Genomic DNA, 115,343 nt, shown 5'->3' on the forward strand with positions numbered 1-115,343 from the left:
TCAAGTCGATGATTTAAAATACCTCTTGGAAACGGATGAAATTAGTCATTAAATTTTTTGAATCGTAAGATAATCCAAGTAATGAAGGCCAATAGACCACTAACGGCAACCATGGACCAAAAGCCAACGCTCGTGTGTCGACCGGGCAAGCCGCCGGTGTTCATGCCCCAGAGGCCCGCGATAAGGGAAGGTACGGAAATAATAAGCGCTGCTGAATCAAGATATTTCATTAAATGATTCAAATGGTTACTCATAATATCGGAAAAAAGACCGCTGATTGCGTCAATCAAATCACGATAAACTTCAACTAGTTTAGTGATCTGACGTTCGGCGGTTTTTATATTATAAATCACCGTTTCATCTTGGAGGTTATTGGAAAATTCATCCAGTTTGAAAAGGTGTTCTAAAGCCTGATGTTGCGTCTCTAAGGTATGTTCCAAAAGAACGGTATCCTTCTTAACATTTTTAAGCTGAATTAATTCTTGATTCTGGGTAGTTTGGGTTGATTGCTGTTCGAGATACTCTAGTTGAAGCTTGATATGAGACAATTTAGTTCGATAGTTATCATAAATATGCAATAGAAAATGGGCAATAATTGCTTCAGTCGAACTAGGTTGGATAGCCTGCGTTAGACGATGGAGCTCAGCTTCCGTATTAGAGTTTTCCCGAACAAAAAAATTCAGTTGATTAGGACTCGAAACAATAATTAAAGGGTCTAGGACAATTTCGTAGTCAGATTTTTGATTGGTCATCACTAAATTACAGAGACCTACAAAGTAGGTGATTTTACCGCTGTCATCCTTAATCGTGGAAGTATGTGGGAAAACCTCCGGAGTCTTGATCCCAGCTGCAATGTTGGACGGAAATCGATTCTTTTCAATTAGATTTTGAAGATCATTAAAGTCTTTGAATTTGGTAATTTCGAATTGATTCGAATTGGTTGACATATAGAGCTAATCCTCCTTTCGTAAAACGGTTACATCGTTGAAGCATATTACTTTATAAAGCAATTCTATTCGATTAGAATTTGAATTACAAAAGAAAGGGAGTGAATTAATGAGTAAACCAGATTTAAAGGATCCACGAAAGTTGTATCATACAGAAGAATTTCCAAAACAACAACAGGATACACCAGCACTACAGAGTGAGATGCGACCTAAACCAGACTGTGGTGAAGAAACTTACGAAGGTCACGGACTATTGCTAGATCGTAAAGCGTTAGTAACCGGTGGTGATTCAGGAATCGGTCGAGCGACTGCAATTGCCTTCGCTCGCGAAGGAGCAGACGTTGCCATCCAGTATTTCCCTGGAGAAGATTCAGATGCGAAGGAAGTCGCGGAATACATCGAAAAAGCGGGCCGGAAGGCAGTTTTATTGCCATACGATTTCCGAGACGAAAAGGCCCCTCAAGAAGTGGTTGATCGCGTGGTTGAAGAGTTGGGCGGTTTAGACACGATGGTGTTGAATGCCGGCCAACAAATTGCCCATAAAAAGATTGATGACCTCCCCGTGCAACAAATTAGAGACAGTTTCGAAGTGAACGTGGTGGCAATGTTGGCCCTAGTGAAGGCGGCTAAACCACACATTCCAGCGGGAGGCGCCATCGTTACTACGACTTCGGTCCAAGCCTTTAATCCAAGTAGCCAATTGTTGGACTATGCGGCAACGAAGGCAGCAATCGCTAATTTTACCATCAACTTAGCTCAGCAGTTAATCGAAGACGGAATTCGGGTAAATGGTGTCGCACCAGGCCCAATTTGGACACCAATTCAGTTAGATCACGGACAGCCGGAGGAAGCTATCCCAGAATTTGGACAAAAATCATTAATGGGTCGGGCAGGTCAACCGGCTGAACTAGCTCCAACGTATGTCTTATTGGCTTCTAACTTAGCAAGTTATACTACTGCCCAAATATATGGTGTTACTGGTGGAGAACACATCAACTTATAAGGGGAAAGTCATATGCCATGGACGAAAAAAGATTATCCAGAGTCGATGAAAAACTTGTCAGAAACCGTGCGGAATAAAGCGATTGAAATTGCTAACGCACTTTTAGATGAAGGCTATGATGAAGATCGGGCGATTCCAATTGGAATCAGTCAGGCCGAAAAATGGGCTGAAAATCACGATAAATAGCAAATAAAAAAGAGCTGTAATCAAGCGGACGTGGGAGTCGATAATTCGACGAGCGACCTTTGGTTATAGCTCTTTTAAATTAGTAACTGGTATTTGAAGTGTTAGTTTGAGAATCGGTGCCACTGATACTAAAGTTGTAATATGCCTGAGTATTATTAGTGGTACCTGCATCGTTAGTGCTGTCAGATGCATCGGTACTTGTCTGGGCGTTAGCATTAGCTTGGGCTTCAGCGGCAGCTTCGGCTTCTGACTCGGATTTAGCTTCGGCTTCAGAAGATGCTTTAGCTGCACTAGAAGATTCAGATTCAGCCTTGGAAGCGGCCTTCGAAGCTGATTCAGATTCAGCCCGGGAAGATTCAGCGGCCGCTCTTTCGGCAGCTGCAATAGCTTCTGCCCGTGCAGCGGCTTCCGCAGCCGCTTTGGCGGCCTTAGCAGCTTGTTTATCTTCCTTATTAATGACCGTCTTCAAACTAATTAACTTAGTTTGTTGATCAACTGTTTTCTGTGATTTTTGGTTTTTACTCATGTCCTTAATCAATTTTTCTACTGTAGTCACGTCAACGGAAAGATTGTTTTTACGAGCTTTCATAATAACTTTATAACGTTTGCTAAGTTTATCCGCCATAACGACAATCTTGCGGACGTCTTTTAACTGTTTAGTATAGTTAGTTCTAAATTGAGCGGGTACCTTTTTTTGCTTTAAGTTTTTCAACTGATGGTCAACCTTTTTAGTTGTCACGTTTAAAGCAACGCGAGTTTGTTTATTGAAAAGATGACTGTAATCAGCGCGAACATCATAAGCATTTTGTGCAGCTACTTGTTTGGCACGCAAGGAATCGATGTTCTTATAATGTTTTAAACTGTCAACATCAGACTTGAGCTTATCTAGCTTAGTTTGGGTTACCGAATCTTTTAGATCAGCGTGACGATTATCAGTATATAACTGACCAATTTCTTCATTTAAACGGGCTGCTCGGTGGGATGAACTAAAATGTGAAATCCCTCGATAAATGCCAAAGATTAATAAGAAAGCGACAATTAAACCAGCGACCCAGGTGCTTAAACGTTTAATACTTCTTCTGCGAGCACGACGTTTGCGACTTCGACTTCCCAAATAGAGCTCGTCATCGACAAAAGGCTGATGGTCCTCTTGTTGCGGATGGAATCGCTCCTTAAGTTGTTCGATCCATTTTAGTACTGTATTCTTCATAAACAAAAATCCCCCAGAGACTAGTTACTTAATAACTCATAATATATGTATAATTATAGTTTATTATACTGGTTTTGGGTTAGATTTGGATGAAATTTATTCTATAAACGCCATAAATCGTACGCAGGGTCCATTAATAGTTTTTTAGCAGCTTTAGTAGAAATAACTGGGCCATCTAATAGAATCTCGCTGGCGATGGTAAATAGGTGAGCAGCTAGGTCAATCAGGGTTTCATCAATTGGTAATAGTTCGGGATGTTCCTTAGTTTGAATTCGGCGATCAATCTGGCAAGACACCTCATTTTTAGGTTTAAGAACGGTCATACCGAAGATATCAGCAAATCCCTGCATTAGATCATAAGTTAATTCTGAAATATGTTGTGCTTTAGTTAATTTACTGCAAATCATAGATTCAGTGAATGGAACGTGAACCTGAAGGCTTTTCTTACCGTCATCAAAATTAAGAAAGGAAAAGCGACTATCTTCGGGATCTGCATAGAGATCTCTTAGTCGATGTGCAAACACCCAATCGGCAGAACCACGGGTTGTTCCGTTCAAAGGGACCACACGAAAAGTGCCAAAAACAATGGGGCGTGCTTGCGTGATATTGAGATGATCGGTCATCATGCGAATAAAAATATCCCGACAAGGTTGGGAGCGTAAAAAATATCGGATTAATTTTCTAGTAGACTGATCTGTAGTATGGGGCGGGCGTTCTGTATCAATAATGAGCGTCTCTCCAGGAATGTTCCACGCGCTAATACCATGAAGATATACCGTTGTATCACCACAAATCTTAGCGTTTTTAATCAGTGGTAAGTTCCAATTTTGAGGGTTACGATCAGTAAAAATTTGCTTTGAGCTGAGCTGCTGGAATTCATCGTAGTAGTTCAGTTTTAGTTCCATCCGAATATAATGTCCTTCTGAGAATGATTATTTGTAAAAAAATTAATACGTAAAATAGTACCAGAGAGAAGTATCGTTAACAAGTATGATTTTGCAGGTGACATTTAATAAAAGCGTCTTCTTTGTCGACTCTATAACGTTTGTTTTAAATAAAAAATATTTTTTAGACCGATTGAAAATGATATGGATTTATTATCTAAAAATCACTACTAAGATAGCAAAAATGAAATCTATACCACTTTACACGCACGGTATCGATAGTGCTGACTATAAGAATAGTTGAAGTGGGTGACAGGCTAAAAGTTCATTTGGCTTGGAAAGCGGTGTTAGAATGGGCGTGAGACGATATAGAAAAGTGAATGAAGGTGTTGTAAATGGATATGAATGACCTAGAAGGACTCGGTCGGCTAGTAATCGCAGCAATTTGCGGGGCGTTTATCGGTTATGAACGTTCGGCCAGATTAAAAAACGCCGGGATTCGAACGCATATTATCGTGGCGCTGGGAGCGGCGTTAACCATGCTAATTTCAAAATATGGGTTTTATGATTTGTTGCAAAGTCGCGGCATCGGACTGGATCCCTCACGAATTGCGGCGCAAATTATTAGTGGAATTAGTTTCATTGGCGCTGGAACAATCTTGGTGCGTGGTGAAGGAGTGAACGGATTGACCACTGCTGCGGGAGTCTGGGCGACGGCGGCGGTAGGAATGGCGATTGGTTCAGGTTTGTATTTTATCGGTTTCACGGCTGCCGTTTTGATTGTGGCTTCACAGTATCTCTTTCGCGATAACATCATGTTGAAATACTTGCTGAAGCGCAAGCATTTTCATTGCCAAATCATCATGAAAAATGACTCGACTTCACTGAAGACCATTCAAAAAATGTTCAATGAGGGGGGTTTTAGAAAAAATACTTTTTCGATTAGTAATATCAATGACAATCGGATTACAGTCGAGTTGGAAGGGGTCTTATCAGCTGAAAATAATATTGACTCAGTATTAATGCGGATAGCTGAAAATGCGGCGGTGGTTGAGGTCCGGCGAGAAGATTAAAAATAAATATAAATGAAAAGATTTCAGCGAAGGTGAGTTATTTACCCTGCTGAAATCTTTTTTAATTTATTTCATTTTCCGATTTAAAATCGCCGCAACAGTTTGTTGATAGCGAGCTTTATAAGTTTCATTTTGCAATAGCATGGTTGAAAGGATATCGATGATATAAACCACACCCAGTTGGGAGTTGATAAATTGAGTATTATCGACAAATTCGCTGTATTGAACGGACAATTGGTAATCACTCATTTCGGCTAAGGGACTATCATCAAAAGCAGTGATGGAGACGACCTTTAGCTGGTGTTGTTTAGCAACAGCAACGGCTTCATTGACTTCGTTCGATTTGCCAGAAACAGATAGAACGATTAGGAGGTCATCTTTTTGCATAATACTACTACTGATATACATGGTGTGACTATCAGAAGGAGCGAAAGCATTAATCCCCATCCGCATTAGCCGTTGAGATAATTCTTGCGCATTGTAACCCGAGCTACCTAAACCAAAAATAAAGACGCGGGGAGCATTTTTAATAAGCATCGCCACTTGATTTAAAGTTTTTTGATTGATACGTTTCCAAGTTCCAGTAATCATTTGATTGTAAAAATCTGTGACCTGATCTGGAAGAGGTGCATTATCAACATTTTCGGTAATATTTGAAGTTGCTTCAGCCAAACCTAACTTAAATTGACTGAAGTCGGGATATCCCATCTTTTTAACAAAGCGCGTTACGGTGGCGGTACTAACTTCGGCCTTTTTCGATAAAGTATTGATATTCATCTTTTTGACATCGGCGGGATGCTGGACGACTTTTAGAGCGATTTTGCGTTCTTGACGCGATAAAGATGGGTATTTTTGCTCCACAACGTCAATGATGTTCATAAAAAATCCTCCTAGATTAGGTTTGATTAGTATTAATTATACGCTGAAAATAAAAAAGACTGGAACTTTTTTCAAGTATTCCAGTCTTTAATACAGGGGTCCTATTTAATGGCCTCAATAAAACGAGTGGCAATTTCCAAGGGACGAGTAATCGCGCCACCAACAACGACCGCGTGGCAGCCTAATTCTAAACAGCATTTTAGTTTTTCGGGAGTATCAATTTTTCCTTCAGCGATAATTGGTCGCGTAACTTGGGAACGCAATTCCTTCAAATATTCAAAATCATGATCAGCAATATTCATACCTTGGGTGGCCGGCGTGTAACCACGCATCGTGGTCCCAATCATATCAAATCCCAAGCGGTCTGCCTCAAGTGCATTTTCAATGGTATCAGTGTCAGCCATCAATAATGTATTAGGAAATTCTGTCCGGAATTGTTGAACGATTTCCGCAAGTTTTTCATCATGGGGTCGGCGTTGACCAGTTACTTGGCAAGCGACAACTTCGACACCAGTAGCTGCCACAGCCCGCATTTCCTTTAAAGTGGGGGTAATAAAAACATCGGAATCAGGATAATCTGTTTTTGCGATTCCGATCATCGGTAATCCAGCTTCATCTTGAATTGCTTGAATATCCACAACAGAGTTCGCGCGAATACCAGCCGCCCCGGCCATTTTAGCTGCCCTTGCCATACGAGCCATAATAAAAGAACTATGCAATGGCTCATTAGGCAAAGCCTGACATGAAATAATTAACTTACCTTTAACCGCCTCAAAAAAATTATTTTTCATAATACTGACACTTCTCTTTTATCAAATTTAGGTGAAATATAGCAATATTAAATATGTGATTTGAAATAGTGATTTAATCAAAGTTAGTTTTGTAATAGTTAACGTTTAATTCAATCATCGCAGTAAATATACAACGAGTTAAAAAATATTGCAATGATATAAAATGATAATAATTTTCATTTGGTGGGTTAATCATCTTCGGCAGTAGACGTAAAAATATTTTTCACTTTTTTTAATTGTAGAAAATAAAAACACTGAACCTCTTTCAGAAAGGCTCAGCGTTTTTTTTAAATCTGTGACCAGACGTCCGCTCCCAAAGTAGGGAAGAGGGGTACGATGCGTCCTAGTTGTTCAGCTGTATATTGGAACTCAATTGCTGGTAATAAAACGTTAATTGCATCGGCAGCATGTTCACTAACTTCAGCTGCTCCTACAAGATGATGGTCTTGATCGTAAATCAAGGTGTTATTACCAATTGTTTCCTTATCAACTTGGCGGAACCATCCGTCAGGAAGATGATTAGTTTTAATGGTGTAATCAGGATTTTGCTGAGCTTCTTCGACGCTCATACCAACCTGTGCGATTTGTGGCGAGGTAAAGACAATGGTTGGGATGGCCGGATAATTGATTGCGTCAGTAGTCTTTCCTGTGAAAAGTTGGGTTAAATAACTAGATTCAAAGATCGCAGTCGGGGTGAGCTTAGGCTGTTCTTTATCAAGCACATCACCAGAAGCATAGATGTTATCAATGTTAGTTTGGAGATGATCGTTAACTTCGATCCCGTTAGCATTGTAACTAACGCCTACTTCGTCTAATCCGATGTTTTCGATATTAGGAATTCGTCCGGTAGCATCCAAAATCCAGTCGGTGGTGAGGGTTTCGTGATCGTTATAAGACACGGTAAAATGAGAACCGTCTTCCTCAAAACGATCCACCTGAGCGTTGTAAATGAACTTCACCCCTCGTTTTTCGAGGTCGGCAATGACTTGTTTTACGTAATCTTGATTAAACTTGCGCAACGCCCGATTATGGCGTAAAAGTACAGTGACGTTCGCGCCGGCAGCATTGGCAATCGTGGCAAATTCCATGCCAATATAGCCCGCGCCAATAATTACGATATTTTCAGGAAGATGCTTGAGGTTCATAAAATCAGTACTGTCATGCGTAAGTTCTGATCCCATAACATCTAGATGGTGGGGACGTAGCCCCGTTGCAATCACGATTTTGTCAGCGGTGTAGCGCTGTTGATCCACTTCGATGGTGTGAGCATCAACAAATTTTCCACGACCGTGAATAATTTCGATGTCAACAGAGTCGAGTAGACCAGTAATCATGTCCGGCAAGCCGTCGATGACTTCGTGTTCATGTTCTACATTGGCAGTCCAATCCAGTTTTAAGTCACCATTTACAATGCCATCAAGGCGTTCTTGGTGGCGTAAAAGTTGAACCGGGTTGTCCAGCGTAATTTTCGCGTTGCATCCACGGTTTGGACAAGTTCCCCCGATTTTGTCCGCTTCGACGATGGCGACTTTTTTACCACTATTAGCTAGTGGAACCGCCCCGTCGAAGGCACCATGCCCCGCGCCTAAGTACAAAACATCAAATTGATAACTTTCAGTCATTTAATTACCTCCATCCTAAATTTAGGTGAATAAACAATTACCATTGTTGGCACGAGCATAGCAGAGGATAGGGGCGAGTTGCAAGCGATTGCAACTGGGAAAGTAAGATAATTAAATGATTAACAAAAAAATGGGTTAATGGAGTAAATACTAATTCTTTTATAGATTACTCTTTATTGAAATGACGTTGGCTATACAATTTTCGATATTCTGATGGTGTACTATTAGTATTTTTTCTGAAAAGTCTCATAAAATATTTTTCATCATTAAATCCAATTTGACTACTTATTTCTTGAACGGTCAGACTAGTATTACTGAGTAGGTATTCTGCACGTGATATACGAAATTTATTAATTTGTTGTTTAATGCCAATGCCCATAACTTTTTTGTATTTTCTAGATAAGTAACTTTTATTGTAGTTAAAGTGTGTAGCTATGCTACCTAAATCTATATCTTCAAAGCAGTTAATTCTTATAAACTCTCTAACTGGCTGCAAGTATAGATTAGATAATTGTCTTTCCTTGAGAATTTTCTGTGTTTGGTAATTTATCTCATGGAGAGTGCTATTTAAAAATAAATTTAAATAGATAGAATTTACGTTTTCTTGTGTAATATCTAATAAGTGATTTGACATTAATATAATTCTTTGGACATCTAACTTGTTTGAATAGTTAGGTAAAATTATAGAACTGTTCTCTATATTTGAAAGGAATAATGATTTTTCATCGTTAATTTTAAATTTTGAGCAATTAAAGTGTATCCAAATGAACTTAATATCGCTGGTTGTAAATTCAAAGCCAAAATGTTCTGCACTCGGTGGGATTATTAACAGTTTATTAGGTTTAACTCGATATTGAGTGTTACTAACTTGAATAGGGAGGACACCCTCAATCATAACGATTATTTCGAAACTACTTAAAATTCTATGACTGTGTTTCCATTTTTTATTATTGACGAAAATTCCAGCTGATTCAAAGTTGGCAAGATCATCAAATTGAATAGTATAAAAATCCATATTACTAATACACCTTTCAAGTAAAAATAGTCCACTTTTTGTTTTTATTAACTACCGACATTTCTATTGTAACATTCTATTATAATCTATAAGAAAGCGCTTTTACTAGTAAATATGGTTTTTTGTATTTATATATTTGGAGGAAATTAATTATGGCCAATGGACAAAATTTACTTTGTGAGAAAGTAAAAATTACATCAAATTTTTGGAACAGATATCGAAAATTAGTTGCTAAAACTGTTATTCCATATCAATACAATACCTTGAACGACAATATAGACGTTAAATTAAACAAAGATGCATTTGCGGATATGAGATTCTATGATGGCAAGATTAAAAGTCATGCTATTGAAAATTTGAAAATTGCTGCAGGAATTACACAAGGAAAACACAGTGGGATGAACTTTCAAGATACGGATGTTTATAAGTGGCTTGAAGCGGCTGCGTATACTTTGAAATATTATCCGAATCAAGATTTACAGAAAAAAACAGATGACATTGTTGAATTAATTGGGCAAGCTCAAGAAGAAGATGGTTATTTATCTACTATTTTCCAGATTAATATGCCAAAACGAAAATTTAAGCGACTACAACAATCGCATGAACTTTATTCTATGGGACACTACATTGAGGCTGGTGTTGCATATTATGAAGCTACTAACAATGGAAAAGCCTTAGAAATCGCAAAAAAAATGGCTGATTGTTTAGATGAAAACTTTGGCCCAGAATCTGGGAAAATCCATGGTGCGGGTGGACATCCTGAAATTGAATTAGCATTAATGCGTCTTTATGAAACAACAAATGAAAAGAAGTATTTAGAGTTAACTAAGTACTTTGTTTGCGAAAGAGGAAAAGATCCTGAATTCTATGATAAGCAAAACATTGAGGATGGGATTGATAATGACTTTTGGCCAGAATTAAAAGAATATGGTGAAGGTTATTATTTTGCGGATAAACCAGTTACAGAACAAGATACTGCGCACGGTCATGCAGTAAGATGTGTATATTTCTGTGTAGGATTAGCACATCTTGCCAGAGTAACTAGAGACAAAGAATTATTAGATGCCTCTAAGAGATTGTGGAAAGATATTGTAAAAAAACAAATGTACATTACAGGAAATGTGGGACAAACACAACGTGGCGAAGCTTTTACAACAGATTACGACCTTCCAAACGATACAGTATATGGAGAAACCTGTGCTAGTGTAGCAATGACTTTCTTTGCAAAGCAAATGATTGCAGATAACTTTAATAGCGAATATGCCGATGTAATTGAAAAAGAAATTTTTAACGGTGCTTTAAGTGGAATGTCGATTGACGGTACTAATTATTTTTATGTTAATCCTCTTTTTATGAACCCAATTGAAAGTAAAGATGGGCATGATAAAAAACATATTCTAACTCGCCGTCAACCATGGTTTGGTACAGCATGTTGTCCAGCAAATATTACACGTTTAATTGCTTCACTTGATCAATATTTATATGAGATCAAAGGAGATACAATCTTAGCCCATCAATACATTGCTAATATAGCTAAATTTAGTGATGACATCATAATTGAACAGGAAAGTAATTTGCCTTGGGAAGGTGAAGTTGTTTTTAATATTGAAAACCCTAATAAAAAAGATTTTAAATTTGCATTGAGAATTCCTAATTGGAGTAAAAACAATTTCAAAATTTATGTTGATAATAAAGCGATCAAGCCCAATGTTACTGAGGGTGTATGTTATTTAGACATTAAGGATAGTAGCGTGAAGGTTACCCTAGTGTTAGACATGGATACTCACATAATCAGGGCTAATGAAAAAGTTAGACAGGATATTGACCAAGTAGCAGTACAACGGGGACCAATCGTGTATTGTGCAGAAAGTGCTGATAATAAGGATGATCTTTGGGATTACAAATTGGAAGAAGAACCACAATTTTCTTTTAGATACGAAAAAGATTTATTAGGCGGAGTAGGTAAGCTCATTACTAATGATGTAAAAGTGTTAAAGAAAGAAGAATTCGATGATGGTGAATTGTACTCATTTGATAAGAAGAATAAATATCATAGTAGTCAATTAACATTAATTCCTTATTATGCATGGGCGAACCGAGAAGAAGGACAAATGTCTGTTTGGTTGCATGAATAGGAGGACACAAAAATGAAAAATAAAAGTGATAAATTACCATTTTTGGAAAAGGTCAGCTATTCATTTACGGATATGGCAGGAAATTTATTGTACGTAACGATTTCCAGCTATATACTTTACTTTTATACGGACGTTTTCAAAATATCAGTAGCTGGTGCGGGTTTAATTTTACTGATTGCTAGAGTTGTAGATGCAATTAGTGCTCCCGTATGGGGCTCTATAGTAGATCATACGCACACACGGTGGGGACAGAGTAGACCATATTTTCTTTGGTTGGCAATACCATTTGCAATTGCCACATTTTTAGCTTTTACGGCACCTAACCTTTCGGGAGATGCAAAATTATGGTATGCAGGTATTACTTATATTTTGGCTGCTGGTGTTATCTATACAGGAATTCAAACACCAATTACATCTATTTTACCTAGTTTGACTGCGGATACCGATGAACGAATAAGTGCTAATACTTTTCGAATGGCAGGAGGAAATATTGGAGCATTTATCACCTCAACATTTTGCTTACCACTAGTTGCTTTTTTAGGGCAAGGAAATGACAAACATGGTTTCATGTTGACACTTGGCATTTTTGGTACGTTAGCGGTAATATTGTTATTTTTAGCATTTAGAAATTTGAGAGAAAGAAAAGATGTCGAAGTAAAATCAATTCCATTTAAAGATAGTTTGAAAGCTACCGTTGGTAATAAACCTTGGTTTATTTTGGTTATTTCTTTTGTTATCTATTGGATAGCTCAAGCTGATCGTAATGGTATTTCAGTTTATTACGCTAAATACAATCTTGGAAATGAGCAGTTAACATCAGTTTTTAACGGGTTACAAGTATTGGGAATAATAGCAACCATTTCAATTCCATTCGTTGTAAAAGTAACAAACAAAACAATGACGATGTTAATTGGATTAGCAATTGGAGCCTTTGGACAAGCTATGATGGCTTTTGCTGGTAGTAATTTTGCTTTAGTAATTGTGGCTTGGGTAATAGGAATTTTTGGGGCAGCGCTTGCATGTGCAATGCCGTTTGCAATGCTAGCAGATACGGTGGATTTTGGAGAATGGAAAACAGGCATAAGAGCATCTGGATTTTTGACCGCTGTTGGTAGTGCTTTTTGTATTCAACTAGGTTCTGGATTTGGAAGTTTTATTCCTTCTAAAATCATGGCCGCTGCAGGTTTTGTAGCAAACCAAAAACAAACTGCTGAATCATTGGCTTCTATAAAATTCTGTTTTATTTGGTTACCCATTATCGTTTATATAATTTCTGGGATCATTATGCTGTTCTATTTTAAATATGAAAAAATGGAACCACAGATAAAAAAAGAACTACAAAACCGTCATATTTCATAAAATAATACTCTAACAAATAGCAACACACTTAAAAGGTTTAGTTTCAGAAATCAATGAAACTAAACTTTTTTATATAATTAAATTATTTTTTATAAGTAAAGACGTTATCAGCATTCAAAATGTATATACGTCTAGTAATGGAGGGTGTTATAGAAAGTTTGCTTTTACGGATTTTTTAATCATTGTACTAAAAGCTAACTTAATCTGCGATAAAGCAATTATGAAATGTTACTATTTATATATGAAAAGTATTTTAACAGAGTAGGTATAGATATGGAAAATAAATACGACGTTGTAAAACGAGATATTAAAGAAAAAATATTATCTGGACATTATTCTATTAATGATAGGTTGCCAACCGAAGCCAGCTTAATGGAACAGTATGGCGTTAGCAGATATACAATCAGACGAGCGATTGGTGATCTTGAAACGGATCATTACGTTTACCGTATTCAAGGCGGTGGAATGTTTGTAGATGATTGGCAAAAATATATAAATAAACCCATCGAAGGAAAAATGATTGGGGTAATTTCAACGCATATAGCGGATTATATTTTTCCAAACATTATTACCGGGATTGACCGCTACGTTTCTGCTGAAGGCTATTCGATTTTGATTAGTAACACCCAGAACGATCCGCAGAAAGAACGTAAAGGAATTAAAAAAATGATGGAAATTGGCTTATCAGGCTTGATTATTGAACCGACACAAAGTGCTCTTGGAAATCCTAATCGAGACTTATACGATAAACTTAAAGAGACGGGATTACCCACGGTATTCATTAATGCACACTACCCTGAGTTAGATTTCCCGTACTTGGAAGTTAACGATTATGAGGCGGAACGCCAAGTCACCAACAAGTTAATTGGGATGGGTCACGAAAAGATACTGGGAATTTTTAAAATTGATGATACACAGGGTGTCCATCGAATGAAGGGTTACATTAGTGCATACCAGGAACATCGAGATTTAGTGATGTTAAGTGAAATGGTGATGTACCAATCATCTGATAACATGCACAATGTGTTTACTCGAATCGAAAGCATTTTAGCACGTCCAGATCGGCCAACAGCAATTATCTGCTATCATGATCAAATTGCTATTCGAGTGATAGATTTAGTCCGCTCGATGGGATTAAAGATTCCAGAAGATATTTCAATTTTTGGATTTGATAATTATAAGTTGGCTAAATATATTTCTCCCAAACTAAGTACAGTTGAACATCCGAAGGAAACAATGGGTAGAGACGCTGCCAAGACGATTTTTGATATCATCGAAGGTCGCCCCTATGAAAAGAATAAAGTTTATGATCCAGAATTAATCATTAGGGAATCAATTAAAAAGATATAATTTGTTGAAAAATAAAATGGAATGGCAGACTAAATTCACTGGTGTTGTATTAGTTTGGTAAATAAAGTTTTTAGAACTCATCATTCATATATCGGATAAGCCGTTTTTATGAATTAGTCCTATTCTTGTTTTCTTGAACTATTTGGATACTATGATAATGAGGGATGAAAAGAAGAGGCATAACTTGTCTAAAAACACCAAACGACCTAAACTCATGGTGATTAAAAAAGAGCGGAAATTCTAATAATTAAATTTACATCATTTTAAAACTAATATATAAGACTTAATTTGTGACCCCTTATTAATAGCGATTAAACTATCCATTTTTAATGGATTAATACGTTTAACATGGTTTTATAGGTCAGTTATAATCCTAGTACGAAAAAAATCCCAATACTTAAATGTTTTTTTCATCAGTTAACTAGTATTGGGAGTATTTTTTAAGCGTTTTTAGTGATTTATGAGAGAGTATTTGGGTGACGCACCATTTCTGTGCGAAATAAAGTACTTGGTATGTAATACTTGTTTTGAATTAATCGATCACCGTGTATATCGAATATGTCTTCTGTAATTAACATAAGGGGAGAGTCATTAATAAAATTACGGCGAAACGTAGAAGGATGTCTTTCTGAGACGGATAATGTCAAAGTGGAACTAGAAGCCACCTTGTAAACATTATTTTCTAGAAACTGCACAATACTTTTGGGATTATTAAGGTTAACAGAAAATTTATCTATAGTTTCTGGCATTACGATTGCTAAGTTATTAGCAATGTTATTTATGCCATTTTTGTACCAAACATTAAGAGTAAGATAAGGGCGATTTTGTACACCAAATAATTGATCAGTAAAAGCACTAGAAGTATTTTTATGATAGTATGTCTCACGGCTTTCTATAGGAACTGTTAAGGTAGTTAAAATAGGCGAAATAAAATTTTCTAGGTGTTGATTACTATAAGAATTATTTTTACTAATATAATGGCCTTTTCCGTGAATACTAGTGATAAAACCATCTTCTTTTAACAGAGACAAAGCTGTTCTAAGGGTAACACGGCTAACATCAAATTCTTTAGTAAGAATCTCTTCAGATGGAATTTTTTCACCGGAAATTAATTGGCCTTGCTCAATCATTTTTAGTATTTTGTTGTATACTTTAACGTATTTTGCTGGTTGATGCATTTTACGGTTAACTCTCCCTATCTTTTAGATTTAAATGTGAATTAAAAATTAATCCGAATACCAATTATCATCAAATGACTGGTATCCGGATTAATTAGCTGTTTAATCCAACTATAATCTTAACATTTTCTGTGTAAGATTATAGTTGTAAATAATGAAATCTCCATACTCTTCTCTTCCATGAATTTTAATTTTATGAGAAAAAGAAAATCCCAAACTAGTTAGAATATGGATCATCGGTAAATTACTATGATTAGTTGTTATCCAAATATTGTCTACGTTGTTAGAATAGCCATTTTGAATGATATTTGAGAGTATTTTTTTTTGCTATTCCTTGCCCCTTTACTGAGGAATGGACCATTAATCGATGTAAGTACCAATCCTTACCTCTTCGATCGATGCTAATCGCTGCAATATTCCTTGCTCCGGTTGAATAAAGAGAATGGTCTTCAATATCTTTGATTAATACTCCAATATTGGGGTAATAGCTATTCCATTGAGTAATATGGCTTGAAGCCATTTGTTCTTTTGCATCTTGTAAAAGATTGAGTAATAGAGGTAAGTCCTCTTTATAAGCTGGTTGAAGTTCAATAGATTTAAGCATGGATGTACTCCTAAAAGATTAGTAGGGACATAACAAGCATCATGATTACTCCAAAAACCATTGGAACGGAAGTGCGTTTAACAATTTTTACTGGAGATAACTTTGTGGTTCCAGCAACTATTAAAATAACTGCCGCTACAGGAGAGATTGCTCGCAATAAGTTCCCTGCTAATTGCATAGGTACTGATAGGGCGATAGGGGAAATACCTGCAGCTTTAGATAATGGTAATAACAGAGGAATCATTGCATAAAGTAACGCAGTTCCACTTCCACTTAATAAGACAATAATTGCCGTGAATACAACCATAACTACTGGTAAAACAATACCTGAGCTATTCATAGTTTGCATAGTTTTTTGAATTAAATCAATTATCCCTATCGAAGTTAGTCCTTGTACGAATACTTGGGCGGAAACTAGTAATGCTACGATACTCATTACGCTACCCATACCTTCAAAAAAATTACTAGTTTCTTTTAAAACAATTTGGGGATGCTTTTTATTAAAAATTTCTACAAGTACAGCAATAACAAAACTAAGTAAGCTAACTAATTGAACACTAATATTCAGCTTAGTGTGAAGAAATATATTGGTGAAAAAGATGATTAGTAATATTACAATAGGTAAGAGCGGTAGTAATCCATAAATAAAAGCTTTGAATCCTTTATAACTTACCTTAGGTGACGCTGTTGAATCCTGTTCTTTATTTTGAGAAAGCTCTGAAGAATATGACAACTCTTCAGGATGCTTTTTGTCTTGATATTTTTGCCATAAATAATGAACTATAGTAATAGCTAGCAAGGTTGGAATAGAAATTAAAGCGTGTTTTTGAAAAACATAATCTGTTACAGACATGTGAAATTGGGATGCAATAGCTACGTTATCTGCACCTAAGGGAGTTGGAACTATTGTAGCTGAAGTTCCGATGATAGCTGCTGATGTTAGTCGCGACATGCCTGCAGAACGCAATACGGGATATAGAGTTGCAAGGAGAATAATTGCTAGATTTGAAGCACTTGGAATTACAAGTGATAATAGGTTTCCAATAAGAAAAACAATGGGAGCTAGTAAATAAATAGATTTAATTTTAGTGATCGGTTTGGTAAGTGCATGTACGGTAACTTGATTAGCACCTATGTGGTTCATATAAGCGCTATAACCACCTAAAATTAAAATAACAAATCCTGGTCCTACTAAAGTTGATGAAAATTGATCAACAATTGCCTGAAATGGATTTAATAAATTTGTACCAGTAGGTTGCGTTACCTTTAGCTCATTACCCAACAATATAGCGATGTACATCAAAATTAAACCTAGTGATAAAAGTATCATTTTAATATCATTTTTCTTTAATAACATATAAATCAAGATGCTTATAGCTATAATACCAATGATAGAGATTAATACTGCGTGCATGAGATCGCCTCCTATATTGTTTTTGATATCATTTTAGTGAACCAGTCTTCAAATTGTTTAGTATCAACGTTAATTGCCACCTCTGCATTGGAATTTTCCCCAAGGTATCCCTTAAGATCAATTAATGAAGCACCTGCTGTAAATGCTCCTTGGGTTTCTATAGCAACATAGGTTGATTTCATCTCAAATATTTCTGGTTTTAAAATCAACCCTAAAGCGAGGACGTCATACATATTTAATCCCTTATCAAAACTACCTCCACGATAATGAGAAAAAAGTGAATAAAACATTTTACCGGTTTTTCCAAGATTTTTTATTTTTTCTGAAGTGGCGGGCATTATTTTAGCTTGTCTCCCTATTTCCATGGGTACAATACGTATTGAAATATTACTGTTAAATACTATTTTTGCTGCTTCAGGGTCAACTCCAAAGTTAAACTCAGATAAGACTCCCAAGTTACCTCTACCTAAAGCTCCTCCCATTAATACAATTTCGTGGATATTCTTACTATCCTGTGGATAGAGATGAAGATAAAGTGCAATATCAGTTAAAGGTCCAAGTCCCATTAAAGTTACAGGAACAGTACTGTTTGATACAGTTTCATGCATTGCTTGTACCGCGGTCCTTGATACATCAGGTGTGATTTTAGGGATAGGAAAATCAAAGCCATCCATGCCAGATTCACCATGAACGTTACTAGCATTTTGTTTTTGTCGAAGGAGAGGTGACGGGCTTCCTGGAACAATAGGTATTTCTTTGTTAAAAAAAGTTAGAAGCTTTTGTGTATTATGAGTTGTTTTTTCTAAACTTACATTACCCGCAATAGGACATATAAGTTTGACATCTATATCGTTACTAAAAAGTGCCAAAGATATTGCAACTGCATCATCGATACCAGGATCAGTACTGATAATAACAGGTTGTGCTTTTAAATTATTCATCAACATAGGTTTAATAACTCCTTAGTTATATTTTTGAAAACGTTTTCTGAAATTATTATACAACGTTGTATTATAAAATACAACGTTGTATTTAATTTTGAGGGTTAAAGTAATGTATACAAAAAATATTTGATTGACGAATCTAGTGCACCTTAAATAATCGAAGATTTAGCTAAGAATTTGTATCAGGTTAATTAATGGTGAATTATATTCAGTTTCGAATTATTAAAAAATATTAGAGAGATTTTCTTTTGATATCATCGAAGGTCGCCCCTATGAAAAGAACAAAGTTTATGATCCAGAATTAATCATTAGGGAATCAATTAAAAAGATATAAGGGTTTAAGTTTTTAAAACTTAAACTCTTATTTTTTTATTCTAAAAATTCATCCTAACAAATTTTAAAAAATACATTGACTTGTCCGTATAAATATTCTATGATTAATATCGAACTTATGAATACGCTTTCAAAATATGAATGTGTGATTTCAAGGAGGAAAACAATGAGTAAGGAAAAGAAGATTCCAAGTGGATTTATTTATTTCTTTGGTTCATTTGGTGGAATTTTATTTGGTTATGATATTGGTGTAATGACAGGAGCACTTCCCTTCTTACAAACTGATTGGAACTTGCAAAATAATGCGGGGGTAATTGGTTGGATTACATCTGCCGTAATGTTTGGGGCCATTTTTGGTGGCGCTTTAGCCGGAAATTTGTCTGACAAACTTGGTCGTCGGAAGATGATTTTGATTTCATCGTTAGTTTTTGCGATCGGCTCACTTTTGTCAGCGCTTTCTCCACACGATGGACAAATTTATTTAATCGCTGTACGTATTTTCTTAGGACTTGCAGTAGGTGCTGCATCGGCCCTTGTACCGGCTTATATGTCAGAAATGGCTCCAGCTCGTTTAAGAGGTCGTCTATCAGGTATTAACCAAACCATGATTGTTTCAGGAATGTTGCTATCATATATTGTTGACTTTTTACTTAAAGATTTACCAGAACAAATGGCTTGGCGTTTAATGCTTGGTTTAGCCGCTGTACCAGCAGTTATCCTTTATTTCGGAGTTTTGAAATTACCAGAATCACCACGTTTCCTAGTTAAAAGTAATGATATTGACGGAGCAAGAAGAACGTTATCTTACATCCGTCCTGAAAATGAAGTTGATGCAGAATTAAAAACAATCAGAGAAACAGCAGCTGAAGAAGAATCAGCTAATACTAGCTCAACATTCTTAGATTTATTAAGCGGTAAATACCGTTACTTAGTAATCGCTGGTGTTGGGGTAGCCGCTTTCCAACAATTCCAAGGTGCAAATGCCATCTTCTATTACATTCCATTAATTGTTGAAAAAGCAACCGGAAATGCTGCAAGTTCAGCATTGATGTGGCCTATTATCCAAGGTGTCATTTTGGTTCTTGGTTCACTAGTATTCCTATGGATTGCTGATAAATTTAAACGTCGGACATTGTTAACCATGGGTGGAACGGTTATGGGACTTTCATTTATCCTTCCCGCTGTTCTTAACATGTTCATCAAAGATATGAACCCAATGATGATCGTTGTATTCCTATGTATCTACGTAGCCTTCTATTCATTTACTTGGGCGCCATTAACATGGGTGATCGTCGGAGAAATCTTCCCACTAGCAATTCGTGGTAAAGCTTCCGGAGTTGCATCATCATTCAACTGGATTGGTTCATTCTTAGTTGGTCTTTTATTCCCAATCATGACAGCTAACATGCCTCAAGAAGCCGTGTTCGCAATCTTTGGAATTATTTGTTTGTTAGGTGTTCTATTTATCAGAACACGTGTACCTGAAACAAAGGGTCACACACTAGAAGAAATTGAAGAACAAGGACTTGGAAAATAAATTAGTTTGGAGATTTTAAAATGAATTTAGTTGAAATATCAAAAGAAATTGAAAATGGCAATGTATCACTTGGTATTGAACTTGGTTCAACCCGAATCAAGGCCGTTTTAATCACCAGTGACTACAAGACAATTGCTTCAGGAAGTTTTGTCTGGGAAAACCAGTTTAAGGATCAAATCTGGACGTATTCATTGGATACAGTTTGGCAAGGAATTCAAGCTAGTTATTCGCAGATGGCTGCTGAAGTGCACAGTAAATATCATCAATCATTAACTTCCATTAAATCAATCGGAATTAGTGCAATGATGCATGGTTATCTAGCATTTTCGAAAAATAATGATTTGTTAGTGCCATTCCGCACTTGGCGGAACAACATCACGGAAGAATCTGCTGCAAAATTGACAGAAGCATTTAGTTTCAATATTCCACAACGCTGGACGATTGCACATCTCTACCAAGCAATTCTAAATGGCGAAGAACATGTTAAGGATATTGATTTCGTAACGACCCTTGCTGGTTATGTGCACTGGAAATTATCTGGTGAAAAAGTATTGGGTGTGGGTGATGCCTCGGGAGTCTTCCCTATCGATGAAAAGACAGGTTATTATTCAAAATCAATGCTGAAAACGTTTGCTGAACTAGAAAATGTTAAGCAGTTTGATTGGGATATCAACCAAGTCCTCCCAGATGTGAAGAGCGCTGGTGAAAAAGCCGGTGAATTAACTGCCGAGGGTGCTAATTTACTTGATGTAACTGGTAAGCTTCAAGCGGGTAGTGTAATGGCTCCCCCAGAAGGTGACGCAGGAACCGGAATGGTGGGTACTAATAGTGTTCGCAAACGAACTGGTAACATCTCGGTCGGGACATCAGCCTTTTCAATGGTGGTTCTAGAAAAGCCTTTGAAATCCGTTCATCGTGATATCGACGTTGTAATGACTCCCGATGGAGCCCCAGTTGCTATGGTTCATGTTAATAACTGTTCATCAGATATCAATGCTTGGGCCCAAATCTTTAGTGATTTTGCAGCAAGATTAGGAATTAACCTAGCACCAGATAAGCTCTATGAAGCACTCTTCTTAGAAGCAACTAAAGCTGATCGTGATTTGGGACATTTGATTAATTATAGTTATCAATCTGGTGAAAATATTACAAATATCAAAGCAGGACGACCATTATTTGTTCGTAAGTCGGATAGTAATTTCAACCTACCAAACTTTATGCAAACTCAACTTTATTCTGCGTTTGCACCACTAAAAATTGGTATGGATATCCTTAGCAATGAAGAAGATATCAAGACGGATGTCATGATTGCTCAAGGTGGATTATTCCGTACTCCAGTAGTTGCTCAACAAGTTTTATCGGATGCGCTTAATATTCCGATTACTGTAATGGCTAACGCTGGCGAAGGTGGACCATGGGGAATGGCAGTCCTAGCAATGTTTGCTAGCGACAGTAATGGCCAAAGCTTAAGTGATTATCTAGACACCAACGTCTTTAGTAATCCTGAAAGTATGACCTTGAGCCCCGAACCAGAGGGCGTTGAAGCATATGACGAATTCACTAAGGAATATGTAGCAGGCTTACCAGTTGAAGCTCAAGCTGGAGAAGTAATTTAGGAGGGATAAGGTTAATGTTAGAGAAGTTAAAACAGGAAGTTTACGAAGCAAACATGCAACTTCCTAAATTAGATTTAGTTACCTTTACTTGGGGTAACGTTTCAGGAATTGACCGCGAAAAAGGTCTATTCGTTATCAAACCATCTGGAGTCGACTATGACAAGTTGAAACCAGAAGATATGGTAGTAGTAAATTTGAAGGGTGAAGTTGTGGAAGGTGAAATGAATCCTTCTAGTGACACACCAACGCATACGGTTTTGTATAACGAATTCCCAGAAATCGGTGGGATTGTACATACCCATTCTCCATGGGCTGTTTCCTTTGCCGCTGCAGAAATTGATGTACCAGCTTTAAGTACAACCCATGCTGATACATTCTACGGCGACGTGCCGGTAACTCCGGCACTCACTAAAGAAGAGATTGAAGGCGGTTATGAAGAAAATACTGGTAAGGTAATTGTTAAGACATTCAAGGAACGTAAGATTGATCCAGAAGCAGTTCCAGCTGTTTTGGTTAGCCAACATGGACCATTTGCTTGGGGTAAGACGCCTGACAAAGCGGTTTACAATGCAAAGGTTTTGGAAGTTGCTTCAGAAATTGATTACCACGCTCTTCAAATGACTAGAAGAAATATTGAAGTTCCTCAATATTTGTTAGATAAACATTATTACCGTAAGCATGGTAAGAATGCCTACTACGGTCAAGAAAATGCTAAGTCTAAAGAACATGCAGCAAGAAAATAAAAAAACTAAAAAATAAGGAGATTTTTATCATGAAAAAAGTACAAGATTATGAATTTTGGTTTGTTACAGGTAGTCAATTCCTATATGGTGAAGAAACACTACGCTCTGTAGAAAAAGATGCAAAAGAAATCGTTGATAAGTTAAACGAATCAAAGAAATTGCCTTACCCAGTTAAATTCAAGCTAGTTGCCACAACAGCTGAAAACATTACAGAGGTAATGAAAGAAGTTAACTACAATGATAAAGTTGCAGGTGTGATTACATGGATGCACACTTTCTCGCCAGCTAAAAACTGGATTCGTGGTACAGAATTACTCCAAAAACCATTGCTACACTTAGCAACTCAATTCTTGAACCACATTCCATATGACACAATTGACTTTGATTACATGAACTTGAACCAATCAGCTCATGGTGACCGTGAATATGCATTCATCAACGCTCGTCTACGTAAGAACAACAAGATTATCTCAGGTTACTGGGGTGATGAAGGCATTCAAAAACAAATTGCTAAGTGGATGGATGTTGCTGTTGCATACAACGAATCATACGGTATCAAGGTCGTAACTTTCGCCGACAAGATGCGTAACGTTGCTGTTACAGACGGTGACAAGATCGAAGCTCAAATCAAGTTTGGCTGGACAGTTGATTACTGGGGTGTTGCAGACCTAGTTGAAGAAGTTAATGCCGTTTCTGACGAAGACATTGACAAGAAGTACGAAGAAATGAAGAATGACTACAACTTTGTAGAAGGTCAAAACTCTTCCGAAAAATTCGAACACAATACTAAGTATCAAATTCGTGAATATTTCGGTTTGAAGAAGTTCATGGATGACCGTGGATATACAGCATTCACAACTAACTTTGAAGACTTAGCTGGTTTGGAACAATTACCAGGTTTAGCAGCACAAATGTTGATGGCTGAAGGTTATGGATTTGCTGGCGAAGGTGACTGGAAGACAGCTGCTTTGGACCGCTTATTGAAGATTATGGCTCACAACAAGCAAACTGTATTTATGGAAGATTACACACTTGATCTTCGTGAAGGTCATGAAGCAATCCTTGGATCACATATGCTTGAAGTTGACCCATCAATCGCCAGTGACACACCACGTGTTGAAGTACACCCATTGGACATTGGCGGTAAAGAAGACCCTGCTCGTTTTGTATTTACAGGTATGGAAGGTGACGCTGTTGACGTTACAATGGCTGACTATGGCGACGAATTCAAACTTATGTCATATGATGTTACTGGTAACAAGACTGAAAAAGAAACACCATATCTACCAGTCGCAAAACAACTTTGGACTCCAAAACAAGGTTGGAAGCAAGGTGCTGAAGGCTGGCTAACACTTGGTGGTGGACACCATACAGTTCTTTCATTTGCAATTGATGCTGAACAATTACAAGACCTTAGCAACATGTTTGGTTTGACATACGTTAACATCAAATAATGCTTTACAGTAAGATTTAAATCTTAAAAATAATTTATTCAATGCCACGAAAGAGAAATCTTTCGTGGCATTTTTGGTGGTTAAAAAATTTTTTGAGTATACATAATTAAAGAAACAAATGTTTTTTTAAGGGAGATACCTTTTATTTTGGTTAACTTTGTGCAATACTACACATGTAAATAATTAAATTCTAAGGAAGTGTCTTTATGAAAATTGCTGTAATTAAGGAGCAAAAAGAAGGCGAAGGACGGGTAGCAGCCACACCTGAAAATGTGCAAAAGATGGTAGAAGCTGGAAATGAAGTTCTTGTGGAGCGCGATGCAGGAATTGGTGCCGGATTTTCCAATGAAGAATTTGAAAATGCAGGAGGAAAAATTGTTTCTCATGCGGAAGCTTGGAAGGCTAAGTTGTGTATTAAAGTTAAGGAGCCTGACGAAGAAGAATATCAATATTTTGAAAAGGGTAAGATTGTTTGGGGCTTCCAGCATTTAGCCTCTGCAAAAGCTACCGTGGAAGCTATGATGCAAGCAGGAGTAACGGCAATTGGTGGTGAAACGATTGTCAAAGATGGAAAACTAGAACTGTTAGCACCAATGAGCCAAATTGCAGGGCGCCGCTCAGTAATCATGGGAGCATATTATTTAGAAGCGCAACATCAAGGCGCTGGTATTTTATTGTCAGGAATTCCAGGCATGATTTCAGCGGGTAATGTTGTAATTTTTGGTGGCGGTAACGCTGCTACCGGTGCAGCAGATACAGCACTGGGATTAGGTTGCTCAGTGGTAATTATTGAATTGAACGACCAGAGAATTCAACAGCTCCAAAAATTATATAAAGGTAAAAAAGTTCGAGTCGTTAAGTCAAATGAAGCAAATTTAGCCCAAGAAATCAAAGATGCTGATTTATTTATATCGACCATTTTAATTCCAGGTTCTCGGCCACCCAAGTTGGTTAAAGAATCGATGGTCAAAAAGATGAAGAAGGGCTCAGTCATCGTTGATATTGCAATTGATCAAGGCGGAACGGTAGAAACCATTGACCATCCAACGACGATTGACGATCCAATTTTTATTAAAGATGGTGTAATTCACTATGCTGTACCTAATCAACCAGGAGCAGTTCCACGGACATCCACGATGGCTTTGGCTGCCGGTAATTTAGATTATCTATTGGAAATAGCCGATCAGGGGATTGAAGCTGCTGGTAAAAATGATCCAGCATTAGCATCTGGGATTAACCTGTATGAAGGAAAAATTACTAATCAAGGTTTGGCAGACTCCTTGAATCTTCCATATACTGAACTGAAACTATAAAAAGGGGGTGGCGTTGATGTTAGTAGAGAAAGAACCCAGAAACCAAGTTGTAGCAGCAACCGATAATTTATTAAATCTAAACCAGATTGAAGAAGCCCGCGAGGTTATTAAAAAATATGCGCGTCGGACACCATTAGTTAAGTCCATGTTTTTGAGCAACAACGTTGTCCATGGGGATGTCTATTTAAAATTAGAGAATATGCAATTAACCGGTTCTTTTAAATTTAGAGGGGCGAATAACAAAATTAACCACTTGAATGAAGAAGAAAAACAACGAGGCGTAATTACAGCTTCAGCTGGAAATCATGCACAAGGAGTAGCTTTGACCGGTAAGTTGCTGGGAATTAAAACTACGGTAGTGATGCCGGATGAGGCGCCCCAAATGAAGCGCGATGCAACCCGAGGATATGGAGCGGAAGTAGATATTCATGGCGCAACTTTTGATGACGCTCACGAATGGATGCGAGAAAGAGCTGAAAAAGAAGGAAAAACCATTGTAGATCCGTTTAATGATGCTTTAATTTGTGCTGGACAAGGAACTATCGGTTTGGAAATTCTAGAAGATTTAGTGGATGTAGAAACCGTTGTAGTTCCAGTCGGGGGCGGTGGTCTAATTTCAGGAATCGCCACGGCTTTAAAATCAATCAATCCTTCAATTCATATCGTCGGAGTTCAATCGGAAAATGTGCATGGCATGAAGGCGTCTGTTGATGCAGGCAAAATTGTTAAACATCACCAAGATTTTACGCTAGCAGACGGAACTGATGTAGCAACCCCAGGTAATATTACATTTGGGATTGTTTCCAAACTAGTGGATGAGATTGTCTTGGTTAGTGAAGAAGAAATTTCAAAAGCGATGAAAGATTTAATGCAGAGAACCAAGGTGGTTGCTGAAGGAGCAGGAGCATTGCCAACGGCCGCTTTAGAAGCAGGTAAGATTGATCCAAAATGGACTAAAGATAAGAAGGTTGTAGCTTTAGTTTCCGGTGGAAATGTGGATCTACAGCGAGTTTCACAGATTATTGATCACTTCTTTACTCCTGTTGATACGCATAAAGGTGCCATTGGGTAATTAATATTTTGTGAGTGAAAGAGGGAATCAAATTGGCAAAAAATAAGGAGCAAAAAAGCGGTAAACATGTACCGTATGTCACTAAAAAGCAACGAGGTGGTAGTCCAGCCATCTTAATCATGGGGATTATTTTAGCTATTATTTTTGGTGCATCAACGGCTTATTCAGGGATGAAAGCTGGATTAACGGTCGCCGCAGGAATTCCAGGTTCAATTATTGGATCAGGATTGGTTAGTATTTTTGCCAGAAAAAAAGGAATTTTAGGCAAAAATATACTGCAAGGCATGTCGAGCGGTGGTGAAGCCATTGCCAGTGGAATGATTTACGTTTTACCAGCCATTATTTTAATTGGCGGGCACGTTAATTTTTGGACCGGAATGATGGTGGGAATTTTAGCCGTGTTATTTGCCATTGGGAGTGCTTCGTTAGTACAAAATTATCTGATTGTAGAAGAACATGGACGTCTAGCTTATCCCGAATCAATGGCAATTACGGAAGCGTTAGTGGCCTCAGAAAGTGGTGGCGATTCACTTAAATTCTTAGGAATTGGTTTCGGAATTGGTGGTTTGATTACCATGGTTACGACCCAAGTTTTCGGGTGGCTAAACAATATGATTACTTACACCGGAAATTCATTTTATCGTTGGAAAATGTCTACTGAAGTCAATCCGATGTTAGCAGGAATCGGTTTTGTAGTTGGAATTGATGTAGCTTTAACGATGTTTGCGGGATCGATTCTTTCAAACTTTGCGGTAGTTCCGTTGGTAAGCTACTTTACCCAAATGGCTGGCGGAAGTGCTCACGTTTGGAATAATGCAGCTTTGCATATTTCACAAATGGGTGTGGATGATGTCGCTGGATCGTACGTCAAGTATATTGGGGCTGGAATGATGCTTTGCGGAGGAATCATTGGAGCAATCAAGTTGATTCCCGTAATCTGGACTTCAATTAAAAAAGTAATCAACGCTCGCAATAGCGCTACGGAAGAAAAGAATGCCCTAGGTGTGATTGCATTGATGTTGTCGGTAATTTTAATTTTTGTCGCTGGTTTTATTATTTCAGGTTCATTTTTAGTTGCTCTTATTGGTGGAATTCTTTCACTATTATTAGCTTTATTATTTGTAATTGTTTCGGCCCGTTTAGCAGGAACCATCGGGTGCTCGAACGCGCCGGTGTCAGGGATGACTATTGCTTCATTGGTAATTATGACTTTGGCCTTTGTATCAATGGGATGGACAAATCAGAACTACAGTGAAATCTTATTGCTATTTGGGGTTTTCATTGTTACCGCAATCTCGGTTGGTGGGGGTTATATGCAGACCCAAAAAGTTAACTATATGATTGGTGGTTCCAATCGTGAGATGATGAAATACTACATGATTGCCGGAATTGTGGGGGTATTTACGGTCGTAGGAACAACCGTGATCCTAGCTCCACAATTACAGGTGACCGGTTCTAACCCACCATTTGGATTACCCCAAGCCAATTTGATTGCAACGCTAACAACGGGAATTATGTCGGGAAATTTACCATGGATTATGGTCATTGTCGGAATAGTAATGGCGATTGTTTTATGGATGCTAGATTTACCAATTATGACGGTGGCTTTAGGTTTCTACTTACCAATTTCGACTACTTCGATCATTTTAGTGGGAGCGTTGCTTAAATTGATTGTAGATAAGACAACTAAGGGAGAAGCATTAAAAGCTAAAAGAATCCAAAGTGGTGTCAGTCTTTCTTCAGGTTTAATCGCTGGGGGCTCAATCATTGGTTTGATTGGTATTATTCTACACGTGACTGGTTTGCTTAAAGATGTATCACCTAAAGGTTTTGCCGCCGGAAATGCGATGGGAATCATAATCTTAATTGTATTAGCGGTTGCCATTGTTGTACCACTTTACATGATTAAAAAGGTAGAAGATCGGAAACCAAGTGATGAAAACGAGGGATGAGTATCAGTTAACAGATGATGAATTACGGGAGATTGTATTTGAAAAGAATCCACGAGTGGACTACGAACTAAAACAAGGAATTATTACAATTATTAAGCCACAAGATCATTGGATTCAAAGATTTTTCCGCAAGCTTAATTTTAAAATTCCCGAAAATACTTATTTAGATTTGGACGAATATGGGAGCTTCGTATTTCAACAAGTAAATGGTAAGCGGAGTGTCTATGAGATTGGGCAAAATTTAGGTCATAAATTTACCGAAGCTAACGAGTATTTATACAGTCGTTTGTGGTTATATTTAAATCATCTGGAAGAAAACGAACAAATTATTAAACGGATTTCTTAAATTTACGAAGGAGAATATTATGGAAGATCGAATCGAATTGTCAGCATGTACCTCAATCATGGTAGGAAAAGCAGCTTCCCTAGATGGAGCGACGTATATTTCTAGAAATGAAGACCGCCTAATTGCTATTCATCCAAAGCGTTTTTTGGTACAACCAGCAGTTAGCGGGCGTAAAGAAACTTATACATCGCCCTACAATGGGTTGACGGTGCCTTTACCAGCAAGCGGTTATCGTTATACTTCTACGCCGAATGGGGATGAAAGTGATGGTCCTAATGAAGAGGACGGCTTTAACGAAAAGAACGTTGGTGAAAGTGCCACAGAAAGTGTTTATGCAAACGAACGGGTACTGGCTTATGATCCATTTGTTAAAAATGGATTGGCAGAAGATTCAATGACTACTTTGGTATTGCCTTTTATTAATTCGGCGCGCGATGGCGTACGCTATTTGGGTGAACTGGTTAAAAAGTATGGTTCTGCTGAAGGAAATGGTGTCCAATTTAATGATGCGGATGAAGTTTGGTATATGGAAATTGTGACCGGTCATCAATGGGTCGCTGTACGAATTCCAGACGATTGCTATGCCGTGGCAGCTAACCAAATTGCTATTGAGGATATTGATTTTAACGATCCCGATAACTACATGTGGTCAGAAAATATTCAAACATTTGTGGAAGAACATCATTTGAATCCTGACCGAGATCGGTGGAACTTCCGTCACATTTTTGGAACGGATACTGAAAAAGATCATCATTACAATACTCCACGGGTTTGGTTTGCCCAAAGGTACTTGAATCCAGAAATTGACCAGGACCCTGAATCTCCAGAACTACCATTTATTCGGAAGGCTAGCCGGAAAATTGCAGTTGAGGATATTCAATATATTTTGAAATCCCACTATAACGAAACTAAATACGATCCTCTCGGAAGCGGAAGTGAGCACGATCGCAAGACTTATCGGGCCATTTCGCTATCGAGAACTGCTAATTCACACATTCTCCAAATGCGCGATAGTCGTAAAAATGGTGCTGCCGGAGTGCAATGGATTGGATTTGGCGTGCCCAGTTTCTGTCCACACGTTCCGTTCTTCACGAATGCAAATGATACAGACGTTTCATATCGAGAATTACCTGAACAAATGTCGTTAGACAGCGCCTACTGGTTATATGAAACATTAGCAATGGTCGTTGAATCGCATTATGCGGAATTTATCCAAGCGGACCTAGATTATCAAAAGGAATTATCACAGTGGGCAAGAACGAAGATTAGTGAGGTTGACCAGCAAGCTGAAAGACTTGAGGGAACCCAGCTTACGGACTATTTAACTGAACAAAATCATTTAATCGCCCAGCATTATAATGATGAAACTAAAAAACTTCTAGCAGAACTAACGAAACAGGGAGCGGAATTGTCGAAGTTGACGTTTAAGATGGATCCTGATTTGTAGTAAAAAATCTAAAATATTTTCACAGTACAAAAACATATTATCAACGCTTTTAAACGATTGGTGTTAGAGCAATTGTAGAAGCAATGACAATGTGTTTTTTATGTTACATTAATAGCATATTAGAAATTAAATTATATGAAAGCGCTTGCTTATTTTTTATAATGGCCTTATACTATGTTTGTGGTTGTTATATCAATATAACAAGTTGGTGATAAGGGATGAAAAGACAGCCGCTCTGGCAATATAAACAAATAAGTGCGGAATTAATTAGAAAAATAGAAAGTGGTGAATTAGTAGTTAATTCCAAACTTCCGTCAGAAAAACTACTATGCGAACAATATGACGTCAGTAGAATTACCGTTCGTAAAGCGTTAGCAGAATTAGAAGAGAAACACTACATAACAAGACGCCAAGGCCAAGGTAGTTTTGTTAAAGCACATTTTGAAGATGCAGGTATTAGTTACATTGATAACAATAGCGAAGATCTGCGTCGATTAGGACACTCAGTTTATATCGAATTACATGAATTTTCGATCTTAGCCGATGGTGAAGAGACGAAGGTGAGAAGAATCATGCAAATGAATAATAGTGAGTATCTATATCGGGTGAATCAAGTCTACATATCAGACCGTAGACCTATTATTCAACGTGAGACGTTTATGTCCTTTGCTGATTTTCCGTTATTAACTTCTGCAGAGTTACAAAATACGGAATTAATGCCATTACTTGCCAGAAAATTTGATTTAAATTTAAAGCGTTTACATCATGAGATAAGCACTGAAGTGGAAGATATACCTTCTAGATTGTATGGAATACCAAATACTTCACCAAGAGAATCTTATATCAAAGCAAAAACTACGTATACTAATGAAGAAAATCGTACTGTTTACTTAAGTAATGCTACAACAGCAGCATCTTCTAAAGTATTCTTTGTACGGCATAAGGAGGAAAATGTTATGTCAGAACCACATATTTTACTTACACGAGTTGATAACCGTTTAGTCCATGGTCAGGTCGGAGTAACTTGGACTAAAACTTTAGGAGCAAATTTAATTTTAGTAGCAAATGATCAAGCGGCTCAAGATATTTTGCAACAAAAACTAATGAAAAGTACAGCAGAATCTTCAGGAGCACAGATTAGATTTTTCACCTTACAAAAGACAATTGATGTTATTCAAAAAGCTGCGGATCGTCAAAAAATTTTTATCGTGGTAAAAACGCCTGAAGATGCCCTAACCTTAATTAAGGGGAATGTGCCCATTAAAGAATTGAATGTTGGAAATATGCATTTTGCACCTGGAAAAGAAGAGATTACTAAAAAGGTATATGTTGATCAAAGTGATAAAGACGCCTTAATGGGTGCTGTAAACATGGGAGTTAATGTTTATATACAGGATGTTCCAGATGATCATAAAACCGAAGTTAACTTTTAATATTTAGTTTATAAAAATACTAAGGGGGATTTGACATGTCGATAACTTTAATACAAGGGCTAATGTTATCAATATTTGCTGTGATAGCAGGTCTTGATTCATGGCTAGAAGTTTTATACATATTTAGACCTATCATAAGTTGTACTGTAGCAGGTTTTATCTTGGGCGATCCTACATTGGGTATCATGGCTGGTGGACTTACTGAACTAACTTTTGCGGGATTGACTCCAGCTGGTGGGACACAACCACCTAACCCAGCAGTGTGCGGGATAATGACTGTAGTTATTGCGCATACTGCAAGTGTAGGACCATCTACGGCTATTGGTTTATCATTACCATTCGCAATGTTAATGCAATATATTTTATTGATGTGCTATTCATTATTTTCAGTATTCATGCCAGTTATGGATAAAGCAGCAGCCGAAGGAAATACCAAGAAATTTGCTTCTGTACCATATTTAATTATGGCAATTGTAGGAGTTTTATTCTTTGTAGTAATTTTCTTATCAGCCTATGCTGCTCAAGGACCTATGCAAGCTCTAGTTAAAGCAATGCCTGTTTGGTTAATACATGGTTTTGAACTAGCAGGAAGTGCATTACCTGCGGTTGGTTTTGCAATGTTACTAAAAGTTCTTTTACGGGTCGAATATGTACCGTATTTATTACTTGGGTTTGTGGTAGCAAGTTTCATTAACTTCTCAAACGTATTGCCAGCAGCTGTAATTGGTATTGTATTTGCTATTATTGAGTTCTTTAGAGATAAAAAGAATAAACAATTACAAGAACAAATTGAAGCTCTTAAGGAAGCTGGTATAAATGGAGGCGAAGAAGATGGCATCTAACGTAGAAAATACTAAGAAAACAAGCAAGTTAAGCAAAAAAGATATTACTATGCTAGGAATTCGCTCTTCATTATTACAATCTGCTTTTTCTTATGAACGAATGCAAGCTGGAGGATGGGCTTTTGCCCAAGTTCCTATTTGGAAAAAAATTTTTGGTAATGATAAAAAGGCATTGTCTGAAGCCATGTCTGATAATATGGAATTCATCAATACTGCTCCTCCATTAGTATCGATTTTAATGGGACTTTTGACTAGTTTAGAAGAAAAAAGAGTTGATCGTCAAACTATCCGAGGATTGAAAAATGGATTGTTTGGTCCAATGGCTGGTATTGGAGATGCTATTTATTGGTTTACTTTGATGCCGATTGTTGGTGGAATTGCTGCCTCCTTTGCTTCAAAAGGTAACATTCTAGGACCAATTATCTTTTTCTTAGTCTATCTTGCAATCTTCTTGTGTCGAATCCCATTTGCACATCTAGGATATAACTTAGGTGTTAAAGCAATTGATGTAATTCAAGATAATTCGAAAATTATAGCTCGTGTAGCTACAATTATGGGACTAACTGTTATCGGAGCTTTAATTAGCCAATATGTGGCATTATCACTTAGTGTAAAAATAGGCTCTGTATCACTTCAAAAGGATTTCTTGGATAAGATTTTTCCTAATATTTTACCTCTAGGATTTACTTTCTTCTTATACTATTTGTTGAAGAAAAAAGTATCGCCAATTGTTTTAATTGTAATAGTTTTTGTACTTTGTATTATATGTTCATACTTTAAGATTATGTAGAGGTATTAAAAATGACAAAAATAAATACAATTATTACGGGACATGGTAATTTCGCTTCTGGAATTGGGAGTTCACTTAAATTACTATCTGGAGAACATGACGAAATTACATTAGTTGATTTCACTGAATCGATGAGTGAATTAGATTTGGGGGAGAAACTTGCTGACAGCTTACAGCAAGATATACCAACGCTCTATTTTACTGATTTAGCCGGCGGAACACCTTTTAAAGAAGCTATAAAAATATCTATTGATAAACCAGATGTTGAAGTTGTTTCAGGATGTAATTTGGCCGCATTGTTAGAGACTATGTTCAATGATTATGATAATGTACAAGCTTATGCTAAAGATTTAGTTGAAATAACTAAAAAAACAGCGGATTTAGCAGATTTTAGTACAAATATTGAAGAAGAAAATATTGAAGATGGAATTTGATAATTAAGTTTAACCTTAAAATAAAAAGCTCTTAAGTGATGTGAAATCCCCATAATTATTAGATATTGTACTAATAATTATGGGGATTTTTTATGTAAGAATTTAAGGCTGTTTTAGTTTGTGAATATCAGTTAGAAATAATGAAAAACCTAGCAGAATTTATTTTGCTAGGTTTTTTTAAAAAAACCATTGACTATTTTTTTGAATCCGCTTACACTTGTTGTGGGCTCAAATAAATAATATATATATCTTTTCTAAAAATGTTTTGTTGTTTTTTAGGGGTTGATAATAATATAAAGTATATGATTATAAAAAAAAGGACCGAGGGGCGGTAATATGAAATTTAAGGAGCTTTCACCATCTACTTATGCAGAGGAATTTATTCGTTCAAAAATTTTGGTAGAAGAGGATGGGACAGCAATTAAATCTCAAAGAGAATTATCTGCTGATTTAGGGGTTAGTAGAAATGCAATTAAGTATGCATTGAAAAGACTTCAGTATGATGGGGATATACGTATAAAAGAACGACAAGGTATAGAGATTAATAAGAAACGGGATATTAATCTTCTAAGTATGGAACCAATGAGTAAGGAATTAAAACAAGCAGAAATGCATATTAAGCATATTTCTAGTGAAATAATCAAAACTCCAGATTCATTAGTTGATTTTTTTGGGAATGCAACCGAGTTAGCGGAAATAAAGAGAATTAGACTTGATGATAAAGATGTTGTATCTTTTGAAATTTCTTATCTAGATAATCGAAAATTTGAAGATATAGCTAGCGTCAATTTTAATGAATGCTCATTATATCAAATTTTGGAAAATAGATATGGAAAGCTACCAATATATGGGTATGAAAATATAACATGTGTCTTGGCGAATGAGAGCTTAGCAACTAAGTTAAATGTGAAAATAAATACGCCATTATATCAAGTAGATAGTTATAACTATTCTGATGATGATAAAGCAGTAGAACATACAGCTCAATTTTTACCAGCTAATAAAATTAAATATCATTTTAAAGCAAAAAATATTTTTGATTATCAAGAGGATGATGACGATGACATTATTTAAAGATATATACAAAGATCTTGATAACAAAATAAAAATGGGACTCTATAAGAAGGGCAGCGCATTACCAAATGAAGGAGAACTTCAACTGATTTATGGAGTAAGTAGGACAACTATCAGGAACGCCGTCGATCAGCTAGTTTTAGAAGGTAAAGTAATACGAAAAAGAGGGATAGGATTATTTGTATCTCCAAAGGTGACTAAGCAAAACATTTTAAATATGACGGGAATAATTAAACCAACGTATTTAAAATCAGAAGAAAAGATAAAAATTAAAGATGCCTATTTACGTAAAGCTGGAGCCTATTATGCACAGATTTTTAATATTAGCCCTGACGTACTTGTGTACTATATCACTTTATTAGCTTTTTCAGATGAAGAAAAAACATATGAAAAAATAATTATGCCGTTAGACTTATTTCCTGCATTTGATCCTGAAATCTTGAAAGTAACTTCAATTATTGAAGCGATTAATACAGGGACATCGGATGTTCAGGATGTTTATCAAGACTTTCAATTAGTTGAAGTGAATGAAGAAGATAGTAAATATTTAAGTATAGAATCTGGAAGCCCAGTATTTAAAATCACCAACACATTTAGCGATAACGAAGAAAAAAATATCGCAGTGGAATATAAATTGCAAAATGCGCTAACTACTAAATATAAAATTGATTTCGATTAAATTGGAGGATATAGAAATGATAAAACTTCTTAGAGTAGATCATCGATTATTACATGGACAGGTGGCAGTTTCTTGGTTTAATGGTTTAGACGCCAACACGATTTTAGTTGCCAATGATTCTGTTGCCAATGATGATTTTCGAAAATCAGCAATTCGATTAGCTAAACCTGAAAATGCAAAATTAGTAATGAAGTCAATTGATGATAGTGTACAAGCAATTAACTCAGGGGTGACTGATAAATATAAAATGCTAGTGGTTGTTGAGTCAGTTGCAGATGCAAAAAAACTAATTGAGGGTACTGGAGGAAAGATTGAAGCTTTGAATTTAGGCGGAACAAAGGCTCGTGAAGGTACTACTAATTATTCCAAAACTATTAATTTAACTGTTGAAGAAGCAGAACAAATAGCAGAATTGCAACAGCAAAATGTTGATGTATATATACAACAGGTACCGAATGAAGACAAACAAGAATTTCATAAAAAATAAATAAGGAGGTTGTATTATGAATCAATATGTTACTGCCATATTATTAGCTTTAATAGCAATGTTAGGTAACGGGGAGTATTTTTTAGGATCGTCTATGCTTTCTAGACCATTGGTAATGTGTACATTAGCTGGATTGATTACAGGAAATATTCATGAAGGAATTATAATGGGGGCAACTTTAGAGTTGGCTTTCGTGGGATCTTTTTCGATCGGAGCTTCGATACCACCAGAGATTATTTCAGGAAGTGTCCTAGGGACGGCGTTTGCAATTGCAGCAGGTAAGAGTACAGCGGTTGCTTTAACACTAGGTATTCCAATTGCTTCACTAGTATTAGTTATTAAGAACCTTTGTTTTATTTTTATCCTACCTTATTTTGTACATAAAGCAGATGCGTATGCTGCCGAAGGTGATGGACGAGGTTTGAGTAGAATGAATGTTTTAGGTGGCTTTTTTTCAGTGAACTTACCAATCGGTTTGGTGGTAGGAATTTCATATCTTTTAGGAAGCCCAGTAATTAAATCTTTCCTTGCAATTATACCTAAATTTATTATTAATGGTCTTGGAATTGCTACGGGACTATTGCCAGCTTATGGTTTTGCTCTTTTATTGAAGATGATGATCAATAAAAACAATGTGACATTCTTTATTTTAGGTTTTGCCTTGGCGGTTTATGCAAATATTCCAGTAACAGGGGTGGCTATTTTTGGAGCTTGTTTAGCGTTAGTATTAACAGGTTATTCATCATACAAAGATAAATTTAGTACAAAGACAACACAAGTTGCTGCAGATGGAGGATCTTTGCCAGACGGTACAGGGAATAACGGAGGTATAAATTATGAAGATGAAGAGTTCTAAATTACTTACTAGAAAAGATTTAATGTCAACATTTTGGCGTTCATTTACTATGGAGTGGGCATGGAACTATGAAAGACAATCAAATTTAGGGTATAGCTATTCAATGATTCCAACTCTACAAAAAATATATAAAGGAAACGATGAAAAGCTAAAATCAGCATTCAAACGACATTTAGAATTTTTCAATATTACGCCTTGGTTAAGTACGTTCCCTTTGGGGATTTCGATCGCAATGGAAGAACAAAATGCATTAACGCAGGATTTTGATGAAGATTCCATTAATAATATCAAAATTGCATTAATGGGACCTTTAAGTGGTATTGGAGATTCATTTTTTTGGGGAACGTTGCGAGTTATTGCTACGGGAATTGGAACATCTTTAGCATTTCAGGGTAATATACTTGGCCCTTTGCTATTCTTACTGATATTTAATGTTCCGGCAGTGATTGCTCGATATTATGGTTTGTTTATTGGATACAATATTGGAGCTTCATTTATTGATAAGGTTCAAAAAACTGGATTGATGGATAAGTTAACTTACGGTGCTTCTGTGTTAGGCTTAGGGGTTGTCGGTGCTATGGTCGCAACAATGGTAACAATTAAAATGCCAATGAAAATTGGATCTGGGGCAGATGCACAAACTATTCAAAAGATTTTTGATGGAATTGTTCCGGGAATATTGCCCTTACTATTCACACTATTTATTTTCTTACTAGATAAAAAGGGTTGGAAAGCCCAATATATTTTATTATTAATTGCAGCATTAGGAATTTTTGGAGCATGGTCTGGACTATTAGGCTAGATAGAAAGAGAGGAAATTTTTATGAAAAGCATTGAAGATTATGTACATTTAGAATCTAAATTTTATCAAAAAGTGATGGATCAGCGGAAAGAGTTGTTTGAAAATAAATTTACCGATATAGACGTTTCGAGCATTGATAACGTTGTAATTTATGCAACTGGTTCGAGTTCAAATGCGGCATTTGGAGCATTACCATTTGTAAGCAAAATATTGGGGTTGCCAGTACGAATTGAAGAACCATCAATTTCTGAAAATTATTTAATGAATGTTAGCGAAAATACATTGTGTATTGCAATTTCACAAGGAGGACATAGTTATTCAGTTGTGGAACTAGTCGAGAGACTTCAAAAAGCTGGACATACTGTATTTGCTTTAACTAGTGAAGATAATAGCCCCTTGGCAAAAAAAAGTGATAATTTATTGATGATGGGGATGCCAATCGAAGAGATGCCCTATGTTAGCGCTGGATATAGTGTGGCAATCTTAGATTTGATTTTGATAGCGCTTACTGTGTCGCGCATGAATAATGGTATTTCTGAAACAACAGAAGAGAATTATTATTCATTAATTAATAAGATTATAAGCAAAGTACCTAAAGTTGTTGAGCAATCAACTTGTTGGGTAGAAGAAAAAATTGATCAATTTTCAAAAGCGGAACGAATAATTTTTATTGGATATGGAGCTACATACGGTGTGGCTCGCGAGGGAGAAACTAAAATTACTGAAGCCGTGAGAGTTAGTGCTTGGGGTAAGGAACTTGAAGAATACATGCACGGCCCTTATTTAGGATTACACAAAAAGGATTTTATCGTATTCATTGAACCTGATGGTAAGCTACAAGGACGTGCAAATTTACTAAAGAAATTCTTGAATCAACATGTAGATAATATATTTACGATATATGCAAATGATAGAACAACTGATGACAAAGATCTTCATTTATCTCTAGAAACAGACGAGCTATTGGCTGCGTTATTTATGACGATACCGATTCATTTATTAGCATATCGGCTATCTAAAATAAAAAAAATAGATTTAGAAGCATCGGCGTATCCAGATTTCGATAAAATTACCGCATCTAAAATTTAAAAAAAGAAGGGCAAAATAATGAAAAAAGTTAACAAAGAAGAATTAATCAAAAAGATGAATGGAGCTTTAAAATTACGTGAAGAAATCAATAAATTTGTGGATGATTTTTATGAACGTGGATTTACTAATATTTGTTGGTTGGGAATTGGCGGGACATATGCATCTTCTATGCAAGCCGTAGTGCATATGAAAGAAAAAACAGCGTTGGAAACTTTTTACCAAAATGCTGCTGAATATTTAACTACTGGGAACAAGCGAATTACTGATAAAACCTTAGTAGTGACGTCATCGGTTACTGGGAATACAAAAGAAGTTGTTGAAGCGGTAAGTAAAATGAGAGATACAGGTATTACAGTTTTAGGATTTATTGATAATAGTGATGCTGATCTGGCTTCAATGGTATCCTACTGTATTTCATACCCAGAGAACGAACAATTAAAGTTCTTCATGGTGGCAGATCGACTTATGTATTTGGAGGGTGAATTCCCAGATTATGAAGAATTTTATCAAGAAATGAATGAACATTTTGCAGAAGATATTGCAAATATTGAAGCAAATGCAGATACTTTTGCTATGAAATTTGCAGAAGAACATCATGATGATAAAATACATTATTTTGTAGGAGCCGGAAATCAATGGGGGGCAACGTACTCGTATGCTATGTGCTATTGGGAAGAACAACATTGGATTCGTACAAGAGCTGTTGAAGCGGCGGAATTTTTCCATGGAATGTTCGAAGTGATCGATCGTGACACTCCAGTTACTGTATATGTTGGTGAAGATAGTCAGAGAAAATTAAGTGAAAGAGTCGCTAACTTTTTACCACAAATTTGTGGTAAATATACAATTATTGATACTAAAGACTATGATCTCCCAGGTATTTCAGAAAAATTCCGTGGAACATTATCGCCATTCGTTTTTCACGCTATTAATAATAGAATTGATGTAAATATTGAACATATTAATCGACATCCTATGGATATTCGTCGATATTATCGTGCGCTAGACTATTAAAAAGGGAAAGATGACAAAATGGTACCAGTAATTGTATGTACACATGGGAATTCGGCACTAGAATTGGTCGAATCAGCAGAAATGATTTGCGGAAAGCAAGATAATTGTAAGACTGTTCAATTCTCAATGGGGGAAAACCTAGAAGATCTAAAAAGTGAATTATCTGAAAAAATAAAATTTTTTGATGGCAAAGTAATTTGTATGACGGATTTAGTTGGTGGAACACCATTTAACACGTTAGTCATGTTAAAAAAGAAATATCCAAATTTAGATATTGTGTCTGGGGTTAATATACCAATGCTATTGCAACTGTTTGTTTATCGTTCGCAATTGGAAAAAGAAGAGCTTGTTAAAACGGTTATTACAGCAGGTAAAAAAAGTATTGAAAAGTACGAATTTAAAAGTGTTATAGAAGATGATTTTTAAACATTTTTAGGAAATTAAAATAAATCCATTCAGTGAGGATCCTCACTGAATGGATTTTTTGTATCTTCACTTTTGGTGATTAGTTAAAATTCTTTTATTTACCAGGCACATAATCAGGATCAATAATTAAAACCGGTTTAATAACTTCACCTGAACGAGAAGCAGCATTTGCTTCATTAATTTCGTCAAAATTAAAGAATTTTTCAGTCTTATCAAAATCAAACATGCCAGCTTTGTAGAATTCGATTAAACGAGGGATGTCAATTTGTGGAATCGAATCGCCCATGTTGACACCGACAATCTTCTTGTCATCTACACAAAGATCATTCCAAGTATCAAGGTCAATGTGATTTGGTGTTACAGCGATAGTTGCAGTGGTACCACCTTGGGTTAGAACTTTGATGGAATCTTCCATGACTTTAGTGATACCAGTTGTGTCAACAGCCCAATTAACTCCGAGGCCGCCAGTTAATTTTTTCACTTCTTCGACTACATCAACATTTTTACTGTTGATAATGTCAGTAGCACCTAATTCTTTGGCTAAGGCTAAACGAGAATCAACAATATCAATTCCAATCACTTTTGTACAACCAGAAATCTTACCAGCCATCATAGCTGCTAAACCAACGGCTCCTGTACCAAATACGGCGATGGTGTCACCGGGACGTGGTTGAAGAGTGTTGAGAACGGTACCTGAACCAGTTACATAGCCACATCCAAGTGGTCCAACTTTACGAAGATCGATATCGTCATCAATTTTAACGGCATTTCGTTCACGAACAACGGTCGTAGAAGTGAATGAACTTTGGTCAAACATATCTGCAACGTGCTTGCCATTTTCAGTGAAGTGGCTTGAGCCATCTGGACGTACACCAGAAAGGTTGTTAGCGGCGTAGTTACGGCATTGAGTTGGGATTCCACGTAGACAATTATCGCAATTTCCACAAGCATAGAAACTTAGAATGACATGGTCGCCAGGTTTAAATTGTGTAACTTCTGGTCCAACTTTTTCAACGATTCCGGAACCTTCATGGCCAAGAACAATCGGATAATCAATAATAGCATCGCCCACCCGTAGAGCTTCGTCAGAATGACAAATTCCACTGGCAACCATATGAACTTGAATATCGTCTGGCCCCATTTCAGCTAATTCAATATCATCTTTAATCTTAAAATCACTATTTTGTTGATCGACAACTGCTGCTTTAATTTTCATGAACTAAGATCTCCTTTGTGGATTGGTATGTATGATTCATAAACTAATTATTTCACAAAAAGAAAGCGTTTGCAAAACTAACTTTGTATAAATAACTTATTTTTAATTTACGCTTGAAAGAGTGCTAATATGTGGTTATATTGGTGTTAATTAGCAGAGAAGAATAATTTGGAGGACAAATCATGCAGAAATTAGTATCAATCGATGTAGGTGGAACATCAATAAAATATGGCCTGTGGGATGAAAATACCAAGCAATTAAGTGACAAAGGAAGTATTGCAACACCTGATAATATTGAAGATTTTTATCAAGTTCTTCAACAAATTAAAGATAGCTTTAAAGATGTCGATGGAATTGGAATGAGTATCCCAGGTGCAGTAGACCAGCGCACGGGGGTGATTGGTGGCATTAGCGCCATTCCATATATTCATAACTTTCCAATCCAAAAAGAACTAGAGGCACGATTAGAAACTAAAATAACAATGGAAAATGATGCTAACTGTGCGGCTTTAGCTGAAGTATCAATTGGTACAGCTAAAGACATGAATAACGTACTATTTGTAGTTATTGGTACTGGCGTAGGTGGTGCGGTTGTAATAAATCGTCAAATCGTTCACGGAAGCCATCTTTACGGTGGTGAATTTGGTATGATGTTAGCGTTAGAAAATCAACAGCTTAGTAAAGTTGGAACGGCTGTGCATCTCGGTCAAAATTATAATGACAAATATGATAATAATTTATCCGGGCGAGAAGTTTTAGAACTTGCTTATAAGGGTGACAAAAATGCCATGAAAGAGGTACAAAAGATGTACGATAATCTTGCGCATGTCATTTATAATATTCAGTTCGGAATAGATCCAGAGGCAATCATTATTGGTGGTGGAGTTTCTGCTAATACTAATTTTATTAAAGGATTGAATCAAACTCTTCAAAACCTTATGATAAATCTTCGCGATATTCCAATTACTCCTCAAGTAAAGGCTGCAGAGTTACATAATGATGCTAATTTAGTTGGTGCGGCATATAATTTTTATAATTGATAATATTGGCCTTATTACCTAAGCTACTATAGCGAAATCTAATTACAAAAAACGTCCTTGATGTAGAGAAATACATCAAGGACGTTTTTTGTTTTTAAATATTATAAGCTAACAGTTTCTTTACTGTCTTTCAAATCGAATTCTTTAACTTCTGTTCCTACATGAACAAAAAGTTTTGGTTGAGCTGAAAGAACTGTAGTATCAACGGTTAAATTACCTCCGTTAACATCAACGGTAATTTCTCCAAGTACATTTCCCTTATTATCAACAACACGTTGTGAATGAGTTCCTTCGGTCATTTGATATAAGTGAAGTTCAGGAGCAGCTGCATAATCGTAATCAGCGTGTTCAGCATCAGGGTTAGTTAGTAAGATACTATTTTCACGAGCTAACAATGGTAGGTTCAAATAGTCGTATTTTTCAGTAATCCATTCACCATTATTATTAATATCGTACACTTTATTAGTTAAGATGTTAGTCCATTTACCACCTGAAATATAGTACTTAATAGTACCTTCTTCGTTGAAAATAGGAGCAACTAACAAGTTAGAGCCGAGCATGTATTGAGTATCCAAATGATAACTGTTTTGATCTTCGCCAAATTCAAGGAACATTGGACGCATCAATGGCACACCAGTTTCATGAGTACGGACAGCTTCATCATAGAGATATGGCATTAGAGTTAACTTGTTTTTAACAAATTTACGTGTTACGTCAACAGCTTCTTCATCGTAGTTCCACGGAACACGATATTCGATATTACCGTGGTAACGACTGTGAGAAGAAAGAAGACCAAATTGAGTCCAGCGCTTGTAAATATCAGCTGAAGCGTTATCTTCAAAACCACCAATATCGTGACTCCAGAAACCAAATCCTGAAAGGAGGAATGATAATCCACCGCGAAGTGAATCAGCCATTGAAGTATAACGTGATAAGTTATCGCCACCCCAGTGAACAGGGAATTTTTGTGAACCTACTGTAGCTGAACGAGCAAATACAGCAGCTTCGCCTTCGCCTTTCTTTTCCAACAATACATCGAAGACCGCTTTGTTGTATAGGTAAGTGTAGTAGTTGTGCATGCGTTTTGGATCGGAGCCATCAAAGTAAACAGCATCTTCAACTGGAATTCGTTCACCAAAGTCAGTCTTGAATGCATCCACACCCATATCCATCAATTCGCGGAGGTAATCTTTATACCACTCAGTCGCTTCTGGGTTAGTAAAATCAACGATGCCTTGACCAGCTTGCCATAAATCCCATTGCCAAACGTTACCATCGCTATGTTTGATGAAGTAACCTTTTTCTTTACCAATTTTGAATAAACGCGATTTTTGACTGATGTATGAGTTTAACCAAACACAAACTTTGAGACCTTTATCGTGAATTCTTGAAATTAGACCCTTTGGATCTGGGAAAGAATCTTTGTCCCATTCAAAACTTGTCCATTCAAAGCCCTTCATCCAGAAACAGTCAAAGTGGAATACATCAAGTGGAATGTTACGTTCTTTCATTCCATCAATAAATTTCATAACAGTTTCTTCACTGTAATCAGTAGTGAAGGAAGTTGAAAGCCATAAACCAAATGACCATGCTGGTGGAAGAGCTGGTTTACCAGTTAATGATGTGTAGTTTTCAAGAATTTTCTTTGGAGTAGGGCCGTAAATCACAAAGTATTCAAGTGATTCACCTTCGATACTAAATTGAACGCGTGAAGTATTTTCTGAAGCTACTTCAAATGAAACAGTTTCAGGTTGGTTAACAAATACACCGTAGCCTTTGTTAGTGATGTAGAATGGAATATTCTTGTAAGCTTGTTCGCTACCAGTTCCACCATCTTTTTGAGTAATATCAACGCTTTGACCATTCTTTACGAATGAAGTGAAACGTTCACCAAGTCCATAAACTAATTCGTCAATACCGATTGATAGTTGTTCACGCATGTAATGTTTCTTAGTAGCAGTTTCGGTGATTTCACCTTCAGCATTGGGTTCAGATTTAGTGATAACTTTACCATTAGCTTTAAATTCGATTTTAAAATCACTACCATCTACAGGAAATACAGCAGATAAGTCACCAGATTGGATCTTAAGTTTGTTGTCTTCTGTAGATGTTTCTAAACTAACGTGTTGATCGTTTAGACCAAAACTAGGTCCTTTTTGAAGTTGATCAAAGTGAGTTAATTTAACACCGATTACATTTTTAATAGGTGATGTAACGTCAATAGTAGTCATACCAAGATTTAAAGTATCACCACGTTCGTTAATCTTCTTATAAGGAGCAAATACTTGTACATTATCGTCATGAATATCGTAACTATATACTTGTTTCGGATTATTTACTTCGAAACCTTCTTTATCTAACCAATAACCATTTGTAAATTTCATATTACTAATGAGCCTCCTTGAATTAATAGATAAATCAATTAATAAGCAAAACTAACAAACCTTTTCAAAAACAAATTGTAAGCGAATACACTTTCAATGTCAACGCTTTTATTATTTTTTGAAAACGCTTTACAAAAATATCTAAGTATGTATAATGTTGTTTGTAAATAGAACTAACAAACCTTTTGTATCATAATAAAAAATTAGGAAAAGGGTGCTAATATTATGGAAATACCACAAAAAGAACCAGTACATACACATAATTTAGTTTCATGGAAAGAACGCATTAGTTATGCTGTGAGTGATTTTGCATGTAACTTGTCATTCCAAATGATTGGAACATACTTAATGTTCTTCTATACAGATGTTTTCGGGATTACAGCAGCTGCAGTAGGAACGTTATTCTTGGTGGCTCGTATTGTGGATGCTATTGATGGTCCAGTTTGGGGATTATTAATTGATCATACCCATACAAGATGGGGTAAGAGTCGTCCATTCTTCCTATGGTTTGCTATCCCATTCGCAATTTTCTGTGTATTGTGTTTCACAACACCTAATCTAAGCATGGGTGGAAAGGTTGTTTGGGCATACATCACATATATTGGAGTAGATGTTTTGTATTCAGCTGTAAATATTCCAATTACTTCAATTTTGCCTAGTTTAACAAATGATACTGATGAACGTGTAACTCTAAGTACAATTCGTCAATTCTTTGGTACAGCAGGCGCAACCATTGTTACAGTTGCAGCATTACCAATGGTTAACTTTTTTGGTGGTGGCAATCAACAAAAAGGTTTCTTTATTAGTGTATTAATTTTGGCTATTATCTCTGCAATTTTATTGTTAATAACTTTTGCTAATACAAGAGAACGTATTCAAACTAAGAGTTCAAGAAAATCCATTCCAGTTAAACAATCTTTGAAAGCGCTTAAGAAAAATTGGCCTTGGGCAATTATCATTTTTATCAATTTCATTTACTGGCTTGGAATGCAAACCAAGAGTCAAGTTACTGTTTATTTCTTCAAATACAACATGCATAACGCCGGATTAGCTTCATTGGTATTAGGTTTACAAATTGTGGCATTGTTGGCAGTTGTTATTACACCAGCGGTAGCTAAAAAAATTGGTAAGAGAAATACCATGTTAATGGGAATGTTCTTAGCAATTGTTGGTCAATTAATTTTGAGTATAGGTGCAAGTCAATTAAATGTAGCAATCATTATTGTTGCAACCTTGGTTGGATATCTAGGAACAGGTTTTGTTTCAGGATTAATCGCTGTTATGTTAGCTGATTCAGTGGATTATGGTGAATGGAAGAATGGGGTTCGTGCTGAAGGTATCGTTACTTCATTCTCTAGCTTCTCTGCTAAACTTGGAATGGGTATTGGTGGTGCAGTAACTGGTATGATTTTGAGTGCAGGTGGTTATGTAGCTAATGCTACACAAACAGCAACAGCCTTAAGAGCTATTGAACAAAATTACATTTGGGTTCCAATTATTGGTTTTGGACTATCAGCAATTGCTTTGTTATTCTACAAGGTAGATGGTGTTGAAGACAAGATGCAAGCAGATCTTGCAGCAAAACATCAAAAAGAAAATGAAGAAGAATAATATAAGTAATTAGGGAGAGCAACATGGTAATTCATAAAGAAACGATGCGATCAGCAAACGAAAAATCAGTTTTACAGAGAATTTTTACCGAAGGTCCGATTTCAAAAAGCCAGGTAGCTAGGGATGTTAGCCTAAACAAAGTGACTGTGTCACAAATAATCAATAAATTTATTTCAAGTAGATTGGTTGTTGAAGCGGGATCTGGAGATAGCACACAGCAAGGCGGTAGAAAACCTGAGCTGGTACAGATTAATTCGAAATATGGATATGTGGTTTGCATCGATCTTGGATATCAAGAATTATCAGTACTTTCTATGTCAATTAATGGTCAAAAATTAGATAGTAGACATACAATTTTTGGAAATGACGATATAAATATAGCTATTGAAAAAATATATGAAATATTGGTCGAATTTCAGGAAATGCATAAAGAACGATTGCTAGGACTTTTAGTATCGATCCATGGAATCGTTCATAAAAATCAAGTTATTTATTCTCCTTTTTGGAATATGAAACAAATTGATTTGGCTGATACGTTGTCAAAAAAATTTGATATACCAGTAATTTTAGAAAATGAGGCTAATTTGACAGCCACTTTTGAGCGCGATTATAGCGTAAATGAAATTCAGAATGCAGTCAGCATTAGTATGCATAAAGGTATTGGTGCAGGAATAATTATTGATGGCGAATTGTATCGAGGACGAAAAGGTGAAGCAGGCGAGATTGGTCAAACGGTTGCTTTTGAAAGTGAAAATCAGTCACTTGAGAAAAGCAACAAAATTGAAGACGTTTGTTCTCCCCAAGTAATTTTAGCGCGGATTAAAAATGCTAAAAAATTGGAATATATAAATTGGCAACTAGTTCGACAAATGTTTGATGATAAAGATCAAGAAACGTTAGAAATTTTAAAAGAGTTTGAGAATAATGTTGCAAAGATAATTAATAACGTAATTGTGTCATTTGATCCGGACGTGTTAGTTGTTAATGCATACATTTTCAAAGAATTTCCAGAAATTTTAGAACGAATAAGTAATGGTTTTGCACATGTTTCGGTTAGAAATACACCGATTGTTTTAAGTGAGAACGTTAAAAATGCAAGTCTTTATGGCGGCTGTGCCCAAATGATTCGAACTATTTTAGGTGTTTCGAAACTTAAATTACAATACAAAAAATAGAAGAGGTTTTTATAATGAGTGAATATTACGATTTTAACAAGATGGAATATATTGGTAACCAAAAAGGTCTAAAGGCTGGAGATGGTTTTCACTACTACAACCCAGACGAACTTATCCAAGGCAAGAAGATGAGCGAATGGTTGAAATTCTCCGTTGCTTACTGGCACACCATGGATCAACGCTTGGTTGACCCATTCGGAGATGGTACAGCTCAACGTCCATGGGACAAATTCGAAGATCCGATGGAACAAGCTTTAGCTAAAGTAGATTACATGTTCGAATTTTTGGACAAAATGAACGTTGAATATTTCGCATTCCATGATCGTGATTTAGCTCCAGAAGGCAATACTTTACGTGAAACTAATGCTAATTTAGACAAAGTAGTCGACAAAATTGTTGAAAAGATGCAAGAAACTGGTAAGAAAGTGCTTTGGAACACATCAAGCCTCTTTACTAACCCTCGTTTCGTTGCGGGTGGTGCTACAGCACCTTTTGCTGATATCGTTGCTTACTCAGCTGCTCAAATCAAACATTCTTTGGAAATTGCTAAACGGGTAAATTCCATGAACTATGTTTTCTGGGGTGGTCGTGAAGGTTACGAATCATTACTCAATACTGATATGAAACTTGAACAAGAACACATTGCTAAATTTTTCCACATGGCTAAGGATTATGCTAACGAAATTGGTTACACAGGACAATTCTTGCTTGAACCAAAACCAAAGGAACCAACATCACATCAGTATGATACTGATGCGGCAACAACAATTGCCTTCCTTAAGACCTACGGTCTAGAAAAAGACTTTAAGTTAAATCTTGAAGGTAACCATGCTTATCTTGCAGGCCACACTTACGAACATGAAGTTCGCGTCGCTCGTGACGCTGGCTTACTTGGTTCACTTGATGCCAACATGGGTGACAAGTTGATTGGTTGGGATATTGATGAATTCCCTAATGATATTTATGAAGCAACCCTTGTTATGTATGAGATGCTTAAGAATGGTGGCCTAGCTACAGGTGGTTTAAACTTTGATGCTAAACCAAGACGTCAATCATTCACTATGGAAGACCTCTTCTTAGCTCATACTGCAGGTATGGACACTTATGCTGCTGGATTGAGAGTAGCTGCTAAATTACTTGAAGATCGTGTATTTGATTCAGTAATTGAAGATCGCTACAGCTCATTCAAATCTGGTATCGGTGCTGACTTTGAAAATGATAAGGTAACCTTCAAAGAACTTGAAGATTATGTGATCGATAAGCCTCAATCAGAATTGATTGCCGCAACAAAATCTGGTCACTTAGAACAATTGAAATCAACATTAAATAATTATATTTTTACCGTATTAGGCAAATAAGCGAAAAGGTGGCGAATTGCCACCTTTTTATTTTGAAGAGGTGAATGACATGGAAGTTGTATTAGGAGTGGATTTGGGAACAAGTGCGGTTAAGGTATCGGCTGTCGATCGTGAAGGGAAAATTGTTGCCCAACAAAGTGAAGCTTACAGTTTGAATCAGCCCGAACCAGGTTATAGTGAACAAAATCCGGAGGATTGGGTAACCGGAACAACTGCGGCTATCGACCGGTTGATTAAAGTGGATGGTATCAAACCGGATGAAATTACTGGGATTAGCTATTCTGGACAAATGCATGGACTGGTTCTATTAGATGATCATAATCAAGTTTTACGCCCAGCTATTTTGTGGAATGATACCCGAACAACGGAACAATGCAAAGAAATTCTAGATACAATGGGACAAGATTTTATTGATATCACTCGTAATGTTCCACTAGAAGGATTTACTTTGCCTAAACTTTTATGGGTAAAAGAAAATGAACCAGAACTCTTTAATAATGTATCAGTATTCTTATTGCCCAAGGATTATCTAAGATATCGGATGACCGGGAAAATCGCGATGGAATATTCGGACGCGGCAGGAACCGTAATGTTAGATGAAGAAAACAAAACTTGGAGTACGAAGATTGCGGACGCCTTCGACTTGTCTCAAACAATCTTCCCGCCATTAATTGAATCCATTGGATTCGCTGGTACGATTGGAGATACGTATGCGAAGTTCTCCGGATTGAAGACGACGACTAAGATCTACGGCGGAGCCGCTGATAATGCGGCAGGAGCGATTGGAGCCGGAATCTTAAGTTCTAATCAAGTCCTATCTTCAATTGGAACTTCCGGAGTAGTATTGAAGTATGAAGATAATGCCGATGTCGATTATAAGGGAGCATTACATTTCTTTAACCACGCTATTCCAAATAAATTTTATACGATGGGAGTGACCTTAGCGGCGGGCTACAGTTTGAGTTGGTTTAAGAAGACTTTTAGTGCCGATCAAGATTTCACAGAATTTGTAAACGCCGCAGGCGATTCCACCGTTGGTGCTAATGGTTTGTTATTTACGCCATATATTGTTGGCGAACGGACTCCATACCCTGATGGTGACGCGCGCGGTAGTTTCATTGGAATTGATGGAACCCATAATAAGGCAGACTTTACTCGGGCTGTATTAGAGGGAATTGTCTTCTCGTTCAAAGATATTATGCGAATCTTTGCCGAAAAAGGTAGTAATTTTGATACGGTAGTATCAATCGGAGGAGGCGCTAAGAGTCCACTATGGCTCCAAATTCAAGCCGATGTTTTCAATAAGAAAGTAGTTACGTTGAAAAACGAACAAGGCCCCGGCTTGGGAGCGGCAATGATTGCCGCTGTAGGAGTCGGTTGGTTCGATTCATTGAGCGATTGTGCCCAAAAGTTTGTGTCATATGATCAAGAATATGTGCCTGGTAGTGGTAATGTCGAAAAGTATGAAAAGATGTATCAATTGTATAAACAAGTGTATGGACAAACCGCAGAAATCAGTCATAAATTAATGGAATATAGACGAAATAATCTCTAGAGATTATTTATAGAGGCTTTCTCCAAATTAGTGGAGAAGGCTTTTTTATGTGAAATGAAACATGTTTCATGAAATGACACGTGTTACATAGGTTAGAACCCCGTTGCAAGGCCTTTGGAAACGCTTTATTTATATTTGCAATCAATTTATGATAAGCATGTAAACAAAATAAAGCAAAACGAAAGGGAGTACCAGTTATGAATACAAAAAGAGATTTTATTGACACTAATACATATACACAAGAGGAAATCACATACATGATTAATCTTGGTCTTAAGATAAAAGAATCAATTAAGAATGGTTACTATCCACCACTTCTAAAAAATAAGACACTTGGCATGATTTTTGAACAAAGCTCAACTAGAACTAGAACTTCTGCTGAAGCTGCAATGACAGAATTAGGTGGACATGCCCAATACTTAGCACCAGGACAAATTCAATTAGGTGGGCATGAAACAATTGAAGATACGTCACAAGTTCTCGGACGGATTTTAGATATCATCGGAGCACGTGTTGATCGTCATAAGACAGTAGCTGAAGTTGGTAAATATGCTAAGGTTCCGGTAGTTAACTTTATGAGTGATTATAATCATCCAACTCAAGAATTAGGTGATATTACAACAATGGTTGAACATTTACCAGCAGGTAAAAAACTAAGCGATTGTAAAATTGTTTTTGTCGGTGATGCAACCCAAGTGTGTGTTTCAACGATGTTTATGACAACTAAAATGGGAATGGACTTTGTTCAATTCGGACCAAAAGGGTTCCAAATGAAAGATGATGTAGTTGAAATTGGGAAAGAAAATGCGAAGAAATATGGTGGTAGCGTAACAATTACTGAAGATGCTGATGAAGCAATGAAAGATGCTGATTTTGTCTATACAGATGTATGGTATGGTCTCTACGATGACGAAATGCCAAAAGAAGAACGCATGAACATTTTCTATCCTAAATATCAAGTTAATGCTGAATTAATGGCTAAAGCTTCAGATCATGTTAAATTTATGCACTGTCTTCCAGCTACACGTGGCGAAGAAGTAACGGATGAAGTACTAGACTCAGATTACTCGATTGTTTGGGATGAAGCAGAAAATAGAAAGACTGCAATGCGGGCAATCTTCGTATATTTACTTAACCCATCACTAAATTATGCTTCAAAAGCGGTCGCAGAAAAATATGATGCAGAATTTGAATTGATGTTAAAAAATGCAGTAGATTCACGTAATAACTAGACCCGTTACATCGTTTTAAACGATGCAGATTGGAGATAAAGATTATGGAAAACGGGAAAAAGAAGTTTAGATTATTTGATGCAGTTTTAATGTCTGTAGTTGTTATTTTAGTCGTTGAGTCAGCAGCTCCGGCCGCAGCGATTGGAACTTCGCAATTCTTTTGGTGGATCTTCCTACTTGTCATGTTTTTCCTACCATATGGATTAATTTCCTCAGAGCTAGGAACAACATATGCTGGAGACGGTGGCTTGTATGATTGGGTAAAAAAAGCTTTTGGTCCTAGATGGGGTGGAAGACTAGCTTGGTTATATTGGATTAATTATCCAATTTGGATGGCAAGCTTAGCGGTGTTATTTGCTCAAGTAGCTGGTACAATTTTAAAATTAAAATTTAATACATTAACATCAATCATTATCCAATTAGTATTTGTTTGGTTTGTAGTGATTGTTGGAAATAAGCCTGCTTCTGAAAGTAAATGGATTATGAATCTGGCAGCATTCGCTAAAATTTTTACAATTTTATCTTTAGCCATTTTGGGTATCTATGTAGCAATGACTAGAGGTGTTGCTAATGATCTTTCACCACACAACTTTTTACCACAAATGAATATTAGTAGCTTAAGTAATTTGTCGATTATTATTTTTAACTTCTTAGGATTTGAAGTGGTTGCGACGATGGCTGATGATATGGATGACCCTAAAAAGCAAATACCAAAGGCCATTATTTACGGCGGCATTTTAATTGCATTCTTCTACCTGCTTTCTGCATTTGGTATGAGTGCTGCAGTGCCAACTGATAAGCTTTCAGCTTCAAGTGGGTTGTTAGATAGTTTCATATTAATGATTGGTAATATGAATTGGTTTGTAGTGATTATCGGAATTTTATTCTTGTACATCTTGGTTTCAGAAATGGTTTCTTGGGCGTTAGGAGTTAATTATGTAGCAGACTACGCTGCTAAAGACCATGTTTTACCAAATATCTTTGGAAAAGAAGATAAAAATAACATGCCGATTGGTACAGGATATATAAATGGTATTGTTGCTACTATTTTAGTAGTATCTGCTCCATTTATTCCTAATCAAGATATTTTCTGGGCATTTTTCTCTTTGAACGTAGTTGCTCTATTATTGTCATATACAATGATGTTCCCAGCTTTTCTTAAATTAAGAAAAACTGACCCTAATCAAGAACGACCTTTTAAAGTGCCTGGTGGAAAAGTAATGATACAGTTAATGACGTGGGTTCCAGAGATATTGCTATTTATTACAATAATTTTTACAATTGTTCCACTTAATACAGGTAAATCAGAAATGGGAACTAAAATACCAATTCTGATTGGTGTAGTTATTACATTAGCAGTTGGCGAAATTTTTGTACGAGTTGCTGAACATCGTGAGAAGAGTTTAAAACAAAAGGAGAATATAAAATGAAAACATTAGACAGTACCCCTAAAAAAGATGGATATAGGATGCCGGGTGAATTTGAAGAACATTCAGGAGCGTATATGCTTTGGCCACAGAGACCAGATAACTGGCGTAATGGTGGTAAGCCTGCACAACAAACGTTTGCTAAAGTTGCTGAAGCAATTTCAAAATTTGAACATGTTACGGTTGGAGTCAATGATGATCAATATGCTAATGCGCGAAACATGTTATCTGATGATGTAGAAGTTATTGAAATTTCTAATGATGATTCATGGATTCGAGACTGTGGAGCTACCTTTGTCAAAAATGACCAAGGAGATCTTAGAGCAGTCGATTGGACATTTAATGCATGGGGTGGATTAGTCGATGGACTATATTTCCCTTGGGACAAGGATGATCGTGTAGCACAAAAAATGGCTGAATTAGAAGGGACAGATCGTTATCGTCTAGATGATTTTGTGCTCGAAGGAGGCTCGATTCATGTTGATGGCGAAGGTACATTGATTACTACGGAAGAATGCTTATTATCAGAAGGACGTAATCCTCAATTATCTAGAGAACAAATAGAGGAAGTTTTAAAAGAACACCTAAACCTCGAAAAGATTATCTGGCTTAAGAAAGGAATTTACTTAGATGAAACTAATGGACATGTAGATAATATTGCTAACTTTGTAAAACCGGGCGTTGTAGCATTAGCTTGGACAGACGATGAAAATGATCCTCAATATAAAATTTCAAAAGAAAATCTGGAAATTTTAGAGAATGCAACAGATGCAAAAGGCCGTAAATTAAAAGTCGTTAAAATGTACGTGCCTAAACCAGTACTGATTACTAAGGCAGAAAGTGAAGGTGTGGACGCAGTAGATGGTACCTTGCCACGAACTGAAGGTGAGAGACTAGCAGCTAGTTATATTAATTACTACACTGCTAATGGCGGAATTGTATTTCCACTATTCAACGATCCAATGGATGAAAAAGCGAAAGCAACACTTAAAGAGCTCTATCCAGATCGTGAAGTTATTGGAGTCCCAGCTCGTGAAATTTTATTAGGTGGAGGAAATATTCACTGCATTACGCAACAAGTTCCAAAGAAATAACTAACAATACAATAATAAAGGCTGGAAGCAGACCTTCCAGTTTTTTTGTTCTCAAAAATTGAACTGGAGGTATAGATTATGGATAAAAAAAGAGTGGTTGTAGCTTTAGGTGGTAATGCTATCTTATCAAAAGACGCTTCTGCTGAAGCTCAACAGGCAGCTTTACGTGATACATCAAAATATTTGGTTGAATTTGTAAAAAAAGGTAATGAATTAATTATTTCGCACGGAAATGGTCCTCAAGTAGGGAATTTACTTTTACAACAAACAGCAGGAAGTACTAAAGACAATCCTGCAATGCCGTTAGATACAGATGTTTCTATGACTCAAGGTAGTATAGGATATTGGTTACAAAATGCGATGGGAACAGAATTAAAAAAAGCTGGAATCGATAAGCCTGTTGCAACTGTCGTTACTCAGGTAGTGGTTGATGAAGCAGATGAAGCTTTTAAAAATCCTACTAAACCAATTGGACCGTTTTATGATGAAAAAGGTATGCAACAGCAAAAATTAGAGCATCCTGAATATGAGTTTGTAGAGGATGCTGGAAGAGGCTTTAGAAGAGTAGTGCCCTCTCCGAAACCAATTGATGTGGTAGAATCAGATGTTGTAGAAATCATGGTTAAAAATAAAATAATTCCAATATCAGTTGGTGGTGGCGGCGTTCCTGTTATAAAAACAACTAATAGTTTAGTGGGAAAAGAAGCGGTTATTGATAAAGATTTTGCGTCAGAAAAATTAGCTGAAAAGGTTAATGCAGATATGTTGGTTATTTTAACTGCTGTTGATAACGTGTATATAAACTTTAATAAACCCAATCAAAAGAAGTTAGAGAAAATTAATATCGCAGAATTGAAAACATACATTAAAGTTGGACAATTTGCCAAAGGAAGTATGTTACCAAAAGTTGAAGCAGCAATTGACTTTGTCCAGAACACTAAAAATGGGAGCGCTATAATTACCTCGTTACAGAATGTTGGTAAATTTTTAGAGGATGGATCAGGTACAATTATTGTAAAATAATTATCCAAAATTAAGGGGGATTTAGGAGAATGAAACTAATGTCAACTCCTAGAAAAGATGGTTTTCGATTACCCGCAGAATTTGAATTCCAGAACGAGGGGTTCATGATATGGCCACAAAGACCGGATAATTGGCGTAATGGTGGGAAAACTGTACAAAAGGAATTTGTTAAATTAATAACCCTCTTAGCTAAATACCAACCGATGACCATGTTAGTCAATGAGAGTCAGTATAAGAACGCCAGGGCTAGTTTACCAAGCAACATTCGTGTCCTTGAAATGAGTTCAAATGATGCATTTATTAGAGATACGGGTCCGCTGTACTTAAAAAATAAGCAGGGTGAAATTAGATGTATGAAGTTTAATTTTAATGCTTGGGGTGGTCTATTAGATGGGTTGTATTTCCCTTGGGATAAAGATAATGAAGTTGCCTCTAAACTTGCTGATTTGTATCACCAAGATTTTTACCAAGATGATTTTACCTTGGAAGGATGCTCTATTTTAACAGACGGAGAGGGTACACTGATTACTACTGAAGAGGTAGTACTTTCGGAGGGAAGAAATAAAGGAATTAACAAGCAAATTGCAGAAGAAAAATTCAAAGAGTTTTTAGGGATTGAAAAGGTGATTTGGCTACCCGAAGGATTTTTTATGGATGAAGCAGGAGGGGATATTGACAATATTTTAAATTTTGTCAAACCGGGTGAAATAGTTTTATCTTGGACAGAAGATCAGTCAGATCCGCAATATCAAATTAGTAAGAATGCTTTAGAAATTTTATCAAGTGTAACTGATGCTAAGGGTAGAAAGTTAATTATCCATAAGTTAGATTTACCTCAAAATAAAGTTGAACTTTCTAAGGATCAAGCATATGGTGTTGATCCAATAAACGGAATGTTACCTCGAGTTGAAGGACAACGCTTGACGGCAACTTATGTTAATTACATTACTTTAAATAAAGTAATTATTGTTCCGGAATTCGGAGATTTCAACGACAAGATTGCTCAAAAACAGTTGGCAAGCTATTATCCAGACCGCAAAGTAATTGGTTTTGCAGCCAATGAAATTTTAACTGGTGGCGGGGGATTGCATACGATTGTACTTACTATGCCAGGACGTTGATGGAGGTAGTTTATGAATTTCTTCGATATTGTAGAGCCCCATCTTAAAATGTTAACTAAAAATGAACAGGTTTTATTTGATTATGTTGTATCAAATATGAATAAAATTAAAAATCAAAGTATCCGTGAAGTGGCAGGAGAAACGTATGTATCGACAGCGACCTTTCTAAGATTCGTGAAGAAGATAGGTTTTGCCGGATTCAGTGAATTTACAACGGTTATTAAATATACAGTATTAAATGAGAATACTAAAAAGACCGAACCCACACCTTTTGAAGTTTCACAAACTGATTATCGTGAAGAGTATTTAAAAAATATTATAGAGTCTGTGCGGGTTATCCCAATAAAGAAACTACATGAAATAACTAAAAAGCTTTCAGATCATCCTACGATTTATTTATTTTCAAAGGGAGTTAGTAAGTATGCTGCGGAGTATGTCTACTATATTTATACGATGGCTGGATTCAATGTTAAGTACCCAAGAGATTATGATTTTAGACAGATTGCTAGTAAACAGGTTAAACCGAATGATTTGGTTTTTATTCTAACGTATAATGGGAAAAATTTAGAATTTGTTGAAATGATTAAGAACTAGGGGAACCTTGAAGAAAAACCGTTTCTAATTTCAATAACCGAACCTGATAATAATACTATTCAAAATTTAAGTGACATTAATTTATACATTTTCTCAGATAGTATTAAGGTTAATAATACAGAAATAAGTTCACGGGTCTCTACAATTTCTCTGATGGAATTGGTATTGTATCAGTATATTGAAGATTACGGTGGTAGAGATTTTAATTTTATAAAAAGATAGAACTAGAGTTTATTTTTAATATCGTATTTTGTTACCAGAAGTTTTTTACTTAACTTCTGGTTTTTATTTTAATCATTTAAAATAATTCAAGCATTGCTCCGACACAAAAACTATATTAAACTGACAGTGTTTATGTTAGCGTTTTCAAAAGCGATGAAGGAGTTAGTGTCGATGATTAAAGAACGTGTTATGGAGTTACTGCAAGATGAAACGGCCAATAAAGATTGGCAAAATAATGGAGTATCTGCAGAAAGTTTATGTCAACATTTTAGTGTGCGCCGAAATACGATTAGTGCTTATTTAAATGAGCTTTGCAAAGAGGGACAAGCAATTAAAATTAATTCACGTCCAGTTTTATTCTGGGATAGAAAACAACTAGAAGAACGCTATGAAATAAAATTAACCGACCATGAGTATGCAAGTTTAAAAGACCTAACTGCACAATTAGAAAATCCTAAAAAGATAAGTCCTTTTGACGTAGTTATCGGCTCTCAAGGGTCACTTTATACGCCAATCGAAAGGTTAAAGGCAGCGGCAGGTTATCCTGGAACTGGATTGCCAGTATTAATTACGGGTTCTACTGGTACTGGTAAATCTTTTTTAGCTAAAGTTTTTTATCAATATTGTGTTGATAAAGGCTTTCTCGCAGAAGGTTCTAATTTCGTTCACCTGAATTGTGCTGAGTATGCCGATAATCCGGAACTACTTGCCAGCAATTTATTTGGCTATCGTAAGGGAGCATTTACTGGAGCTAGTGAAGATAGTAAAGGATTATTTGATGAGGCAGATGGTGGGATGCTGTTTTTGGATGAAATCCATCGCTTAGATGCTAAGGGACAAGAAAAATTATTTAATTATCTGGATAATGGAAAGATTACACCTTTAGGAGAGACAAAGAAGGCCCATTCTGTAAAAGTACGCTTAGTTTTTGCAACAACTGAAGATGTCCAAAGTCACTTCTTAGATACTTTTATTCGTCGAATACCGATTCAAGTTGAAATTCCTGAATTGAACGATCGTCCGCGACAGGAACGTGAAAATTTGGTAAAGTCCTTTTATTTAACCCAAGCACAAAGAATAGAGAGAAATATTCAGGTTAATACCTCTGTTTTAAATATATTAAGCTCAGGAAGTTATTTAGGAAATGTTGGACAACTTAAAAATACGGTTTTAATTTCAGTTGCTAACAGTTTACAAAGATCTGAAAAAGAAAACGTAATTGATATCTTGCTTTCTGACGTTCCTAAGACAGTAATTGATCAAAATATTAAAAATTCAAAATTGCTTTCTTTCAGTGACCAATTTGTAAGTGTACTACCTCAAATGGCGATTGATGATTTAATTTCGCAGTCACAAGCATATACGGATGAGATCAAGAGAGCAATTTTAAAAATTATTAAGCAGTATGGTCAAAAACATAATCGTATGACGTTTGTTAATAATGCAATTGATGAGATTAATCAATTATGTGACTACTTAATTTTTAAAAAAGATTCTGATGGAAATGATGTATCGATTGAATTTTTAAAAAAGATTTTTTCAGATCGTATTGTCAATATTGAAAGCAATCAGGATATTAAATTTATGGGAAATGCGGCGCTAGTTTTGTCATATTATTTTTATAATCGTGAACGTTCTAATTGGCATCTTAAAAATTCCGAAGAACAAATACTTGTTCAAATTATAGACTCATTTCGAAAAGAGGATTTAGAATTAGAAAATATTATTAACGATATGAAATTAATTACAAATAAAGCAATGAATTTTTATATGGATACTGTAGATGAATTGTTCGTACATTTGTACCTTCGTAGTGTAAGGAAAGCAGTCAATGCTCAAAATATTAGATGTATTATTCTGTCACATGGATATTCGACAGCTAGTAGTATTGCCAGCGTGATTAATAATATGCTAGGTGAGCATGTGTTAGATGCAATTGATATGCCGTTAGATATTGATGTTCAAGAAATAGGCAATAAGATAAATAGCTACATAAAGAATCGGTCGATTAATAATGGTTTAATTTTAATGGTAGATATGGGGTCACTTGAGGGGATTCAAGAGTTTATTAATAATGAAGTTGATTTTCCAATAGGGATTGTGAATAATGTTTCGACACAATCTGCATTGTTGGTAGCTGATGATATTCGGCAATGCAAAGATATCAATAAAATTATGGACGATATTCGAAGTAAAATTATTCCAAGTACCCAAGTGATTTATCCTAAAGAAATAAAAAAGAATTTAATTATAACTTGTTGTTTTACGGGGATTGGAACAGCTAATAATGTGAAAAATCTTTTATTAGATAGTATGCCGGAGGAAGTAGATTGTGATATTCAAGCTTTTGAAATAGAACGTTTGAAAGACGAAGAGCAGATTGCTATTTTTAACAAGTTATACAATATTTTAGCTGTAGTGGGAACAATTGATCCAGGGTTACCTAAAGCTCCATATATTTCTTTAGAAAGTGTTATTTCTGGAAATGAAATAGATAAATTTAATGATGCATTACAAGCATGTATGACAGATGAACAAATACTAAGTTTTAATGACCAATTAATTCATAATTTTTCATTAGAGAGGGTAATTAATTCGATAACTATTTTGGATGCTCATTTGGTGATGGATAATATTGATCGAGCCATCAAATCATATAGTGATTTAAGTGAGCAAATAATTGGAAATGTAACAAGAATGTCGTTATACGTGCACATTAGTTGTTTGATTGAAAGATTGATTAGAAATGAACCAATTACAACTTATGATTTATCTGTGATTGGCGACACTAATGCAAAACAAACTTTTAAATGGATAAAAGAAGCTTTTAGTGTGATTGAAAAGATTTATAGTGTCGAAATACCAGAGTCTGAGTATGGATATATTTTTGATATTATCCGTGCTAATGCTTGATAGTACACAGTTTTAATAGTTTTAAAGAAGCGTGCCTGTTTTTTTGGCACGCTTTTTGCTTTATATAGGTGTAAGGAAAAGTAAGGGAGTGAACGACATTGAAAATAATTTTGGCAAGTCATGGAGAATTGGCCAAAGGTATGAAAAATACATTAAATATGATTGTAGGTGATCAAGCAAACATTAAAGCTTATTCTGCGTATGATGAGGAAAATATTGATTTTGTTTCAGATATAAATAAAGAAATTCAAAATAGAAATGATGAGGAATTGATAATTGTAACTGATGTGATGGGTGGATCAGTTAATAATGCAATGACTGAATTGGTACTTAAAAATCCAGATGTATTTCTTGTTACAGGTATGAATTTACCGTTTGTTTTATCTTTAGCAACTTATTGTGGTCGCGTTGATTTTGAAGCTATTAATAATTTGGTTATAGAGGGAAGAAAGGGTTTGATTAATGTCAACGAGGTAATTCAGACAATTAAGGAGGAATAAAAATGATTAAAGTAGTTCGAATTGATCACCGCTTATTACATGGACAAGTAATATTCGCTTGGACAAAATCGCAAGGGATTGAACGTATCATTGTGATTGATAATGACGCTGCAGGAGATGACTTTAAAAAAATGTCTCTTAAATTATCTAAACCGGCAGATATTAAATTAAGCGTCTTTAGCGTAACTCAAGCAAAAGAGAGAATGGAAAAAATTAATAAACTAAAAAGCAATACTATGGTAATTTTCGGTGACGTTTTACAAGCTGGTGAAATTATTCCTGATTTAAATGGAATAACGGAAGTCAATTATGGAGGAGTAAAAAACCGTCCAGATACTAAAAGATACAGTAATGCGGTGTTTCTGAATGATGAAGAAGTAAGAAGTAGTCAAAGATTAAAAGAACAAGGCATTACATTATTTATGCAACAAGTTCCTACCTCTAAAAGAGAAAGTCTAGACGCATTGATTTAGTTTTAATAAGGAGGTTAGATGAATGCTAACAAAAGCGATATTACTAGGGATAATAAGTGTTTTTGGTGTTATGGATTCTCGAATGTTAGGTCGTACAAATTTTGAGCAGCCATTAGTAATGGGAGCACTTGTAGGAATAGCCCTAGGAGACTTAACTAAAGGATTAATTGTTGGAGCATCTTTAGAATTAATATTTATGGGTATCGTAAATATTGGCGCAGCCGCACCACCAGATTTGGTTTTAGGATCAGTTATGGCCACTGCTTTTGCAATTTTATCACATACAAATGCACAAACAGCTTTAACAATTGCTCTACCAGTTGCTATTTTAGGACAAATGGTGGGAATTCTTTTAAGGATGTTTATGTCGACATTTGTTCATAGAGCTGAGAGTGATATTGAAAATGGTAATTTTGCTAAAGCGAGAAGATTTCATATTTTATGGGGACCAATTTTATATTCATTAATGTACTTTGTTCCAGTATTTATAGCAATTTATTTTGGTGCAGATGTTGTAAAAGATATTGTTCAGTCTATTCCCTCATGGCTTACTGATGGACTAAACCTAGCAAGTAAGATTCTTCCTGCATATGGATTTGCATTGTTAATGCAAACGATGGTTTCTAAGAAAACTGTGGTTTATCTACTGATTGGATTCTTTATCACAGCTTATGGAGGATTATCAGTTACAGGTGTGGCAATTTTTGCAGGGCTGTTAGTACTCGTATTGAATGAAATTTTACCCAAAAATAATGTAGTAGAAGCATCAAGTGATGATGAGTTGGATGATGATTTAGAAGAACTTTAGGAGGTGAGTTGATAATGGCTGAAAATTTAGAATTAACAAAGCAAGAACAGCGAAAAAAATATTGGTCATTTTTCTGGAGATCGTATGCAATTCAAGCATCGTGGAACTACGAAGGACAAATGAATCTAGGATTTTTGTATGGAATAGCCCCGACTCTTGATCGTTTGTACGATGTAAATAATGAAGAAGAGTTACGAAAGAAAAAAGAGGCGTATAAACGTCATCTGGCATTTTACAATTGTACTCCTCAGACTAGTGCATTTGTGTTGGGATTAAGCTCTTCAATGGAAGAAGAATATGCAAAGAACCCAACGACGTTTAATCCAGATTCTATTAATGCTGTTAAAGCATCTCTGATGGGTCCATTGTCTGGAGTTGGAGATTCATTTTTTCAAGGAACAATAAAGGTACTTGCTTTTGGATTAGGAGTCAATTTTGCTCGACAAGGTAGTATTCTAGGACCATTATTAGCAATTTTAATTTCATTTATTCCAGCGGCTTTAGTCACATATTACGGTGGAAAATTAGGATATACGACCGGAAATAGCTTCTTAAAGAAACTGACAAGTCAAGGAATTATGGATCGGGCAATGTATTTAGTAACAATTGTAGGGTTAATGGTAATTGGTTCAATGATAGCTAGCATGATTGGTATTACTACACCTATCCATATGGGAAAAACTTTCAATTTACAAAAAACATTGGATACTATTTTCCCTCAAATGATACCACTTCTTGTGACTTTCTTTATGTATTACCTTCTTCATAGAAAAGTGAAGACTGGTTGGATTTTAACAATTTGTATATTGAGCGGATTGTTATTTAGTGTGCTAGGTATTTTTGCTTAAAATATTGGTATTAAAAATTAAAAAAATATTTATCTGGAGGAATTTTATTATGAACATTACACCAAAGTCAATTATTGGAGATATTAAGAAAAAGAACGGCAATATCAATCGAGTGATTTTTACAGGATGTGGTGCATCGATGGCTGACTTATACCCTGGTTATTATTTTATTTCACATGAAAGTAAGCATCTTTTATCATCAATTATGCAAGCTAACGAATTTAACTACGACACTCCTAAAGATGTAAATGAAAATACAATTGTTATTACAGCTTCACTAGGTGGAAGTACACCTGAATCAGTTGAAGCGACAAAACATGCTCGTGAACTAGGTGCTCATGTTGTAACATTATCCCATGTACCCAATTCAGCCATTATTAATGAGGCGGAATATAGCTTAGTTCATGGTTTTGAAGAAGATTACGCACATAAAACCGAAAAAATGACACTTGCACTACAACTAGCAATCGAAATTGTAAATCAATTTGAAGGATATGATTACTATGCAGATGCGCAAAAAGCATTTGAGGGATTATTTAATTTAATTAATCAAGAAGCTAATATGGTAGCTCCAGCCGCAGAAGAATTTGTTACTAAGTACAAAGATGAAAATACGATTTATGTTCTAGGTAGTGGTGCAAGTGCTGATGTTGCATATTCAACAGCGTCCTTCTTGTTCATGGAAATGCAATGGATTAGTTCACCAACTATTCATTCAGGTGAGTTCTTCCATGGCCCATTTGAATTAGCACTCAAAGACACGCCATATCTTTTGTTCATGAGCGATGGTAATACACGTCATTTAGATGCACGTGCAATGGCATTCTTACAACGTTTTGATACTAAGCTAACGGTTATTGATGCTAAAGATCATGGACTTGCATCAATTGCTTCTAGCAATGTTATTGACTACTTCAATCCTATGTTAATTACAGGTGTAATGCGGGTATACGCTGAAAAACTGGCTGAAGCTCGTCAGCATCCACTAACACAGCGTCGTTACATGTGGAAACTAGAAAACTACTAAAAAGTAAAATTTTGATGATAGAGCATTGTGCTCTATCTTTTTTATTAGGAGGCAGATATTTTATGTATAAAGCGGTAATATTTGATATGGATGGTGTATTGATTAAATCCGAAGAATTTTATTTTGAACGTAGAATGGAATTTTTTAAAAAAATAGGAGTAAAGCCTGACTCTACTGATAAGATTACATAGGTGCATCGAATAAAGAAGTTTGGCAACACTTGGTAGCAGATGAAAAAAAACGCACGAACATTAAAAAACATATTTAAAATACCAAAAAGTCACGTGATTGATTATTTAGACTATGTGGATAAGGATGTATATAAGGTGATTTCTTTTTTACAAAGTAATAAAATCAAAATGATTTTGGCATCGGCTGGAGAAAGAATCGAAATTGAACGAATGCTGATTGAATGTCATTTGAAAAAATATTTTGACATAGTTCTTAGTGGAGAAGAGGTTGCCAATAATAAACCAGCTCCAGATATTTATTTAAAAGCTGTTGACGAGAGTGGGGTAGATAAAGAGAAATGTGTAGTGATTGAGGATAGCCCTATTGGGATTGAAGCAGCTAAAAAAGCAGGTTTGTTAGTATGGGCTATTAAAACAAATATTGACCAAACTGGAGCGGATAAAATTCTGAGTAATATGCGTGAAATTATAATGAATATGAACTTGCTGACGTAAGAGGATAAGTTTTTAGCAAAATTTTGTAAAAATATACTTCACTTTTTATTAAAAGAAGGGACTTTTGTTGTCGCCAATTCCAATATTTAATGATAAAGTTTTACATGAGTGCTATCACGATTGTGTGCCAGTCGAGGTACATTAATAGAAAAATGAATTTATGCACAATTAAGTAATTCAAAGGAGGCAGCTCATGGCAGCCACATTAAAAGATATTGCGGATAAAGTTGGCGTATCGTTAGCGACCGTATCACGCGTGCTGAATAAAGATGCGTCTCTTTCAGTTGGCGATGAAACTAGACAAAAAATCCTAAAAACCGCCGAAGCCCTACACTATTCCAAAAGTAAACGACATAATAATTTAACAACTAGAAAACGCTTGGCAATTGTTCAATGGTACTCAGAAACTGAAGAACAAGATGACTTGTATTATATGTCGATTCGAATGGGAATTGAACAACGTGGACAAGACAATCAATTCGAAGTGACACGAATTTTTCAGAATAATTTACAAGAATTAGGTCCAAATGTTGATGCAGTAATAGCAGTAGGAAAATTTAGTAAACCGCAAGTTGAAGAAATTGCAGCCGTTACTGATAATTTAGTTTTTGTGGACGATGATCAATTCGAAGCTGGCTTTGACAGTGTGATAACTGATTTTCAATTAGCCACCGAAAAAGTAGTCGATTATTTCTGGCAACAGGGGATTGAAGATATTGGGATTATCCATGGGTTAGAAATGACGACAGATCACCAATTAACTGTTACAGATCGTCGAATGTTAGGATTTAAGGCCGCGATGACAAAGCGTAACGCCTTTAAACCGGAATTTGTATTCGAGGGTGATTATACTAGCGAATCTGGTTCTAAAATGATGCAAAAGGCAATTGATGTGCTTGGAGATCAGTTACCTAAAGCGTTTTTTGTGGCCAATGATCCCATGGCAGCTGGGGCATTGAAAGCACTTCAGACGAATGGCATTAAAGTACCAGACAGAGTTAAGTTATTCAGTTTTAACAATACTTCATTAGCTACTTTTGTTTATCCTGAATTAAGTGCAGTCAACGTTGATACGGAGTTGATGGGTGCCACAGCAGTCAATTTAGTAATGAGTCGTTTGGCCGGTCGCACCACCACGCAACGTGTGGAACTGGGTACAAGGTTGGTAGAACGAGCTAGTACGAAATAGAATAGAAGTGAATGACTCATAGTGGTCGGATTAAATTATCCAACCACTATGAGTCTTTTTATTTTAACTAAAATATTTACTCAATCCCATCCAAATTTGGTATACTAAAAATGAAAACGGTTTAATTAATACGGAGGTGTCATAATATTGGAAACTAAAAAAGAAGTATTTGATCAAATAGATGGTCAGGATGTCATACGTTATACATTGGTTAATGACCAACAAACTAGAATTTCAGTTTTGAGCTATGGAGGAACATGGCAAGAATTCGTAGTTAATGAGGATGGGGTGGAACGCTCATTAATTTGGGGACTTGACAGCATGGCTGATTATCAACGCGTAGGCTATTGCCTTTGTCAATCAATTGGGCGAGTTGCTGGACGAATCGGCGGAGCTAAATTTAAGATTGATGATCAAGAATACCAAGTTGAGATGAACGAACAAACTCATTCATTGCACGGTGGTGACCACGGTTTTAATACCTTAAATTTCGATGGTAAATTTAGTGAAGATGATGATCAAGTTAGCGTGATTTTATCGAAACATATTAAGGCGAGTGATGATAATTACCCTGGAAACCTTGATGTAGAAATTAAATTTACCCTAGACAATCAAAATCAAGTTTCGATTTCATTTATGGGTGATACGGACGCTGCGACGCTCTTTAACCCAACGAATCATGTTTATTGGAATACAACGGATGATCGAACAAGTTTGGCTAAACAATGGTTGCAAATTAGCAGTACAGCTCACCTTGAATTCGATGAAGAAAAAGTTCCCACTGGCAAGAAGCTTTCGGTTAAAGCAACCGCCTATGATTTTAATCAAGAACAACCTATTGAGGACGCCTTGAAACAGTTAAACGCTGAAAATGGTGGGATTGAATTTGATGATGCTTACGAAGTTAATCCGAGTGAAACTACTCCTATTGCAATGGTAGGTGATACTGATGGTAAACGTCGAGTAAAGCTTTATTCAGATCGCAACGGACTAGTTGTATTCACGGCGAACCCATTTGATCCCGACCAAGAAGCAGCTCATGAGTACAATGCTTTAGCTACTGAGGCACAAACATTACCTGATGCAATCAATCATTCTGATTTTGGTGATATTGTTTTACGTCCAGGTAAGCCAGTTACAAATACTATTCGTTATCAATATGAACGTTTAAACTAAATCTAAATTAAGCGTAAGGTGTAAAAACCGAGCGCTTTTTTAATGGTTAAATAATTTAAAAAGTAGGTAGTAAAACTACATCGAGTGGCCTAAAACACCAAAATTAAAATCGAAAAAAGATTGGAATAGTTGGCTATGGGCAACGATAAATTGGTCTGAGAAGCGGACTAGGTCGTTTAAATACTAATTTACTAAAATAATTAAGCAAATTTTACTAAAAAACATTGACATCCTCTCTGAAAACGATTACATTTAGTGCATAGATAATTAAAGGAGATGTGGTATAGATTATGGATGCAGAAGTTAAACAAAGCAAAAGTCGTAAAATCACTTCGCGACTAGCTTACTCATTTGGTGCATTTGGTCATGATGCGTTTTATGCAACATTATCGACCTATTTTATTATGTTCGTGACTTCCCATTTATTTGATAAGAGTAGTGGGGCTCAAGGAACTAAAATGATCGCGTACATTACGATGATCATTGCAGCGTTACGTTTCGTAGAACTTGCAATTGATCCACTAATTGGTAACGCGATTGATAATACCAATTCACGCTGGGGTCATTTCAAGCCTTGGATTGTTACTGGTGGAACGATTGGTTCAGTTGTTTTAGCACTTTTATTTACCAGTTTAGGTGGTTTAAATACATCTAACCCAATTTTATACTTAATTGTTTTTGCTATTTTATATATTACAATGGATATTTTCTATTCATTTAAAGATGTTGGGTTCTGGTCAATGATTCCTGCGATTTCATTTGATTCAGCAGAACGTGAAAAAACAGCTACCTATGCTCGGGTTGGTTCTAATATTGGACAAAATATCGTTGGTGTAGTCGTTATGCCAATCGTTTTGATGTTTTCAACCAAGGCGAACAGCGGACAAGGTGATAATCGTGGTTGGATGGCCTTCGGGATTATCATCGCTGCGGTTGCTTTGATTTCAGCTTTAGCTGTAGCAATGGGAACTAAAGAAAATGATTCTGAATTACGTAAAAATACTGAAAAAACAACTTTCAAACAAGTTTTCAAAGTATTGGCTCGTAACGACCAATTAATGTGGTTATCTTTAACTTACGGAATTTATACGGCCGGTATGGCAATTACTAACTCACTTGAACTTTACTACTTCACTTACATTTTAGGTGATGCTTCGAAATTTACGTTACTTGGTTCATTAAACGCCATCATTGGGGTGTTCGCCGTATTGGCCTTCCCACCATTGGCAAAGAAGTTTAGCCGTCGTAAAGTATTCTTCTTAGCTATTTCAGTCATGATCATTGCTTTGATTATGTTTGCACTTGCCGGACAATCATTACCAATGATCTTAACTTCTGCCGTACTATTCTACATTCCACAACCACTTATCTTCTTAGTTGTTTTGATGGTTTTAAGTGATTCTGTTGAATATGGACAATTGAAATTTGGTCACCGTGACGAATCATTAACTCTATCTGTTCGTCCTTTACTTGATAAATTAGGTGGAGCTATTTCAAACGGTGTAGTTGGTTTAACTGCCGTTTGGGCTGGCATGACCGCTGGAGCAACTGCTGGGGACGTAACTTCCCACGGACAAGCTATTTTCAAGTTGATGATGTTTGGTGTTCCAGCAGCTATGATTTTAATTGGAGCCTTCATCTTCTTCAAGAAGGTTAAATTGGACGAAAAAATGCATGCTGAAATCGTTGACGAGCTGGAAAAAACTTGGTCAACACATTTGGAAACAGATGAAACACCTGCAGAAATTGAAAAAGAAGACGGAATTACAACTCTTTACCGTAATCCGGTTTCAGGAAAATTAATCAGTTTAGACACCGTTGCAGATGAGACATTTGCGAGTGGAAGTATGGGTAAAGGATTTGCAATTAAACCTACCGATGGTCAAGTTTTAGCTCCATTTGATGGTGAAGTTGTAGCAACTTTCCCAACTCGCCATGCGATTGGACTTCGTTCTGACACAGGCGTCTTAACCTTGATTCATATCGGAATTGGTACCGTTGAAATGCGTGGTACGGGATTTGTTCAATATGTTGAAAAAGGCGATCACGTTAAACAAGGACAAGAATTAATTGAATTCTGGCAGCCTGCAATTAAAAAAGCAGGCCTTGATGATACTGTAATGGTAGTCATTACCAACAAGGATATGCCTGAATTTGATTATCTCAAAGAGCTGGGTGAAGACGTTAAGGATAGCGAAGATGTATTGAAGTTATCCAATACCGGATTATCTAATTAAAGTTGGATTTTAAAAGGACAATCAATGATTTATTCATTGATTGTTCTTTTTTTGCATATTAAAAGCCGATGTTGGAGAATTTAAATCTTTCCAGCATCGGCTTTATCTTAGAAATGAATATTAAAACTGAAATCTAAATCTTGGTTAGCAGGGATGTGGTATTTTGCTTCAACATCTGCTCCCCAACTATCGATTCCACCGACACCGCGAACCGCCCCGTAGATCGAAAGCACGGTTCGTCTTGGTAATGGTAGTTCTTCAAGATGAGTGGCTTGTTCAAGCTCTGCAGCAGTATATGGTAAACAACTGAAAGCAAACGGCTGATCTGCCTGGCTGAAAGTAAGGCTAAAAGGTTGCTTGCTTTGATCGGCGTTATTTTGAGTAGTCGAACGAGTTACCGTTAGTTGACTGGTTTGCATGTGCATGCCACATTCTTGAGGAACAAGATAGGGAGTCACTGGTAATCCGTCAACGTGGAATTGACCTTGAGTTGCCCCTGCTAGACGATCGGGATAAGTTTCCCCAGAAAGTCCTTGGTAGTCAAAACCGGTAGCGGTCGTGGGCATAATGAAACGTAGTCCAAATGCTGGTAGCTCAGGTAAACCTTCACGTCCTGCAAAATGGGTCATGATCTTAATATTACCATCACTAGCAACCGTATAGGTAATGCTTACCGAAGTGCTTGGCACCGTCGGAGTAACGAAATGGTAGGTTAACGCCACTTGATTTGCCATTTCATGGTTGGTATAGCGATTATTAAGGGGAGCAATAGGAAGCGGTTGAACGAGTTGCCCATCCACTGTTAAGTCAATCTTTTGGCAAGTTGTGAATCGATCGGCTGCGTACCATTGTGCAGCTTTAACATCAAAACCATTTCCATGATCATTATCAGTAGTTGCTCGCCAAAATAGCGGAGTTGGTGTGCGGTAGAGCCACTCTTTTTGGTTAACCACTAAAGATTCAAGCCCGCCTCGTTCGTAACTAAAAAGGTAGTGAAAGTTAGGACCTTCTAATCCTAAACTGGCATCGCCATATATGACGTGTAATTGATTATTTGTGTAATCCATAATAGTATTTCACCTCCTGCATTGCTGGTTTAGGGGTTCGATCAGCAAATAGTAATCCATCACCAGAAAACTCATAGTCGGAATGGCGTTCATCGAAATCACCACCGTATCGTAGGACGTCTTGCTGGGTGATTGGATCATGAACTAACAGAGCTTGATCAATGAAGTCCCAAATGAAGCCACCTTGATACATTGGGTATTTATCAATTAAATCATTATACGATTGCATGCCCCCTAAAGAGTTTCCCATATCATGCATATATTCACAGTTTAAGAAAGGTTTATCGGGATTATTTTCTAGATAGCTAGCGATGTTAGCTGGAGTTTCGTACATACGGCTTTCTACATCAGAAATACGATCGCGTAATTCTGGAGTACGAACGACACCTTCATAATGAACCAGTCGAGATGCGTCATGTTCTTTATAGAAAGTTTGCATAGCCGCAATATCTTCACCAGCAAAGGATTCGTTGCCTAATGACCAGAAAATGATGGATGGGTGGTTTTTGAACCATTCATAGTTGGAACGAGCCCGATCAACGACTGCTGCTAACCAATGAGGATTATCCCCAGGAACGTTATAGGAAGGTTCAACAGCCCCCATTTTTTGCCATGAACCATGAGATTCTAGGTTATTTTCAGCCATAACGTAAAGACCGGCTTGATCGCATAGTTCGTACCACGGTAGTTGATCAGGATAATGGCAAGTTCGAACAGCGTTGATATTATTATCAAGCATTGTCTGAATATCGTTCTGCATATCTTGCATGGTGATGACACGCCCACTATGTGCATTCCACTCGTGGCGATTAACCCCGTTGAGAATCAAACGTTGGTTATTAACGTAAATGACTTTATCCTCACGTAATTCCACTCGCCGAAAACCAAATTGATAAGGAACGACTTCCAAGAGCTGATGCTGATTGTTGTAGACTTTAATCAACAACTGATACAAGGTGGGGTTTGTTGGTGACCATAGTTTCAAATTATCAAACGGCATGGAATCAAACAGGACCTTACCCGTTCCGCTTTGGGTCTGACTGGCCACTACCTGTTTATTTTGATCCGTAACGGTTAGTTCTAAGATAGCATCAGTACCAGAAACGTCAGCAGTAACTGCCAAGGTACCGCGCTCAAAATCATCTTTTACCTCCGGTTTGATGTCTAAATCCACAACATGGGCGGCCGGAAGAGCGAGGAGATTAACATCACGAAAAATACCAGAAAAGCGGTACATATCTTGATCTTCAATAAAGGCTGCCGTACTTCTTTTATAAACCTGTACAGCTAAAAGATTATCTTGGTCTTGAAGATAAGGGGTTAAATCAAATTCTGAAGGAGTGAAGCTATCTTCAGCATAACCAATAAAATGGCCATTCAACCAAACGTATAATGCTTCTTCAACTCCTTGAAATTGAATGATAACTCGCTGATTTTTAAATGAATCATCAAGGTCAAAGTGTTTTAAATAAGAGCCGACACTGTTATCAGCAGCATCGCTAAATAATCCAACTTCTAATTGGTCTTGATTAAGTGTGTAAGGGGGACGACGATAAATTTTTCCTTCCCAAGGGTAGAGAGTGTTGATATATTGAATTTGACTGTAGCCTGCTAATTCGATATGCCCTGGTACTTGGATCGTATCAAAATCAGCACTATCAAAATCAGGTGAATAAAAATGGAGCGGACGTTCAGACGGGGTGGACGCAAAGTGAAAACGCCAAGGACCGTTGAGACTTTTAATAAAGCTGCTACCTGTACGGATTTCGTCTAAATCACGATAGTAATGGTGGTCGCTATGGGCAGGTAGTTGATTGACTCGAAAAACTTCAGGATCATCAAGCCACTGAAGATTTGCTTGCATAATAAAACTCCTTTCGTAACCAAAATATAAAACGCTTACAATGAAATAATAGAACATAACCCTAAATTTGTATACGTTGTTTTAGTTAAAATTTAACCAAAATTAATGTTTTTGGAGGATTTAGTAAGCTGTAAGCAACCCTAAATCTATAACACTAGTGTTTTTTAATGAAGCGCTACCATTTTTGTTGTAAATGGATTAAAGAGGTATTGACAAGTGATGGTAAAAGCTATATATTCAAGTTAATAAAATTTTAGTAAAATTATGGAGGAGACACATCATGAACGCAAACGACTTAAAAAAAGAATTTTCCGAAATTTTCGACACCAATCCTGAAAGGGTTTTCTTTTCACCTGGACGAATCAATTTAATTGGTGAACACACAGATTACAATGGTGGTCACGTATTCCCATGTGCAATTACAATCGGAACTTACGGAGTTTATGCTCCTCGTACCGATAATACGGTAAGAATGTACTCAGCTAATATTCCAGATGCTGGAGTTGTTAGTTTTGATGTCAATGCTTTGGATTACGATAAGGCTGCAGATTGGACTAATTATCCTAAAGGAATGATGAATGAATTAGTCAAAACAGGAGTTAAGTTTGACCATGGCTTCGATCTCTACGTTCACGGAAATATGCCAGATGGTGCGGGCTTATCTTCTTCAGCTTCAATTGAATTATTAACCGGAGCAGTTTTAAACGCGGCCTTTGATTTAGGCGTTAGTCAATTAGATCTAGTTAAGATTGGCCAGAAGTGTGAAAACAACTATGTCGGTGTTAACTCTGGTATCATGGACCAATTCGCGGTCGGAATGGGTAAGAAAGATCAAGCAATCTTGCTGGATACTAACACACTTGATTATTCTTATGCTCCGGTTAAATTAGGCAATCACGTCATTGTAATTATGAATACTAATAAACGTCGTGAACTCGCAGATTCTAAATATAATGAACGTCGTTCTGAATGTGAAGAAGCATTGCGTCGTTTACAAACTAAGTTAGACATCAAGACTTTAGGTGATTTAACTAATGATGAATTTGATGAAGCAGCTTACTTAATTAATGATGAAACTTTAATTAAACGCGCACGTCACGCTGTTTTTGAAAATCAAAGAACCATCAAGGCAACTAAGGCTTTGGCAGATGACGACTTAACAACTTTTGGTGAATTAGTTACTGCTTCACACGTTTCATTACACTTTGATTATGAAGTAACGGGTAAGGAATTAGACACTTTAGCTGAAACAGCTTGGAAACAACCTGGTGTATTAGGTGCTCGAATGACTGGTGCTGGTTTTGGTGGTTGTGGAATCGCAATTGTTGAAAAAGACCAAGTTGAAGCTTTCAAGGAAAATGTTGGTAAAGTTTATCGCGATACAATTGGTTATGATGCTGATTTCTATATTGCTGAAATTGCTGATGGACCTAAAGAACTTTAATATTAGTGAAAATTTTTAAATAGTAATACGCATTGAGAGATTGAGGAGGAATTAGAATGGCGGTCTTAGTTTTAGGTGGTGCCGGTTATATCGGCTCCCATGCAGTTGATCGATTAATTACGAAAGGTTACGATGTAGCGGTTGTTGATAACTTGGTTACTGGACACCGCGCAGCCGTAAACCAGCAAGCTCGTTTTTACGAAGGTGATGTACGAGATGCTGAATTTATGGATTCAGTCTTCACCAAAGAAAACGTAGAAGGGGTAATTCATTTTGCTGCGTTTTCCGTGGTCCCTGAATCAATGAAAAATCCTTTGAAGTATTTTGATAATAATACTGCTGGGATGGTTAAACTTCTTGAAGTAATGGCTAAACATGATGTGAAACGGATTGTATTTTCATCTACAGCGGCTACTTATGGCGAACCAGAACGGGTGCCAATTCAAGAATCTGATCCACAAGTTCCAACTAATCCATATGGTGAAAGTAAGTTAGCAATGGAAAAAATCATGCATTGGTCAGATGTGGCTGATGGCATTAAGTTTGTGGCTTTGCGCTACTTTAACGTTGCTGGTGCCAAACCAGATGGCAGTATTGGGGAAGATCATCAACCAGAAACACACTTAGTACCTATTATCTTACAAGTGGCTGCTGGTGAACGGGATCAGTTGCAAATTTTTGGGGATGACTATCCTACTGCTGATGGTACTAATGTACGCGATTACGTCCACGTCGTTGATTTGGCTGATGCTCATATTTTAGCTCTAGAATATCTCAAACAAGGTCATGATAGTAACGCATTCAATCTCGGATCTTCAACAGGCTTCTCCAATCGTCAAATGTTAGAAGCTGCTCGGGAAGTGACAGGAAAGGAAATTCCAGCTGTTATGGCACCAAGACGAGCTGGCGACCCTAGTACTTTAATCGCAGCGAGTGATAAAGCACGTGAAATTTTAGGTTGGCAACCTCAATATGATGATGTTAAGGAAATTATCAAAACTGCTTGGAATTGGAAAGTCAACCATCCAGCTGGATACGATGACCGAGGAGGACAAGCCTAATGAGTAGCTTAGAACAATTTGTCCAAGTTGTAATCGATTCGCCATCACCATACACCAATTTAGACCGAATTTATGTGCATAATCGGATTTTAGGTTTAGTGGGTGAAGATCAACCGGTTGAAGCTACCGATGAGCAAGTGACTAGCTTAGTAGATGCCTTAGTTAAAACTGCGGTTCAAAACGGTAAAATTGAAGATGCTCAATCAGACCGAAGCATTTTGGCAGATCAATTAATGGATTTAGTTACGCCATTACCTTCTATTTTAAATCAACGTTTTTGGGATAAGTATCAAGTTAGCCCTAAAGCAGCGACGGATTATTTCTTTAATTTAAGTAAAACTAATGACTATATTAAAACACGGGCCATTGCTAAGAATGTATCTTTTCCAGCGGAAACTGATTTTGGTGAACTTGAAATTACCATTAATCTTTCTAAACCAGAAAAAGATCCTAAAGCAATTGCAGCTGCTCGTAATCAACCTCAGGATGGTTATCCATTATGCCAATTATGCATGCAAAATGAAGGTTATTTAGGACGTTTGGGTTACCCATCACGTAGCAACCATCGAATTATTCGGATGACCTTGGGTGGTGAAACTTGGGGCTTCCAATATTCACCATACGCATATTTCAATGAACATTCTATTTTCTTAGACCAAATTCACCGCCCTATGGTGATTAATCGTCAGACGTTTACCAATTTACTTGAAATTGTTAAACAGTTACCGCACTACTTTGTAGGGAGTAACGCCGACTTACCCATTGTAGGAGGTTCGATGTTATCACACGAACATTACCAAGGCGGACGTCATGTATTTCCAATGATGAAGGCTCCCATTGCTAGAACGATTGATTTAGGAGTAGCAGGTGTGGAAGCTGGAATTGTGAAATGGCCAATGTCAACAATTCGGTTAGTTGGTAGTGATGTGGTGGCATTGACGGATGCTGCTGTTAAAATTCATGATGCGTGGATGAACTATTCTGATGAAAGTGTTGATGTAAGAGCGTTCACGGACGGAACACGTCATCATACGACGACGCCGATTGCGTACAAGGATGGAGAAAACTATGTTTTGGATGTAGTACTCCGAGATAATCAAACCTCAGCCGAATTTCCAGATGGTATTTTCCATCCCCATCAAGATGTTCAACACATCAAAAAAGAAAACATTGGTTTGATTGAAGTAATGGGAAGAGCGATTTTACCAGCTCGGTTAAAGACAGAATTGGTAGAAGTAGAAAAGTACCTATTGGGTCAAACTAACCAAATGGCAGAAATGCATCAAGCTTGGGCGGATCAATTGAAGGCAACGAATTCAATTACCGCAGAAAATGTTACTGCCGTGGTAAATGCTGCGGTTGGAAATGTTTTTGCGCGAGTTTTAGCTGATGCAGGAGTCTTTAAATGGGATGACGCTGGTGAAGCCGCATTTGCGCGCTTTATCTCAGCCATTAATTAGTAAGATTTTAAGCTCGTTTAAACCTGTAAGAATTATTAGTTATTAAATACGATTCACCTAAGATGGATAATCCTAGGTGGGTCGTATTTTTATTTTAAATTTCACTGGTGCTTTATCGGGAGTCCTTTATAATAAAAACGAAGCAAATTAGTAGGAATGCGACTTAGACAATTAATTTCGGAGGTCATAATATGGAAAAATATCGTACAGAAGAAGATACCCTTGGGCCCGTCCAAATCCCAGTAGACGCACTTTGGGGAGCCCAAACTGAAAGAAGTCGTCATAATTTTGCGACTGGTGCCAAGATGCCCCTGGAAATTATCAAAGCTCTTCTACAGATTAAAAAAGCGGCAGCCATCGCTAATAAAAAGGAACAATCAATGGCTGCTGAAAAAGCGGATTTAATTGTAGTAGCTATTGATCGTCTGCTAGCACTGGATGATGCTGAATTACGGAAAGATTTTCCGCTGGTAGTTTATCAAACTGGTTCGGGAACGCAAACTAACATGAATGTAAACGAAGTGGTGGCCCATATGGCTGCTAAAATTAATGCGGAAATAGAAATTTTGCCTAATGATGATGTTAACCATGGACAAAGTTCAAACGATATTTTCCCAACGGCCATGAATATTACAGCTGCAGTAGCGGTAGTACGCTTGGAAGAGGCAGTTCAACATTTAATTGAACAATTAGACCAAAAACAAAAGCAATATTGGAACGTGGTTAAAATTGGACGAACTCACCTCCAGGATGCGACTCCACTAACTTTTGGGCAAGAAATTAGTGGATGGAAGAGCGCCCTTGAACATGATTTGGAATACTTAAAAGAACTTAATTCAACGCTAAGTGAATTGGCAATGGGGGGTACAGCGGTCGGAACGGGTTTAAATGCAGCTCCGCATTTTTCGTCCATAATTGCAGCTCAGATGAGCGAAGTCTACCACTTTGAATTTACGGCGGATTCTAACAAATTTTATGGACTAGCACATCACTCCGGTTTGAATGTGGTTCACGGAGCGATTAAAACTTTGGCGAGTGATTTGATGAAAATTGCTAATGATATTCGGTTCTTGGGTAGTGGTCCGCGGGCAGGATATGGCGAGTTGAAACTACCAGCAAACGAGCCCGGATCATCAATCATGCCAGGTAAAGTCAATCCAACTCAAGCAGAGGCCCTTACCATGGCGGCAGTGCGGGTTATGGCTAATGACGTTGCGATTGATTTAGCTGCAAGCCAGGGCAATTTTGAAATGAATGTTTATAAACCAGTTATCATCAGCTCTTTCTTGGAATCAACCACTCTATTAGAAGGTACGATTCGTAGTTTTACCGACTTGATGATCGCTGGATTAGAAGTTAATGCGGAACGGATGGAAGAATTAGTTAACCATTCCTTGATGACAGTTACCGCCTTATCTCCTCATATTGGCTACCACGATAGTGCTAAAATCGCTCAGCAGGCTGAAAAAGATGGGACCACGCTGAAAGAAGCTGCCCTAAAATCTGGTAAAGTTACCGCTGAGCAATTTGATCAGTGGGTGGTTCCCATTGAGATGACTAATTATGATAAATAGAGGAGTAAAAAGATGACTTTAGAGCCTGTAAAATATAAAAAGTTTATTGCGCCACTAGTTGTAGGTGTGATTCTATGGCTATTATCACCAGTCAAGCCGGTGGGAGTTTCACTAGCAGCTTGGCATATATTTGCAATTTTTGTTGCTACTATTATTGGCTGTATTACCCAACCTTTACCAATCGGTGGGGTAGCGATTGTTGGCTTCAGTATCACCGTTTTAACGGGTGAAGTCCCCATGGATAAAGCTATTACCGGTTTTGGTAACGATAGTATTTGGTTAATTGTGATGGCATTTTTTATTTCCCGTGGTTTCATTAAAACTGGTTTGGGACGACGAATTGCCTTCCATTTTGTTAGCATGTTTGGTAAGAAAACTTTGGGATTGGCGTATTCTTTGATTGGTGTAGATTTAGTGTTAGCTCCAGCTACGCCCAGTAACACGGCGCGAGCTGGTGGGATTATGTTCCCAATTATTGAATCGCTAGCTAGTGCATTCGGATCATCGCCTAAGGATCATACGCAAGGCAAGATTGGTTCGTTCTTGCTGTTCTCAGAATTTCACGGAAACATCATTACCGCAGCAATGTTTTTAACTGCAATGGCGGGGAATCCGTTGACTCAATCTTTAGCTAAGCCCCTTGGAATTCATATTACATGGATGAATTGGTTCATCGCTGGTGTCGTTCCAGGAATTATTTCTTTAATTGTGGTTCCATTGATTATTTACAAAATCTATCCACCAGAAATTAAGGAAACTCCTAACGCTAAAGAATGGTCTAAGAAGCAACTTGATGCGATGGGTAAAGTTAGTACAGCAGAAAAATTCATGGTTTTAACCTTTATCGTTGCGTTAGTATTATGGATTTTAGGATCATTTTTGGGAATCGATGCAACTTTGACGGCTTTTATTGCCTTATCTTTATTGCTGGTTACCGGTGTCCTTTCTTGGGGCGATGTTACTAAAGAAACCGGGGCTTGGAATACGTTAGTTTGGTTTTCGGTACTTGTAATGATGGCTGGGCAATTAAACGAACTCGGATTTATTCCTTGGCTAAGTAAAACGATTGGTACTTCACTCCATGGAATGAATTGGATGTTAGTATTAGTAATTTTAATTCTGGCATATTTCTATAGTCATTATCTTTTCGCTAGTGCTACTGCCCATGTCAGTGCCATGTATGGGGCTTTTCTAGCCGTGGCCGTTTCTTCAGGAGTACCACCACTACTAGCTGCGTTAATGCTAGGATTTTTTGGTGATTTGATTGGTTCAACCACTCACTATGGAAATGGACCTGCTCCCATTCTATTTGGTTCGGGCTTTGTAACGCAAAAAGATTGGTGGCGGATGAATGCCATTCTGGGTGTGGTTTACATCGTAATTTGGGTTGGAATTGGCTCACTTTGGATGAAAGTGATTGGTATGTGGTAAAAAGCCCTTATTATAATCCGTTACTTTAGACGTGTTTTTATATTTCAAATAGATTAGAATGGTTTATGACCCAAAAAAAGAAGCAGGAGAATTAATAAATGGCTTATCCACAATTAGACTTAGAAAATGCAACTGGTACAAAAGTAACTATTAAAACTAACCAAGGTGACATCAAAATTCAACTTTTTGATGAATTGGTACCTAAAACAGTTAAAAACTTTATTGAATTAGCAGAGAAGGGCTACTACAACGGCGTTATTTTTCATCGGGTGATCCCAGATTTTATGATTCAAGGTGGTGATCCTACGGGAACTGGTATGGGTGGCGAAAGCATCTATGGCAGAACGTTTGAAGATGAATTTTCAAATAAGCTCTATAACTTAAACGGGGCCCTATCTATGGCTAACGCCGGTCCAAATACTAATGGTAGTCAATTCTTTATCGTTACTAACAGTAATGTTCCTAAGCGAATGATTAAACAACTTAAAGCGGCAGAATTTCCTGAAGAAATTGTGGAAGCATATCGTCAAGGAGGAACTCCCTGGCTAGATGGTCGGCATACGGTCTTCGGACAAGTGTTCGAAGGGATGGATGTTGTTAAAGCAATTAGTAAGGTAAAACGTAATGGCGAAGATCGCCCTAACGTAGATGTTGTGATGGAACAAGTAATCGTTGAAAAATAAAGTAAAACCCTCTGAAAATTAATTTTTCGGAGGGTTTTACTTATTGTGCTAAATATTTCTGTAAATCTGCAAATTGATTTTGAATAACTTCAGTTCCTTTTTCGTAAAGGGCCATGAGCTTTTTATCATCACGTTCAACCCGAGATACTGAGACGGGTTCTTGGGGACGTATTACAAAGATTTTTCCTTCACGTTCTAAGCGTTCGATTTCTGCTAATGAACGATTATATTGTTGTGGACGATCTGCAAAAGCTTGGACAAAACGTGGAAAATCACGGTATCTAAACTTAACTAAACGATTCATAGCGCGACTATTTTCCGGTTTACGGTAGCTAATGTCGCGAGTTAAGACCACGACGATCTTTTCGTAGCCTAATTCCTGAGCTCGTCTGAAAGGAATCGAGTCAGCGATTCCGCCATCTAAGTATGGCTGGTGATTAACGACCCGGATATCAGATACTAACGGCATACTGGCTGAAGCTTTGACGGCTTCTTCTTGACCATCGGTATCCGTTTTACGGAAAATATCGGCTTTACCAGTTAAGACGTTGGTAGCGGTAATTTCAAAAATCTGTTTACTTTCATTATAAGCTTTATAGTCAAAGGGGCTGTAATCATAACATTCAGGTGAAAACAAAAAATCTAAGTTAAAGATTCCACCATTACGAATGAGGTTGTTAAAGCCGATATAACGTTTATCATGAAGAAAATGGAGATTAACATCAGCGGAACGTCTTTTTTGCTTTGAAATGTAATTCATAGCGGCCATGGTTCCAGCTGAAACTCCATGGATGTACTCGAAATCCATTTGCTTTTCGAGAAAATAATCCAAAACGGCACTAGTAAAAAATGATCTGAGAGCGCCGCCTTCTAGTATTAAAGCTGCTTTTTCCAATGGAATACCTTCTCTCTTCTAATTTTATAGACACTATTTTAGCGCTTTTGATGGAGTTGTGGCAAATACCTCTCCAATTAAGGCGCTATAGAAGTGATACTAGAAGAGCATTAAAGCTAGGGATAGCGTAAAAATTTTCTCATAAAAATTATTTTTCCATAGTTTCTTTACCTAGGAAGCCGATTGCAATTACAGCTATCATAATGGAGATGAAGAAAATTATAAAAGTAGTTGATAAAGCAACGCCTTTTTCAGTTAAAAATCCCACCAAAAGAGGGCCTACGATCCCACCGATGCGCCCAATTCCGGCTGCTAGCCCGGAACCTGTTCCACGAATTTCTTCAGGATATTGCTCCGGAGAATAGGCATAGAGTGCGCCCCAAGCACCAAGATTAAAGAAGGATAGTAAAATACCAGCTAACAATAACATCATCAGCCCTTGAGCAAAACCAAAGGCGATAGCACTGACGGCAGTACCGAATAAGAAAACCATCAAAGTCCATTTGCGTCCCCATCGCTCAATTAACCAAGCTGCCATAAAGTAACCCGGAAGTTGTGCCACAGTCATGATTAACACATAACCAAAACTGTGAACAATACTATACCCCTTCATCACCATGACACTAGGCAACCAAAGAAACATTCCATAATATGAGAATACAACCATAAACCAAACAATCCAAAGCATCAACGTGGCTTTAGCATAGGGACGACTCCAAATATTTTTTAAACGTAAAGCTAGGCGAGCTTTGGGTGTAAAAGAATGATTTGAATCTGCTTCGCGAATACTAAAACGGAGAACCAAGGCATAGAGCGCCGCTAAGGAAGTGATAAACACGGCAATCCGCCAGCCCCAACTGGGAATGATAAAATAAGAGATTAAAGCCGAAATTAACCAACCGCCAGCCCAAAAACTTTCGAGGAGCACTACTGCCCGCCCTCGAACATGAGCAGGGGCGCTCTCCGAGATTAAAGTCGAAGCAACAGGTAGTTCACCACCCAATCCACAACCGACAATAAAACGAATCATAACAAAAGCCGCATAGGTAGTGGTGAAAGCTGAAATACCGTTAAAAATTGAGAAAATTAGTAAACTAATAATTAAAATTGTTTTTCGATTGTAACGGTCGGCCAGCGCTCCAAATAAAATAGCGCCTACAGCCATCCCAAGTGAACTGATACTACCAATCATGCCAACCTGTGATTCAGTTAAATGCCACTCTGACGTTAAAGCAGCAATTACAAAAGATAATATACCAACGTCCATGGCATCAAAAAGCCAGGCTACCCCCGAAGCTGCTAGTAATTTTTTATAGTTTGAAATTCCATTCAAAATCATCATTCTCCTTTTTAGTGTCAAGACACACTCTGAGTTGAATACAAGATTACAACATAAAACAATATTTATCAATGATTTATTTAAAATTAATGTCTTGACACTTGTAACGGGGATTTTCTGATAAAATATACTCAAGGAGCAATGACTTATGAAAATTAATCGAAAAGTAGCTATCAAAAATCAACTATTAGAAACTAAAACACCAATCAAAGCAGGCACATTGGCTAAACAATTTGAGGTTAGCCGACAAACTATTGTTGGAGATATAGCTTTGTTGCGTGCGCAAGGGGAGCCGATTATTTCAACTTCGAGAGGCTATGAATATGCCAAAAATCATCGATTTGAAGAAATGATCGTTTGTCGTCATTTCCCCGATCAAGCAGAGCGAGAAATGGAACTAATTGTTAAAGAACAGGTGACGATCAAAGACGTTATGATTGACCACCCACTTTACGGACAGCTAGTGGGACAAATCCGTGTGCAAAATAGCAATGATGTCAAACAATTTATGCAACATGTACGGGAAGCTAAAGGGCACTTGCTATCTGAATTAACCGATGGTATCCACAGTCATACTTTAGCAGCGGATAAGATGGAAAATATCGAAAAAGCTAAGGAACAGTTAAAAAAAGTGGGAATTCTATACAAAGAAGGTTAACTAAAGGATTTTTACTGGATTTTGTAGTATAGTACAGCCAAATCATTTTGACGGAGGGATGAAATGTATCGAATTGTACTCATCATTTTTATAATTTATGTAATTGTCCAGATTCCATTTGTGATTAAGGCATATTTAGGGAGACGAAAGTATCGGCAAAAAATTAAAGATGGGGAACGAGCTAATCAGCGGCTAATGAAAGAAAAGAAAGATAAGAAGTAAGTAAAAGGTTGAAATGGTAATTGAACGACATAAAAGGATTGGTATGGAGATGATTCCATATCAATCCTTTTATTTATGAAAAATTAAGTTCGTACTGGTTCACGTAGTTTCTTGTTGTACTTCAAGTAGACATTAGTATAAGGGTGTTTACTTTCTGCATGCCAAGGTTTGACGTGACCACAGAAATGAATTAATTTTGGATTTTCACGTGTTTCAGCGTAAAGTTTCAAAAGTTCAGTCCGTGGTGGAACAAGCGCGTCTAACACAATGTTAGATTGGGCATTCCATTTTGGATGTAAGTGTAACCACTTGTCGTATAAAATCGCGTTTAGCGCATCTTGATCATGGAAACGTAGTTTTTCTGGATTATGGTTAATATAGTCTAAGACGCGTTGAGTAACTGCTTGGGAACGCCAGCTAACTAGGTCAATTAACATCATGCCAGAGTTGAAATATTTACTATTATCATGCGTGATACCCATGTGTTCTAATCGATCATGGAAACCAGCATCTTCTACAGCGGCTAGAACGTTGCCTTCCAGTGAGGTTTGCCATAAATCATGTAGATTGGTGTTAGCGATAATATCGCAATCAAGGTAAATGGCACGATTAATATTTGGCAATAATTCTGGTGCTAAGATTCGATAATAGGCAGATTTTAGGATGCGATCACTTTCAACCGCATTTTCTAGTAGCTTTTCATCAACTTTAACGATTTTAATTGAAGCGTTATCGTAACGTGAAATTACACTTCCTAAAATTAACATATCACGTTGATCTAGATGATCGGGGAGAAGGTAGAAATTGTATTGATTTTCTGAGTCATTCTCCAAAATTGAAATATAAGAAGTTGCCAAAGCTTCCACAAAAGCTGAATTAGCGGCAGAAATAACATTAACCACGCCACGATTGATTTCTAATTCGTTAAGTTCTTCGTGGTATTCATCCAAATAAGGATGTTCACTAAGCGTTTTCCAAGGTTTTTCATGTGTTGTAAAATGGACGATTGCCGGACTTTTGATGGCTTCGTTGATCAATTGATCGTAGGCTTCGTTAATTGGACGGTGTTTTCTGAAGACAATCGAATTTTGTAAGTTCCATTTAGGATGTAGCATTTGAACATGGCCCGCGAGAACGGCATTTAAGGCGTCCTGATCATGGAAAATAATGAGATGTGATTGATGTTTAATGTAATTTAAAGTTTTTTCGGTAATGTGGTTTTCATTCCACTTTTTAATATCAATCACTAAAATTCCAGAGTTGAAATAGATATTATTTGCAGCAACTACTGGGTCGACTCCTAGACGATTAAGAGCAAAAGCTTGGCCGGTATCGATCACCGCACCCACAATGTTATGGTTCAATTCCGCATCGTACAACTCGGTTAAATCGTGGCGAACCAATAGATCAACATCTAAGTAAAGAATTCGATCGATATTACGTTTTGCTAGTAATTGGGGAGCCAAAATTCGGTAATATGCAGTTTTGTTAATATGGCTGTTGGTAGGACAAAAAGCAAAGACCGATGGATCCAAATCAAGGTACTCAACCGTGTGCAATCCATGTGCAAGTTTTTTTAAAGCTAGCTTAGTAGAATTACTAAGGTTGTTAGATAGCACAATAAAATTAACACGTGTTTTTTTGTTTAGGTTTTCAAGTGTTGTTTTTATGGTGATCTGTAGTTGGTCGGCATAATTTTCGTCGGCAGCTAATAAAACATTAATATTTTTCAAATTATTGCACCCCTTTTCTTAGTTTGTGGTCACATTATATAAGCGTGTAAACAAAAAAGTAAAGTAATAAGCAATATATATTATAAGTTGAGCAGAATGTTTGCTAAAGCTTACTCAAGCCGATATAATTCGAGGTAATTAATGCAAGTAATTTTTAGGTTGATGGGAGGATGCTTATTATGAGTGTAGTAGTGCCGATTTATAAAGTTAGACTTGGACATAGTGAAGTAGAAACACCTGATCTAGTGTTAGGAGTTACTAACGTGATGCGTGGCGACAATACGGTACGCGGTATTTTAAAAGGCGGTGATGATTTAGTATTGTCAGTGCTACAAGCTCGCAATGGCGAGGCCTTAGTGGGTGACCAATGGATTAAATTTCAAATCCACGATTTAGGAGATCAAGTGGAAGTGAAATGCGATCCAAGCTTTAATATTGCCGATGCATTCTTAAAAATTCAATAAAAAGCTGACGAAATGAACGTAAGTTGCCTCGGATTTGACATTCGATTAAGCATCTTTGCTTCATGTGAAAATAAGTACAAAAAGTAAGACGAAAATAAAAAACTTCAATCGCGATTAAGCAAAGATTGAAGTTTTTTATTTTTTACTTAGATTCTTTGATTTTTTCGGCGATGAAGTCGGCTGAACGACGTAACTTGTAGCGTTCTTCATCGGTAAGTTCGAGTTGGAGCTGTTCTAAAATACCGTCACGTCCGACCACGGCCGGATATGAAAGATAGGTACCATATTCTTCACGATAATTGGAAACGGGAAGAACTTCATGAGCATCATTTAAAACTACATTAGCCAAACGAACGGCAGCGGCAGCAACCCCATAGTTAGTATAGTGTTTACCAACCATTACATAGCGACCGCCCATCCGAGCGTCTTCGTTGATTTGATCTAAGTCTAAATTCCGAGCTTGAGCTAACTTTTTGATTGGTTGGTCAAGAACAGTAACCGTGGACCAAGCGGTAAATTGTGAATTACCATGTTCACCGAGGTTATATCCAGATACCGAGCGAGGGTCAACGCCTAAACCTTTGCCGACGGCGCGCTTCATGCGGGCTGAATCAAGTAGAGTACCAGTTCCAATAACATGCGCTTTAGGTAAGCCGGTGGCTTCTTGGTAAAGTGCGGTAATTACATCTACTGGATTAGTAATTGGAATTAAAATACCATTAAATCCAGATGCTTTAATGGCTTCAGCGACCGCCTGAACTTGTTCACGGTTGTGCGGAAGTTCAGCAAAACGGTCATTATCAGGGTTATCAGTTAAAGCAATCTTACCCAAAGCAGAAATAATTACGTCTGCATCTTTGAGGGCACGATAATCATTTACGATAATGTTTGTGTGACTGGTTAAATTGGGCATTGCATCTTCAAAATCAAGTGCATCAGCACCAACCTTTGCTTCATTTTTATCTATTAAAACTAGGTCGTCAGCGTAGCCGTTTGTGATAATTTGTTGAGCGACTGCTTGACCAACGTGACCCATACCAATGATTCCAATTTTTCGTGTCATTATCCATCACCTCTACCCATATTTTAAGGCACATTTTTGAAAAAAGCTAACGTTAAAGTGCTTTGAAGAAATTAAGGATTAATTTGTTTCAAGGCTGCCTTGGGAACGTCTTTTTTATCAACTTTACTCCAAGAAATAACTTGATTTCGTTTCGCATTGTAGCCAATTTTCAAATATGCGTGGAGCTTTAATGGACGTTCTAGGTTTCCGTTAAATTTAACCGTTATCTTTTGACTAGCTTGGTTATAAGCAGGTTGGTGGTAAGCATAATTCACATAACTACGATTGGAATCATCTTTTTCCACAAATTTAGTGCCTTTATCGACGATTTGAGTGTAGTAATCCTGAGTACCATAGTTAGAGTTATACCAGAAATAGGCGCTTCCAAAAGTAATTAAAAGAATTACGACGACCACGCCACTGATAATCATTCCTTTTCGCATAAGTAAACCTCCTAGTTTTTAGAGATTAATAAAATTCCCAAGGCTATCCAACCTAGTAAAATTAAAGCAGTTAATTTTTTATAGATAACTAATAGTGCAATGTATTCACGGATTAAAGCACTAGGTAAAAAGTAGAATGAAGTTGGTGATCCTACACCGTTAGCATTTAAGCCAGCTTTACGCGCATAGATTACGCCACGTAAGACGTGGTAATTATTAGTAGCAAAAATAATTTGAGGCGGTTGGGTTCCCTGCCAATCGGCTTCAATTTTCTGCTTGGAAAACTGCATATTTTCGAAAGTAGTAGTAGATTGGTCTTCTAAAATAATTTTGTCTTCGGGTACGGATTGGTTTCTCAAGTACTTAGCCATGGCAAAAGCTTCTGAGACGGGTTCATCAGGTCCTTGTCCGCCACTTACCACAATTTTCACAGCGCCATTTTGTCTTCGATAATATTCGAGGGCTTTATCCAAGCGTCCTTTTAAGAGTGGAGTTACGGTTTCAGATCGTACCCCCGCTCCTAAAACAATAATATAATCCACGTTGCCTTTGATCGGAACCACTTGATAAAGAAATGAATAAAAGAGATAACAAACAAAAATGAAAGTTAAAGTTACATCAATCCCTAAAAGGGTAAGCAAAATTCCAACGAAGCGTCCTAAAAATTGATTCAAAAACAAAATAGCTAAACCAGCAACCAACATGAATAAAAAATTAAGGCCTAAAATAAGCGATAATTTGGCAGTTAAACTTTTGCCTTCACGAGTTTGCATAATGTAGGTGTTAACAATCAAACTGAAGCCGATTACTAACGGCGTCAAAACAATTCCTAAAAGTAGGAAGACCGCAAGGCTAATAATTCCAGTTCTTGAACCTCCTGCCAGATAATTAGCAATCCACAAAGTGGATAATAAAGCTAAGTTAATGCAACTACCAGCAAAAACAATCCCCGCAATAAAATCTCGCCGATCTAAATATAAATAAGTTCCGGAAATCAAAAAAATAATTATCGAAATACCAATTATAAACATAGCAGAGCCCCCAATGTTATTGATTTAGTCATAATTGTGTTGAGGTGCATTAATAACTCACCTAAATTATCATAAAAAGGTCCTGCAATCAAACTATAAGCTGATTACAGAACCTTTTTCAAAAAATTGTTAGTTTAAATAGTAAACGTTCCGATACATCATCGGTTTAGATGGAGAAATAATGATATTACCGAAGCCGGAATGGTGGATGGCATCGGGAAGCATTTGAGGTTCGATTGCTAATCCGATGTTGGCTGCCATATCTTGATTGCCATTAATTTTGAATGGCTCTTGTGGCTCATTAGTAGTAAAGAGGGTAAAGGCATTGGCAGAAGTTTGAACCCGTATCTTACGACCAGATTCAGGATCTTCCAGCGTAAGTTGAGGCGCTTCGATGCTAGGTTCAACTTTGAAAGCAGTGTCTAATCCGTCTGATACTTGATCAAGGATGGATTGCATTGAAGTTGGATGGTGCAAGTCATACGGTGTGCCATCCACGTTTAATAAATTACCAGTGGGAATTAACTCTGCATCAACTTCTGCGATTACATCGCTTTTTAATTCAATTTGATGTTGCTTAATTGAACGCTTAGCATCCCCGCTAAGATTAAAGTACATATGATTAGTGGGGTTGAAGAGGGTTTGTTTAGAAGCGTGACCGATATAAGTTATCGAAAATTCATTTCGGTTATTTAAACGGAAAATAGCATCGATGGTTAAATCACCAGGAAAGCCATTTTCACCGTCAATACTAAAACGTTTAAGAACTAAACCGACTTCTTCTGGGCGGATAAATTTACTGATTTTCTTCCAATTAACGTAGCTAAGTGAAGGCTTATTACCTCCGTGTAAAGTATTTTGACCTTCATTTTGATTTAATTGGTAATCGCGCCACTTACCATCTTTAATCCGGCCGGCAACCCGCGCAACCGAAGCACCAAAATAATCGTTGTGCTTTGGATAAGTTTGGGGATTATCAAAGCCTAAGACAATATTTTCGACATTCCCTTTTTTATCAGGGGTATTTACAGCGACTACCGTAGCCCCTAGGGTACTGATAGTAACAGAAACATGGTTGTCATTAGAAAGCGTGTACCAATTTACGTTTTGGAACTCTTCTTTATTAATCTTCAAAATACAATCCCTCCTATGTCTTCTTATAATTGATTTTATCACAATGAAACCGATTACAGTTAGCTTTATGATGAATGTTTTTGTTTTACTTTAAGTAAGTAAAGAGCTATAATTTATTAACTAACAAAAAGTAAGGGTAGGTAGAAAATTGGCAAAAACATCTAAGATTATTAAAGAACAAAAAATTGAAGAAACGGTAGCTAGATATGCAGAGTTGCGTCGTGAACTTAAGGCGAATAAAGATTACCGAGCTCTAAGTCAGCTTCCTCGTAATGCTTCTCCAACTAGGATGCATCGGCGTGACAGCCTAGACGGAAGACCACACGCCTACATGCGGAAGTTTGGAATGTCGCGTCTAAACTTTAGAAGACTAGCACATGAAGGCCAGATTCCAGGAGTTAGAAAAGCTTCTTGGTAAAATAATGATGAGTTGTAGCAAAGTAAACCATATCGGTGGTCTTGGCTACAGCTTTTTTTGTTTCAAAGAATGCTAAAAATAAAGTGGTAAGATGGTAGATGAGTTAATTCTAAAAGAGAAAGAAGTTTTGTCATTGAAGTTACGAACTCTGATTTACGTGATCATGTCCACGTTTTTATTCAGTTCAATGGAGATTGCGCTTAAAATTGCGGGAGGAACTTTCAATCCCATCCAATTAAATTTTGTGCGTTTCCTCTTGGGCGGCTTGTTGTTACTACCTTTTACATTACAGCGATTAAGAAGGGAACAACGTCACTTAACAGGACGAGATATTGCAGCCTTTTCATTAACTGGATTTTCGTGCGTGTTGGTTAGTATGACCTTGTATCAATTAGCAATTCAGATGTCCTTGCCGGCCACGATTGCGATTCTGTTGAGTGCCAACCCAGCCTTTGGGATGTTAATCGGACTAGTTTTACTGAAAGAGAAAATGTCACGGACTAATACGTTGGCCGTTATTTTAACTTTAGCGGGCTTACTTGTAATTGTTAATCCATTTAATTTAACTAACCCAATGGGAATTACACTGGGACTTTTAAGTTCAATCACCTTCGCCATTTATGGCATCTTAACTCGATTAAGTTCGAATAAGCTAGGCTTTGGCGGAATGACAATGACGTGTTTTTCGTTTATTGCAGGTGCGATTGAGTTGGGAATTTTCATGGCAATTACTCACATTCCAGCTGTCAGTCAAGCCCTTAGCGGATTACAAGGTTTCAGTGATGTTCCATTTTTCCAAGGAATCACCTGGTCTAATATTCTATTAGTTGCCTACATAAGTTTTTTTGTAACCGGATTGGGATTCGGTTTATACTTCCTTGTAATGGAAGAAGCGGGGGTCCCTATTGCTTCTTTGATTTTCTTTATCAAACCAGCGCTGGCTCCAATCCTATCCCTAATTGTTTTAGGTGATCCAATTCATACCAACACGATTGTTGGAATTATTATTATTTTAATTGGTTCAGTAGTTACTCTTACTGGTGAACGAATTGCTACTAGAATGAGTCGGAAATAAATTTAAATTAAAAAACGAATTAAAAGATGATACTTTTAATTCGTTTTTTTTTAGCTTAATTCTTAACCTTGATTTCACAAATAAGAAGCTAAATTATACTATAATGGACTAATAATTAACGGAAAAATCAGGTGGAAACACGAGGAAATGAAAAATGATATTTTTTATTAATGCACAAATGCCAGAAAAGAAGTCCGGAATTGAACACGCGCAGTTAAAGCGCCTTAAGCTCTTTAATAAAATGCACCGAGAGGCTCGTATTGTTTTGCGAGATTGGAGTCCAGAAACTCATCGACTTACCGCCTTAGCAGGAATCGATGATGAACATGTAATTAGCATGTTTGATTACTACCAACAGGCGATGCACGTTGAAAATAAGATTGTCACGCCTCCAGATTTAGATTTAGGAGTTGAAAATCTGAAATTCAGTTCAGATTTTGATCACCAGCGTTATTTAGCGGAAACCATTGATGGTCAATTAGTTGCCAGAATCAATGTTGATATTAAAGATGATCATGTGTTATCAACTGAACTCTTTGATGGATTTGGCAATCTTTACCGAGTTGATCATTATGATAGTCGTGGTTTTATCTCGCTTAGTCAGTGGTATACCCCCGATAATCAAATTGGGACTGAAGAATGGAAAACACCAGAAGGTCGAGTAGCGATTGAGGCTTTTACCAGAAAAAATGCGCAAGGCGAGATGAAACAATCAGCCTGGAAATTAACAACGCAAGCTGGAAAAGTTTATCAATTTGACACAATCGAAGAGCTGACAAAACATTTTTTTGATGATTTAAATAATGACTTTTGGTCAGAAACGCAACCTAATATCTATATTTTAGATCGGGATCATTTAGGCGATTGGGCGCTCTTAAATATGGAAAAACCCGCCTATCGGGTGATTCATTTACACAATTCGCATGCAACTGATGCTCAAAATCCAATGCATTCAACTTTAAACCAACACTATGAGTTTGCCTTGAAATCAATGGATCGTTATGACGCATTTATCAGCGCTACCAAAAAGCAGACCCAAGATGTACGGGCTCGTTTCCAACCCAAAACACATTTATTCACTATTCCAGTTGGGATTGTTCCAGAACAACTGTTAAACAGTAAACGAGTTGCGGTTAAAGAACGCCAATTTGGTAAAATTGTTGCATTTGCGCGGATTGCTTGGGAAAAACATCTAGATGATTTGGTCCGAGCCGTCGCATTGGTTCACCAGGTAGTCCCTGAAGTTACCTTAGATCTTTACGGCTATGCGGATGGTTCTAATAATTACGAGGCTCGACGATTAGTAGAAGAGGTTATCGAAGCCAATCAATTAGAAGACGTAGTCAAATTGAAGGGTTACACTACCGATATTGATAAAGTTGAAAATAACGCAATGATGTTTGGTCTAACTTCTCGAATGGAAGGATTTAATTTGGCGGTAATGGAAGGCATTGCTCATGGATTGATTTCATTTTCATACGATGTTAATTATGGACCAAATGAAATTGTAGAAGATGGTGTAAATGGTAAGGTGGTTCCTTATGGAGATTATGAAGCCCTCGCTCAAGCCATGATTAAAGTGCTAAAAGACCCACAATTAGCCCAGAAATATTCAACCGGAGCCTACGATTCAGCTGAGCGTTACTCGGATGAAAATGTTTGGCACGCGTGGGAAGAATTGTTGCAAGATGCTGAAAATTGTTGGCCAGATAAGTTGAAGGCGATGCCAGAATATCGTGGGGAGGTCCGTAAGTAATGAAATATTTTGTTAGTCGTAGTATTTACACTTTTAATTCTGGAGTGGAACACTCGCAAGCCAATCGTACCCTGCTATTTAACGCCAGTGGCGACCAGGCTCGGTATGTTACTAGAGATTATAATCGCTTATGGGTTAGGGATGCTGAGCGAGTTAACTTAAATTCAACCAATGTTTTGAATATGTATGATTTCTTTCAGGGAACTAGTGCGGTAGAGTGCGTTCAATTACCAGTTCGCGAATTTAAGCAACTGGCATTAAATGAATATCAATTGGTCGAACATGGAGCTGACTACTCAACGGTCGACCATGCCGGTCGCCAATTAGCTCGAATTAATATTATGCCTGGAACGGTCGGTTTAGTGGGTGATATTGAATATTATGATCGCTTTGAAACCGTTGTTAGTCGAGAAAACTTTGATTGGCGCGGATTTAAGTCTTCAATTGATTACTTTCACCCCGATGGCTCCCTAGGCGTACGGCGTTTTTTGAATTTGGCAGGCGAAGTGGTTCTTGAAAATACCTACATGAATGTTGAAGGGCAATTACAGCCTACGATGTGGAAATTAGTTAATTATCATGGAAAGAATTATCGATTTGACACGGAAGATCAGTTATTTCTATTTTTCTTAAATGAAGTTACCCAACAAACGACCGATAATGTAGTGGTATCCGATCACCGTGAGCTTGATTATGTGATTGCTGATGTAGAAAATGCTACCTCTAAATGGGTTGCTTTGCATGGTTCACACGTGGATCAAGGTGGAACTCCTTTTGCTGCATATTCAATTGCCCTCCAAATCCGGGCTCAAGATTTTGATGGAATTATTGTTCCTACACAAGAACAACAGTTGGAACTTAAAGAGCAGTTTCCTGAGTTAAATGTCCAAGTCGCCCCTGATGTGGCGATTAGTCCCGAATTAATCAATTCCAAACCGGTCTGGTTACGGGACCGAATTGCGGGACGAATTATTTTTAGTGGTCGACTAGAAGCTGATAAACGACCAATGGAAGCCTTAAAAGCCTTCTTTAAGGTGCTCGAACAGTTCCCTGACGCTTCGTTGGAATTTAGGGGATATACTAACGACCAAAACCTGTTAAATGAAATGAAAAATTTAGTCGAACAACGTGGAGTTCAAGCTCAGGTTATCTTTGGTAATTATCTTACGGATAATGAAATTCAATCATTTTATAATCGTGCACAAGTTATAGTCAATACTTCGGTTAGTGAAGCTGCCGGTATGAACCTGATTGAAGCGATGGCGCACGGCGTTCCAGTGGTATCTTTTGATACTAAGTATGGATTGCATAGTTTAATTGAAAAAGATAAGAATGGGTATATTGTTACTAACGGGGATTATGCACAGATGGCGCGCCGAATTCAAAAAATCTTAAGTGACGATGTTCTCTGGGCTCAATTAAGCCAAGGTGCTTACGCTAAAGCTCAGGAGTACCGTTTCGATGAAGTTTATCAAAAGTGGCATGCTATCTTAAAATAAAAATAAGCTGTGGAAAGTTTTTAACTTTTACCACAGCTTATTTTTTGTACTTTTTAATTATTTAATAACGCGAAAACGATCTTCGTCATTCATGAATTCTTTGTCACCGGCAGGTTGTTCAATTGAACCAAATGGCATTTGGGCTTTAAGGGTCCAGTTAGCCGGAATATCAAATTTATCAGCGATGAACTTGTCAGCAATTGGATTGTAATGTTGTAATGATGCCCCAATGCCTTCATTAGCAAGCGTTGTCCAAACATCCATGTTGGCAATTCCCATTCCGTGTTCACCAAACATGTCGAAAGCATCCTTATACAATGGGAAGTTAGTTTTAAGGTCCTCGATAACTTTTTCATCAGTATAGAATAATACTGTACCAACTCCAGCCTTAAAAGCTCCTTCCACCTTGGCTTTGGAAGCTTGGAAAGCCTCTTCGTTCGGAACCTCACCATGAAGAATGTCTAGAATGCCATCCCATAGTTCATCATGGGCCTTACCGAATAGGATTACGGCGCGGACCGTTTGACTGTTAAAAGCTGAAGGACTTTGACGGATAGCTTCTTTAATTAAATCAGTAATTTCATCTTCACTGAGTGAAACATTTTTACCAAGAGCGTAAATTGAACGACGTTTTTTAATTGCATCTAAGAATGAATTTGACATATTTAAAATCCCCTTTAAAGTTACTTACTTTTTATTAGTAACTTAAGTATAGGGATATTTTAAAACAATTGCAAGCATTTTGAAAAATTCTGTTTGACCGATGATAAATACACTGTAATAATTAAAGTTAATAACCGAAGTGGTGGAGGATGAAGCTTTGAAAAAGATTAGTACAATTTTAGTTTCAATAATGACCTTATTTTTGCTAGCAGCTTGTGGAAAGAATGCTAAGCCAGAAACAACAACTAAAGAGGATACTGTCCAAAAAACAGCAACTAAATTAAAAGTAGATACAAAAAAAGAGAAAACCAATGCTTTGGGTAATGCTTTAATTAATATTAAAACTAATGCCAAGGCAGAAGTTAAAATTACCAATTTAAAGACACGAAAAACCGAAGTTGCCAAGGCAGATGCTGAAGGTAAAGTAGTTTACAATGTTCATTTAGGTAAGAAAGTTAAGTCGATTCAATTTGAAATTGGATCAACGGCTAGTGGGCATACAGCTAGTTCAACAATTAAAGTTACTATTATTAATAATTCAGACGCGTATACAGAGTGGGCGGCTAATAGTGCATCGACATCTACAGATGCTGATGCAGTTAGTATGGATGAATCATCTTCCAGTGAAGAAAGTAGTGTAGATACTCAATCAACGGACCAAAGTGCAGATACTACGGGAGTCGATACCACTACGGATGCTGCTAACAACACCCCAGCTGGTGGGGCAGCAACTACTGGAACTGCGGGTAATACAGGTGGCAGTAACTACACTCCGGCTAATGCTGGAAATACCACTTCGAATGCTAATTCGACGGCTAATAATTCAACTGCCAATTCTACCACTACGGATTCCGATGCGGCTGCTGATAATGGTGCCAATGATGTGGCAGTGCAGACTGTTACTGAAAAAGATACGGAAAACTAATATAAAAAACGCGAAACAAGTTGCGGGCCTTGACCCTTAAATTTGTTTCGCGTTTTTAATTTAAATGGATTAAGCTTGGAATTTCGCTAAATGATTAACGGGTCCATACTTATGACCTACTGCGATTGGGTTGGCAATTGCAGCGGTAACAAATTTTTTAGCAATACGGATAGCAGTTGGAATATCAGTTCCCTTAGCGATTTCAGCAGTGATACATGCTGAGAGGACATCGCCAGTACCGTTAACCCGGTCAGTTTCAATGTATGGTTCACTAAGCCAAAAACTGGAGCCATCTTCCAAGAGAACGAAGTCACGAACTTCGGTTTGTTCACCCGGTTTGTGCGAACCCTTCAACATCACATTTTTAGCACCCATTTCCTGTAGGATATGAGCAGCTTGGATGGTATCATCGTCATTTTTAATATCAATACCAGTAAGTTTGATTGCTTCATAAAAATTAGGAGTAATCACAGTTGCCAATGGAATGAGTTGTTGCTTTAAAGTTTCGAAAGCTTCTTCTTCAAGTAACAAGGCACCATGCTTGGTAATAATTACAGGATCTAAGACTAGTGGTCCAAAATCAAATTTTTGATAGTTTTTAACGACTGTTTCAATCATGGGACTGTCAGCAAGCATGCCAGTTTTACTAGCACGGATTTTAAAATCAGCTGCAAGAGATTGAAATTCTTGATCAACAAAATCGGTGGGTAGGGCGTGGCTTGCTTGAATACCGTAAGAGTTACCGGCTACGCAGGCAGTCATGACACACATTCCATGAACGTTACGACGTTGGAATGTGTTCATATCTGCTTCCATTCCAGCACTTCCATCTGAATCAGAACCAGCGATAGTTAAAGCTTGTGGAAATTCATTTGACATTAAATTCACACTCCTCATAAATGGTTGATTCAAGGATACCATAATTTAAGAAACTTAATTTAATGGAATTGATTGGAGATTCAAAGCGGCATTTTTAAAAATCAATTTTTGGAGACGAAGAATAGCAGTTTTAACTACAATATTTTCGGCCGTGATTTCAGTTTGAATTAGAGCATTAAACTGATTCCAATGTTTAATAAGTTCGGAAGTGGAATGGAAATTTAATTGGCTAAAAATACTGATAGCAACATTCAAGGTACGGTCAATATTTTCGTCAGTAATATTGCTTGGTAATAATTGAATAAATTGGTGTTGAATAGTCGTGGGATTGGTAATTCCAATGTTTTTAGCAAATTCTCCATGTGAATCTGCCTCCCAAGAATAAAGATCGTGCTGCCAAATCCCTGTTGAAGAGCTGCTAATGGTAATTTGGTGAAAAGGGTGTTCTCCAACTAGTGCGAATAACGACAGCGGTGGAACTAATTCAATAATAGGAATTGGACTTTGATAATGGTCATCAGGTAATCCGGGACTGTCAAAGATAATGGTTTGAATTCGATGACGATGGGTATCAGAAATATCCATGCAAGCTAGAGCAGCAATGGAAGCTCCTTGAGAAAAGCCAACGCAATAGATGTTTTGATTATCGTGCTGTAGGGCTTGGAGGAGATATTGGTGTGCTTGGATTTTTAACTTATTTATGGAAGAAAATGAAAAATGGAGGTCAGCTTTCCAACTTAATAAGGTTCCGTTAGGGCCTCTAAAAGCAATGACTTTAGTGGTTTTTGAAAGAACAAAAGTAGCCGCTAAAAAGCGGTGTGGTCCTTGGACCACATCGCATATTTGAACACTTTGATATCGATTGCTAAAAGCAATTTGTTCTAACATTTGGCGATCAGCAGGTAAAATCAAGTAATTTTCATTATCTACAAATTCAATTAATTTCATGCAAGCTTCCACTAAAGGGGCTGAAGGCTGAGTTAGTACGGCTTCAAAGGGGAGTCCGACCAAACGGCTAAATAAAGCTAAGTCTAATTCGATGGGCTGACTTTCGATTTCGCGCTGATACTCGGCTAAAAAATTAATTAATTTTGTCATCGTGCTATTCACTGTCCTTAGTATAGGTTATGAAAAAGAGTATCACGGTGCTGGTTCACTCGTCAAACTCGGTTACAAGTAAAAAACAGAATATAGCTGAAATTTTTAGTCATAGATGATATACTGAAAGCGAATACATTATTGGTGTATACCAATGAAATAGGAGGAAATTTTAATGGGAAGACTAGGTATTTCAATCTATCCAGACCGGGTGGGCGTGGAGGAAACCAAAAAATATATTAAATTAGCAAGTAAATATGGTTTTAAACGGATTTTTACATCGCTACTACAAATCAAGGGTGATCAAGAAAAGGTCGTGAACCAATTCAAAGATATGATTGAATATGGAAATTCATTAGGAATGGACACGATGGTAGATATCAATCCACGTTTGTTTGAACAGTTAGGGGTATCCTACGATAACCTCAAATTTTTCCATGATATTGGGGCATGGGCCATTCGACTGGATGAAGGATTTACGGGGATGGAAGAGGCTCGAATGACGCATAATCCTTATGATTTAAAAATCGAAGTTAATATGAGTCGTGGAACGCACTATATTGATCAAATCATGGATTACTCACCAAACCGGGATAATTTGATTGGTTCACATAATTTTTATCCTCAAAGATATACAGGATTAGGGTTAGACTATTTCAAACAAACCTCTGAACAATATCGGAAGCATAATTTAAATACCGCCGCTTTTGTTAATGCCCCTTCTGGTAATATCGGTCCTTGGCCACTCCAAGAAGAAATGGTTTCACTGGAAGAACATCGTGGACAAACCCTCTTCACACAAATTATGCATTTGAAGATGCTAGGATTGATTGATGATGTCTTAATTTCTAATGCTGGTGTTACTGAAGAAGATTTAAAAGCCGCTTCCGAAGCATTTAAAATGAGTATGCCAGCCTTTCATGTGATTCCAGCTCCTTCAATGACAGAATTAGAACATAAAATTGTTTTTGAAAGCCAACACTCATATCGTGGCGATCATTCGGATTACGTTTTACGTAGCACAATGACCCGCGTTTGGTATCGTGATGAAGATGTGCCTGCTAACAATCCTGTTCCAATTAAAAAAGGCGACGTGTTAGTAATGAATAATGAGTATGCCCAGTACAAAGCTGAAACACAAATTGCTTTGCAAGATTTAGAAAATAATGGTCGAGTTAATGTTGTGGGTCATGTTGCTAAAGAAGATGCTATGATTTTAGACAGCTTACAGCCTTGGAGTGACTTCAAGATGCTTGAATCTAAATAGAAAAAATAAGAAAGTTATGGAACAAGAGTCGGATATCAAGGTCTTGAATAATAGGGCTACCAGCTTTTAACCATAACTTTTTTATGTATAATAAAAAACAAATTCCAAATTAGGTGTTAACGGTTTTAATTTGTAGGTACAAATGTTATTATGTATTTGTGAAAGCGATTCCAATATTTTGGGAAAGTAATTTTAAGGTCATATCAATTATTTACTAATTCAGATTGTAATTGCTGATCAATAAAAATTTAGGGAGGTTTTATTTATGAGTGACAACAATAAGACTAATGCATTTGCTGAAAAGCTAATGCCAATTGCCGGAAAAGTTGCTTCATCTCGTCACTTGGTTGCTTTGCGTGATGGTTTTGCGCTAGTAATGCCACTGATCATTATTGGATCAGTATTCATGATTATTAGTCAGTTCCCAATCCCCGCATATCTAAACTTGATGTCAAGTTTGTTTGGTGCAGATTGGCAAACTACGGTTGGCTGGGCTACTAATGCTACATTTAGTGTGATCGGAATGGTAGCTGTAATCGGTATTTCGTATGAATTAGCTAAATCATATGAAGGAATCGATGCTCTTTCTGCAAGTATGGTTTCCTTAGCTTCATTTATGTTAACGATTCCATTGAATATAGATAAGGCAGGAGCAGCATGGGTACCACTAACACAATTAGGTTCAATGGGACTCTTTGAAGCTCTTCTAATCGGGTTATTCATTACTGATGCATTCGTTTGGATGATTCATAAAAATTGGCAATTTAAGATGCCAGACACAGTTCCACCTGCTGTAGGACATGCATTTTCATCATTAATTCCAGGTTTTGTTATTATTTTAGGTATGTGGTTACTTCGTTTAGGTGTTAGCTTCACGGACTTTAAGACGATTCCAAATGTTATTACAGTAATCGTTGCTCAACCTTTGAACGTCGTTGGTGGATCAATCTTCGGTGCTCTAGTTGCTGAATTCTTCGTTGTATTCCTTTGGTTATTTGGTATCCATGGTTCAAACATCGTTGGTGGAATCATGGCTCCAATTTGGTTAGGAAAGATGACTGAAAATGCTGATGCTGTTAAAGCACATAAGGCTATTCCAAACATTGCCACACAACAATTCTTTGATAACTTTGTTCACTTTGGTGGTGCCGGTGAAACATTATCACTTGCTTTGATGTTAATGTTCTTGGCTAAATCAGAAAACTTATCAGCTATTGGTAAATTAGCTGGTGTTCCAGGATTATTCAATATTAACGAACCAATTATCTTTGGTTTCCCAATTGTTTTGAACCCGGTTATTGCGATTCCATTCGTGATTGTTCCATTGATTTCAGTTATCACGACTTACTACGCAATGAAGTTCGGTTGGGTTGGTAAACCACTTGGTGTTGCTGTTCCTTGGACAACTCCACCTTTGATTTCTGGATACCTTGCAACTGGTAAGATTTCCGGTGCAGTTATTCAATTAGTTAACTTAGCAATCGGTGGAGCAATCTACTATCCATTCTTCAAGATTGCTGACCGTCAAGCACTTCAGCAAGAAGCTGAAAAACGTGCTCAAATGGCCAACAAATAAGCCGATTACTAAAAAAATAAAAATGTGGCCAATGAGTTTAGTTAAGCTCATTTCCCGCATTTTTTATTTATCCAAGAAACTGCTATGCTAAATGTAGATTGAGAAGAGATAGGGGAATTAAATATGAGTAAAAGAAAAAATAAATTAACAGCGGCGCAAAAATCAGAAAAAGCCCAAGCAGTGATTGCAGATTCAAGAAAACCCACATTGACGATTGATAATTTACCAACATGGTTACAAGGAATTGCGTTATCACGGTTTAAATGGATTCAGTGGATTGCGTTTTTACCATTGCTAATTGCCTTTATCGCTTCACCAATGCTACAAAATGAGGTGCCAGCAGCTCTAGGAAGTTCAGCTGGAATGGTGAATAAAAATGTTTTGTTTTTAGTTCCATTTTGTTGTTTAATCGTGGCCTACTTCTGCTGGATTTCCATCAGAACTCGTCGTCGAGTTGATAAAGTAAGCGAAGATGTAGAGAAATTTGCAGTAATGGAAATGGAAACCATTCTTGGTGATTTAATTGTGATTGCAATTTGTACAGTAGTAACCCTTTGGCAAGTTTTTGTCGCTTTTCATTAAAAAAGGTGTAGCTAAAAATATTGAAAATTATTACCTAAACGTAAAAGTGTTTATAATTGCTAATTTTTTGTAAGCAAGTAAAATGAATAGTGGAGGTAGATAGTTATGACAAAAAAAGTTTTGATTTTAGGTGCTCATGGAAAAATTGCTCGTTTGGCAGAAAAGGAATTTTTGGAAAAAACGGATGATAGTTTAAAGCTATTTTTACGCAAAGCTAGTCGTTTAAATCCAGTTCAACCTGATCGAGAAACCGTAATCGAAGGTGACGCAACTAACTTAGAACAATTAGTCGCAGCTATGCAGGGAGTCGATGCGGTTTACGCTAATTTAGCTGGTGGCGATATTAAACAACAGGCCCAAGCGGTGGTAAAAGCGATGGATAAGGTCGGGATTAAAAGATTAGTCTGGATTTCTACCCTTGGAATTTACGATGAGGTACCTGGTAAGTTTGGTGAATGGAATAATTCAACATTGGGGAGTTACATAACCAATTATCGGGCTGCCGCTGATGTGATTGAGGACAGTGATCTGGACTATACGATCGTTCGTCCAGCTTGGTTAACTAACAACGACGAAGTTGATTTCGAAGTTACTCAAAAGGGCGAGGTCTTCAAAGGAACTGAAGTTTCTCGGAAGAGTATCGCTCACATCGTGGTGGAACTTATTCAAAATAATACCGAGTTGAAGCATTCCATCGGTGTTAATAAGCCCAATACAGATGGTGATAAGCCGAGCTGGTATTAAACAAGAAAGTAACAAAAATGAAGATAAGTATGTGAAAAATCTTTAACCTTCTAAAAGGTGGAACTCCACATCCTTATCTTTTTTCTGTATAATCTACCGTATAGAAAAAATGTATATGAATAAAAATAAAGGTGGTATCCCAGATGACAATTGATTGGAATGCTGAAGTACAAAGTCGTAAAGACGTTATGTTAGAACGCTTAATGGAATTACTTAAGATTGATAGCTCACGTGATACAGAACATGCAACCAAAGATGCTCCACTTGGACCTGGTCCCCGTAAAGCTTTGGAAACGATGTTGGCTTTTGCCAAAGAAGATGGATTTGTAACGAAGAACATCGATAACGTTGCAGGTCATATTGAATACGGAGATGGCGAAGAAATTTTCGGAATTCTCGGTCATATGGACGAAGTGCCCGCTGGGGAAGGTTGGGAAACTAACCCATTTGAACCAGTAGAAAAAAATGGACGAATTTATGCACGTGGAATTAGTGATGATAAGGGCCCTTCAATGGCTGCTTATTTAGCATTACAAATCATTAAAGAATTGAAGTTGCCCGTTTCTAAAAAAATCCGTTTAATCTTTGGAACCGATGAAGAGAGCGAATGGGTTGGTATGAATCGTTATCTTGAAGTTGAAAAAACTCCTGATTTTGGTTTTTCTCCAGATGCTGAATTCCCAATTATTAATGGTGAAAAAGGGATTGCTTCCTTCAAAATTGAACTTCCTCAATCAGATGGACAAGGCGATTTAGTTTTGAAATCATTTACTAGTGGTATTAAAGAAAATATGATTCCACGGGATGCAACAGCAATCGCAATTGCTGATAATGTTGACGTTGAAGAACTTAAAACCGAATTTGATACATTTTTAGCTGAAAATGGATTGACGGGAGAATTTACCGTTGATGGAAATGAATTGAAATTTTTCTTGATTGGAAAATCAGCACATGCGCTAGAACCGAAAGCAGGATTGAATGCTGCTACCTTTTTAGCAACTTTCTTAAATACTAAAGTAGCCAGCAACTATTTGAAGATGATTGCCGAACAAATGCATTTAGATTCACGTGGTCATAAGTTAGGAATTAATTCGATTGATGCTAAGATGGGTGACTTAACGGTCACACCGGACTTATTTAATTACGAATTCGGTAAGACTAATCACGTTATTATTAACGTTCGTTACCCTCAATCAACGAATGCGGATGAAATTATCGAAAAGGCAACTGAGGCCCTTTCGGATTTTGAAGCAAAAGTTGAAATTCATGGACACGCCCAAGTACCACATTATGTATCCGGTGAAGACCCATTGGTTAAAACACTTCTTTCAGTTTACGAAGAACATACTGGTGAAAAGGGTGAAGAAACGGTCATTGGTGGTGGAACTTACGGTCGAATTTTAGATCGCGGTGTTGCCTTTGGGGCCCAGTTCCCAGGCCGTGAAAATGTCATGCATCAAGCTAATGAATACATGGAAATTGATGATATTATCAACGCTGCTGTTATCTACGCCCATGCAATTTATGAGTTAGCTAAATAAGGTTGACAGTCGTTTTGAATATCCGTAAAATTGTAACCAATAACGAAGCTTTGAAGTAGCATAGTAGGTTATTAAGCAAGCAAACAGAAATCTGGTGGGGATGCGAATCAGACTTGTTAATGACGCGAATTACACTATGGAGCTTTCATTTAATGAACGGATCATCTCGTTATCGATGTTGAGCGGAGTATTGATACTCAATCAAGGTGGTAACGCGGAAAAATTCGTCCCTGATCTTAATTTTTTAAGATTGGGGACGTTTTTATTTCTAATTGAAGATGGTCGATAAAATTGGAGGAATGAAAATGAATATTATTGATGAACTTACTTGGCGTGGTGCGGTTAACCAACAAACAGACGAAGAAGGCTTGAAAAAGTTAACAGACGAAAAGAAGATTGGGCTTTATGCTGGTATTGATCCAACGGGTGATAGTATGCATATTGGACACTTAATTCCTTTCATGGTTTTGAAGAGATTCCAACAAGCAGGTCATAAACCAGTTATTTTAATTGGTGGTGGGACTGGATCGATTGGTGATCCATCAGGTAAAAAATCAGAACGAGTTCTACAAACTATGGAACAAGTTCACCATAATGAAGAAGCCTTGAAGTCTCAAATGGTGAAATTTTTTGGAACCGATAATTTCCGAATGGTTAACAATTATGATTGGCTTTCTAAAATGTCCTTGTTAGACTTCTTACGTGATTACGGTAAGTTATTTAACGTTAATACGATGTTAGCTAAGGATATCGTAGCAAGTCGTTTGGAAGTTGGTATTTCATTTACAGAATTTACATACCAAATTCTACAATCAATTGACTTTTTACATCTATATAAGAATGAAGATGTTCAACTTCAAATCGGTGGAGGAGATCAATGGGGTAATATTACAGCTGGTACAGATTTAATTCACCGAATGGAAGGTCAAGAAGCAAAGGTTTATGGTTTAACTATTCCATTGTTATTGAAAGCTGACGGAACCAAGTTTGGTAAGTCCGAGGGTGGTAACGTTTGGCTAGATGCTGAAAAGACCACTCCTTATGAATTCTACCAATTCTGGTTGAATCAAGATGATCGGGATGTAGTTAAATTCTTGAAGTACTTTACATTCTTAAGTCATGAAGAAATTGAACGTTTGGCTGAAACAGTTAAAACAGCTCCAGAAAAACGAGAAGCACAACGTCGTTTGGCAGAAGAAGTTACTTCATTTGTGCACGGGGATGCAGCGGTTGAAGAAGCACAACATATTTCAGCAGCTTTATTCTCAGGTGAAGTAAAAGATTTAACTGCTAGTGAAATTGAACAAGGCTTTAAGAATATGCCAAGTGTTGATGTTGAGAATAAGAAAGAAAACATTGTACTTTGGTTAGTTGATACCACTAAGATTGAATCATCACGGCGCCAAGCTCGGGAAGACATTCAAAATGGAGCTATTCGAATTAACGGAGAAAAAGTAACAGACGTTAATGCTGAAATCGACCCTGCAAGTAACTTTGATGGTAAGTTTGTAATTGTACGTCGGGGAAAGAAGAAGTATTTCTTAGCTCGAGTAAAATAATAGTATAAAAAAGATTGAGTCAATTTTGGCTCAATCTTTTTTATTTTCAATATATATGGGCTTAAGAGCGATGAAAATAACACCCCCAAGGGATGTGAATACAGGAATAGTAGCTAGTTAGCTAGTGATTTACGATTTTTTAAAATAAATATGGCAAAAGTGTTGACGAACCTTAAAAACGAGTGTATAGTATATTTCTGTTGTCGCGAGAGATGACGTCATCAAGTTTTCAAATTTTAATTCAAATTAATTAAAATTAGTTGTTGACATTTGAATCTCCACACGATATACTAATTAAGTTGTTAAAAACGCTAACAACGTTGATATGATAACGATAGTAGACCTTTGAAAACTGAACAAAATTTTGACAATCAATAGTGTAGGGTCTTACAAATCGCAAGATTATGTAAGAAAACATTATGCGAAGTCAATTCGCAAAACAAACAATTAATGAGCTTGAAAAAGACTCATCATTTAATATGAGAGTTTGATCTTGGCTCAGGATGAACGCTGGCGGCGTGCCTAATACATGCAAGTCGAACGAACTTCCGTTAATTGATTATGACGTACTTGTACTGATTGAGATTTTAACACGAAGTGAGTGGCGAACGGGTGAGTAACACGTGGGTAACCTGCCCAGAAGTAGGGGATAACACCTGGAAACAGATGCTAATACCGTATAACAGAGAAAACCGCATGGTTTTCTTTTAAAAGATGGCTCTGCTATCACTTCTGGATGGACCCGCGGCGTATTAGCTAGTTGGTGAGGTAAAGGCTCACCAAGGCAGTGATACGTAGCCGACCTGAGAGGGTAATCGGCCACATTGGGACTGAGACACGGCCCAGACTCCTACGGGAGGCAGCAGTAGGGAATCTTCCACAATGGACGCAAGTCTGATGGAGCAACGCCGCGTGAGTGAAGAAGGGTTTCGGCTCGTAAAGCTCTGTTGTTAAAGAAGAACGTGGGTAAGAGTAACTGTTTACCCAGTGACGGTATTTAACCAGAAAGCCACGGCTAACTACGTGCCAGCAGCCGCGGTAATACGTAGGTGGCAAGCGTTATCCGGATTTATTGGGCGTAAAGCGAGCGCAGGCGGTCTTTTAAGTCTAATGTGAAAGCCTTCGGCTCAACCGAAGAAGTGCATTGGAAACTGGGAGACTTGAGTGCAGAAGAGGACAGTGGAACTCCATGTGTAGCGGTGAAATGCGTAGATATATGGAAGAACACCAGTGGCGAAGGCGGCTGTCTGGTCTGCAACTGACGCTGAGGCTCGAAAGCATGGGTAGCGAACAGGATTAGATACCCTGGTAGTCCATGCCGTAAACGATGATTACTAAGTGTTGGAGGGTTTCCGCCCTTCAGTGCTGCAGCTAACGCATTAAGTAATCCGCCTGGGGAGTACGACCGCAAGGTTGAAACTCAAAAGAATTGACGGGGGCCCGCACAAGCGGTGGAGCATGTGGTTTAATTCGAAGCTACGCGAAGAACCCTTACCAGGTCTTGACATCTTCTGACAGTCTAAGAGATTAGAGGTTCCCTTCGGGGACAGAATGACAGGTGGTGCATGGTTGTCGTCAGCTCGTGTCGTGAGATGTTGGGTTAAGTCCCGCAACGAGCGCAACCCTTATTACTAGTTGCCAGCATTAAGTTGGGCACTCTAGTGAGACTGCCGGTGACAAACCGGAGGAAGGTGGGGACGACGTCAAATCATCATGCCCCTTATGACCTGGGCTACACACGTGCTACAATGGATGGTACAACGAGTCGCGAGACCGCGAGGTTAAGCTAATCTCTTAAAACCATTCTCAGTTCGGACTGTAGGCTGCAACTCGCCTACACGAAGTCGGAATCGCTAGTAATCGCGGATCAGCATGCCGCGGTGAATACGTTCCCGGGCCTTGTACACACCGCCCGTCACACCATGAGAGTTTGTAACACCCAAAGCCGGTGGGGTAACCTTTTAGGAGCTAGCCGTCTAAGGTGGGACAGATGATTAGGGTGAAGTCGTAACAAGGTAGCCGTAGGAGAACCTGCGGCTGGATCACCTCCTTTCTAAGGAATAAACGGAAACCCACACTATGTCAAAGTTTTGTTTAGTTTTGAGAGGTTTACTCTCAATTTTGTTCTTTGAAAACTGAATAATATCTATAATTTTCTAATTTTAATTGTTAATCATAATTAAACCGAGAGAAAACCGCGTAATTTAAAGAGTTATAAAACAAGATTAGTTCAAAGATTAATCGCTAAACTCAATTAATCACTTTACCGTAGGTAAAGATAGGTTAAGTTAGGAAGGGCGCATGGTGAATGCCTTGGTACTAGGAGCCGATGAAGGACGGGACTAACACCGATATGCCTCGGGGAGCTGTAAGTAAGCTTTGATCCGGGGATTTCCGAATGGGGCAACCCAATAGTTTTAATCGACTATTATCCGCATCTGAATACATAGGATGTGTGAAGGTAAACGTGGGGAACTGAAACATCTCAGTACCCGCAGGAACAGAAAGAAAATTCGATTCCCTGAGTAGCGGCGAGCGAAACGGGAAGAGCCCAAACCAGGAAGCTTGCTTCCTGGGGTTGTAGGACTGAACATTTGAGTTACCAAAGAACTTGATAGCTGAAGAATCTGGGAAGATTCGCCAGAGAGGGTGATAGCCCCGTAAGTTAAATCAAGTTCTCTCAGTTCAGGATCCTGAGTACGGCGGAGCACGTGAAATTCCGTCGGAATCCGGGAGGACCATCTCCCAAGGCTAAATACTACCTAGTGACCGATAGTGAACCAGTACCGTGAGGGAAAGGTGAAAAGCACCCCGGAAGGGGAGTGAAATAGTTCCTGAAACCATGTGCCTACAAGAAGTCAGAGCCCGTTAATGGGTAATGGCGTGCCTTTTGTAGAATGAACCGGCGAGTTACGTTCGTATGCCAGGTTAAGTTGAAGAGACGGAGCCGAAGCGAAAGCGAGTCTGAATAGGGCGATATAAGTATGCGGATGTAGACCCGAAACCAAGTGACCTACCCATGTCCAGGTTGAAGGTGCAGTAAAATGCACTGGAGGACCGAACTCGTGTACGTTGAAAAGTGCTGAGATGAGGTGTGGGTAGCGGTGAAATTCCAAACGAACTTGGAGATAGCTGGTTCTCTCCGAAATAGCTTTAGGGCTAGCCTCGGAATTAGGATCGTGGAGGTAGAGCCACTGTTTGGACTAGGGGCCCATCAAGGGTTACCGAATTCAGATAAACTCCGAATGCCATCGATTTATGTCCGGGAGTCAGACGGTGAGTGATAAGATCCATCGTCGAAAGGGGAACAGCCCAGACCACCAGTTAAGGTCCCTAAATATATGTTAAGTGGAAAAGGATGTGGAGTTGCATAGACAACTAGGATGTTGGCTCAGAAGCAGCCACCATTTAAAGAGTGCGTAATAGCTCACTAGTCGAGTGATTCTGCGCCGAAAATGTACCGGGGCTTAAACATATTACCGAGACTGTGGATGCCACCATTAGGTGGCGTGATAGGAGAGCGTTCTAAGGGCAATGAAGGCAGACCGTGAGGACTGTTGGAGCGCTTAGAAGTGAGAATGCCGGTATGAGTAGCGAAAGATAGGTGAGAATCCTATCCACCGTATGACTAAGGTTTCCTGGGGAAGGCTCGTCCTCCCAGGGTTAGTCGGGACCTAAGCCGAGGCCGAGAGGCGTAGGCGATGGATAACAGGTTGATATTCCTGTACTAGTTAAACTTGTTTGAACAATGGAGGGACGCAGTAGGCTAAGGAAAGCACCCAGCTGGAAAAGGGTGTCCAAGCAGTAAGTCTGAAGTAGAGTCAAATGCTTTACTTCTTAAGGACAAGCTGTGATGGGGAGCGAAATTTAAGTAGCGAAGTTCCTGACGTCACACTGCCGAGAAAAGCTTCTAGTTAGAGTTTAGCTACCCGTACCGCAAACCGACACAGGTAGTCGAGGAGAGTATCCTAAGGTGAGCGAGAGAACTCTCGTTAAGGAACTCGGCAAAATGACCCCGTAACTTCGGGAGAAGGGGTGCTGATCGCAAGATCAGCCGCAGTGAAAAGGCCCAGGCGACTGTTTATCAAAAACACAGGTTTCTGCAAAATCGTAAGATGACGTATAGGGGCTGACGCCTGCCCGGTGCTGGAAGGTTAAGGGAATGAGTTAGCGTAAGCGAAGCTCTGAACTGAAGCCCCAGTAAACGGCGGCCGTAACTATAACGGTCCTAAGGTAGCGAAATTCCTTGTCGGGTAAGTTCCGACCCGCACGAAAGGCGTAACGATCTGGGCACTGTCTCAACGAGAGACTCGGTGAAATTATAATACCCGTGAAGATGCGGGTTACCCGCGACAGGACGGAAAGACCCCATGGAGCTTTACTGTAACTTGATATTGAGTGTTTGTACAGCTTGTACAGGATAGGTAGGAGCCGTAGAATCCGGAACGCTAGTTTCGGAGGAGGCAATGGTGGGATACTACCCTCGTTGTATGAACCCTCTAACCCGCGCCACTAATCGTGGCGGGAGACAGTGTCTGGTGGGCAGTTTGACTGGGGCGGTCGCCTCCTAAAGAGTAACGGAGGCGCCCAAAGGTTCCCTCAGAATGGTTGGAAATCATTCGTAGAGTGTAAAGGCAGAAGGGAGCTTGACTGCGAGACAGACAGGTCGAGCAGGGACGAAAGTCGGGCTTAGTGATCCGGTGGTACCGTATGGAAGGGCCATCGCTCAACGGATAAAAGCTACCCTGGGGATAACAGGCTTATCTCCCCCAAGAGTTCACATCGACGGGGAGGTTTGGCACCTCGATGTCGGCTCATCGCATCCTGGGGCTGTAGTCGGTCCCAAGGGTTGGGCTGTTCGCCCATTAAAGCGGTACGCGAGCTGGGTTCAGAACGTCGTGAGACAGTTCGGTCCCTATCCGTCGCGGGCGTAGGAAATTTGAGAGGCGCTGTCCTTAGTACGAGAGGACCGGGATGGACACACCGCTGGTGTACCAGTTGTTCCGCCAGGAGCATCGCTGGGTAGCTATGTGTGGATGAGATAAACGCTGAAAGCATCTAAGTGTGAAACTCACCTCGAGATTAGATTTCCCATTGCCTTCGGGCAAGTAAGACCCCTGAAAGATGATCAGGTAGATAGGCTAGAAGTGGAAGTGTAGTGATACATGGAGCGGACTAGTACTAATCGGTCGAGGACTTAACCAAGTAGAAGTGGTTGAATCTCGAAGGAAAAAATAGATATTGTTCAGTTTTGAGAGAACAAAAGTTTTCTCAAGTGATAACGTAAGTTAGCACAGAGTGTGGTGACGATAGTGAGAAGGATATACCTGTTCCCATGTCGAACACAGAAGTCAAGCTTCTTAACGCCGAGAGTAGTTGGGGGATCGCCCCCTGCGAGGGTAGGACGTTGCCATGCACATCGAAGAATCTTCCGTTGGAAGGTTCTTTTTTTGTGTCTAAAAAATTAAGCTACATGGCATATTTTGGTTTTACAGTGTAAATAAATATGATATACTATCTTAGTTGATAAATGCCACTATAGCTCAGCTAGGTAGAGCACTTCCATGGTAAGGAAGGGGTCGTCGGTTCAAGTCCGACTAGTGGCTTAAAAATAAATTTTTAATACGTAGAGGATGACCACGATTATTATCATGGTCATCCTCTTTTTTGTTTTGAAAGTTAAATTTGAACCAATTCATCTTTGATTGTGTACAGTGAATCTAGTATAATTTTTTAAAATGTGTAAAAAATACTAGGAGGAACTGTGCGAATGAATACAAAGTACCAAGTAGAAAGTATTGATAAGAAACATCGACATATGACATATTGGGATATGTTTGCAACCTGGGTTGGTGCTAATGCTAACAATGGAACCTGGTTCATCGGTGGAATTATTGCTGCTTGTGGATTCTGGGGCGGAATTAAAGCCTTAATTTTAGCTTCGAGTATTTCATACATATTCTTAATGTTAGTTGGTTATATGGGCACCAAAACTGGAGTTACAACAATGGCGTTGTCACGTGCTTCTTTTGGAATTAGAGGCAGCATTATTCCTTCGATTGTTAATTTGACACAATTTGTTGGTTGGACAGCGGTTAATACTTTTATTGCTGCGACTTCTGTATCATATATTTTGCACAGCTTCTTGGGATGGCCTGTATATGGTCAACCGGGTGGAAATCTGGGATTGATTATGGGAATTGCAGTGATGAGTATCCTACATTTAATTAGTATTGTTTCAGGACAGAAATCCATTCAAATTATTGAACGAATTGGGATTATCTTAGTTATTATCTTTGTGATTTGGGAATCAATAGTAGTTTTTAAAGATGTATCCTTTAACCAAATCGCTGCTTGGAAAGTTCCAAGCCATCTTAAAATGGGGTTTGGGACGGCCATGGACACGTTAGCCGCCTTTAATTTAGCGTGGGTGACTGCTGGCGCGGATTTTACTAGATTTACTAAGAAATCTGTTACAGCGACCACCGCACCTTTTCTAGGAGCAAACTTAGGTGTTTTCGGATTTGCATTTATTGGATTAAGTGCCACAATAAGTATTGCAATTAGTTCAGGCGTGTACGATCCTAATAATTCTGATCCAAGTACAATTGCTAATAGATTAGGGTTAGGGCTCATTGCAATGATTGTAATTATGCTGACTAGCATGACGGCCAATGCCGTCAATATTCAGGCAGCGGGTTCAGCATTAAACAATATGTTCACTAAGCTAACTTTAAAACAGTCACTACTCATTACCACGGTTATTGCAACCTTAGTAACTTTTATACCGGTTTTCTATGGTAGTTTTTTAGAAACCTTCACCGCTTTCTTGGACTATGTAGGTATGGTTCTAGGACCGATTATTAGTATTATGGTGGTTGATTATTTCCTTATTTCAAAACAGAAATATGATCCTATGGAATTGGGAAATCCAAACGGAAGATACTGGTATAAAAATGGTATCCACTGGACGGCTTTTATTTTATGGTTAGTAGGCGTAATTTTTTACAGCTTATTACAGAAATTGGACTTTGTTCAAACCTATACTGGGGCAACGTTCATTGTAATGATTATTATTGGAATTTTATATTGGCTAATTATGCAGTTTGAAAAGAGGAACAGCAATGTTAATTAAAAACGTTCATATCGAAAATGATCCTGAAGTAAAAGATGTTAGAATCGAAAATGGAATTTTTAAAGCAATTGGTAAAAATCTTGAAGCATCTGATGACGAGGTGATTGATGCCAATGGAAAATTACTTTTACCACCCTTTATTGATTCACATGTGCATTTAGATGCGACCTTAACAGCGGGAGATCCCGAATGGAATGAAACTGGAACTTTATTTGATGGAATTCGTATTTGGTCAGAACGCAAACAAACCTTAACTAAAAAAGAGACTAAAGAACGCGCTATTCAAACGTTGAAAAATCAAGCTAGCCATGGAATTCAATTCGTCCGCAGCCATGTTGATACTACCGATCCTAGTTTTACAGCTCTAGAGGCTTTATTAGAAGTAAAAGATGAAGTAAAAGATTTTATGGAATTGCAATTGGTAGCCTTTCCGCAGGAAGGTATTTTATCGTTTAAAAATGGTAAAAACCTGATTAAACAAGCGGTTGAAATGGGCGTCGATGTTATTGGAGCAATTCCGCATTTTGAATTTAATCGTGACTACGGCGTGGATTCCTTAAAGTATATTGTTGAGCTTGCTGAAAAATATGACAAACTTATCGATGTACATTGTGATGAAATTGATGATCCTAATTCACGTCACCTAGAAGTCTTAGCTACTTTAGCTTATGAAAGTGGTTTAAAAAATAAAGTCACTGCTAGCCATACTACGGCAATGGGCTCATATAACGATGCGTATGTTTATAAGTTAATGCGTCTTTTAGAGATGTCCAATATTAATATGGTATGCAACCCATTAATTAACATGCACCTGGGTGGCCGGTTTGATACGTATCCAAAACGACGCGGGTTAACCCGCGTTAAGGAACTTTTGGAAAATAACGTTAATGTTTCCTTCGGCGAAGATGATATAAAAGACCCTTGGTATCCAATGGGAGACGGAAACATGTTAGATTCGATTCATATGGGAATTCATGCAACTCAATTGATGGGATATTCGCAAATTATGAATTCTTATAATTTAACTACTAATAACGGTGCCAAAACTTTAAATGTTACAGATCATTATGGAATTGAAGTTGGAAAACCAGCTAATTGTTTAATTTTTAACACTGATAATTTTTATAATGAACTTAACGAACGGAAAGAATTATTGTATTCGATTCACAATGGAAAGATCATCGTTAAAACTGAACCAGCTGAAATAAAAACCAACTTTTAATTAAGTGGTGCCCGCTAACCAGGCTTTTTGTTAGGGACACCATTTTTTTTATGAGATAATTTAAATATTAAATAAGCGTAAAGAAGTTGAGAAGATGAGAGCATTAATACAAACTTTTGCTGAACAAAAAGGTGAGTTAGGACAGGCGCTACTTCAGCATATTGGAATTTCAGTTCTATCATTATTAATTGCGATTTTAATTGCGATGCCATTAGCAATTTGGGCTACCCATCATCGCAAAGTTGCAGAATTATTATTACAAGTCACGGGAGTTTTACAAACAATCCCTTCTTTAGCACTGCTGGGGCTATTGATTCCTTTAGTGGGGATTGGCAGTGTACCCGCCGTAATTGCATTGGTAATTTACGCTTTGTTACCAATTTTTCAAAGCACATATGTGGGAATTACAGAAATTGATCCTTCCTTAGAGGAAGCTGCGGACGCTTTTGGAATGCGTCGTTCACAAAAACTTTTCCGAGTTGAATTACCAACAGCGATGCCAGTCATTATTTCTGGAATTCGAACCGGACTAGTATTGATTATTGGAACGGCAACGCTAGCAGCTTTAATTGGAGCAGGGGGCTTGGGAAATTTCATTCTGCTCGGGATCAACCGGAATGACCCACAACTAATTTTAGTTGGGGCAATTAGTTCAGCCCTTTTAGCGATTATATTAAGTGCACTCATCAGCGTCGTTCAGCGTTTATCAATTAAGAAGATGCTTATCACCTTAGCAGTATTAGTGATCGGGGCAGCTGGGATTTCTATCACGCGATTGGTAATGCCTAAAACTGAAACCATTACGATTGCCGGAAAATTAGGAGCAGAACCGGATATTCTTATTAATATGTATAAGGATTTAATTGAGCAAGAAAGTCCACGAACTAAAGTGGTATTGAAACAAAATTTTGGTGAAACCACCTTTTTATTCAACGCTTTAAAATCAAATAAAATTGATATTTATCCTGAATTTACAGGAACGGTTTTAGAAACATTGGTGAAGAAAGCCCCTACTCAAAAAACGAGTGCGCATCAAACTTACTTAGATGCCCAACGATTATTGAAACAACAGTTCCAAATGGATTACCTGCAACCGATGAAATATCAAAATACGAATGCCCTTGTGGTTAAAAAGGATTTTGCCAAGAAAAATGATTTAAAAACAATCTCAGATTTAAAAAATATTGAAAATCAGTTAAAAGGTGGCATGACCTTAGAGTTTATTCATCGTAAAGATGGTTGGGTAGGAATTAAAAAGGCTTACGAATTAGATTTTCCAGTTCGTTCAATGCAGGCTTCCTTACGCTATTCCGCCATTAAAAACGGACAGATTAATGTTGCTGATGCTTATTCTACCGATAGTCAAATAAAGCAATTGAATTTAACGACTTTAAAAGATGATCAACATGTTTTCCCTCCATATCAAGGGGCGCCCTTAATGAAAACGAGCTTTGCCAATAAACATCCGCAAGTTGTCAAAGCACTTAATCGGTTAGCCGGTAAAATTTCAGAATCGGAAATGCAAGAAATGAATTATGAAGTTAATGTACAAAAGAAATCAGCTGATGTAGTGGCTCATCAATACTTAGTTAAAAAAGGTTTGTTGAAAGGAGACGGAAAATAGTGGCTAAAACAATGATCGAATTTCAACATGTGAAAAAGGATTTTGGAAATCATAGCGTAATTAAAGATATTAGTTTCGAAGTTCAAGAAGGTGAAATTTTTGTCCTAGTGGGAACTTCCGGTAGCGGAAAAACTACGACACTCAAGATGATTAATCAACTTTTCGTTCAAACAGAAGGCGATATCTTGTTCAATGGTAAGAAGATTAAAGATTACAATCTCCGAGAGCTGCGTCTGAATGTAGGATATGTTCTACAACAAATTGCATTGTTTCCCACGATGACCGTTGAACAAAATATTGCGTTAATTCCTGAAATGAAACACTTTAAAAAAGAGGATATAAAAAGACGGGTAGATCAACTCCTTGGTGATGTTGATCTTGATCCTGAAAAGTATCGAAATCGCCACCCCAGTGATCTTTCGGGTGGTGAACAGCAACGCATTGGGATTTTACGGGCGATTGCTTCAGAACCACCAGTCGTCCTGTTTGATGAACCTTTTAGTGCGTTAGATCCATTAGTGCGAAATCAATTACAAGATTTGGTTTTGAAGTTACATCAAAAGTTGAAGAATACGATTATATTTGTTACCCATGATATGGATGAAGCTTTAAAACTAGGAGATCGAATTGGGGTTATGAACGATGGTAAATTATTGCAAGTCGCCACCCCAAAGGAAATTGCACAGAATCCGGAAAATGCTTTTGTGGAGAATTTCTTCTCTGCTACGGTGGGTAAAAATCTATATAAGACACCTATTGAAAAAATTATTCGAACGGGCTTTGAAATTCCAGAACCGCATGAGGCAGAACCAATATCTGAAATTAATGCTAAAGATACTTTAGAAAAAGCTTTTGCAGCAATGGCTGAAGTAGAAATATTAAAAGTAGTAGATGAAGATAAATCAACGGTTAATTGGGTTGACCGAGCATCATTATTTAGGTATTTAAGTGAAACCAAACATTAAGGGAGGT

General features: G+C 37.5%; 98 protein-coding genes, 1 tRNA gene, 3 rRNA genes, 1 pseudogene and 1 other annotated feature (1 of these 104 running past the window's edge). Of the genes and pseudogenes, 78 read left to right on the forward strand and 25 right to left on the reverse strand.

Going from position 1 to position 115,343, the window contains the following annotated elements:
- Positions 1-52, forward strand: partial view of a fructose-1,6-bisphosphatase gene (locus PEPE_RS00705; RefSeq protein WP_002834296.1) — the end only. The gene continues 1,865 nt to the left of window position 1, outside the view; the window shows 52 of its 1,917 coding nt (coding positions 1,866-1,917); the start codon falls outside the window, past its left edge; it ends in the stop codon at positions 50-52.
- Here PEPE_RS00705 and PEPE_RS00710 read toward each other — a convergent pair.
- Positions 42-947, reverse strand: coding sequence for a CorA family divalent cation transporter (locus PEPE_RS00710; RefSeq protein ID WP_011672874.1), 906 nt, complete (start codon positions 945-947; stop codon positions 42-44). The genes PEPE_RS00705 and PEPE_RS00710 overlap by 11 nt on opposite strands.
- A gap of 109 nt (positions 948-1,056) precedes the next feature.
- On the opposite strand from PEPE_RS00710, the gene PEPE_RS00715 reads away from it, so the two are divergent.
- Positions 1,057-1,950 carry an SDR family oxidoreductase gene (locus PEPE_RS00715; RefSeq protein WP_011672875.1) on the forward strand — a complete coding sequence of 298 codons (894 nt, stop codon included), beginning with the start codon at positions 1,057-1,059 and terminating at the stop codon, positions 1,948-1,950.
- A 12-nt stretch (positions 1,951-1,962) separates the two neighbouring features.
- The gene (locus PEPE_RS09230; RefSeq protein ID WP_004166882.1) at positions 1,963-2,136 is read left to right on the forward strand and encodes a DUF2188 domain-containing protein; all 174 of its coding nucleotides are present in this window, start codon (positions 1,963-1,965) and stop codon (positions 2,134-2,136) included.
- Between the two features lie 79 nt (positions 2,137-2,215).
- Here PEPE_RS09230 and PEPE_RS00720 read toward each other — a convergent pair whose 3' ends face one another.
- Together PEPE_RS00720 and PEPE_RS00725 are read right to left on the reverse strand one after the other, a co-directional pair.
- Positions 2,216-3,346, reverse strand: a complete 1,131-nt coding sequence (locus PEPE_RS00720; RefSeq protein ID WP_011672876.1) for a hypothetical protein — start codon at positions 3,344-3,346, stop codon at positions 2,216-2,218.
- A gap of 101 nt (positions 3,347-3,447) precedes the next feature.
- Complete coding sequence (locus tag PEPE_RS00725; RefSeq protein WP_011672877.1) at positions 3,448-4,251, reverse strand: hypothetical protein; 804 nt, start codon at positions 4,249-4,251, stop codon at positions 3,448-3,450.
- A gap of 374 nt (positions 4,252-4,625) precedes the next feature.
- Here PEPE_RS00725 and PEPE_RS00730 point away from each other — a divergent pair, with 374 nt between their 5' ends.
- Positions 4,626-5,303, forward strand: a complete 678-nt coding sequence (locus PEPE_RS00730; RefSeq protein ID WP_011672878.1) for an MgtC/SapB family protein — start codon at positions 4,626-4,628, stop codon at positions 5,301-5,303.
- A gap of 66 nt (positions 5,304-5,369) precedes the next feature.
- Here the strand turns inward: PEPE_RS00730 and PEPE_RS00735 are convergent, their stop codons facing one another.
- From PEPE_RS00735 to PEPE_RS00750, 4 genes are all read right to left on the reverse strand, one after another.
- Positions 5,370-6,182 (reverse strand): MurR/RpiR family transcriptional regulator, encoded by an 813-nt coding sequence (locus PEPE_RS00735; RefSeq protein ID WP_011672879.1) that lies wholly within the window; start codon positions 6,180-6,182, stop codon positions 5,370-5,372.
- Positions 6,183-6,283: 101 nt separating this feature from the next.
- Positions 6,284-6,973 carry an N-acetylmannosamine-6-phosphate 2-epimerase gene (locus tag PEPE_RS00740; protein WP_011672880.1) on the reverse strand — a complete coding sequence of 230 codons (690 nt, stop codon included), beginning with the start codon at positions 6,971-6,973 and terminating at the stop codon, positions 6,284-6,286.
- A gap of 287 nt (positions 6,974-7,260) precedes the next feature.
- Positions 7,261-8,595, reverse strand: a complete 1,335-nt coding sequence (locus PEPE_RS00745; RefSeq protein WP_011672881.1) for a dihydrolipoyl dehydrogenase family protein — start codon at positions 8,593-8,595, stop codon at positions 7,261-7,263.
- A gap of 166 nt (positions 8,596-8,761) precedes the next feature.
- Positions 8,762-9,610, reverse strand: a complete 849-nt coding sequence (locus PEPE_RS00750) for an AraC family transcriptional regulator (protein WP_011672882.1) — start codon at positions 9,608-9,610, stop codon at positions 8,762-8,764.
- Between the two features lie 152 nt (positions 9,611-9,762).
- Between PEPE_RS00750 and PEPE_RS00755 the strand changes: the two genes are divergently transcribed.
- From PEPE_RS00755 to PEPE_RS00765, 3 genes are all read left to right on the forward strand, one after another.
- Positions 9,763-11,745 carry a glycoside hydrolase family 127 protein gene (locus PEPE_RS00755; RefSeq protein ID WP_011672883.1) on the forward strand — a complete coding sequence of 661 codons (1,983 nt, stop codon included), beginning with the start codon at positions 9,763-9,765 and terminating at the stop codon, positions 11,743-11,745.
- Between the two features lie 12 nt (positions 11,746-11,757).
- Positions 11,758-13,104 (forward strand): MFS transporter, encoded by a 1,347-nt coding sequence (locus tag PEPE_RS00760; RefSeq protein ID WP_011672884.1) that lies wholly within the window; start codon positions 11,758-11,760, stop codon positions 13,102-13,104.
- A gap of 273 nt (positions 13,105-13,377) precedes the next feature.
- Positions 13,378-14,454 carry a GntR family transcriptional regulator gene (locus PEPE_RS00765; RefSeq protein ID WP_011672885.1) on the forward strand — a complete coding sequence of 359 codons (1,077 nt, stop codon included), beginning with the start codon at positions 13,378-13,380 and terminating at the stop codon, positions 14,452-14,454.
- A 458-nt stretch (positions 14,455-14,912) separates the two neighbouring features.
- On the opposite strand, the gene PEPE_RS00770 is transcribed toward PEPE_RS00765, so the two are convergent.
- The 4 genes from PEPE_RS00770 to rihC all read right to left on the reverse strand — a co-directional run bounded on the left by PEPE_RS00770 (position 14,913) and on the right by rihC (position 18,591).
- Positions 14,913-15,632: a GntR family transcriptional regulator gene (locus tag PEPE_RS00770; protein ID WP_011672886.1), complete on the reverse strand. Its 720-nt coding sequence runs from the start codon at positions 15,630-15,632 to the stop codon at positions 14,913-14,915.
- Between the two features lie 283 nt (positions 15,633-15,915).
- On the reverse strand, positions 15,916-16,236 hold the full coding sequence (locus PEPE_RS00775) for an N-acetyltransferase (RefSeq protein WP_011672887.1): 321 nt from the start codon (positions 16,234-16,236) through the stop codon (positions 15,916-15,918).
- Positions 16,237-16,246: 10 nt separating this feature from the next.
- A complete protein-coding gene (gene dcuC, locus PEPE_RS00780; protein ID WP_011672888.1) occupies positions 16,247-17,650 on the reverse strand; it encodes a C4-dicarboxylate transporter DcuC in 1,404 nt (467 codons plus the stop codon).
- 11 nt (positions 17,651-17,661) lie between these two features.
- Complete coding sequence (gene rihC, locus PEPE_RS00785) at positions 17,662-18,591, reverse strand: ribonucleoside hydrolase RihC (RefSeq protein ID WP_029257657.1); 930 nt, start codon at positions 18,589-18,591, stop codon at positions 17,662-17,664.
- Between the two features lie 502 nt (positions 18,592-19,093).
- Here rihC and PEPE_RS00790 point away from each other — a divergent pair.
- From PEPE_RS00790 to PEPE_RS00890, 21 genes are all read left to right on the forward strand, one after another.
- On the forward strand, positions 19,094-20,464 hold the full coding sequence (locus tag PEPE_RS00790; protein ID WP_002834343.1) for a sugar porter family MFS transporter: 1,371 nt from the start codon (positions 19,094-19,096) through the stop codon (positions 20,462-20,464).
- A 20-nt stretch (positions 20,465-20,484) separates the two neighbouring features.
- Positions 20,485-22,080: a xylulokinase gene (locus PEPE_RS00795; protein ID WP_011672890.1), complete on the forward strand. Its 1,596-nt coding sequence runs from the start codon at positions 20,485-20,487 to the stop codon at positions 22,078-22,080.
- A 14-nt stretch (positions 22,081-22,094) separates the two neighbouring features.
- Positions 22,095-22,823, forward strand: coding sequence for an L-ribulose-5-phosphate 4-epimerase (locus PEPE_RS00800; RefSeq protein ID WP_011672891.1), 729 nt, complete (start codon positions 22,095-22,097; stop codon positions 22,821-22,823).
- A gap of 29 nt (positions 22,824-22,852) precedes the next feature.
- A complete protein-coding gene (gene araA, locus PEPE_RS00805; protein WP_002834340.1) occupies positions 22,853-24,277 on the forward strand; it encodes an L-arabinose isomerase in 1,425 nt (474 codons plus the stop codon).
- A 206-nt stretch (positions 24,278-24,483) separates the two neighbouring features.
- Positions 24,484-25,590 carry an alanine dehydrogenase gene (ald, locus tag PEPE_RS00810; RefSeq protein WP_011672892.1) on the forward strand — a complete coding sequence of 369 codons (1,107 nt, stop codon included), beginning with the start codon at positions 24,484-24,486 and terminating at the stop codon, positions 25,588-25,590.
- Between the two features lie 16 nt (positions 25,591-25,606).
- Positions 25,607-26,662: a bifunctional threonine ammonia-lyase/L-serine ammonia-lyase TdcB gene (tdcB, locus tag PEPE_RS00815; RefSeq protein WP_011672893.1), complete on the forward strand. Its 1,056-nt coding sequence runs from the start codon at positions 25,607-25,609 to the stop codon at positions 26,660-26,662.
- 32 nt (positions 26,663-26,694) lie between these two features.
- Positions 26,695-28,614: an OPT/YSL family transporter gene (locus PEPE_RS00820; RefSeq protein ID WP_011672894.1), complete on the forward strand. Its 1,920-nt coding sequence runs from the start codon at positions 26,695-26,697 to the stop codon at positions 28,612-28,614.
- Entirely contained in the window at positions 28,598-28,960 is a 363-nt protein-coding gene (locus PEPE_RS00825; RefSeq protein ID WP_011672895.1) for a PqqD family peptide modification chaperone, read from the forward strand. The genes PEPE_RS00820 and PEPE_RS00825 overlap by 17 nt, the downstream gene beginning before the upstream one ends.
- Before the next feature lie 19 nt (positions 28,961-28,979).
- Positions 28,980-30,407, forward strand: a complete 1,428-nt coding sequence (locus PEPE_RS00830; protein ID WP_011672896.1) for a C69 family dipeptidase — start codon at positions 28,980-28,982, stop codon at positions 30,405-30,407.
- Between the two features lie 218 nt (positions 30,408-30,625).
- Positions 30,626-31,840 (forward strand): PTS galactosamine transporter subunit IIB, encoded by a 1,215-nt coding sequence (gene agaB / locus PEPE_RS09075; RefSeq protein ID WP_011672897.1) that lies wholly within the window; start codon positions 30,626-30,628, stop codon positions 31,838-31,840.
- 35 nt (positions 31,841-31,875) lie between these two features.
- Positions 31,876-32,682: a PTS galactosamine transporter subunit IIC gene (agaC, locus tag PEPE_RS00840; RefSeq protein ID WP_041526943.1), complete on the forward strand. Its 807-nt coding sequence runs from the start codon at positions 31,876-31,878 to the stop codon at positions 32,680-32,682.
- A complete protein-coding gene (agaD, locus tag PEPE_RS00845) occupies positions 32,672-33,472 on the forward strand; it encodes a PTS galactosamine transporter subunit IID (protein ID WP_011672899.1) in 801 nt (266 codons plus the stop codon). The genes agaC and agaD overlap by 11 nt, the downstream gene beginning before the upstream one ends.
- Before the next feature lie 11 nt (positions 33,473-33,483).
- A complete protein-coding gene (locus PEPE_RS00850) occupies positions 33,484-33,906 on the forward strand; it encodes a PTS sugar transporter subunit IIA domain-containing protein (RefSeq protein WP_011672900.1) in 423 nt (140 codons plus the stop codon).
- 336 nt (positions 33,907-34,242) lie between these two features.
- The gene (locus PEPE_RS00855; protein ID WP_011672901.1) at positions 34,243-34,980 is read left to right on the forward strand and encodes a GntR family transcriptional regulator; all 738 of its coding nucleotides are present in this window, start codon (positions 34,243-34,245) and stop codon (positions 34,978-34,980) included.
- Positions 34,967-35,659, forward strand: a complete 693-nt coding sequence (locus PEPE_RS00860; protein WP_011672902.1) for a GntR family transcriptional regulator — start codon at positions 34,967-34,969, stop codon at positions 35,657-35,659. Before PEPE_RS00855 ends, PEPE_RS00860 begins: the two co-directional genes overlap by 14 nt.
- A gap of 16 nt (positions 35,660-35,675) precedes the next feature.
- Complete coding sequence (locus PEPE_RS00865; protein WP_041526945.1) at positions 35,676-36,146, forward strand: PTS sugar transporter subunit IIB; 471 nt, start codon at positions 35,676-35,678, stop codon at positions 36,144-36,146.
- Between the two features lie 16 nt (positions 36,147-36,162).
- Entirely contained in the window at positions 36,163-37,002 is an 840-nt protein-coding gene (locus tag PEPE_RS00870) for a PTS mannose/fructose/sorbose/N-acetylgalactosamine transporter subunit IIC (RefSeq protein ID WP_011672903.1), read from the forward strand.
- Positions 36,983-37,804, forward strand: a complete 822-nt coding sequence (locus tag PEPE_RS00875) for a PTS system mannose/fructose/sorbose family transporter subunit IID (protein WP_011672904.1) — start codon at positions 36,983-36,985, stop codon at positions 37,802-37,804. Before PEPE_RS00870 ends, PEPE_RS00875 begins: the two co-directional genes overlap by 20 nt.
- Positions 37,805-37,825: 21 nt before the next feature.
- Positions 37,826-38,893: an SIS domain-containing protein gene (locus PEPE_RS00880; RefSeq protein ID WP_041526946.1), complete on the forward strand. Its 1,068-nt coding sequence runs from the start codon at positions 37,826-37,828 to the stop codon at positions 38,891-38,893.
- 18 nt (positions 38,894-38,911) lie between these two features.
- Entirely contained in the window at positions 38,912-39,907 is a 996-nt protein-coding gene (locus PEPE_RS00885; RefSeq protein ID WP_041526947.1) for an SIS domain-containing protein, read from the forward strand.
- Positions 39,908-39,925: 18 nt separating this feature from the next.
- Positions 39,926-40,333 carry a PTS sugar transporter subunit IIA gene (locus PEPE_RS00890; RefSeq protein WP_041526948.1) on the forward strand — a complete coding sequence of 136 codons (408 nt, stop codon included), beginning with the start codon at positions 39,926-39,928 and terminating at the stop codon, positions 40,331-40,333.
- 94 nt (positions 40,334-40,427) lie between these two features.
- On the opposite strand, the gene PEPE_RS00895 is transcribed toward PEPE_RS00890, so the two are convergent.
- Complete coding sequence (locus PEPE_RS00895) at positions 40,428-41,549, reverse strand: NAD(P)-dependent alcohol dehydrogenase (protein ID WP_011672905.1); 1,122 nt, start codon at positions 41,547-41,549, stop codon at positions 40,428-40,430.
- 182 nt (positions 41,550-41,731) lie between these two features.
- On the opposite strand from PEPE_RS00895, the gene PEPE_RS00900 reads away from it, so the two are divergent.
- The gene (locus PEPE_RS00900; RefSeq protein WP_002834331.1) at positions 41,732-42,589 is read left to right on the forward strand and encodes an ROK family protein; all 858 of its coding nucleotides are present in this window, start codon (positions 41,732-41,734) and stop codon (positions 42,587-42,589) included.
- Positions 42,590-42,690: 101 nt separating this feature from the next.
- Here PEPE_RS00900 and yicI read toward each other — a convergent pair whose 3' ends face one another.
- The gene (gene yicI, locus PEPE_RS00905; protein ID WP_011672906.1) at positions 42,691-44,973 is read right to left on the reverse strand and encodes an alpha-xylosidase; all 2,283 of its coding nucleotides are present in this window, start codon (positions 44,971-44,973) and stop codon (positions 42,691-42,693) included.
- Positions 44,974-45,198: 225 nt separating this feature from the next.
- Here yicI and PEPE_RS00910 point away from each other — a divergent pair, with 225 nt between their 5' ends.
- The 21 genes and pseudogenes from PEPE_RS00910 (at position 45,199) to PEPE_RS01005 (ending at position 69,242) form a co-directional block, all read left to right on the forward strand.
- Positions 45,199-46,584 carry an MFS transporter gene (locus PEPE_RS00910; protein ID WP_011672907.1) on the forward strand — a complete coding sequence of 462 codons (1,386 nt, stop codon included), beginning with the start codon at positions 45,199-45,201 and terminating at the stop codon, positions 46,582-46,584.
- Between the two features lie 23 nt (positions 46,585-46,607).
- A complete protein-coding gene (locus tag PEPE_RS00915; RefSeq protein WP_011672908.1) occupies positions 46,608-47,759 on the forward strand; it encodes an ROK family protein in 1,152 nt (383 codons plus the stop codon).
- A 14-nt stretch (positions 47,760-47,773) separates the two neighbouring features.
- On the forward strand, positions 47,774-49,117 hold the full coding sequence (gene xylA, locus PEPE_RS00920) for a xylose isomerase (RefSeq protein ID WP_002834438.1): 1,344 nt from the start codon (positions 47,774-47,776) through the stop codon (positions 49,115-49,117).
- A 49-nt stretch (positions 49,118-49,166) separates the two neighbouring features.
- The gene (gene xylB / locus PEPE_RS00925; protein WP_011672909.1) at positions 49,167-50,672 is read left to right on the forward strand and encodes a xylulokinase; all 1,506 of its coding nucleotides are present in this window, start codon (positions 49,167-49,169) and stop codon (positions 50,670-50,672) included.
- Between the two features lie 197 nt (positions 50,673-50,869).
- Positions 50,870-51,904, forward strand: coding sequence for a putrescine carbamoyltransferase (gene ptcA, locus PEPE_RS00930; protein WP_011672910.1), 1,035 nt, complete (start codon positions 50,870-50,872; stop codon positions 51,902-51,904).
- Between the two features lie 44 nt (positions 51,905-51,948).
- Positions 51,949-53,334, forward strand: a complete 1,386-nt coding sequence (locus PEPE_RS00935; protein WP_011672911.1) for an APC family permease — start codon at positions 51,949-51,951, stop codon at positions 53,332-53,334.
- On the forward strand, positions 53,331-54,425 hold the full coding sequence (aguA, locus tag PEPE_RS00940; protein ID WP_011672912.1) for an agmatine deiminase: 1,095 nt from the start codon (positions 53,331-53,333) through the stop codon (positions 54,423-54,425). Before PEPE_RS00935 ends, aguA (PEPE_RS00940) begins: the two co-directional genes overlap by 4 nt.
- Positions 54,426-54,503: 78 nt before the next feature.
- Positions 54,504-55,448 (forward strand): carbamate kinase, encoded by a 945-nt coding sequence (arcC, locus tag PEPE_RS00945; protein WP_011672913.1) that lies wholly within the window; start codon positions 54,504-54,506, stop codon positions 55,446-55,448.
- A 29-nt stretch (positions 55,449-55,477) separates the two neighbouring features.
- Positions 55,478-56,569, forward strand: a complete 1,092-nt coding sequence (aguA, locus tag PEPE_RS00950) for an agmatine deiminase (RefSeq protein ID WP_011672914.1) — start codon at positions 55,478-55,480, stop codon at positions 56,567-56,569.
- Positions 56,570-56,581: 12 nt separating this feature from the next.
- Positions 56,582-57,385, forward strand: a pseudogene (locus tag PEPE_RS00955) (MurR/RpiR family transcriptional regulator).
- A gap of 171 nt (positions 57,386-57,556) precedes the next feature.
- Positions 57,557-60,298, forward strand: a complete 2,742-nt coding sequence (locus PEPE_RS00960; protein ID WP_011672916.1) for a sigma 54-interacting transcriptional regulator — start codon at positions 57,557-57,559, stop codon at positions 60,296-60,298.
- 98 nt (positions 60,299-60,396) lie between these two features.
- A complete protein-coding gene (locus PEPE_RS00965; protein ID WP_023439887.1) occupies positions 60,397-60,798 on the forward strand; it encodes a PTS sugar transporter subunit IIA in 402 nt (133 codons plus the stop codon).
- A 2-nt stretch (positions 60,799-60,800) separates the two neighbouring features.
- The gene (locus PEPE_RS00970) at positions 60,801-61,271 is read left to right on the forward strand and encodes a PTS sugar transporter subunit IIB (RefSeq protein WP_023439888.1); all 471 of its coding nucleotides are present in this window, start codon (positions 60,801-60,803) and stop codon (positions 61,269-61,271) included.
- Positions 61,272-61,293: 22 nt separating this feature from the next.
- Positions 61,294-62,079, forward strand: a complete 786-nt coding sequence (locus tag PEPE_RS00975; RefSeq protein WP_011672917.1) for a PTS mannose/fructose/sorbose/N-acetylgalactosamine transporter subunit IIC — start codon at positions 61,294-61,296, stop codon at positions 62,077-62,079.
- Positions 62,080-62,093: 14 nt separating this feature from the next.
- Positions 62,094-62,927, forward strand: coding sequence for a PTS system mannose/fructose/sorbose family transporter subunit IID (locus PEPE_RS00980; protein ID WP_011672918.1), 834 nt, complete (start codon positions 62,094-62,096; stop codon positions 62,925-62,927).
- A gap of 49 nt (positions 62,928-62,976) precedes the next feature.
- Positions 62,977-63,954, forward strand: a complete 978-nt coding sequence (locus tag PEPE_RS00985) for an SIS domain-containing protein (protein ID WP_041526949.1) — start codon at positions 62,977-62,979, stop codon at positions 63,952-63,954.
- Positions 63,955-64,016: 62 nt separating this feature from the next.
- Positions 64,017-64,145: a hypothetical protein gene (locus PEPE_RS09340; RefSeq protein ID WP_261785713.1), complete on the forward strand. Its 129-nt coding sequence runs from the start codon at positions 64,017-64,019 to the stop codon at positions 64,143-64,145.
- 39 nt (positions 64,146-64,184) lie between these two features.
- Positions 64,185-64,640, forward strand: coding sequence for an HAD family hydrolase (locus tag PEPE_RS00990; RefSeq protein WP_233418264.1), 456 nt, complete (start codon positions 64,185-64,187; stop codon positions 64,638-64,640).
- Between the two features lie 193 nt (positions 64,641-64,833).
- Positions 64,834-65,829 (forward strand): LacI family DNA-binding transcriptional regulator, encoded by a 996-nt coding sequence (locus PEPE_RS00995; RefSeq protein WP_011672919.1) that lies wholly within the window; start codon positions 64,834-64,836, stop codon positions 65,827-65,829.
- Between the two features lie 147 nt (positions 65,830-65,976).
- Positions 65,977-67,005 (forward strand): aldose epimerase family protein, encoded by a 1,029-nt coding sequence (locus tag PEPE_RS01000; protein WP_011672920.1) that lies wholly within the window; start codon positions 65,977-65,979, stop codon positions 67,003-67,005.
- Positions 67,006-67,295: 290 nt separating this feature from the next.
- Positions 67,296-69,242 carry a PTS sugar transporter subunit IIA gene (locus tag PEPE_RS01005; RefSeq protein WP_011672921.1) on the forward strand — a complete coding sequence of 649 codons (1,947 nt, stop codon included), beginning with the start codon at positions 67,296-67,298 and terminating at the stop codon, positions 69,240-69,242.
- Positions 69,243-69,349: 107 nt separating this feature from the next.
- Here the strand turns inward: PEPE_RS01005 and PEPE_RS01010 are convergent, their stop codons facing one another.
- The gene (locus PEPE_RS01010; protein WP_011672922.1) at positions 69,350-70,309 is read right to left on the reverse strand and encodes a beta-galactosidase small subunit; all 960 of its coding nucleotides are present in this window, start codon (positions 70,307-70,309) and stop codon (positions 69,350-69,352) included.
- Positions 70,293-72,173 (reverse strand): glycoside hydrolase family 2 TIM barrel-domain containing protein, encoded by a 1,881-nt coding sequence (locus tag PEPE_RS01015; protein ID WP_011672923.1) that lies wholly within the window; start codon positions 72,171-72,173, stop codon positions 70,293-70,295. Before PEPE_RS01015 ends, PEPE_RS01010 begins: the two co-directional genes overlap by 17 nt.
- Positions 72,174-72,453: 280 nt before the next feature.
- On the opposite strand from PEPE_RS01015, the gene PEPE_RS01020 reads away from it, so the two are divergent.
- The 6 genes from PEPE_RS01020 to PEPE_RS01045 all read left to right on the forward strand — a co-directional run bounded on the left by PEPE_RS01020 (position 72,454) and on the right by PEPE_RS01045 (position 79,826).
- The gene (locus PEPE_RS01020; RefSeq protein WP_011672924.1) at positions 72,454-73,617 is read left to right on the forward strand and encodes a galactokinase; all 1,164 of its coding nucleotides are present in this window, start codon (positions 72,454-72,456) and stop codon (positions 73,615-73,617) included.
- A 56-nt stretch (positions 73,618-73,673) separates the two neighbouring features.
- Positions 73,674-74,678, forward strand: a complete 1,005-nt coding sequence (galE, locus tag PEPE_RS01025) for a UDP-glucose 4-epimerase GalE (protein WP_011672925.1) — start codon at positions 73,674-73,676, stop codon at positions 74,676-74,678.
- Complete coding sequence (locus tag PEPE_RS01030; RefSeq protein WP_011672926.1) at positions 74,678-76,138, forward strand: UDP-glucose--hexose-1-phosphate uridylyltransferase; 1,461 nt, start codon at positions 74,678-74,680, stop codon at positions 76,136-76,138. Before galE ends, PEPE_RS01030 begins: the two co-directional genes overlap by 1 nt.
- 191 nt (positions 76,139-76,329) lie before the next feature.
- Positions 76,330-77,712, forward strand: coding sequence for a class II fumarate hydratase (locus PEPE_RS01035; protein WP_011672927.1), 1,383 nt, complete (start codon positions 76,330-76,332; stop codon positions 77,710-77,712).
- Positions 77,713-77,724: 12 nt separating this feature from the next.
- Complete coding sequence (locus tag PEPE_RS01040; RefSeq protein WP_011672928.1) at positions 77,725-79,143, forward strand: anion permease; 1,419 nt, start codon at positions 77,725-77,727, stop codon at positions 79,141-79,143.
- A 98-nt stretch (positions 79,144-79,241) separates the two neighbouring features.
- Positions 79,242-79,826 carry a peptidylprolyl isomerase gene (locus PEPE_RS01045; protein WP_002834487.1) on the forward strand — a complete coding sequence of 195 codons (585 nt, stop codon included), beginning with the start codon at positions 79,242-79,244 and terminating at the stop codon, positions 79,824-79,826.
- A 40-nt stretch (positions 79,827-79,866) separates the two neighbouring features.
- Here PEPE_RS01045 and PEPE_RS01050 read toward each other — a convergent pair whose 3' ends face one another.
- Both PEPE_RS01050 and PEPE_RS01055 read right to left on the reverse strand, forming a co-directional pair.
- Positions 79,867-80,721, reverse strand: coding sequence for a patatin family protein (locus PEPE_RS01050; RefSeq protein WP_002834486.1), 855 nt, complete (start codon positions 80,719-80,721; stop codon positions 79,867-79,869).
- Between the two features lie 148 nt (positions 80,722-80,869).
- Positions 80,870-82,063, reverse strand: coding sequence for an MFS transporter (locus PEPE_RS01055; RefSeq protein ID WP_099046111.1), 1,194 nt, complete (start codon positions 82,061-82,063; stop codon positions 80,870-80,872).
- A 145-nt stretch (positions 82,064-82,208) separates the two neighbouring features.
- Between PEPE_RS01055 and PEPE_RS01060 the strand changes: the two genes are divergently transcribed.
- Positions 82,209-82,718 carry a transcription repressor NadR gene (locus PEPE_RS01060; protein WP_011672930.1) on the forward strand — a complete coding sequence of 170 codons (510 nt, stop codon included), beginning with the start codon at positions 82,209-82,211 and terminating at the stop codon, positions 82,716-82,718.
- 63 nt (positions 82,719-82,781) lie between these two features.
- On the forward strand, positions 82,782-82,940 hold the full coding sequence (locus tag PEPE_RS09235; RefSeq protein ID WP_002834483.1) for a hypothetical protein: 159 nt from the start codon (positions 82,782-82,784) through the stop codon (positions 82,938-82,940).
- Positions 82,941-83,023: 83 nt separating this feature from the next.
- Here PEPE_RS09235 and PEPE_RS01065 read toward each other — a convergent pair whose 3' ends face one another.
- On the reverse strand, positions 83,024-84,673 hold the full coding sequence (locus PEPE_RS01065) for a glycosyltransferase family 8 protein (RefSeq protein WP_011672931.1): 1,650 nt from the start codon (positions 84,671-84,673) through the stop codon (positions 83,024-83,026).
- A gap of 179 nt (positions 84,674-84,852) precedes the next feature.
- On the opposite strand from PEPE_RS01065, the gene PEPE_RS01070 reads away from it, so the two are divergent.
- Complete coding sequence (locus PEPE_RS01070; RefSeq protein WP_002834480.1) at positions 84,853-85,137, forward strand: hypothetical protein; 285 nt, start codon at positions 84,853-84,855, stop codon at positions 85,135-85,137.
- 142 nt (positions 85,138-85,279) lie between these two features.
- Here PEPE_RS01070 and PEPE_RS01075 read toward each other — a convergent pair whose 3' ends face one another.
- From PEPE_RS01075 to PEPE_RS01090, 4 genes are all read right to left on the reverse strand, one after another.
- A complete protein-coding gene (locus PEPE_RS01075) occupies positions 85,280-86,200 on the reverse strand; it encodes an L-lactate dehydrogenase (RefSeq protein ID WP_011672932.1) in 921 nt (306 codons plus the stop codon).
- A 71-nt stretch (positions 86,201-86,271) separates the two neighbouring features.
- The gene (locus PEPE_RS01080) at positions 86,272-86,643 is read right to left on the reverse strand and encodes a YxeA family protein (protein WP_011672933.1); all 372 of its coding nucleotides are present in this window, start codon (positions 86,641-86,643) and stop codon (positions 86,272-86,274) included.
- Between the two features lie 11 nt (positions 86,644-86,654).
- Complete coding sequence (locus tag PEPE_RS01085) at positions 86,655-87,674, reverse strand: YdcF family protein (protein ID WP_011672934.1); 1,020 nt, start codon at positions 87,672-87,674, stop codon at positions 86,655-86,657.
- 129 nt (positions 87,675-87,803) lie between these two features.
- Entirely contained in the window at positions 87,804-88,808 is a 1,005-nt protein-coding gene (locus PEPE_RS01090) for an aldose epimerase family protein (protein WP_011672935.1), read from the reverse strand.
- A 148-nt stretch (positions 88,809-88,956) separates the two neighbouring features.
- On the opposite strand from PEPE_RS01090, the gene rpsN reads away from it, so the two are divergent.
- The 4 genes from rpsN (at position 88,957) to PEPE_RS01110 (ending at position 93,556) form a co-directional block, all read left to right on the forward strand.
- Entirely contained in the window at positions 88,957-89,226 is a 270-nt protein-coding gene (gene rpsN, locus PEPE_RS01095; protein ID WP_011672936.1) for a 30S ribosomal protein S14, read from the forward strand.
- A gap of 91 nt (positions 89,227-89,317) precedes the next feature.
- A complete protein-coding gene (locus tag PEPE_RS01100) occupies positions 89,318-90,301 on the forward strand; it encodes a DMT family transporter (RefSeq protein ID WP_011672937.1) in 984 nt (327 codons plus the stop codon).
- Positions 90,302-90,455: 154 nt separating this feature from the next.
- Positions 90,456-92,057 carry a glycosyltransferase family 4 protein gene (locus PEPE_RS01105; RefSeq protein ID WP_011672938.1) on the forward strand — a complete coding sequence of 534 codons (1,602 nt, stop codon included), beginning with the start codon at positions 90,456-90,458 and terminating at the stop codon, positions 92,055-92,057.
- A complete protein-coding gene (locus PEPE_RS01110; RefSeq protein WP_011672939.1) occupies positions 92,057-93,556 on the forward strand; it encodes a glycosyltransferase in 1,500 nt (499 codons plus the stop codon). Before PEPE_RS01105 ends, PEPE_RS01110 begins: the two co-directional genes overlap by 1 nt.
- A gap of 57 nt (positions 93,557-93,613) precedes the next feature.
- Here PEPE_RS01110 and PEPE_RS01115 read toward each other — a convergent pair whose 3' ends face one another.
- Positions 93,614-94,219, reverse strand: a complete 606-nt coding sequence (locus PEPE_RS01115; RefSeq protein ID WP_011672940.1) for a nitroreductase family protein — start codon at positions 94,217-94,219, stop codon at positions 93,614-93,616.
- 157 nt (positions 94,220-94,376) lie between these two features.
- Here PEPE_RS01115 and PEPE_RS01120 point away from each other — a divergent pair, with 157 nt between their 5' ends.
- Complete coding sequence (locus PEPE_RS01120) at positions 94,377-95,144, forward strand: LptM family lipoprotein (protein WP_011672941.1); 768 nt, start codon at positions 94,377-94,379, stop codon at positions 95,142-95,144.
- 69 nt (positions 95,145-95,213) lie between these two features.
- On the opposite strand, the gene thiD is transcribed toward PEPE_RS01120, so the two are convergent.
- Complete coding sequence (gene thiD / locus PEPE_RS01125; protein WP_011672942.1) at positions 95,214-96,023, reverse strand: bifunctional hydroxymethylpyrimidine kinase/phosphomethylpyrimidine kinase; 810 nt, start codon at positions 96,021-96,023, stop codon at positions 95,214-95,216.
- Positions 96,024-96,077: 54 nt separating this feature from the next.
- Positions 96,078-97,121, reverse strand: a complete 1,044-nt coding sequence (locus PEPE_RS01130) for a DUF2974 domain-containing protein (RefSeq protein WP_011672943.1) — start codon at positions 97,119-97,121, stop codon at positions 96,078-96,080.
- 175 nt (positions 97,122-97,296) lie between these two features.
- Here PEPE_RS01130 and PEPE_RS01135 point away from each other — a divergent pair, with 175 nt between their 5' ends.
- The 14 genes from PEPE_RS01135 to PEPE_RS01200 all read left to right on the forward strand — a co-directional run bounded on the left by PEPE_RS01135 (position 97,297) and on the right by PEPE_RS01200 (position 115,336).
- Positions 97,297-98,388, forward strand: coding sequence for a DUF871 domain-containing protein (locus PEPE_RS01135; protein ID WP_011672944.1), 1,092 nt, complete (start codon positions 97,297-97,299; stop codon positions 98,386-98,388).
- Positions 98,389-98,653: 265 nt separating this feature from the next.
- On the forward strand, positions 98,654-99,964 hold the full coding sequence (gene celB, locus PEPE_RS01140; protein ID WP_011672945.1) for a PTS cellobiose transporter subunit IIC: 1,311 nt from the start codon (positions 98,654-98,656) through the stop codon (positions 99,962-99,964).
- Positions 99,965-100,087: 123 nt separating this feature from the next.
- Positions 100,088-100,546, forward strand: coding sequence for a hypothetical protein (locus tag PEPE_RS01145; protein WP_002834504.1), 459 nt, complete (start codon positions 100,088-100,090; stop codon positions 100,544-100,546).
- Positions 100,547-100,651: 105 nt separating this feature from the next.
- Entirely contained in the window at positions 100,652-101,290 is a 639-nt protein-coding gene (locus tag PEPE_RS01150; protein ID WP_002834503.1) for an SDR family oxidoreductase, read from the forward strand.
- A gap of 143 nt (positions 101,291-101,433) precedes the next feature.
- Positions 101,434-102,831 (forward strand): dipeptidase PepV, encoded by a 1,398-nt coding sequence (gene pepV / locus PEPE_RS01155; protein WP_011672946.1) that lies wholly within the window; start codon positions 101,434-101,436, stop codon positions 102,829-102,831.
- 41 nt (positions 102,832-102,872) lie between these two features.
- Positions 102,873-103,066, forward strand: a binding site (T-box leader).
- 70 nt (positions 103,067-103,136) lie between these two features.
- Complete coding sequence (gene tyrS, locus PEPE_RS01160) at positions 103,137-104,390, forward strand: tyrosine--tRNA ligase (protein WP_011672947.1); 1,254 nt, start codon at positions 103,137-103,139, stop codon at positions 104,388-104,390.
- Between the two features lie 475 nt (positions 104,391-104,865).
- Positions 104,866-106,443 (forward strand): 16S ribosomal RNA (locus PEPE_RS01165).
- Positions 106,444-106,671: 228 nt separating this feature from the next.
- A 23S ribosomal RNA gene (locus PEPE_RS01170) occupies positions 106,672-109,595 on the forward strand.
- 94 nt (positions 109,596-109,689) lie between these two features.
- A 5S ribosomal RNA gene (rrf, locus tag PEPE_RS01175) occupies positions 109,690-109,806 on the forward strand.
- The 16S, 23S and 5S rRNA genes sit together here with 1 tRNA gene alongside, the layout of an rRNA operon.
- 116 nt (positions 109,807-109,922) lie before the next feature.
- A tRNA-Thr gene (locus tag PEPE_RS01180) sits at positions 109,923-109,996 on the forward strand.
- 164 nt (positions 109,997-110,160) lie between these two features.
- Positions 110,161-111,525, forward strand: a complete 1,365-nt coding sequence (locus tag PEPE_RS01185) for a cytosine permease (RefSeq protein WP_011672948.1) — start codon at positions 110,161-110,163, stop codon at positions 111,523-111,525.
- Positions 111,515-112,747, forward strand: coding sequence for a cytosine deaminase (gene codA / locus PEPE_RS01190; RefSeq protein ID WP_011672949.1), 1,233 nt, complete (start codon positions 111,515-111,517; stop codon positions 112,745-112,747). Before PEPE_RS01185 ends, codA begins: the two co-directional genes overlap by 11 nt.
- A 94-nt stretch (positions 112,748-112,841) precedes the next feature.
- Positions 112,842-114,371 (forward strand): ABC transporter permease/substrate-binding protein, encoded by a 1,530-nt coding sequence (locus tag PEPE_RS01195; protein ID WP_002832660.1) that lies wholly within the window; start codon positions 112,842-112,844, stop codon positions 114,369-114,371.
- A gap of 11 nt (positions 114,372-114,382) precedes the next feature.
- Positions 114,383-115,336 (forward strand): ABC transporter ATP-binding protein, encoded by a 954-nt coding sequence (locus PEPE_RS01200; protein WP_178084812.1) that lies wholly within the window; start codon positions 114,383-114,385, stop codon positions 115,334-115,336.
- The last annotated feature ends 7 nt before the right edge of the window (positions 115,337-115,343 follow it).

It is taken from the genome of Pediococcus pentosaceus ATCC 25745 (assembly GCF_000014505.1).
GTDB lineage: Bacteria > Bacillota > Bacilli > Lactobacillales > Lactobacillaceae > Pediococcus > Pediococcus pentosaceus.

Bases quoted from the DNA above. Each gene is read 5' to 3' on its own strand.
- PEPE_RS00710 (WP_011672874.1), bottom strand. From the start codon at position 947: ATGTCAACCAATTCGAATCAATTCGAAATTACCAAATTCAAAGACTTT.
- PEPE_RS00715 (WP_011672875.1), top strand. From the start codon at position 1,057: ATGAGTAAACCAGATTTAAAGGATCCACGAAAGTTGTATCATACAGAA.
- PEPE_RS09230 (WP_004166882.1), top strand. From the start codon at position 1,963: ATGCCATGGACGAAAAAAGATTATCCAGAGTCGATGAAAAACTTGTCA.
- PEPE_RS00720 (WP_011672876.1), bottom strand. From the start codon at position 3,346: ATGAAGAATACAGTACTAAAATGGATCGAACAACTTAAGGAGCGATTC.
- PEPE_RS00725 (WP_011672877.1), bottom strand. From the start codon at position 4,251: ATGGAACTAAAACTGAACTACTACGATGAATTCCAGCAGCTCAGCTCA.
- PEPE_RS00730 (WP_011672878.1), top strand. From the start codon at position 4,626: ATGGATATGAATGACCTAGAAGGACTCGGTCGGCTAGTAATCGCAGCA.
- PEPE_RS00735 (WP_011672879.1), bottom strand. From the start codon at position 6,182: ATGAACATCATTGACGTTGTGGAGCAAAAATACCCATCTTTATCGCGT.
- PEPE_RS00740 (WP_011672880.1), bottom strand. From the start codon at position 6,973: ATGAAAAATAATTTTTTTGAGGCGGTTAAAGGTAAGTTAATTATTTCA.
- PEPE_RS00745 (WP_011672881.1), bottom strand. From the start codon at position 8,595: ATGACTGAAAGTTATCAATTTGATGTTTTGTACTTAGGCGCGGGGCAT.
- PEPE_RS00750 (WP_011672882.1), bottom strand. From the start codon at position 9,610: ATGGATTTTTATACTATTCAATTTGATGATCTTGCCAACTTTGAATCA.
- PEPE_RS00755 (WP_011672883.1), top strand. From the start codon at position 9,763: ATGGCCAATGGACAAAATTTACTTTGTGAGAAAGTAAAAATTACATCA.
- PEPE_RS00760 (WP_011672884.1), top strand. From the start codon at position 11,758: ATGAAAAATAAAAGTGATAAATTACCATTTTTGGAAAAGGTCAGCTAT.
- PEPE_RS00765 (WP_011672885.1), top strand. From the start codon at position 13,378: ATGGAAAATAAATACGACGTTGTAAAACGAGATATTAAAGAAAAAATA.
- PEPE_RS00770 (WP_011672886.1), bottom strand. From the start codon at position 15,632: ATGCATCAACCAGCAAAATACGTTAAAGTATACAACAAAATACTAAAA.
- PEPE_RS00775 (WP_011672887.1), bottom strand. From the start codon at position 16,236: ATGCTTAAATCTATTGAACTTCAACCAGCTTATAAAGAGGACTTACCT.
- dcuC (WP_011672888.1), bottom strand. From the start codon at position 17,650: ATGCACGCAGTATTAATCTCTATCATTGGTATTATAGCTATAAGCATC.
- rihC (WP_029257657.1), bottom strand. From the start codon at position 18,591: ATGAATAATTTAAAAGCACAACCTGTTATTATCAGTACTGATCCTGGT.
- PEPE_RS00790 (WP_002834343.1), top strand. From the start codon at position 19,094: ATGAGTAAGGAAAAGAAGATTCCAAGTGGATTTATTTATTTCTTTGGT.
- PEPE_RS00795 (WP_011672890.1), top strand. From the start codon at position 20,485: ATGAATTTAGTTGAAATATCAAAAGAAATTGAAAATGGCAATGTATCA.
- PEPE_RS00800 (WP_011672891.1), top strand. From the start codon at position 22,095: ATGTTAGAGAAGTTAAAACAGGAAGTTTACGAAGCAAACATGCAACTT.
- araA (WP_002834340.1), top strand. From the start codon at position 22,853: ATGAAAAAAGTACAAGATTATGAATTTTGGTTTGTTACAGGTAGTCAA.
- ald (WP_011672892.1), top strand. From the start codon at position 24,484: ATGAAAATTGCTGTAATTAAGGAGCAAAAAGAAGGCGAAGGACGGGTA.
- tdcB (WP_011672893.1), top strand. From the start codon at position 25,607: ATGTTAGTAGAGAAAGAACCCAGAAACCAAGTTGTAGCAGCAACCGAT.
- PEPE_RS00825 (WP_011672895.1), top strand. From the start codon at position 28,598: ATGAAAACGAGGGATGAGTATCAGTTAACAGATGATGAATTACGGGAG.
- PEPE_RS00830 (WP_011672896.1), top strand. From the start codon at position 28,980: ATGGAAGATCGAATCGAATTGTCAGCATGTACCTCAATCATGGTAGGA.
- agaB (WP_011672897.1), top strand. From the start codon at position 30,626: ATGAAAAGACAGCCGCTCTGGCAATATAAACAAATAAGTGCGGAATTA.
- agaC (WP_041526943.1), top strand. From the start codon at position 31,876: ATGTCGATAACTTTAATACAAGGGCTAATGTTATCAATATTTGCTGTG.
- agaD (WP_011672899.1), top strand. From the start codon at position 32,672: ATGGCATCTAACGTAGAAAATACTAAGAAAACAAGCAAGTTAAGCAAA.
- PEPE_RS00850 (WP_011672900.1), top strand. From the start codon at position 33,484: ATGACAAAAATAAATACAATTATTACGGGACATGGTAATTTCGCTTCT.
- PEPE_RS00855 (WP_011672901.1), top strand. From the start codon at position 34,243: ATGAAATTTAAGGAGCTTTCACCATCTACTTATGCAGAGGAATTTATT.
- PEPE_RS00860 (WP_011672902.1), top strand. From the start codon at position 34,967: ATGACATTATTTAAAGATATATACAAAGATCTTGATAACAAAATAAAA.
- PEPE_RS00865 (WP_041526945.1), top strand. From the start codon at position 35,676: ATGATAAAACTTCTTAGAGTAGATCATCGATTATTACATGGACAGGTG.
- PEPE_RS00870 (WP_011672903.1), top strand. From the start codon at position 36,163: ATGAATCAATATGTTACTGCCATATTATTAGCTTTAATAGCAATGTTA.
- PEPE_RS00875 (WP_011672904.1), top strand. From the start codon at position 36,983: ATGAAGATGAAGAGTTCTAAATTACTTACTAGAAAAGATTTAATGTCA.
- PEPE_RS00880 (WP_041526946.1), top strand. From the start codon at position 37,826: ATGAAAAGCATTGAAGATTATGTACATTTAGAATCTAAATTTTATCAA.
- PEPE_RS00885 (WP_041526947.1), top strand. From the start codon at position 38,912: ATGAAAAAAGTTAACAAAGAAGAATTAATCAAAAAGATGAATGGAGCT.
- PEPE_RS00890 (WP_041526948.1), top strand. From the start codon at position 39,926: ATGGTACCAGTAATTGTATGTACACATGGGAATTCGGCACTAGAATTG.
- PEPE_RS00895 (WP_011672905.1), bottom strand. From the start codon at position 41,549: ATGAAAATTAAAGCAGCAGTTGTCGATCAACAAAATAGTGATTTTAAG.
- PEPE_RS00900 (WP_002834331.1), top strand. From the start codon at position 41,732: ATGCAGAAATTAGTATCAATCGATGTAGGTGGAACATCAATAAAATAT.
- yicI (WP_011672906.1), bottom strand. From the start codon at position 44,973: ATGAAATTTACAAATGGTTATTGGTTAGATAAAGAAGGTTTCGAAGTA.
- PEPE_RS00910 (WP_011672907.1), top strand. From the start codon at position 45,199: ATGGAAATACCACAAAAAGAACCAGTACATACACATAATTTAGTTTCA.
- PEPE_RS00915 (WP_011672908.1), top strand. From the start codon at position 46,608: ATGGTAATTCATAAAGAAACGATGCGATCAGCAAACGAAAAATCAGTT.
- xylA (WP_002834438.1), top strand. From the start codon at position 47,774: ATGAGTGAATATTACGATTTTAACAAGATGGAATATATTGGTAACCAA.
- xylB (WP_011672909.1), top strand. From the start codon at position 49,167: ATGGAAGTTGTATTAGGAGTGGATTTGGGAACAAGTGCGGTTAAGGTA.
- ptcA (WP_011672910.1), top strand. From the start codon at position 50,870: ATGAATACAAAAAGAGATTTTATTGACACTAATACATATACACAAGAG.
- PEPE_RS00935 (WP_011672911.1), top strand. From the start codon at position 51,949: ATGGAAAACGGGAAAAAGAAGTTTAGATTATTTGATGCAGTTTTAATG.
- aguA (WP_011672912.1), top strand. From the start codon at position 53,331: ATGAAAACATTAGACAGTACCCCTAAAAAAGATGGATATAGGATGCCG.
- arcC (WP_011672913.1), top strand. From the start codon at position 54,504: ATGGATAAAAAAAGAGTGGTTGTAGCTTTAGGTGGTAATGCTATCTTA.
- aguA (WP_011672914.1), top strand. From the start codon at position 55,478: ATGAAACTAATGTCAACTCCTAGAAAAGATGGTTTTCGATTACCCGCA.
- PEPE_RS00960 (WP_011672916.1), top strand. From the start codon at position 57,557: ATGATTAAAGAACGTGTTATGGAGTTACTGCAAGATGAAACGGCCAAT.
- PEPE_RS00970 (WP_023439888.1), top strand. From the start codon at position 60,801: ATGATTAAAGTAGTTCGAATTGATCACCGCTTATTACATGGACAAGTA.
- PEPE_RS00975 (WP_011672917.1), top strand. From the start codon at position 61,294: ATGCTAACAAAAGCGATATTACTAGGGATAATAAGTGTTTTTGGTGTT.
- PEPE_RS00980 (WP_011672918.1), top strand. From the start codon at position 62,094: ATGGCTGAAAATTTAGAATTAACAAAGCAAGAACAGCGAAAAAAATAT.
- PEPE_RS00985 (WP_041526949.1), top strand. From the start codon at position 62,977: ATGAACATTACACCAAAGTCAATTATTGGAGATATTAAGAAAAAGAAC.
- PEPE_RS09340 (WP_261785713.1), top strand. From the start codon at position 64,017: ATGTATAAAGCGGTAATATTTGATATGGATGGTGTATTGATTAAATCC.
- PEPE_RS00990 (WP_233418264.1), top strand. From the start codon at position 64,185: ATGAAAAAAAACGCACGAACATTAAAAAACATATTTAAAATACCAAAA.
- PEPE_RS00995 (WP_011672919.1), top strand. From the start codon at position 64,834: ATGGCAGCCACATTAAAAGATATTGCGGATAAAGTTGGCGTATCGTTA.
- PEPE_RS01005 (WP_011672921.1), top strand. From the start codon at position 67,296: ATGGATGCAGAAGTTAAACAAAGCAAAAGTCGTAAAATCACTTCGCGA.
- PEPE_RS01010 (WP_011672922.1), bottom strand. From the start codon at position 70,309: ATGGATTACACAAATAATCAATTACACGTCATATATGGCGATGCCAGT.
- PEPE_RS01015 (WP_011672923.1), bottom strand. From the start codon at position 72,173: ATGCAAGCAAATCTTCAGTGGCTTGATGATCCTGAAGTTTTTCGAGTC.
- PEPE_RS01020 (WP_011672924.1), top strand. From the start codon at position 72,454: ATGAACGCAAACGACTTAAAAAAAGAATTTTCCGAAATTTTCGACACC.
- galE (WP_011672925.1), top strand. From the start codon at position 73,674: ATGGCGGTCTTAGTTTTAGGTGGTGCCGGTTATATCGGCTCCCATGCA.
- PEPE_RS01030 (WP_011672926.1), top strand. From the start codon at position 74,678: ATGAGTAGCTTAGAACAATTTGTCCAAGTTGTAATCGATTCGCCATCA.
- PEPE_RS01035 (WP_011672927.1), top strand. From the start codon at position 76,330: ATGGAAAAATATCGTACAGAAGAAGATACCCTTGGGCCCGTCCAAATC.
- PEPE_RS01040 (WP_011672928.1), top strand. From the start codon at position 77,725: ATGACTTTAGAGCCTGTAAAATATAAAAAGTTTATTGCGCCACTAGTT.
- PEPE_RS01045 (WP_002834487.1), top strand. From the start codon at position 79,242: ATGGCTTATCCACAATTAGACTTAGAAAATGCAACTGGTACAAAAGTA.
- PEPE_RS01055 (WP_099046111.1), bottom strand. From the start codon at position 82,063: ATGATGATTTTGAATGGAATTTCAAACTATAAAAAATTACTAGCAGCT.
- PEPE_RS01060 (WP_011672930.1), top strand. From the start codon at position 82,209: ATGAAAATTAATCGAAAAGTAGCTATCAAAAATCAACTATTAGAAACT.
- PEPE_RS09235 (WP_002834483.1), top strand. From the start codon at position 82,782: ATGTATCGAATTGTACTCATCATTTTTATAATTTATGTAATTGTCCAG.
- PEPE_RS01070 (WP_002834480.1), top strand. From the start codon at position 84,853: ATGAGTGTAGTAGTGCCGATTTATAAAGTTAGACTTGGACATAGTGAA.
- PEPE_RS01075 (WP_011672932.1), bottom strand. From the start codon at position 86,200: ATGACACGAAAAATTGGAATCATTGGTATGGGTCACGTTGGTCAAGCA.
- PEPE_RS01080 (WP_011672933.1), bottom strand. From the start codon at position 86,643: ATGCGAAAAGGAATGATTATCAGTGGCGTGGTCGTCGTAATTCTTTTA.
- PEPE_RS01085 (WP_011672934.1), bottom strand. From the start codon at position 87,674: ATGTTTATAATTGGTATTTCGATAATTATTTTTTTGATTTCCGGAACT.
- PEPE_RS01100 (WP_011672937.1), top strand. From the start codon at position 89,318: ATGGTAGATGAGTTAATTCTAAAAGAGAAAGAAGTTTTGTCATTGAAG.
- PEPE_RS01105 (WP_011672938.1), top strand. From the start codon at position 90,456: ATGATATTTTTTATTAATGCACAAATGCCAGAAAAGAAGTCCGGAATT.
- PEPE_RS01110 (WP_011672939.1), top strand. From the start codon at position 92,057: ATGAAATATTTTGTTAGTCGTAGTATTTACACTTTTAATTCTGGAGTG.
- PEPE_RS01115 (WP_011672940.1), bottom strand. From the start codon at position 94,219: ATGTCAAATTCATTCTTAGATGCAATTAAAAAACGTCGTTCAATTTAC.
- thiD (WP_011672942.1), bottom strand. From the start codon at position 96,023: ATGTCAAATGAATTTCCACAAGCTTTAACTATCGCTGGTTCTGATTCA.
- PEPE_RS01130 (WP_011672943.1), bottom strand. From the start codon at position 97,121: ATGACAAAATTAATTAATTTTTTAGCCGAGTATCAGCGCGAAATCGAA.
- PEPE_RS01135 (WP_011672944.1), top strand. From the start codon at position 97,297: ATGGGAAGACTAGGTATTTCAATCTATCCAGACCGGGTGGGCGTGGAG.
- celB (WP_011672945.1), top strand. From the start codon at position 98,654: ATGAGTGACAACAATAAGACTAATGCATTTGCTGAAAAGCTAATGCCA.
- PEPE_RS01145 (WP_002834504.1), top strand. From the start codon at position 100,088: ATGAGTAAAAGAAAAAATAAATTAACAGCGGCGCAAAAATCAGAAAAA.
- PEPE_RS01150 (WP_002834503.1), top strand. From the start codon at position 100,652: ATGACAAAAAAAGTTTTGATTTTAGGTGCTCATGGAAAAATTGCTCGT.
- pepV (WP_011672946.1), top strand. From the start codon at position 101,434: ATGACAATTGATTGGAATGCTGAAGTACAAAGTCGTAAAGACGTTATG.
- tyrS (WP_011672947.1), top strand. From the start codon at position 103,137: ATGAATATTATTGATGAACTTACTTGGCGTGGTGCGGTTAACCAACAA.
- PEPE_RS01185 (WP_011672948.1), top strand. From the start codon at position 110,161: ATGAATACAAAGTACCAAGTAGAAAGTATTGATAAGAAACATCGACAT.
- codA (WP_011672949.1), top strand. From the start codon at position 111,515: ATGTTAATTAAAAACGTTCATATCGAAAATGATCCTGAAGTAAAAGAT.
- PEPE_RS01195 (WP_002832660.1), top strand. From the start codon at position 112,842: ATGAGAGCATTAATACAAACTTTTGCTGAACAAAAAGGTGAGTTAGGA.
- PEPE_RS01200 (WP_178084812.1), top strand. From the start codon at position 114,383: ATGATCGAATTTCAACATGTGAAAAAGGATTTTGGAAATCATAGCGTA.